Origin of the sequence: Natrinema salaciae, from assembly GCF_900110865.1 — an archaeon.
Classification (GTDB): domain Archaea; phylum Halobacteriota; class Halobacteria; order Halobacteriales; family Natrialbaceae; genus Natrinema; species Natrinema salaciae.
Genome location: NZ_FOFD01000001.1, coordinates 108,901 through 219,772 on the forward strand (window position 1 = coordinate 108,901; position 110,872 = coordinate 219,772).

Genomic DNA, 110,872 nt, shown 5'->3' on the forward strand with positions numbered 1-110,872 from the left:
GACGCGGTCAGGCGCTATGTCGTGCAGCAGCGCCGCGGCTCCGACGACGTCCGCGATCGCGTCGTCGGCCCCGACCTCGTGAAAGTGAATCTCCTCGAGCGCCTCCCCGTGGACGCTGGCCTCTGCCTCGCCGAGCAGTTCGAAGATCGCGAGCGCGTCGCGCTCGACCGGCGACTCGAGACCCATCTCCGTGACGATCTCGCGGACTTCGGGATAGCGTCGATGGGGACCGTGGCCTTCGGCGCGGACGCCGTCGTGGTCGTGATCGTGGTCGTGGTCGTCCTCGGTGTGAGTGTGGCCGCCCTCGGTGTGGTCGTGGTCGTCCGCTGATTCCTCGTGCGCGTGGGAACTGGAGTCGGCACCGGCGTCCGTCAGAAACACGTCGACCGCCGTCGCGGCGATACCGCTCTTGTGGGCCGTTTCGATCCGATACTCCACCTCGAGCGCCTCGGTCACCGGCTCGAGGGCGTCGGGATCGGCACCGGCGTCGAGGAGGGCGGCGAGGATCATGTCGCCGCTGGCACCCATGCGGCCGTCGAAGGCGAGAACTCGCATGCCTACGCACCGGAGCGGAAGACGCAAAAAGCCTCCTGTCCTACTCCGTGCAGCGGCGATGTCGATAGAGCCAAAACCCACCGAGGCCGGTACCTCTTTGTAGCCGCCGGTCCCAATTATCTATGACAGCGACTAGCACAGGTAAATGACTCGCGTTAGCAAAAAGCCTATCCGCTCACGAATCGGAGTTATCGACATCGTCGTCCCCAAATCATGAACGAAGTCCAACTGGAGGTTGCGAAGGCGTACCCGAACGACTCGGGTCGTGGTATCGCCCGACTCGACCCGGACACGCTGTTGCATCTGAAGCTCAGTCCGGGCGACATCATCGAAATCGAGGGTGCAGATACGACTGCCGCGAAGGTCTGGCGTGCGGACCGGCAGGACTGGAACACGGACACCGTCCGTATCGACGGCTTCACCCGCCAGAACGCCGACGTCGGCATCGGCGAACGGGTGACGATTCGTAAAGCCGAAGCGACGAAAGCCGACAAACTGGTGCTCGCACCGCCCGAGGAGGCGTCGGTCCAGTTCGGTTCCGACGCCGCCGGCATGGTGAAACGCCAGATCCTGAAGCGCCCGGTCGTCGGTCGCGACATCGTCCCCGTGATGTCCTCGACGAACCACCCGTTCATGCGGTCGCCCGGCCAGGCGATTCCCCTGATCGCCGTCGAAACCGAACCCGAAGGCGTCGTTCTCATCACCGAGGACACCGACGTCGAACTCCGCGAGGAACCTATCTCGGGCTTCGAGAAGACCGGCGGCGGGATCACGTACGAGGACATCGGCGGTCTGCAAAACGAGATCCAGCGGGTCCGGGAGATGGTCGAACTCCCGATGAAACACCCGCAGATCTTCAAGAAGCTCGGGATCGAGCCGCCCCAGGGCGTGCTCTTGCACGGTCCGCCAGGGACCGGGAAGACGCTGCTCGCCAAAGCCGTCGCCAACGAGACCTCCGCCAGTTTCTTCTCTATCGCAGGCCCGGAGATCATCTCGAAGTACTACGGCGAGTCCGAACAGCAACTCAGGGAGATTTTCGAGGACGCAACCGAGGAGTCGCCGTCGATCATCTTCATCGACGAACTCGACTCCATCGCCCCGAAACGCGAGGACGTCACCGGCGAGGTCGAACGCCGCGTCGTCGCCCAGCTGCTGACGATGATGGACGGCCTCGAGTCACGGGGCCAGGTCATCGTCATCGCGGCGACCAACCGCGTCGACAGCGTCGATCCGGCGCTCCGTCGACCGGGTCGGTTCGACCGGGAGATCGAGATCGGCGTCCCGGACGAGACGGGACGGGAGGAGATCCTGCAGATCCACACCCGCGGGATGCCCCTCTCGGACGACGTCAACCTCGGTCACCTCGCCGACGAGACCCACGGCTTCGTCGGTGCCGACATCGAGAGTCTGACGAAGGAAGCGGCGATGAAGGCGCTCCGGCGCTACCTGCCGGAGATCGATCTCGACGAGGAGGACATCCCGCCGAGCCTGATCGACAGGATGATCGTCAAGCGGGAGGACTTCCGCGGCGCGCTGAACGAGGTCGAGCCGTCGGCGATGCGGGAGGTCCTCGTCGAACTGCCGAAGATCTCCTGGGACGACGTCGGCGGCCTCCACGAGGCGAAAGACCAGGTGAAAGAATCCGTCGAGTGGCCGCTCTCGAACCCCGAACGGTTCAGCCGGCTGGGCGTCGACCCGCCGGCCGGCGTCCTGCTGTACGGGCCACCGGGCACCGGGAAGACCCTCATGGCCAAGGCCGTCGCCAACGAGACGAACGCCAACTTCATCTCCGTGCGGGGCCCGCAACTCCTCTCGAAGTGGGTCGGCGAATCGGAGAAAGCCATCCGCCAGACCTTCCGCAAGGCGCGGCAGGTCTCGCCGACGGTCATTTTCTTCGACGAGCTCGACGCACTCGCGCCGGGCCGGGGCGGTGAAACCGGCTCGAACGTCTCCGAGCGGGTCGTCAACCAGCTCCTGACCGAACTCGACGGGCTCGAGGAGATGGAGAACGTGATGGTCATCGGTGCGACCAACCGTCCGGACATGATCGACCCCGCGCTGCTGCGCTCCGGCCGATTCGACCGGCTGGTCATGATCGGGCAGCCCGACATCGACGGCCGCGAGAAGATCCTCGAGATCCACACCCAGGACACGCCGCTGGCCGCGGACGTCACGCTGCGCGAGATCGCCGAGATCACGGACGGCTACGTCGGGAGCGACCTCGAGTCGATCGCCCGCGAGGCGGCCATCGAGGCGCTGCGCGAGGACGAGGAGGCGGACATCGTCGAGATGCGCCACTTCCGCCAGGCCATGGAGAACGTCCGGCCGACGATCACGGACGACATCCTCGACTACTACGAGCAGATCGAAGAGGAGTTCCAGGGCGGCACGAGCGGCCCCGATCCGACGGGTCGTCGCGGGAGCCGCATCGGCTTCCAGTAGGCCCATCTGCCACTATCGTTTTATATTTTATATAGAAGACATTCAGGGATTAGTAGTAGTGTTCTGAGCAACAGAGGAATTGGTGAACCTGTTGACTTTCTTGCGATATTCACTCACCTCTTCTGGGTCAATATATTCAATAGACCACATTAGTGAACCTCCTTTGGGGTGAATGTGCCCATGGAGTCCGATGTAATCACTCTCTTTCGTTTCGTCTATATTAGTAGAGAATCTTCTATCTATCCCGTTGATTTCTGCAGATACTTCATACATATTTGCTTCCTCTACCCAATCTCCGGACAGATATTCCTGGTATGGTGGAAGTGGATTAGATTCCTTCTCCCATTCCCGTTCACTTGATCCGAGCGTTACTATTTCAGTCACAGGCTCCCGCTCATCTGCACGAACTGTCACTTTCACATGTATCTTTTCCTTATCCGTATTAACAATTGTCACATATACTAAATGTATATCATTAGAGCAGACGTACGACTGGCAGCCAGAGAGGATAGGTAGCGATCCGACAATACAGGCGCTAACAACTGATCTTCGGGTATATTTCATTTTAGTGCGTTAATTATTCACCATGGTACACAACTATTCGATCCATTGTACCACAATTATTCTTTTTCAAACATATTTTCGTATCTTCACCTTATTACTAAACCTATTGTTTGGCTTATTAGTGTGGTATTATAAACATTTTGCGTGCCGGGACCGATTTATATTCTTGACAAATATCAATATTTGGTTAAATTATTAAAATTCATACTTGGCAGTCACGATTAGAGATGCTGTTTGCCTCATCGGAACCGTTCGTCCATATCATCCGCCACCGGGCACACTGTCGCTCGCATTGGGAGAGCCAGCACCGGCCGTTAGCGCGGACGGTCCCGTCAAAATCTGGACGACCGCCGAAGTCTCGGGTCGCCTCGTCGCGACCGAGCGGCTATGGACCACCGACGGCGACATCGCGACCGTTGCCGTCGACTGACTCGTTACCGAGCCCGACACACGATACCGAATCGCGGCTCGAACCGAGGTCCCGACGACGGCTTCCGGCTGCGTTCCGCGCTCCGAGCGGCCGACGACTCTCGGTCTTCGGTACCGGCGACGAACTGCGCTCGTTGGAACCGGACGCGGACGATCGTGACGGCATTGACCGAGCGACCGACGCTGACGAACCGCCCTCGGATCGCCGGCCCGAGACTCGACTCTAGGGCCGGTCGGTCCCCTCGCGAGCGGCCTCGAGGTGCCGCCGCTCGATCCGGACCTCCGACGCCTTCTCGTTTGCCGTCTCGGGGTCGTACTCGTCGGCGACTTCACGGATCGCCCGCATCGAGGCGTTCCTGACCAGCGCCTCGAGGTCGGCCCCGGTGTAGCCCTCGAGTTCGGCGGCGAGTTCGGCGACGTCGACGTCGTCGGCGAGGGGTTTCCCCTCGGTGTGGACCGCGAGGATCTTTTCTCGAGCCTCGAGATCGGGTTCGCCGACGAAGACGTGCGTGTCGAGTCTGCCCGGCCGAAGCAAGGCGGGATCGATCTGGTCCTTGCGGTTGGTCGCGGCCAGTACGACGAGATTGGGGTTCTCCCGCATGCCGTCGAGTTCGGTCAGGAGCTGCGAGACGACGCGCTCGGTGACCTCGTGGCCCTCGCCGCGGGCGGCCGTGATCGCATCGATCTCGTCGAAGAAGACGATCGACGGGGCCGACTGCCGGGCACGCTCGAACACCTCGCGGATCGCCTTTTCGCTCTCGCCGACGTACCGGTCGACGATCTCGGGGCCATCGACGCGGACGAAGTTGACGTCCGTCTCGCCCGCCAGTGCGCGAGCGAGCAACGTCTTGCCCGTTCCGGGCGGGCCGTACAGCAGGACGCCGGAGGGCGGATCGGTGTTCGTCGCTTCGAAGAGCCGGTCGTAGGTCAGCGGCCACTCGACGGACTCGCGGAGCGTCTGCTTCGCCGCCTCGAGGCCGCCGACGTCCGAGAAGTCGGTGGTCGGCGACTCGGCGACGTACTCGCGCATGGCGGACGGTTCGATGGACGCGAGCGCGGCGTCGAAGTGGGTCTTCCGAACCGTCGGGTTTCGGTTCCAGTCGCGCCGGTCGTCGGCGTCGGTCGGACGATCGCGGATCGCGGCCATCGCGGCCTCGCTCGCGACGGCGTCCAGATCCGCCCCGACGAAGCCGTGGGTCCGTCGCGCGATCCCGTCGACGTCGACGTTGTCAGCGAGGGGCATCCCACGGGTGTGGACCTCGAGAATTTCCCGGCGACCCTCCTCGTCGGGGACCCCGATCTGAATCTCGCGATCGAAGCGACCGCCGCGCCGGAGCGCGGGATCGATCGTATCGACGCGGTTCGTCGCGCCGATGACGATCACCTCGCCACGAGCGTCGAGCCCGTCCATCAGCGTCAGCAGTTGGCCGACGATCCGGTTTTCGGCGTCCCCCTCGTCGTCGCGCGTGCCGGCGATCGAGTCGATCTCGTCGAAGAAGACGATCGTCGGGGCGTTCGCTTCGGCCGTCTCGAACACCTCGCGGAGGCGTTCCTCGCTCTCGCCTTTGTACTTCGACATGATCTCCGGCCCCGAGATCGTCTCGAAGTGGGCGTCGACCTCGTTGGCGACGGCGCGGGCGATCAGCGTCTTGCCGGTGCCCGGCGGGCCGTACAGCAGGACGCCCGACGGCGGCTCGACGCCGAGTCGCCGGAACAGCTCCGGTTCCGAGAGGGGGAGTTCGATCATCTCGCGGACGAGTTCGAGTTCCTCGTCGAGCCCGCCGATGTCCTCGTACGTGACGCCGGAGTTCGCTGCCGGTTCGTCCGCCTCCGTCTCGGAGCCGGGTTCGTGACTCGGCGTGGCTCCCGGCGAGTCGCTCGAGCCCCGGGTTCGATCGCCGGTGGCGGACGCGGTCGCGGTGCCGCCCGGTCCCGCGTCGGCGGCGGCGATCCGGATCGTCGTCTCGGCCGTGATCCGAACGTCGCCGGCGGGGTCCGTGTCGGTGACCCGGAACGGCTGCTGATCGATCCCCTCGATCCGGATCTGTTCGCCGGCGCGCACCGGTCGATTGCGAAGGTTCGTCGTCGCCTCGCGTTCGGCGGCGCGGCGCTGTTTGTCGGGGAGCCCCGGCGGCGCGATCAGCGTGACCCGATCGGCGTCGGTGATGGTCGACTTGTCTTTCGCCCGGACCGACACCGAGTCACCGACGTGGACGCCGGCGTTCGCACGGGTGTCACCGTCGATCTGTACGGCGGTTTCCGGGACCGACTGATCCGCGGGCCACATCTTGGCGACCGTCGTCTCGTCGCCCTCGATCACGACGGTATCGCCGCTGAGAACCCCGAGCTTTCGCCGCGCCGGCTCGGGAATTCGCGCGACGCCCCGACCGGCGTCCCCTTTCTCCGCAGCGCGAACAGACAGCGTCACGCCGTCCGATTCCGACGAACTCATACGCGTTCCTTTCGCGCCGGTCGCCTTGAGAATTGTCCCATCGGGACGGTGCAATCGATCGCGACCGAGACCGAGCCGCGATCGGTCGGCGTCGGCTACAGCGCGTTCTCGAGCAGTCGATCGATCCCGCGTCGTAGCCGTTCGGAGGCAGACGGTGCCGAAATTCCGAGGCGATCGCCGACGTCCTCGGTCGACGCCTCACGGGGGACCGCGAAGTATCCCGCCTCGTGGGCCGCGGTCAGCGCCTCGTACTGTTCGCGGGTGAGGCCGAACGGTGGGTCGTCCGTCGACGGTTCTCGAGTGAGCCGCTCGAGTTTGAAGGTCCCGCCGCGGTCCGTACAGAACGTCCGGTACTCCGCGAGCGCCTCCCTGTCGGGAAATCGCGCTCGCCCCCACCAGCCGTCGACGGTCACGATTCCGCCCAGCGGCGTGGTTCCGAGTTCGACGTACTTTCGGTAGATCGGCAGCGGCGGATCCCGAAGCTTGATCCGATACAGCGCGCCTCCGTCCGCGTCGGTGAGCGTCGTGCACGTTTCGACCGTGGGATCGGCCGCGAGCGCCTCGGGAAGCGCGCCGTCGTCGTCGACCGCTCGACAGAGAACGATCGGTCGATCCGGGTCGACGACGAGTATGCGTTCGATGTAGAGCGTACTCCCCGGCACTGCCGCGACCGTCTCCGTCAACGGCAAGTCGGGAGAGTTGAGCTGAAACTCTGCGACGAGGCCCATACACCGCTTTCGACCGGCATCCTACTTAAACTCCCTAATGTATGAGATACAGGTTGATCGGCCGACGACGCGTACGTTCGGGTGAGTATGAGCACTGACGGCCTCCCTGCGATGCAACTCGAGACGGGAACTCGATCGCACAACTACTACCGAAACGCAGTCGAGAAACACTGGGACCCGCACGAGATCGATCTCGAGGCGGACCTCGAGGGGGCCGCCGAACTGCCGGAGCCGGCGTTCGAGGGCCTCAAGCAGTCGCTCGCGCTGTTCGGCGCTGGCGAGGAGTCGGTGACGGAGGACCTCGCGCCGCTGGCGGTCGTGCTGGAGGACATCGGCGATCAGATGTTCATCACGACGCAGCTCTACGAGGAGTCGAAACACACCGACTTCTTCGATCGCTACTGGCGAGAGGTGATCCACGCCGAAGAGAAACGGCGCGGGCAGGAGCTCTCGTCGCCGACGGACGAGCGGTGGTTCAGCGAGCCCTACGACGAGCTCTTCGAGCGCAACGAGCGGGCGATGGCGCGACTCCTCGAGGCGGACACGCCGGAGAACCGCGCGAAGGCCCACTGCCACTACCACCTGACGATCGAAGGAATTCTGGCCCAGACCGGCTACTACGGGCTCACCCTCGCGTACGGTGAGAACGAACCCGAACTGCCCGACCTGCCGGGGCTGGTCGAGGGGCTCAAGCTGATCCGCAGCGACGAGGGACGCCACGTCGGCTTCGGGATGGCGAAACTCAAATCGCTCGTGAGCGAGGGACAGGTCGAGTCCGACCTCCTCCGCGAAACCATCGACGAACTCGTTCCCCTCGTCCAGGAGAGCCTGACGAGCGACGAGGGGGCCAGTACCGAGGGCGGCCCCGGTCCGAGCCCGTCCGATCTGGCCGACTACGCGTACACGAAACACGAACAGCGGATGCAACAGATCACCAGTGCGAGCGAGGAGATCCCGGACGTCGACGAGCTGACCGAACTCGAGGCGTAATCAGCGGCTCCCGGGAGTACGACGAGCCGATACGCGTTGCAGCGACCGGAGAAACGCCTTTTGTCGTTCGTGTTCCATCGGGAACCATGGTCGTCCAGACAGAACGCGACGACGTCACCTGGTACGAGTGCGAGACCTGCGGGCTCCTCTTCGACGAGAAGTCGGACGCGACGGAACACGAGAAACGGTGCGACGGCTCCGACCCGACCTACATCCAGTAGCTCAGTCGAGCCGGTCGCGGTGCTCGGCGGCGAGGTCGCGCGCTCCCTCGAGCGTGTGGGTTTCCGTCCACCGGACGCGGTCGCCGTCGCCGTAGGCCAACGCGGTCTTGAGTTCGTCCCGGAGGACGCCGTGATCGACCGCCAGCACCGCTCCGGAGCCGTCGCCGAGTTCGTAGACGCCGGGTCGATCCGGGGCGGCGGCGACCGTCTCACGCTCGAGGTCGCGCCAGGGTTTCTGCAGCGGCATCAGTCGGCGCTCTCGACGAGTTCGTAGGCGTGTTCGCTGAGCTCGTCCTCGGCGAAGACGAACACCCGGCCGTCGACGACCGAGAGATCGGCCTCGACGCGGATCGAATAGGCCTCGGTCGCGACGGTCACGCCCGGAAACAGTTCCTCCTCGTCGTCGCGCTCGAGCATCACGCGGCCGACGCCGGTCGTCTCGAGGATGTCGTCGTGGGTGTTCCGGTCGTTGACGTACGTCATGACGCCCTCGACGCCGTCGGGGTCGGTGACGAGGACGTGGACTTCCTTCCCCGGTGGCGTGGTCAGCGGCCCCTCGACGGGTTTCGGCGGACCGTGGTAGAACACGTCCCGGCCGTCGTGGTACTCGACGACCACCCCGCCGTCGACGAGATCGACGCCGATCGTACTCGGAGCGACGTTGTTGCGCGCGCTCATCGATCGACCATTCGGGCGGATCGGGGAAAAGGGGTGCGTTCTGCCGCTCGTCCAGTCGAGTGCCAGCTTCGAACCGCCGGGGAAACGGGGCCAGGACTTGCACGGACCGTCAGCCGTAAGTACACCCTCTGAGAGTGTTCGAGTATGGATGGCCGTGCCGTCGCTCCCGCAGCCGGGACCGTACTCAACGCGCTCGCGACCGGGACGGGATCGGCGTTCGCGATCGATCTCGAGACGACGGCGACGGTCGAGCTCACCGACGACGGCGCGGTCGTCGGCGAGATCGCCGGACAGCCCGAGGCCGACGCGACGCTCATCGAGCGCTGTACCGCGATGACGATCGCCGAGTACGCCGAACGGGCAGGACTGGACGAGTCGACCGTCGGCGCTCGCGTCGAGACCGAGAGCGAGGTCCCGATGGCCGCTGGACTGAAGAGTTCCAGCGCCGCGGCCAACGCCACGGTGCTCGCGACGCTGGACGCCCTCGAGGTCGCCGATTCCGTCGAGCGGATCGAGGCCTGCCGGCTCGGCGTCCGGGCCGCCCGCGACGCCGGCGTGACGGCCACGGGCGCGTTCGACGACGCCAGCGCGAGCATGCTCGGCGGCGTGACGGTGACCGACAACACGAGCGACGCGCTACTCGTCCGCGACGAAATCGATTGGCAGGCGGCCGTCTACACGCCGCCCGAACAGGCATACAGCGCCGACGCCGACGTCTCGGCCTGCGAGCGCGTCGCCCCGATGGCCGCCCTCGTCGAAGAGCTCGCGCTCGATGGCCGCTACGGCGAGGCCATGACGGTCAACGGCTTCGCCTTCTCGGCCGCGCTCGGGTTCTCGACCGACCCCATGATCGAGGCCCTGCCCGACGTCACCGGCGTCTCGCTCTCCGGCACCGGTCCGAGCTACGTCGCCGTCGGCGATCGGAACTCGCTCGAGGCGGTCCGAGACCGATGGGACGAACGGGACGGAACGACACGACTACTGCGGACGCGAACGGACGGAACACGAACGATATGACTCGAGACCACACTGACGCGACGACGGACGGCGGGACCGACGAGGAGGATCGCACCCCCGAAGAGATGGACCTCGACGAGCTTCGCGAGGAGATCCGGACCATCGACCAGGAGATCGTCGAACTGATCGCCCAGCGGACGTACGTCGCGGACACGATCGCCGCGGTCAAAGACGAACAGGGACTCCCGACGACCGACGAGAAGCAGGAACAGCAGGTCATGGAGCGGGCAGGCGACAACGCCGAACAGTTCGACGTCGACGCAAACCTCGTGAAGGCGATCTTTCGGCTGTTGATCGAACTGAACAAGGTGGAACAGCGGGAGAGCCGATAGCTCGAAATTCGGCATTAAAAGCCGTATGGACCCCGTTTAGCCCTCAAAATAATCTTCCGATAGCTGCTCTTTCGATCCAGGCTCGGTGAAAAACACCATCTCCGGTTTCGGTGGCTCCGAAGGAGGTGGTAGGGACAAGAGGGAAATCGTTTTGCCCCCGCACTCACAATGTACACACATGAGTTCCGAGTCAAAGAAGAAGCGCGTCCAGTTCCGTGCACCGAGGGGGCTGGTAGACCGAGCCGACGCGCTCGCTGCGGTGTTCGAGACGGATCGGACGGACATCCTCATCTCCGCGCTTCGGGACTACCTGCGGGACGCCGCGCACTCCGACGAGGTGAAACAGGAGATCGCGGAGGCCTTTTACGACGACGACATCACGTTTGAGGAACTGAAAGATCTCGTCGGGCACGAGGAAGCCGCCAACTTCCGACTGCTGAAGGAGCAACTGACCGACGAATTCGTGGACGAGGTCGCGGAGGAACTGGCCGACTCATAGATGGTTCTGATAGTCGCCGACACGTCGGCTCTCGTAAGTCTCGGGACGGTGGCGGGGGGCTCACCGAATCCACTCGACCTCCTCCTCGATTCACACACCGTGGTCGTCCCAGAGCAGGTCATCGACGAACTCACCGAGACTGCATCCTACGACGACGCATCCGGTGAGGCGGCACAGGCGGTTCTCGACCGTAGCTCTACGTTCGAGACTCGTTCCGTCGAACTGGACGAGACGTTCCCCCTGGACGATGGCGAGAACGCGGCGGTCACGCTGGCGAACGATATCGACGCCGTGCAACTGCTCTGTGACGAGTTCAATCGACTTGCGCTCGTCCACGCCTCGCTAGCCGAGACCCGCCTCGTCACGACGCCCATCCTCCTCACCGCGCTGGTTCGCAACGACGCGATCTCGCCTGACGCTGCCGACGAGTTCTTGGCCGAGATGAGTGACGCTCGCAGTTGGTCGTCAAACACCTACGTCGAGCGGGCGCAGTCCACGCTTCGACAGCAACGCGATAACGAGCAACCCGATCCGAAGTGATCGACTCGTTAGACACGCGATAGCCGATCGGACCGACTCTCCGTATAGCAGGGCACCTCATTTAAATATGGCACGGATATACACCCTCTGTATCCTGACTTCTATCGTATTGGGCGTGTGGTTGGACACTATTTCCCAAGAATCCATTATGGACTTCAGCGACTTGAACAAGGTGTCTCAACGACGTAACAGGGAGGAATCAGCAGACGGCGGCCAGTTTCAGGAGTAGACACATCTTCGAAAACACCCTATTTAAATAGGGATTTATTGCAAAAGAACCGAAACCGCACGACAGCGGAGACTATCCGTTTTCAGATGTACAACGGGTACATCTTCTCTCGGTACAGTTGTTCCACGTCCTCGTAGTAGGTGTGGACATAGTGGTCGAGCGCATCGTGGGCCCGACCAATCGATGTGTCCGTCACGTCTCCTCTCATGTACTTCACGTGTTCATGGTTGATGCTGTCCAAGTCGTTCACAGTGTCGGAGGACAGGCTTTCTGAGTTTAGATATGCCGGAGAGTGGGAGTGGGCAACCGAAGGCGGTCTGGGTTACAATGAACTCTCGGATTCGTGAGGGCGGGGGATTCGTTCTGGGTTGAGGGGGCACGGGGCGTTCTGGACTGTGCGCGTTGCCTGCATAGTGCGACCGCGAACAGCCCATCACGCCCCGTGTGATAGTGCAAGAGTTTCTGTAGAGAGGGGGCCAGTCGGGGCGGGAGCCTGAAAAGTCTTGAAGGAGCACTATAACGAGATGTCGGAGACGGAGAGGATGGAGCAATATCCTCTAGGTCGCACCCAGACCGACTACCCGTTACTGTACTCCCACATCCCCTCGCCACGCTCGATGGCACTCGACTCTGCGTTAGCGAGTTCGTCGCGGTACTTCGACTCCACATCGACGGTACGGGCGAGGCCGAGACCGATGAGTTTCTGACTCATGTTCCAGACGCTATCTTGCCCCCGTCCGCCCCCGTACTCGTGGTGGATGAAGACGAGTCGATTGCCGTTCTCGTCAGTCTCAGGAGTGGTAGGGTCGATTTCGACCTCGACATCCTCGCGCCAGATTTCCGCCTGACCCAAGCGCCGCGCCTTGTAGCCGAAGTCAGCAAGGCGTGCCGTCTGGTTGGACTCGTACCCGAACGCCTCGTAGTCAACCTCGTCCTTCTCTTCCGCAGGCGCGTCGATACCTGCGAGGCGAACCGTCTCGGTCGTGCCGTCCTCGTACTCGACCTCATAGGTGTCGCCAGTGAGGACATCGGAGACGTAGACAGGTATCCTCTCAGATTCTGGCTCGTCTTCGGTTGAGGTGGAGGAATTCTCGTCGTTCTGTGTGTTGGTCTCTCCAGCATCTTCGCTGTCCTCGGTGTCTGGGTCGGCCGTGTCGGAATCGGGCTCACTGTCGCCCGTACATCCTGCAACAAGGATACTTGTCGCCGAACCGACTACCGAAAGGTAATCTCGTCTATCGAATCTCATGACCTATCAAATAGGTATTATATTTGTTATATAATCTTTTCGAAACATTGTGCGGAGTGTCGCATCGATAATATTTATTTCCGGGATTCGGGAGAGAGACGGATGATGTCGTCCCAAATCGGCGCATCGTGTGATTCTGAGAGGTCGAGAGCTTGTACGCACGCTTCCTCTCCGTTCGGGAACGAGACCCATGACTCGACGACCGGCCGGTCACCCTCTTCGTTCTCTGGCTCTCGGAGAACCACATCATGAGCCCGGTCGCCCTCGTTGAGGTCCAGGTTGTCGTCATCAGACGGCACGCAATAGACCACGACGTGGATGAGGTCGACGGGTCGGTCGTCAACGATGTGGTCACTGCTGATATGGTCTGAGACGTGGCCCGCGGTTCCCGACGGGTCAAGGGTCATGGCTGATTGTTCGAGGAGTTGAACGATAACGCCTGGGGCGAAGTTGGGTAGGTCTACAGAGAAAGCGGAAAAGTACACAAGACCGTGTAACGTGAGTTATCGAACTGAACAAAGTTGAGCAACGTGAAAGCAGGTGGCCGAATTCGACTGTTTCAGACCTTCTATTGTCGATCGGGTGTCTGATTCTTCTTCCGGCAGTTGCTCTTTCGTTCCTCAATCGGTGACAGATGACACGGCTCCATAGCCGTCCGGGGTCACTGAATCAAAGAGAGCCCACGTGGCGGAGATCGAGGCATCACGAAAATCAACGTCCGTGAATCCTTCAGCTGACAGGAGTCTCGTGCTGCATACAGAGGGTGTGTCCATCGAATCGGATCAGGGACGGATATGCTTGAATACGCGGGATTCGATTTTCTGGAGATGCTCACCCACGGTGGCAACAGAACAGTCCAGTCGTTCCGCGATATCACTATGGGTCGCCTGCCGTGGAACGTCGTAGTATCCGAGGGACAGAGCGACATCCAGCACCTCTCGTTGGCGGTCGGTCAACAGGGCTACGATGTGTCCTCCTGCGTCCGGATACGGGCCGATACGCTCGATAGTCACGTCGAGTTGCGGCGGCACGTCAGCAAGCGCCTCTCGTAACACATCGTTCGTCTCGCCAAGCATCTCCACGCTGAGCCGTCCGTCGCTGGTACTCCCGATCGGGAAATTGAAGAACACCTCGTGGATTCGGGGGAGCTCTAAGAACCGCTTCATGGCAGGCGGTGGCCGAGCGTGTATATACACGAGCCCGTTCTGTGGCTCCTCGCTGGAGATACTGTACCCGAGTACGTCCGTGTGGTCACCCAGCAATCGTCTCGCTTCGTCGAGGTCACCTCGGAGCCGACCAAGCAGGATGACGGTTTCATCCGCGAGGACGTTGAGATGGTAGATTTGCTCTCTTTCGAATTCCGAGTCCGCACCGAACATTCTGTATGCGATGTGTGAACTCTCTGGTTGGTCGAGCGTGAAGGTGACAGCCCGCATGCGCTAGTCGACCTCCGTCTCGATGCTCTCTGGATTCATTGCCCGTAGTTCGCTCCGCTTTGACTTATATACTACCGATAATGCTAGGCAGTCTCCAGACCTGTCTCGTCACCCTACTCACTGGTAGAACCATGGCTGAGTCACGAACAGGTCCGACGGGAGACGAACCGACGAATCAATCGTATAACTACAGGAATTTTAGCCCGGAATACTACGACTTCAGAAGCTTCGATGGGCCCGAGCCGGGCGACGACGCCCCCAATTTCGAAGCTGTAACGCTGGAAGGAGAGACGGTCGAATTTTCGGATTTCAGGGGGAGTTGGGTCGTCCTGGAGACCGGCAGCATCACGTGTCCCATCACGGATTCGAAAGTCCACGTGATGGACGAACTCCAGAAGCAGTTCGAAGACGTGGTGTTCATCCTGCTGTATACGAGGGAGGCTCATCCAGGAGAACACTTTGAGGCTCACGACTCGTTGGAAGCCAAACTCGAACGAGCACGGACGTTTGCAGCCGAGTACGACGTTGAGCGCACCGTCCTCGTGGACGACGTTGAAGGAACCGCCCACAGGAAATACGGGGGGATGCCGAACTCGGTACACATCGTGAACCCCGATGGCGTGGTCGTGATGCGAGGCGACTGGAACGACGTACGGACAGTGACGGAGGTACTCAAAAATAGGGACGAGAATAGAATCTACGAACGCGATATCTACCGGGGCAGCCCGGTATTCTTCACACAGAAGAAAGGGGCCACGAGAGTGCTAGCCAATGCAGGCCCACGGGCTGTTTGGGATTTCATCAGGAATGCGCCGGCACTCGCACTGATGCATCTGAAAAAAGAGTTCAGAAGTAAGCAGTCGAAAAGATAGGGTATGGACGAGCGAGAGAGTGAGGAGGACACGCAGCGATCGTGGGGGTGTCGCTGGAAAGGGGAGATGGCGGAGCGGAAACCGGGGGTGAATTTATTGAGTGTGGTGATGGGGAGGTGTGGATGTCGTCGGTGTCGGGGGAACGTATTGCGAGAAGCAAGTCAAGGAGCAGTTGCGGGAACGTCACAGACCCCTCCCGAGTCGTTAACAGTCGCTGGGGGTTGTCGTGTCGCACTTCTTTGCCAGCCTCTCCATCTACACTCGACTCTCACAGTACACCCATGCCAAAATCCTGGCTGTACAGAACGATTTGGTTCGTTTGAGCGGGCCTCGCTGGACTCCTTCCATATCACCATCATCGCGTATTTATAAGTGAATGCGTTTCAATGACTGTACCCATCGATAACGGCACTCTTGAATTCGAGATACTCCCTATTTTCAGGAGAACCGATCATGGATTTCATCTACCTGAACGAAGTTGAGCAGCGGGAGAGCAGGTGAGGCCCAAAACACACGTATTAGTTGCTCCATCTCCCAAGTAGAAATTCAAAGTTCGTTTCTGAGGGATTCTTCGCGTTCGGTCGGAGTCGATGAGCAGCCAGAAGACTGGAAACCCGTCCACGTCGAACACGTTCCAACAACACCGCCCGAATACTACGCTCAGTCTCGATGAGAGAAACACCGCGAAGCTAGCGGTCAGTTCCTACTGCTGTGTTCTCACCCAAAGACACAAGATTCTGTGTATGCATAGCTTTCTGTATGCCCAGTATCACTGTCAATGTCGATGACGACCTCAAAGACCGAATGGAGCAACATCCGGAGATCAACTGGAGCGAAGTCACCCGCCAGGCTATTCGGGAGAAGATCGAGACGCTGGACGTGATGGACGAACTCACGTCCGGAAGCGAACTCACCGAGAGCGACGTCGCGGAAATAGCCGACAAGATCAACGAGAGCGCACGCGATCGCGTCGAAGAGGAGTCGAAGTAGTCCCGACGAATGAAGCTGATTATCGACGCCAATGTCATCATCTCAGCGCTCATTGCCGACTCGAAAACTCGTGAACTCATCGTTACGCTTGACCCAGATCTCCTGACACCCGAGTTCGTCCACGACGAAATCGAGAACTACACGGGGTTGATCGTCGATAAATCCGGGATGCATCCGGATCGAGTCGCGCAGTTCATCGACCTTCTGTTTCAGTATATCGAGGTTGTCCCCGCCAGCGAGTTCTATCCCTACATCGAGGAGGCCGACGCAGCGATCGGCGAAACTGATCCCGATGACGTGCTGTACGTCGCGTGTGCCCTCGCCAGTGACGCGGACATCTGGAGCGACGACACTGACTTCGAAGAACAAGCCGTCGTCGGGGCCCATTCGACGACCGACGTGATCGGCACGTTCGATACGCACTAGCTGACCGGTACTACCGATTGTAGGCTACGGCAGTTTTGTTTGTATATGTCGTCTAAGGATGCTGTACCCTGTCTTCACCAGGATGATTTTGTTACTATGGGTTGGTTTCTGATACTTCAGCTACGGATTTAAACCGCCTGAATAAGGTCGAGCAGCGAGAGAGCAGATAATCAGGTTCGGCATCTTCAGCCCGTGTATTGCTGGTCGATGCCGAAATTTTTCCTTGGAAGCAATTCCACTTGAACAGCAATTAACTGTAGTTGTTATTGGCAGGCACCAACCTAATAGGCTCGAGCGTACGTCCGCTCTCTTCCGCGAGGAAGAGCTATATCTGCCGACTGAAGAGAGGTAACATACAACATGACAACCCCGAAGAGATCGAAAAGACGGTCGAACGATCGGTCGAGGACGTCGGCTCTTGGCCGGGTGTGACAGTTGGAGAGCATCGGTTCGGAGGGACTGAATAGCGAGTGGGCTCACGTGAAATCGGACACGTCCACGCCTGGGGGATGCTCGACATCGCATACCTCAGAGCACTTCGGGATACGCTCGTCGAACAGGGGGGAAACAGAAATTCATCATCTACTCGACGAGTCAGGCTGGACGATCTTCTACATCGAACACCCGGACGACTACGACCGTGCACGGTGGCTCGTTCGACTCTCGTACCTGTATCACGTGAATGTTCTCAAGAAGACACCTGCCGGGGCCGAAGAGTACGCGCCTATCGATGTCCTGAGCGAGTTGGATGAGCTTACGCCCAGCGATACCGTCAGGGCCGCCTTCGAGCGTCGTCCAGGTACGGCCGGGTCGCCCGATCTGAAAAACTACAAGCCTCTTTGAGGGAGACTGACGGCTATTGTGGTGGCCGCTCTTGATACGCTGAACGAGACATCTAGATGGTCCAATACTCGGGGCGGCGAACCGCTATACCGACTTGGTGGGCTCGATCGTTACTCGACGGTGATCCGTTCACTGGTGAAACGTTCGGCGTAGGTCACGAAGTTCTCGAGAATGCGAAGGCCGAGCTCACCGCTCTTCTCCGGGTGGAACTGCGTTCCCATCACGTTCCCCCGTTCGTTTGCAGCGATGGCCGCAAAGTCGAACCCGTAGTCACACGAGGCAACCGTGTGACTGGCGACTTCCGAGCCGTACGAGTGGACGAAGTAGGCGTATTCCCCGTCTTCGATACCGTCCACGAGCGGATGGTCTCGCTCGACGGTGAGTGTGTTCCAGCCCATGTGCGGAACCTTCACGTCGTCGTTCGGAAGTCGTTCGACGAGTCCTGGAATGAGGTCGAGGCCATCAATGGTTTCGCCGTCAGGTGCGCCCTCAGTACTTTCCGTGAACATGAGTTGCAGGCCGACACAGATGCCGAGAATAGGCGTCTCCGCTGCGACCTCGACGAGGACGTCGTGGAAGGGCTTCGAGTTACGAACGCACCGACACCAGGGAGGACGAGTGCCTCCGCCGACGAAATCTCCGATGGATCGTCAGAGACGGTCACCGTCGCATCCGCTCGTTCCAGCCCGCGCTGAAGGCTTCGGAGGTTCCCGACCCCGTAATCGATTATGGTGACTCGCACACCGAGTGTTGATCTCGCCGTGGTAAATCGCTTCTCGTTTCTCCGAACGTACCGTTCTTATTACCTTTTTCGAGGAATCCAGAAACCGGAAAAGTACACGTGGCCGTGTAACGTGTGTTATAGGCCTGAACAAAGCTGATTGGTACAAGTATAGGTAACAATATACGCAGATGTAGAAGTAGGATAGACCGATACTTGTATTTTGATGTACAGTTAGCGAACATCGATGACCCAGCAGGAAGAGTTCGAGTTCTCCTCCGTTCGATTGGTTCCCGAATTCTCCTCGTACTGTACGGAAGAAAACATCGTCTGGGTGCCCGATGCGATTACTCTCAAACTGCGTCGGAAATCTGATTCGGTAAATGGTATGGAAGTGTCACATTCGCACACCTCTCTCGAACACATCTTTCTGTTACTCAACCAACTTGAAGAAGGAGAGCCGGGAACCGTTCTCTGGGGGAGTAGTAGCATTGGAGTTACGTTCACGGGAGACAGGGTAGCTCTATCTCACAAGGGTAGCAAGTTAGTTGGCTCACCCACCTCGGCCCGACAAGCCGTGGAAAATCTCGTGAGGGAGACGTTCGAGGAACTTCACCGCCAAGGGGTCGATACCCATCACGTCGCTCGACAACTCCAACAAGGCCGCTTTGCCCCCTGGACAGCCGACCCGTTAGAGATTCACAACCAGATGAGAGACTGAAAGCGGAGAAGTACACGCAATCGTGTAACGTGAGTTATCGAACGGAACAAGGTCGAGCAAGGGGAGAGTCGTTGAAAAACACTGTCTTTTGGCGTTTCACGCCACAGACCGTGCCTCTCTCGGCTATTCTCCTGGAAGCGTAGACGGGTTTAGTTGTACTCACCCGTCGTGATCGGCCAAAAGAGGGGACACAAGATTACGACATCCTGTGAGGTGGTACTCTTCTTTCAGCAGTTGCTCGTTCGATCGTCGTTCGATCAGCGAGAGCGAAACCGAGTACACAAACGAACCGCTACGACGAAGAAGGTCGCTTATTCGACGCTATCTCGAATTACCATCACTTTCACCCTCTGAACGCCGTCGAAATCGCGGAGTCGGTACGTCAGTTCACGGACCCGTTCAGCGGCCCCTCGACAAAACAGCGACTCGAGGCACCACTCGCCCTGGTGGGTGTGGCTCGTATTGAGAATGACGTCCTGATACTCGTGTTGCGCGCCGTGGAGTTCCTGTATGACGTCGTGATGGCGGTAGTCGAAGCCAACGAGCGCGACGATCTCGCCGGTCGTATCTTCGAGGCGAGAATGGGTCTCGATGAACTCCAGCATCGCTTCTCTTACCGCCCTCGACCGATTTTCGATTCCCTCGTCCTGCCATACCCGGTCGAACTCCTCGATTACCTCGTCAGGGATGTTGAAACTCGTTCGCATTACCCACCACTGAACCGTGCAGATACAAGAGACTCGTTATGACGAGTCCCCTCGTTCGGTATTAACAACCGTTAAAGTCAGCTATTTCCGAGCACCAAGTGAGGCGATGTTCCCCAACGAACTGCTTGGTCCGCTCGTGGGCGCGGTCGTACTCGGGGCAATCCACGGTATCGAACCGGGCCACGGCTGGCCAGTCGCCGCCTCGTACGCGCTCGATCAAGCCAACAAGTGGGCGTACGGGTTCGCAGCAAGTTTCATCATCGGCGTCGGCCACCTCGTCAGCAGTATTGCGATGGTGGGAGTATTCTTCTACGCGAAGGACTACTTCAACCTCACACAGCTCAACGAGCCGATCACGATACTCGGTGGCATCCAGATCGGGGGGCCAGTCAGTCTCGTGGCCGGTGTCCTGCTCATCGGCCTCGGCATCCGCGAGTACGTCCACGGCCACTCTCACGGGAATCACGGTGATAACCACGACCACGACTCCGACCACGGACACTCGCATGTCCACGAACACGACCCGGACGAGCATCACAACTACTCAGACGACCACGGCCACGACGACGACCATTCGCACGACCACGACGACGGTGGACTAACTTCCCGTCTGAACGGGTTCGTCCCGTTCGTTGGCGGCTACTCTCACTCACACGACGACCTCGACGAGACCGCCGACCGGGGGCTCCTCGGTATCGCGTGGTTCGCGTTCGTCCTCGGGTTCGCACACGAGGAGGAGTTCGAGATCATCGCGCTCTGTGCCGGGTCGAACTACTGCCTCGAACTGATGAGCGCGTACGCTCTCACGGTCATCGTGGGTATCGTCGGACTGACGATGCTGTTGATTGCGGGCTATCACCACTCCGAGGAGAGAGTCGAGCAGTACACACCGTACCTCCCAGCGTTCTCCGCCGCCGTCCTCATCGCTATGGGAGTTGGGTTCATCGTCGGCTTGTTCTGAAAGAGCACACCACGACACATGGAATACGAGTACGACGGAGAACACGGACCTCACCTAATTGTACACCGACGTTGCCATCGTTGGAGCGAGTCCCGCTGGATGCGGACTCGAGCATGTACTGTTGAGACTGTTCTCACCGAGCGTCGTCACGACCTGAGCAGGGACGTTCACGGAGACGGCTTTCAGCCGCCTGTGCTTCGGCTCTTTACGGACTGACGTTGACGGTCGATGACCGTCGCGGGGAACCCACCGAGTCACTCTCGAGCTCATTCGCCGGTGTTGGCCTCTCTGTCGGTCCTGGAGGGCCCCGACGGTGAGATGTTCTGGTTGCGGCTGAAGAAATTCGTCGGATCGTACTCGTCCTTCAGCGTAACTAATCGCTCGTACGTCGGTCCGAACGTGGTCCGCATCATGTCCTCACCGTCTTCGAGGAATCCCGGGAAGTTGAGGTAGACCGACCCGTCCGAGAACTGCCGCATATCGTCGAGACAGTCACGCACCCACTCGACGTTAGCATCGTCGTTCCCCGGACGTTCCCAGTTGGCTTCGACCCCTAGCAGGAAGGGGGCGTGCCGCCCCGCGAACGCACTATCTTCGACGTCACCCTGGGCGATTGCGCCCCCTAACTGCCAGACATCGACCGTCGAGAGCGGTGAGGGTGCCACGTCGGCCCAGTAACCGATGCGGTCGATCGCCGAATCGGGAAGGTCGTCGAGGTACAGCGACTTCCAGTAGTAGCGCATTCCGTCTGGGTAGTCCTCGTCGAGGAGCTGTTGGAAGTCCGTGTAGGGCATCACCCCACTGAAATCTGCGATCGGGGCCGCGAGTTCCCGTAAGGGCGACAGCACCTGAGTGCCGTCATCCACCGAGCCTGCATAGCAGCCCATGATGGCGAATTTCTGCCGGTGGACATCGTCGCCCTCGAACAATTCCTCATCAGGTAGTTCGCCAGCGAAAATGAGTGTACTGACCTCGTCGGGTGCCGATTCGACGTAGTGACGGTACGCTCGCAGGCAATCGACCAGCTGGTCGCTCGGATAGAATACGAGGCACATCGCCACCTCGGGTCCGACGGAATGGAGGGTGAACTCGAAGGACGTGGCGATGCCGAAGTTGCCGCCGCCACCACGGAGACCCCAGAAGAGGTCGGTGTTCTCGTCCGTACTGGCAGTCACGTACTCGCCGTCCGCGGTAACGAGGGTCACGGAGCGGAGGTTGTCACAACTGAGTCCGTACTTACACCGGAGATGGCCGATGCCGCCGCCGAGCGTGAGTCCCGCGACGCCCGTATCCGAGACGACGCCGCCGGGGGTTGCCAGCCCGAACGCCTGCGTCTCGTGGTCGACGTCTGCCCACGTTGCGCCGGCCTCGACCCATGCAGTTTGCGAGTCGGGATCGACGCGAACACCAGTCATCTCCGAAAGGTCGATGACCAGTCCGTCGTCGCACACGGCGCTTCCAGCGACGTTGTGACCGCCGCCACGTACCGCCACGAGAAGGCCGTTTTCACGGGCGAAATTCACCGCACTGATGACGTCCGCGGTACCACTACACCGAGCAATCAGTGCCGGGAGCTCGTCGATCATCCCGTTCCATACCGCGCGAGCGTCGTCGTAGTCCGCATCGTCGGGACGAATAACGGTCCCGTGAAACACCCCCTCGAACTCGGTTAGTTGCTCGTCGTCGATGGTCTGTGGTCCCATATCAACTCACACACTCCGCTGGGCCTTGGCCTCACCCACCGAGCAGCGCTCCGCACCAAGAATAGTGTTTCAGACGGTGAAACGAAGTACGGGTTCCGTACGGGCTAGAGTTACTACCCCTGGTATCTATTCTCTAGCAAGAGAGCGCCATGACGTCTGATCAAGACGAACAATCGACCGACGATTGGCGCACACAACCGGGGTCACCGGTGTTCGAGGCCATTCTGGAGAATGCGCGAAACCGTCGCCATCTCGGCCAGCGACTGAACGCAACGGGTGATCGTGTGGACACGGACCTCCTCGGCGACATCGTCCGGCATGGTCCAGTTCTCGAAGCACTGCTGACCGAACCCCTCGATCGTGGAGAGATCGAAGACCGTCTCGACGTTTCGCGGGCGACGAGCCACCGCTTCACGCGGTGGCTCGATGAACAGGGGTTCGTCGAGAAGATCGATGGGCGATTTCAATTGACTGGACGAGGTGAAGTCGTCGCAGAGGAGGTGCTCCGCTTCGAGGCGAACGTACAAACCGCACACAGCCTGACGCCGCTGCTCGATGCGATCTGTGAGGACCACCGGGAGTTCGTCGTCGAGCCGTTCGTGGACGCGACGGTTACCGTCGCGGAACCAGATGACCCGTATCGACCCATCGAGCGGTTTATTTCACTCGTCCGGGAGTCGGAGACGTTCCGGGGATTCAATACGACACACATGGCACCGCTCGTTCTCGGCGGGTTCCACCAGCAGCTGTTCGATGCAACCGATACCGAGGTCATCTATCTCCCCCACATCGCCGAGACACTCTTCGACACGTACCCCGAGCGTGCCCGGGAGGCAATCGAGAGCGGGCACCTCGCCCTCCTAACGCGCGATGAACTGCCGTATGGGCTCGCACTCTTCGATGAACGTGTTGGAATAGGTGGTTACGACGAGGCGACGGGGCTTATGCAGGTGTTCGTCGATACCGATGCACCGATCGCGCGGGAGTGGGCCGAACGTGTGTATACCTCGACAAAGGACGATTCGAAGCCGCTCGACGAACGAATCGATCTATCACGCTAACGTCGCGGTTCAACGCACGACGAGGGGTTAGCACCAGTTCAGATCGGCGGAGTACAGATCAGCATGACTGCGATCGACGCGCTCGAGGAGACCTAATCTTTCGGACTATTCGACCCGGACTGTTCCGACCATCCCGGAGCCCTCGTGTGGAACGCAGTAATATTCGTACGTTCCGGGCTCCTCGAACGTATGCTCGTACTCATCACCGGGGGCAACGAGTCCCTCCCGCATGTGATCTCTTGCGGAGCGTTCGGACTCGAAATCGCCGCTCGCGAAGTACGCGGTGCCGTCCGGAACGTCGTCTTCGTAGGCGGTGACCGTGTGATCTACATCACTCGTGTTCTCCCACGTGACGGCCCGTCCGGGTTCGATAGTCGCGGTCGTCGGATCGAATCCGAAGTCGCCGGTCATCGTGACGGTCTGATCGGTCGGCGACCGCCCGTTCAGACACCCGGCGGTACCGATCGTCGCGAGCGCCGTACCGCTAACTCGTAAGATCGTTCGCCGATCATAGATGTCGGATGACATGGGTTCGAAAGATAACGCGTGGCCCGTATTAGAGAACCACGAAAAGATCGGTCGCGTACATTACGCCGAAGCCGATCAGGAAGGCGAGCAGATTCGTGGCACTTCCCACGCGACCGCCCGCGTCACGAACCATCCGTGCGATCTCCCAGTCGACCTGGAGGATCGCGCCGACGCCGATCGCGAGGAAGAACGCACCCACCGTCGGCGAGTAGGCGAGACTCCCGATCCACCCGCCGAGGATGACGGGCGCGCCTGCGAGTAGACCGAGCGCGGCAAAGTGCCACCACGCCGGGCGCTCGTCGCGGGCGACCGGCGCGACAACCGCCGGGCCTTCGGTCACGTTGTGGAGCATGAACCCGATCACGAGGAACGCTCCGAGCGAGACGCGACCGAGCGCAAACGAACTCCCGATGGCGAGCCCCTCTGCGAGGTTGTGCAGGCCGATCCCTAACGCGACCAGATATGCGACCCAGAGGCCACTGTTCGCACGGCTGTTACCGGCGGCAGCGCGCCCCTCGCGCCACGCGCTGATCGCTTGCACGAGCAACAGCGCACCGACCACGCCGAAGACGACCAGCAGTTTCCCCTCGTAGGCTCCCGGGATTCGCTCGGCGAGTTCGAACGCCTCGAACCCCGCGTCGAACGCGAGGAAGCCGAGCACGCCGGTGGCAAACAGGAGGACGGCGTGCAACACGCGATCACTGACCGTCTGGAGGAACGGGAACCACAGTATCCCGAGCGCAACCGGGATTACCCCCACGAACAGTCCAATGAGCGCAAGTGTCCACAGGACATCGGCACCGAAGCCGGGTGACTGCTGCGGTGCTTCGATCACGTGGCCGATCGTCGCGCCGTCCGAGAGCACGAGAGTGGCGTCCAGATCCCAGCCGGGGTTCCAATGATACGGAACGACGACGCGCGCGCTCTCTCGAGGCTCTAGCGTCCGGTCGCCACCGGCCCCTTCGACCTGGAAGTTCCAGTATGCGTCGTCGACGAGAACCTGCGAAATCGTGACTTCCTCCGGGCCGTTGTTCGTGACGTGAAGGACGACCGTCTCGTCGCTCGGCATCGTGGCGTGGGTGACCGTCACGTCCGGAAGCGGTTCACCTCCCTGAATGCCGGCGAGCGGCGACGTAAACACGAACACTCCCAAGACGAGCGCGAGCAACACGATCGGGAGCAACGCGGAGATCCATCGCGGGAGTCCGAACAGTTGTACGACCTCTTTGTCAGCCGTCGCGCCACCGTCCGTCGTCATGTCTGGAGACTCGTCGGTCATCTACACCACCTCGAAGAAGCTCATCCAGCCGAGTTCGGCGAACTCCGACTGATGAGCGTGGAACATGTACAGCCCGGACTGGTGGTCGGCGTAATCCAACTCGACGATTCCGCGCTGGGCTTGCGTCTGTATGATCGTGTCGACGGTTTTGCTCGTCGGCATCAGCGTCGTTCCGTGGTCGTAGTAATCGAAGAACTGCGAGTGGGTGTGGAACGAGTTGATGAAATCGAACTCCGTCGCGTTGACGAGATAGACCCGCTGGCGTTCGTTTTTGTCGATCTGGATCGGGCGTTTCGTCTCGCCCGGCTTCCAGTTCCCGTTGGCGTCGGTCTCACCGACGCCGTACGCGAACGCGCGCGTGTTCGCGGCATACACCTCGTTCTCGCCGTCGAAGTTCGTATCGAACGAGTTCATCACCATCACCATCTCGTTGATGGCGTCGTTCTCCGCGTACTCGTGGTTGCGCGTCTTGGCTTCGTCGACCACGTCCTCGACCATCGCGTCGGTGATCTGGCTCGGGTGATCGGTGACGTAGTCGCTCGGATTGTCCCTGACGCGTTCGGGATCGGGGTCGACGATGAACGTGCCATAGAGCCCGCGATGGACGTGTTCTTTCAGCGGGAGCGAGTGGCAGTGGTAGAAGTGCACGCCGGCGGGTTGCGCGATCCACTCGTAGGTGAAGGACTCGTCCGTCTCGAGTACCCCAGGGCCGTTCTGTGGAATCCCGTCCATTTCCGGATTGAGATTCTTCAGATGCGGGTGAATCGTGTGGGCGTGCCGTCCGCGGTTTTCAAATTTGATTCGAATGAGGTCGCCCTCGACGGCACGGATCGTCGGCCCCGGCACCTGCCCGTTGAACGCCCAAGCTTCGAACTCGAGGCCCGGTGCGATCGTAATCGTCGTGTCGACCGCGGTGAGTTCGAACTCTCGAACAGTTCGTCCGTCTTCCTGGTAGACATCCTGCGGGACAGTGTCCTGCCCGTCCGTTCCGGTGTTAAACGCTGTCAGGAACTCGTGGGGGTCGAAGTTCAGATCCCGATACTCGTCGACAGCACCGAAATTGCCGTGTTTGTCCTCGTCGTCGTGGCCTGCCGACGCGTTCGCCCGGGTGCCCCCGAGCCCGACCGCTGCACTCCCTGCGACACCGAGGGCACCGAGCACTGATCGGCGACCGACGCTCGGATCGCCACCGAGCGACTCGGCGAGCCGGGTTTCGAGCGTTTCCGTGACAGTGGCTGCGCTATCGTATTCTATCGATGGCATGGTCTCATCCTGCTGTGGGTTCTCATACTCTGCCGTTAGAAGACCGACTACATTAATTTGACGCATCTAAACCTAGAGTGAGACTAAACTAATTCTGGTGCAGACAGTGCTGCGGGCGAAAATCTGGCTGCTGGTGCTCCGTGAGAGACTGTTCGACGAGCCGGTGGTGACGGATAATCTTGAAGTGATGGATGTCCCAGTATCCGGCAGGTCGACACCTCGTGGGGGTCAAAGTTGGCGCGACTCCGTCCCGCTGATTTGTTCAGCAGACTGGTCTCCGTCGGTGGTTCTTCCCCCGAGAATTCGGCAATAGCGGAGGGTTTCACCCGCCCGTCCGACTCGTGGTGAAGGGAAGCAATCGCTTCGAGAGAGTTCTCCGTGCTGGCGCTCCACGCCCCCAGAGAATTAGATGGTGCTAAAATAATATTTTTTGAATGACATCAATTGACTGCTGGACGCTACCTATTGGTGTATCGAACCGAGCTCTGCCGGAGAGCATCAACTTCGCAGCCACGCTCTCGGCTACCGGCCCAGTGGGGACGCAGTGGCGTCACCGCTATCGCCGCGAACGCGAGTGACGTCGACCGGATCACGGACGCAGAATCGGCGCAATCTCGACGAATGAATCTGGTCGTCGACGCCGACGTCGTCATCTTCGCACTCATCGCCGACTCGAAAAGGCGTGACCGCAGCGTCACACGAACGTTCCTCTCGACACCTGAGTTCGTCCACGACGAGTCGAGAACGACGAAGATGCGATTGTAGCGCAGTCGGGCATGGAACCGGAACGTGTGGCGCAGTTTCGCGAGCGAGAGGCGTCGCATGGGCTTTCGATGTCCATTCATTCATAGCTATTAGAATGGATGTTTACGAAATAGTGTCAAAATATAAAACTTAGAACATTCGTATTTGATCAGGGTCCGCTCTCGAGCGAACCGACCCTCCTCGAGCAGGGGAGTAAAACAGTATTACCAAGTCAGTAGTAGTATAATACTATACACCCATCGTCGCCGTGAAACATATAATAGTTGAGGGAGTGTCTCGAGATATACCGGGATATGTCGGCGTAGTCGTGCGGTAATTGGTTATTTCCACCTGTCGGACAAGAAATGGATGAGACAGAAAGCTTATTACGGAGATACGTAAAGAAGCGATTACCCCTACCCGGTGTGAGTGGACCAATCGGCCCGGTAGTACGGTGCTGTGGTCGGCTCGCTCTCCAGGTGAATCGAGCGCTAATCAACCGAAATACAACAATAATACAACAATAAATGACAAACGACATAACCTACCGCGAAAAGGGTCGTGCAGTGATCCTGGCCGCGCTTATGGTACTCTCCGTTGTCGCCATGTCCGCAGCGTTCGCGGGCGGCGCGGCAGCGAAGAACCCAACAGCTGCGAATTACGATTCCGGCCCGACGTTCGATTCCGGGTCGATTGACAAGGTATGGATCGGTCAAGAAATCACGCTCGACGGAGTCGGTAGCTCGGGCGACCACGATGGATTCGTTTCCATCGCCGAAGGTCCCGACACCTCCGACAACCCTGACACGGTCGTCACTCGAGAGGCGGACACCGGTACTGTCACGCTCCCGACCGAGAGTCTGGAAGAAGACGGTATCTACCACATTCACGTCCACGGTGACACCGCGGACACGAGTACCTTCCACGGAGAGGCATTCCGTGCACAGGTCGAGAACCTCGACATCCAGTTCACCCGTGACACTGTCACGCAGGACAGCATGGGGACCCTCGAGGTTACCTCCGACCGGAGCACCCAGTACGTGAACGTCTCGTCCGACAGCTTCGACGCGACGGACCTCAGCACGATGTTCTCGGCCGCTGAGGCTACTGGCGTCACCAACACTGACGAAGACGTCGTGACCCTCAAGGTTAGCGACGACACGACGTACGACGTCGACTTCGCTGACGTCGACAAGGGTACGTACGACTTCGACTTCGACGTGACGGACTCTCAGAGCACCGACAACGCGTCGGTCGAGGTTGTCGACTCCCGACTCGACTACAGCTTCACCGACGTTGACTCGGTCGAACAGGGCGGCGTCGCGAATATCACGCTCGACGTCGGCCAGGGCGACACGGCCGCCGTCACTCTCGGTAGCGTGAACGATGGCTACGCCACTCACGTCGAACTCCAGAACATCCAGGACGAGCAGATCGTTCTCCAGTTCGACACGCACGACGTGCACGCCATGGATGGTAGCGCGTGGAGCGTCCACAGCAGCTCCGACGCCGAAATCGCTGACTCGAGCGTCAACAAGTCGGACAGCTTCAGTGCCGATGAGCCGTTCCCGGCTTACAACTGGGATCTGTCCGTTGGTGACAAAATGAGCTCGGCGAATCCTGCCGATGAGGGAGACTACGACCTCGAGAACGAACACGACCGATCTCGCCTCGTCGTCTCGGACCGAGCGGCGATCGGTGACGCGACAACGCACACCGCGCCCGGCGGTGACGCGCTGGCGAACCTCGACGACTTCGAGGACACCACGGTCACCCAGACGAACACGATCGCGAAAGACGACCACCTCATCGTCAACGCCCAAGAGTTCGGCGCAGAGGGCCTCGTTGAGGACATCGCAGCCAACAGCAGCGACCTCAACAATACCCTCACCAGCGAGGGTATCTACGTGGAACTCTCCGAGCAGAGCTCCGGCCCGATCAACGACGCTCAGGTCTGGAACTCGAGCGCTGACGCCGAGAATCAGCTCAGCCTCACCGGCATCTCCGTCGATGAGTACAGCGGCGACCTCATCTTCACGGTCGATGTCCCTGCAGGCCTAGAGACCGGCGAAACCTACGACTTCGCGTTCAACGTCACGCAGCAGAACACCTACGTGGCTGACGCGGATGCGGCAGTCAGTCAGCAGTCCACGATCACGTACGAAGACCGCGAGGTCGCATGGGACGACATCGACTCGCTCCCAGCAGCTGAGGACGCAACCGCGACGGGTACGACCACGGTTGCACCCGGCACGGAGCTCCCCGCTGAAGCCGACTCGCCGAACGACCAGGGTAGCTTCGTTCAGGTGACCGACGCAGTCGTCACCGCCAACGAGGACGGCAACCACAACTTCGCCGCTGAGTTCGACCTCAGCGAGGAAGAGCCTGGTGTCACCTTCGACCTCTCCGTCGAAGATCCCCAGGATAGCACCGTCAACGACGAGCTCACTGGCGTCAACCTCACCGAATCCGACGGTGAGTCCGACTCCACCATCGACGTCGAGGGCGACGCGCCGTCGACCGTCGAGGTCAACGAGAGCGCCACGCTCGACGTGACCGTCACCAACAACGCTGACTCGACTCAGACTGTCGATTACCACGTCGACATCGGTGACGAGACCGTCGACAACCAGTCGCTCGAGCTCGAGGCCGGTGAAGAGCTCACCGAGAGCTACGACCTCGACACGAGCGCCGAAGGCGACATCAGCTGGGAAGTCCACGCTGGTGACGCGACTGACGACGGTACCGTGACCGTCGAGGCAGGCGGCGAAGACGGTGAAGACGGCACCGACGGTGAAGACGGCGAAGACGGCACCGACGGTGAAGACGGGTCCGACGGCGAAGACGGATCCGACGGCGAAGACGGCTCCGACGGTGGAGACGGCGAGGACGGCGACGACGGTGGCGACGATGGGACGCCCGGCTTCGGTGTCGGCGTCGCTCTCGTCGCACTGCTCGGCGCTGCCATGCTGGCACTCCGCCGCCAGAACTAAGCCGTAGAATCACCGGCTCACGCCGGCCCAAATTTCCGCGATTTTCTTTTATCGGACGTTACACCACCCAGCGACGGCACCAGGTGCCGATCGGGTCGACAGGTCAGTACTCGAGAGTACCCGAAAGTACCCGAGAGTACAGATAGTGGACCGTACATCGAAGCGTGCACGCACGGTCGAGCGATCGAGGGTGGGTACGCACTCGAGGCTCCGAACGGCGACGAGACAGTCGACGAATCGCGTTCCCGACTCGTCCGCTGGGACGACACGGGACTGGCGTCGAAGCCGAGCAGGAAACCGACCGCTGTCACCGGTTACAGTCGAGTACCGTCTTTGAACGCGGGTCAGTGACGTCCCGATTGGGTGATTTGGCTTGCTCACGAGTACCGACTGGATGATCGTACTCCGTGGTCTCTCAGCGGCTGTGGCCGCCCTCGAGTTGCCACGCACTCGCGTCCGGTGTGACGCCACGGTCGACATTCGTGGACTGGTGCGGACGCCACAGTCGCGTCCTCGCGTCGCGGTTCTCGCACTGCACTGTCGAGCAAAAGAGCTGTTCCCTGAGATAGCGCCCGTCCGTTCGGCCCAGCCCGCGAACGGTTACCGCGTGATCAGTCGTCCGCCGCGGCCGGCTCGGCCTCCTCGGCGCTCGAGTCGGCGCGCTCGAGGTCCTCGAGGTACTCGTCGGCGTCGAGCGCCGCCTTCGAACCCATTCCGGCGGCGGTGACGGCCTGCTGGTAGTGGTAGTCGACGACGTCGCCGGCGCCGAAGATGCCGGGGACGTCGGTTTCGGTCTGACCGCCGCCGTCGCCGCCCGTCGTTTTCAGGTAGCCGTCGACGTCCGTCTCGACGCCGGTGTCCGTGAGATAGTCCGTGTTCGGTGTGTGGCCGATGGCGAAGAAGACGGCCCCGACGTCGAAGTCGAACTCCTCGGTCTCGGGGTCGTCGAGGCGGTCGGTGGGGTGGCCCTTGTCGTTTTCGACGAGGGTGACGTGATCGACGCCCTCCTCCTGCGAGCCGTGGATCTCGATCAGTTCGGTGTTTTTCATGATCTCGATCTCGCCCTCGTCGACCTTCTCTTGGACGCGGTCGACCCAGTAATCCTCCGCGCGGAACTCCTCGCGGCGGTGGGCGATGTAGACGGTGTCGGCGAACTTGGTGAGGAAGGTGGCTTCCTCCATGGCGGCGTCGCCGCCGCCGACGACGAGCATGTCCTCGCCGCGGAAGAACGCGCCGTCACAGGTCGCACACGTCGAGAGGCCGTACCCCATGAGTTCGTCCTCGCCCGGGATACCGAGCGTGCGCGCGCTGGCACCCGAAGCGGCGATGACGGCGTCGGCGGTGTAGACGTCGCCGTTCGTGAGCTCGACGCGGAACGGCCGACTCGAGTCGTCGACGGACTCGATGATGCCGTTTTTCAGGTCGGCACCGAACTGCGTGGCCTGCGCTTTCATGTTGTTGACCAGCTCCGGGCCGCTGATCCCCTCGGGGAAGCCGGGGTAGTTGGCGACGTCGGTGGTCAGCGTGAGCTGGCCGCCGGGTTCGTCGCCCTCGATGACCAGCGGCTCGTTGTTCGAGCGGCCGGCGTAGATGGCGGCGGTCAGCCCGGCGATGCCGGTGCCGGCGATGATCAGTTTTCGGTGCTCGACGATCTCGTCGTCGGTTTCGGTGGCGATACCGAGCATCTCGTCGAGTTCGCCGGTCCCGTCGAGCGCGCTGGTGTCGTCCCAGCCGCCGATCAGTTCGTCGTCGATGAAGATTTCGGGTGCGGTCTGACGACCGTCCGCGCGTTCGACCATCTCCTCGAACAGGTCGTCGTCGCCGGTGACGTTGTACGTCTCGTACTCGACGCCCTTGCTGTCGAAGAGGTCCTTCGCCTTCTCGCAATAGGGACAGTCCGTCTTGGTATAAATCTCGACGCGCGGCTGATCAGTCATGTATCAGGGTATGGACAGAGCGCCTAAACAGCTTGCGTTCTCAGCAATGGCTCCCGCTTACTGTGACGGCCCGTCGGCGTCGTCCGCCGTCGTAGCACCGTCGACGAATTCGACGGTGACCGCTATCTCGCGGTCGGTTCGCTCCTCGAGCACCGTCTCGAGCGAGTCGACGAGCGTCGGGTACGGCTGGTCCGCGGGCCGCCGGACGACGACGGTTACCCCCGTTTCGTCGCTCACGGCGCTGCCATCGTTGAACTCGGTTTGGGACCAGTTCGAGCCTCGCGTACTCGTCGTCGTCGAGAACCGTTCTGACCTCGTCGTGGACGTCGTTCTCGAAGCCGACGTGCTGGCCGAGCACGATGCCGGCACCGGCGACCGCGACGGTCCCGAGCGCGAGAACGACGACGAGCGTCCCGACCCGATTTCGAGAGAGGTTCGGTAGGAGTCGCCCCCGGGACCACCCGTCGGGGCGGTAGCCGAGGTACCAGAAGACGGCGAGTCCCGCCAGCAGGATCGATGCGGCGGTGACCGCGACCAGGACGAACGCGCCGAGGGCGACGGACCCGTGGCTCCAGGCCAGTCCGATACCGACCGCGGCGGGGATCAGGGCGACGGCGATCATCACGCCGACCAGCGAGACGGGAATCGCGGTCGCGAGGCCGAACGCGCCCGCCGCCCCGGCACAGACGCCGACGACGAGCGCGAGCAGGCCGGGTGAGATTCGGTTCTGGACCTGCGTGATCGCCGTAACGTCGATCGTCGAGGGAACGGCACCGCTGAATCGAACCGCCCAGGCGAACGCGAACGCTGCGGCAATGGCGACTACGAGGCCGATCGCCAGCGACGACAGTCCGTCACGGATCATGTCGCGATCGTCGAGAACCAGTCCGACGGTGCCCGTGAGCGCGGCGCTGATCTGTGGCGCGATCACCATCGAGCCGACGACGACGGCCGGCGAGTCGAGCAACAGCCCCGCGGTCGCGACCAGCGCACTCAGGACGGTCATCGCGTAGTACGTCACGCGACCGGGAGTCACTGTTCAACGCCCGCGTGCGTATCTCCTCGCGGGCGATGCTATCGTCTTCCTCTTCGCCGTTGACGTACCGCTCCTCCAGGTCCTCGATCCGCGGCGTCCGTGCCGTCTCGATCGAGGAGACGACGATGAAGTCGTCTTCGATGCCGACCTCGCGCAGCGACGTCAACACGCTGTCGACCGCCTGCGTCGGCACCGGGAACGTGACCAGATCGCCGTCGGTCCGATCACTGTTTTCGGCGGTCAGCACGTAGTCGAGTCCCTCGTCTTCGAGTACCCCGAGCGCCTCGTCCCGCGTGTCGTCCGGCACGAACACCTGCAGTAGTCGCACTCCCGGACCAAACGACGTATTGGCTCATACCTATGCGGTCGTTACCGGGCTGCAACTGGAGCCGATCCGGACAGCGGCGATCGAGTTGCGGTCATGCTTCCATACGTGACAGTAGCCGACCCCACCGACGCTCGTCGGCGGAGGCGACGCACTTACGGACTCGAGCGACGAGCATCGACCATGGCAGCCGAGCTCGAGGAGAAGACGAACCGGTACGGCGAGTTGCTCGCGGCGGCGCTCGAAGCGGCCACGATCGCGCCGCCCGAGGGGACGCCGATGGCCGAGGCGGCCGCCGACTGCTACGAGATGGCGGCGTCCTATCTGGAAGACGGGAACCACTTTCGAGAACGGGACGATCTCGTCAACGCGCTGGCCTCGTTTTCTTACGGGCACGCGTGGCTCGACGCCGGTGCTCGCGTCGGACTGTTCGACGTCCCGAGGGAGGGGCACCTCTTCACCGTCGAGTAGCGGTCGGGGGTCGACGACATGAACCCGGACCCGGCAATCTCAAACGATTAATCACTATGTAACCGGAACATATATAACAACTATCCCGATTAGTTTATAAAGTAGGCGAAACGTTTATATGGCTTACGCCCTTACCCTATGTTAGCTGAGGCGACCGGGTTTCTTCTGGTTACCCCACCCGGGAGCCCCGAGTAACCCACCCGATACACCATGACAGATACGAGCATCCGAACCTATACGAACGAGCGAGAGACCGAGACCGAGGAGGAAACCGCGGCGGTATCCGACGAGCAGGAGCACTGTCCGGAGTGTGGCGGACGGCTGGTCTCCGACGACGAACACGCGGAGACGGTCTGTACGGACTGCGGGCTCGTCGTCGAGGAAGACGAAATCGATCGCGGCCCCGAGTGGCGCGCGTTCGACGCCGCCGAGAAAGACGAGAAGTCCCGCGTCGGTGCACCGACGACCAACATGATGCACGACCAGGGGCTCTCGACGAACATCGGCTGGCAGGACAAGGACGCCTACGGGCGCTCGCTCTCGAGCCGCCAGCGCCAGAAGATGCAGCGCCTGCGCACCTGGAACGAGCGGTTCCGCACCCGCGACTCCAAGGAGCGCAACCTGAAGCAGGCGCTGGGCGAGATCGACCGGATGGCCTCCGCACTGGGACTCCCCGAGAACGTCCGCGAGACCGCCAGCGTCATCTATCGCCGCGCGCTCGAGGAGGATCTCCTCCCGGGCCGCTCGATCGAGGGCGTCGCGACAGCCTCGCTGTACGCCGCCGCCCGTCAGGCCGGGACTCCCCGTAGCCTCGACGAAATCTCGGCCGTCTCCCGCGTCGAGAAGATGGAACTGACCCGCACGTACCGCTACATCATTCGGGAGCTCGGTCTCGAGGTCAAGCCGGCCGACCCCGAACACTACGTCCCGCGATTCGTCAGCGACCTCGACCTCTCGGACGAGACCGAGCGGATGGCCCGCGAACTGCTCGAGTCGGCCCGTCAGGAGGGCGTCCACAGCGGCAAGTCGCCGGTCGGCCTCGCGGCCGCCGCGGTCTACGCCGCCGCGCTCCTGACCAACGAGAAGGTCACCCAGAACGAGGTCAGCGAAGTCGCCAGCATCTCCGAAGTGACCATCCGAAACCGATACAAGGAGCTGCTCGAGGCCTCGGACACGGCCGCCCCCGCGTAAACGCGGCGTCGGCGAGTCGGCGTTCGACGGCTGTCATCCGTCGGCTGGTACCGACGCGGGTGGTTTCGACGCAGGTGGTTTTCGGTCGAGTGGAATTGCGGCAACGTTTTTCAGCACTCATGTGAAAGAGTGTGGCATGGATAGAACGACCGTCCAACTGTTGTGTCCGGAATGTACGAAAGATTGGCAGGTTTCCCCGGACGAACTCCCCGCGCCCGCCGAGATGTTCCATTGTCCGAACTGCCACGCCTCTCGTCGGACAGCCGAGTTCATGCGGACGGATCGCGATCTACAAACGCTGAAACAGCTCGGGTAGAAGGCGGCGGTAGTTCGATTTCACACCCTTCGAACTACACTTTTAAGCAGTCATTTCAGCGGTAGTCACGGTTTACCTGTCCGACGATAGCGTATCGGAAGCTGGGATAAAAATCGCTATTACGTCGATAAATACTATCATAACGGCCGTTCCGTCCTGCGGTCTTCTTCCGGTAGGATGGGCATTCGAACCAGTCCGAACGATGATACACCGATCAACCGATAAAAGTTGCGTGTTAACGCGACTCAAGATAATAATATAACCCTGCAGTGGGTAGGACTGCATGGTTATGAAGAAGCAGGAGCTCATTCACCTTCACGGACTTCTCGCGGAGGTATCGAACCAGTGTGCAGAGTGGGAGAATTGCCAGATCGACCTCGAGGAGTACGAAGCGAAAGGCATTCGGCCGACATCGATTCACAAATCGAAAACCGATCACAAAGCTGCCGTTTTTGCCCTCGCTGGGGGAATCACGAAGAACATGCGTGAAAACGAGCAGGAAGCAGTCGCTGCAACTGCAGACTAAGATTCTCGTCGTATCCTCCGATACTTACCTCTCTCGAACTAGATACATCGATCGCTGTTCGTCGCCGCGGTCGCGACACCCGTCACTCGTCTCTCGGTACACGTCGCTGTCTTTCATCGGAGACGCAGGAATGCCACCGTCGGTCGCGTCGACGCGCCGGACCGAATTCGACGACAGTGGGCCGAATCCGGCGAGACTCGATTATTCGACGAGATCCTCGAACTCGGGCAGGATCTCCTCGTCGTCGTCGTCGGTCTCGGTATCGCCGCCGCCCGCGGAATCGTTCTCCGCGGTGGACTGCTCGTCGCCGTCCGACGCGTCGTCGGTCGTCTCCACTTCCTCGTCTTCGTCTTCGTCTTCGTCTTCGAGGACGTCGATGCGTTCGACCTCGAGCGGGATGTTCTCGAGGCGCTGGCCGATCTCTTTGCGTGCGATACGCGAGGCGTGTTCCTCGCGCTCGACGTTGAAGACGGTCATCTCCAGTTCGAGCGCGACGAGCGCTTCGTCGGCCGCGATGAACGCAGGCGGGAGCTCCTCCCCCGATGGGGAGGTGCGCTCGCCCATGTTGATCTCGACGTAATTGAGGTCAGGGTTCAACATCTCGCCCGTCTTCGAGATGGCGATACGGATCGCCTCGTCCTCCGTCTCAACGTCGAATACCGGCACGGCAGCTTCGACGACAACCCTGCAATTCATACCGAGACATTGTATCGCCTGCAGTAAGAAGGTTCGCCCCACCCGCCGATTCGCCGTTATCGCCGTCGAGAACCGATACGACTCGCCATCCGATCGGGTTCGAAAGGCAAAAGCTTGCGCCCCCGAACGCTCGAACGAATGGAGACGGGGACGATCCGACTCGACGAACTCGCCGGCGGACTCGACCTGTACCGAACGCTCGAGAGCGGCCAGAGCTACCTCTGGCGGCGCGCCGACGGCGAGATGTACACCGATACGCCGGCCCCGGACGCCTGGTATTCGACGGTCGTCGAGGGGGACGTGCTCCGCGTCCGGAGCCGCGACGGCGTGCTCGAGTGGGAATCGACGACCGACGCCGATCCGCTCGTCCGTCGCCTGTTGCGCCTCGACGACGACCTCGAGTCGATCGTCGCGGCCAGCCCGGACGACCCGCTGCTGCACGAGGCCTACGAGGCCCATCGCGGGATGCGACTCGTTCGCGATCCACCGTTCGGGACGCTGATCTCGTTTATCTGTTCGGCGCAGATGCGAGTCGGTCGCATCCACACGATGGTCTCGACGCTTGCCCGGGAGTACGGCGACGAGATCGCGTTCGACGGCGAGACCTATCACGCGTTTCCGACGCCGGCGCAACTCGCGACGGCGACCGAGGCCGAACTCCGCGATCTCGGACTCGGCTACCGCGCGCCCTACGTCGTCCGGACCGGCGAGATGGTCGCCGACGGCGAGGCGCACCCGGCCGACGCGCGGGAACTCGAGTACGAACGGGCCAGGGAGTACCTGACGCGGTTCGTCGGCGTCGGCGACAAGGTGGCTGACTGCGTGCTCCTCTTCTCGCTCGGTTTCGACGAGGCGGTCCCGCTCGACACCTGGATCAAGTCGGCGATCGAGGAGTACTACCCCGACTGCGATCGCGGGTCGTACGCCGCGACCTCTCGAGCGCTCCGCGAACGGCTGGGGGGCGAGTACGCGGGCTACGCGCAGACGTACGTCTTCCACTTCCTCAGAACGGGAGGAGAAGTTCCGTAGGAGGCCGGAAAACGGCGGATACGCCCGTGAATCTTCCACACCACATACCGGTCCGACGTGCTCGAAGTGGTCGCTCGAACGAAACGGGGATTAGCAGGTCGCCTCTTCCGAATTCTGCTGGAACTCGAATCGTGCGCCGCCTTCGCGGCTCTCGGAGAGTGAAACGGCGAGGCCGCATTCATCGGCGATCCGACTGATAATTGTGGCCCGGTGTTCGTTAAATATGACTAGCAATAATCCAAAATCCATCAGCTAAAGTAGCAATTTTCCGAACCTAATACCACGAATGGGCAACTATTACCGCAGATAATATATTTTTATAGCTATTGTTGCTGACCAGCCTCATGGGAAAGGATTCGGACGTAGCGTTACCGGAGACGTTCGACGATTTAGATATCGGTATCACCCTACGCGATCCCGAGACTGGGGTGCTTCTCGACGCGAACGACCAAGTCGAGCGGTTGTACGGTTACTCTCGAGAGACGCTGCTCGAGATGGATATCGAGAGGTACACTCCGCCATCGACGAAATTCTCACAGAACGAGGCGATCCAGCGGATTCGGGCGGCCGCCGCCGGCGATCCGCAGGTTTTCGAGTGGCGGGTCGAACGAGCGAGCGGAGAACTGATCTGGATTCGCGTCCGCCTCAACGCGACGACGATCGAGGGCCGAACGTTCGTTATCGCCGAAATTCGAGATATCACCGAGTACAAGGCACGGGAACGCCGGTTGCGTCTTCTCAACCGAGTCGTCCGACACAATCTCCGAAACGAGACGAACGTCCTCGTGGGATATGCAGATCGCCTCAAGAGTGCCGTCGAGGAGAAGACGCTCCAAGCGGAGATCGAAACGATATTAGACATCGCCACGGAGATCGGGACGCTGAGTGACTCGATTCAACAGATCGAGGAGATCGCAAAACCGAATGCGACGGAACGAACGCCGACGAAGACCGGAGAGCTGGTGCAGGAGGTCGCTGCGGAGATCCAGGCGGAATACCCCGCGGCTGAACTGACCCTCGACGTACGGACTGAAGTCACCGTAAACGCCGATCGAGGGCTCTTCCACGCGATCAAACACGCGTTGGACAATGCGATCGTTCACAACGACAACCAAACTGCGGCCGTCGAGGTAGTAGTCACGACAAACTCAAGTACCGGGCAGGCAGAAATACGGGTTATCGATACCGGTCCAGCGATCCCGGCCGTCGAAATCAACGTTCTCAACGACGACGTCGAGGCGAGCAGCACGTATCACGGATCCGGTCTCGGCCTCTGGGTGATGCAGTGGTGCGTCGACTCTCACGGCGGTGAACTGGTTTTCGACGAAAACACCCCTCGCGGAAACGTCGTTCGGTTTTTGCTCCCTCGCCTCCGTTCCGACGGCTCGTAAGAGCCCTTCTCTCACCTGCGAACCGTGGAAAGCGGCTCCGGTCCCGGATCCATTACGGAAACCATTGTAATTCCGTTGTCGACTCTCGAGCATGGCCCTCGAGCGAACGGCGATGCTCGTCGCCGCGGCGCTCGGCGGCACGAAACGACCGATTGAACGCCGGGTGTCGATTCCCGGTTACCTCTCGTCGTAGTCCTCCCGTCCCGTGACGGCCCAGTACGCCTGCGAGACGAGCATGATGGCGAACACGGCGACCAGCGCCACCGCGACCCAGCGTGCGATCCGCCAGCCGAGCAGATGGGACGTCAGCGCACTCGCACCGACGACGAACAGCACCGCACCGACGACCAGCTCGAGGAGCTCCCGGACCGTCGCGCGGCTGGTCGAGACGTCCAGATACGCCTCCTCGAAACGGTCGATGAGTCCCATCAGCGGAATTCCTCGAGCGCGGTCTGGTTTCGCTTCAGCGGTCGCGCGCGGTAGCCGTACTCGGTCGCGAGGATGTCGGCGAACGCCTCGTCGAAGCCGTGGTGGGTGTAGACGACGTCGGGATCGATCGCGCGGACCGTCGCAACGAGTTCGTCGAAGTCGCAGTGGTCAGTCAGCGGAAAGGTGACGTCGTAGTTCCCCCGATACCGGAAGGAGTCGTCGACGGCCCAGCCGGAGAATCCCGCCTTCAGCCCGCCCTCGCGGTCGACGGCGGTCTCGACCCGGTCGGCTCGAGATCGATTCGACGGGAGGACCACGATCTCGTCGGTCAGCCCGCGAAGCGAGCCGGCGCGCTCGCCGGGGAACGAGAGATCGCCCGCGGTCGCGGTCTCGATGGCCCGGTTCACGTCGCGAATCGACTCGGAGACGCGGATCTCGCGGTCGCCGCCGGTCGCCTCCCGGGCGAGCCACTGGAGTTTCTGTGCGCGCCCGAGCGAGTAGCCGAACAGAAAGAGCGGGCGGTCGTCGTTGTCGCGGAGCCAGTCCCCGATCGCGGCCTCGAGCTCGTCCTGCGGCGAGAACCGGTACTCGGGATGGCCGTAGGTGGTCTCCATAACGAGCGCGTCCGCGTCGACGGCGTGGGGGTCGAACCCCTCGAGGTAGCACCGATCCCGAGTGGAGAAGTCGCCGGTGTAGCAGTATCGGCGCGCGCCGCTCCCCTCGCCCGCGGTCCCGTCCGTCCCGATCGCGTCGGTCTCGAGGTCGATGATGGCCGCCCGGGAGCCGACGACGTGGCCGGCCGGGACGAGTTCGATTCCGGGACTCCCGTCGATGAACTCGAAGCCGGTGCCGGTTCGGGCCTCGACGATCGCCGCCGTTTCGGCCGAACAGACGACCGTTTCCGGCGTCGATCGAAACGTGTGGTCCGCGTGGGCGTGGCTCACCACGTTGACCGCGCCGACGGCGCTCCGGGCGTCGGCGACGACGCGCGGCTCCTCGCCCTCGCGTCCGAAGTGAATGCCGTCTCGATGCCGAACGGTCACTGGACAAGCTAGGGGCTCGAGGCACCTCCCGTTGTCGCTTCCGCATCGGGACGAGCGGCTACGGATTTTTGACGGTCGCGGTCGATGGCTCGCACATGGCAGGTCGAACCCGCGCACACGTCTTCGTCTCGGGGACGGTACAGGGCGTCTACTACCGCGCGAACACTCGCGACGCGGCCCGCGAGGCGGGCGTCGACGGCTGGGTGAGGAATCTCGAGGACGGTCGCGTCGAGGCGGTCTTCGAGGGGCCCGAGGACGCCGTGGAGTCGATGATCGAGTGGTGTCACACGGGGAGCCCCGCGGCCGACGTCGAGGGCGTCGACGTCGAGTACGCGGACCCGGAGGGCGAGGACGGGTTCGACATTCGGTACTGAGTCGGTCGGTCGCCAGAGGTGGCGACGGGACGCCGGATCGAGGCAGCGATAGCGGGGCAGTTCGGCGTGTGCTGTCGCTTACCGGATCACCGCGTCGACGGCCAGTTCGACGTACTCGAGGAACGAACTGGTCGGGGTTGCGGGCATGTACACCGGGAACTCGGGCTGTCTGATCGGATCTCGTTCGGAGAACTCGCCGCGTTCGGTTCGTTGCATGTCCCCTCTTGGGACCGGCGTGGTTTATACATTGCCAAGTATAATTTTGGAATTGAAAAGCAACGATCGTTATTGATGAAGAATAGCACGGGGATACGAACTCGCAGGGATCGGTCGAGCCGACCCGTCCCGGCAACGTGGGCGGGCGGGTTCGGACCGGCCGCTCTCAGTCGCGTTCGTCCGATCGGTCCTCGAGCCACGGGGGCCGGTCCGTATACTTCCACTCCGCCCAGTCGGCTTTCTCGCCGGCGTAGTAGGCCCGGTAGGCCGCGACCGGATCGCCCGGCACCGCGTACTCGTCGGGCATCGCCTGCGGACGCGGCGTCGGTTCGTCCGACGGGAACGCGATCTCGTCGGGATCGATGCGCTCGATCACCGACCAGCTCGCGTGATCGCGGTCCTTGTCGTACCGCTCGACGAACTCGGCGTTGAGCGCCGCGGCGTGCTCGCGCAGTCGGAGCCAGTTGGCGCGCGACTCCGTCGCCCACGCCGTCACGGGGTGGCCGGCGTGGGTCGACGCGTAGAGGAACTCCGCGTCGAAGCCGTTCTCGCGGGCCGCGGTACACAGCACCTGCGCGGCCTCGAGCAACAGCTTGTTGACGTGCTGGTCGCAGTGATAGCGCGCGGCGAGCCGCGGGTCCGCGTCGAGCCAGAAGACGTTCACGACGAGGCTCGGAACCGCGACGGCTTCAGCGTGTCGTCCGCAATCTTCAACGGTCGGCCGGTCGAACGCTCGTCCATGATTACAGGCGAGCGAATGGCCGCCGTCGACGAGAACGCCGCGGCGCTTGGCGTGTCGCGAAAGCAGTTGATGGAGTCGAGCGGGCACGCGGTCGCCCGCGAGGTTCGAGCGGTCGCCGACCCGGGCGATCGAGTCGTCGTCGTCGCCGGCCGCGGGAACAACGGCGGTGACGCGTTCGTCGCCGCCCGGTTCCTCGACGACTACGAGGTGACGACGCTACTGCTCGGCCGCGCGGCCCAGATCGGGACCGACATCGCACGCGAGAACTGGGACGCCCTCGAGCGTGCCGACTACGACACGCGGGAGGTGACCGACTCGAGCGGGGTCGCCCTCCCCGACGCGGACGTCGTGGTCGACGCGATGCTGGGGACGGGGATCAGCGGCGACCTCCGGGAGCCCGCGGCGACCGCGGCCGCGGCGATAACCGAGGCCGACGCCACCGTCGTCGCGGTCGACGTGCCGTCCGGCTTCGACGCCGACGCGGGCGACCACGCGGATAACGGCGTCGAGGCCGACCGGGTCGTCACGTTCCACGACGCGAAACCGGGTCTCGCGGCGCTCGACGCCGCAGTGACCGTCGCGGATATCGGCATTCCGGTCGCCGCGGAGCGGTTCGTCGGCCCCGGCGACGTCCGCCTCGCCCGCCCCGACGGCCGCGACGGACGGCCGTACGTAATCGGCGGCGGCCCCTACACCGGTGCGCCGGCGCTGGCTGCTCAGGCCGCGCTACGGGCCGGCGCGGAGCTCTCATTCGTCGCCGCCCCCGACTCCATCGCCGGCGAAATCCAGGGGTACAGCGAGGACCTCATCGTCCAGCCCTACGACAGCGACGTTCTCACGCCCGCGGTAGCCGACGACCTGCTCGAGACGGCCGAGCGATACGACGACGTCGTCGTCATCGGTCCCGGACTCGGTACCGCCGACGAGACCCTCGAGGCCGCCCGGCAGTTTCTCGCGTCCTACACCGGGCGGGCGGTCGTCGACGCGGACGCGCTCGAGGTCGTCTCGGACCTCGAGACGGACGCGACGCTGGTCTGTACGCCCAACCGGCGCGAACTCGCGCGGATGGGCGGCCCGGAGGCGGACGACCTGGCCGCGGCGGCCGACGAGATCGAAGCGTTCGCGGCCGAAATCGGCCATATCGTCCTCGCGAAGGGGGCGAACGACGTGATATCCGACGGCGAGCGCACGCGGATCAGCCGCTCCGGAACGGTGGGCATGACGGTCGGTGGCACCGGCGACACGCTCGCGGGGATCGTCGCGGCACTGCTCGAGCACGCGGACCCGCTCGACGCCGCGGCGGCGGGCGCTCACGTCAACGGGCTCGCCGGCGAGCGACTCGCCGCGGCTGACGAACACGGCTTCCTCGCGTCGGATATGCTCGCGGAACTGCCAGCGGCACTGTGGGGTGGTGACGATGAGTGAGGACTCTCGAGACGCCGACTCGAGCGACGCCGACGCCGACGACCTCACCCACACCACCGACCAGGGCGAGGTCCAGATGGTCGATATCGGCGACAAACCCGACAGCGACCGGCGGGCGGTCGCGGCGGGGGAGATCCGCCTCCAGCCCGCCACGGTCGAGGCGATTCGCGCAGACGAGGTGGGCAAGGGCGACGTGCTCGCGACCGCCCGCGTCGGCGCGATCCAGGCCGTCAAGCACACCTGGGAGACGATCCCGATGTGTCACCAGATCCCGATCACGAACGTCGACACCGACTTCTCGCTGGGCGAGGACCGGGTCGAACTCGCGGTCGCCGTCGGAACCACCGGCAAGACGGGGTGCGAGATGGAGGCCCTCGAGGGCGTGACGACCGGGCTGAACGTCGTCTGGGACATGGTCAAGGCGATCGAGAAGGACGACGACGGACAGTATCCCGCCACCGGGATCGAGAACGTGCGGGTGCTCGCGAAGGAGAAGCACCGATCGTGAGGCGAGCGGGATGACACTCCGAACGCCACTCTGCGAGCTGCTCGAGATCGAGTACCCGATCGTCCAGGCACCGATCGGGAGCGCCACGACGCCGAGACTCGCCGCGGCCGTCTCGAACGCCGGCGGACTCGGACAGCTCGCGGTCACGTGGCGCGATCTCGAGGAAACGCGCCGGGTCGTTCGCGAGACCCGCGAGCGAACCGATCGGCCGTTCGCGGTCAACCTCGCGCTCGACGACGCGACGACGATCGCCGCGACCGACGCCCACCTCGAGGCCGTGCTCGACGCCGGGGCCCGGATCGTCACGCTCTCGTTCGGCGATGCTGCCCCCTACGTCGACCGAATTCACGACGCGGGCGGGGTCGTGACCCAGACGGTCGGCAGCGCCGAGGCGGCCCGCGACGCCGTCGACGCCGGGGTCGACGCGGTCGTCACGCAGGGCCTCGAGGCCGGCGGCCACGTCCAGAGCGAGGTCGCGACGACGACGCTCGTCCCGCGGGTCGCGGACGCCGTGGGTGACGCGGTGCCGATCGTCGCGGCCGGCGGGATCGCCGACGGGCGCGGCATCGCGGCGGCGCTCGCGCTGGGGGCCGACGGCGCGTGGCTCGGCACGCGGTTTCTCGCGACGGACGAAGCGGCCGTCCACGAGGCGTACCGGACCCGGCTCCGCGAGAGCGACGAGACCGACACCGCGTACACGACCCTCTTCGACAAGGGCTGGCCCGGCACGCCACACCGCGTCCTGCGAAACGAGACGCTCGAGCGGTGGGAACGCGCGGGCCGTCCGCCGTCCGGAGCGCGGCCGGGCGAGAACGACGTCGTCGCGACGACGGAGACGGGCGAAAAGATCGAACGCTACGACGAAGCGCTCGCGACGCCGGCCGTCGACGGCGATATCGAGGCCATGGCGCTGTTCGCCGGACAGAGCGTCGGATTGACCGACGACGTTCGGCCCGCGGGCACGGTCCTCGAGACGCTCGTCTCGGAAACGCGGGCGGCGATCGCAGCGGTACCGGGTCGGTCGGCCGACGACGGGTGACCGGCTGCGATCGGGTCGCGCCGTTCGTGCCGGTGCGTCGACGCGAGTCGCGCCGGCCGACTCGAATCGGTTCCGTTTAAGTAGCACCGCTGTCCCAGTAGCACCAGTGAGATACGCGGACCTCGTCGTCGCGATCCTCGCCGGGATCGTCCAGGGGATCGTCGAATGGCTTCCCGTCTCGAGCCAGGGGAACCTGGCGCTGTTCCTGACGTTCGCGGGGACCGAACCCGACGCGGCGCTCCAGCTGGCGCTCTTCTTGCAGGTCGGAACGACGCTCTCGGCGGCGACCTACTATCGCGACGACATCGCGACGGCCGTTCGCGCAGTCCCCGGCTGGCGACCGGACCGTGCGTACGCCGGCGCGAACGCCATCCCGTCGTACGTCGTCGTCGCGTCGCTCGCGACCGGGCTCGTCGGAATCCCGCTGTACGTGTACGCGGTCGATCTCGCCGGCCGGCTCGCCGGCGGCGTCTTCATCGCGGTCATCGGCGTCCTGCTGGTTCTCACCGGTGCCCTCCAGCTCGTCTCCGAGTCGGTCTCGATGGGGATCCGCGAGGAGCCGACGCTGCTGGACTCCGTCCTGGTCGGGGCCGTGCAGGGCGTCGCGATCCTGCCGGGAATCTCCCGGTCCGGCGTCACGACCAGCGCGCTGCTGTTTCGCAGCTACGACCCGCCGGCGGCGTTCCGGCTCTCGTTTCTGCTGTCGATCCCCGCGAGCCTCGGTGCCGCCGCGCTCACCGTCGCCGGTGCCGGCGGCCTCCCCGGCATCGAACCGGGTCCCGCGGCGGCCGCGCTCGGGATCAGCGCCGTCGTCGGCTACGTCACGATCGACGCCCTCATGCGGGTGGTCGATCGCGTCCCGTTCTGGGTCGTCTGCTTCGGACTCGGCGGACTCGCCATCGTCGGCGGCGGCGTCGTCTCCGTCGTCGTCTGATGCCGTCGCGGACGAGTGCTCTCGGTCCCGTCACGCCCTCGACCTCGACCTCGAGATACCAGTGCCTCGACCTCGAGATACCAGTGCCCCGACCTCGAGATACCAGTGCCCGTCGCGTCCGCTCACGACGGCCCGTGCGGGAGCGAGGATATTTTTCGGCAAAAGGACTTATGGACCTCTCATGGCTTGCAGCCAGTAGGATGCAATCGATGGACGACCCTGCCGCCGAGAATCCCGTACTCGATCTGCTCGAGGGGACCAGCTGTGCGTTCTGTGACGGGGGGACACTCGTCCGGGGCACGTACCACGGAAACGCGGCGGTGATCTGTGACGACTGTCACACGCCGGGCGCACAGCTGTGGTAAGGTTCGCAGGGTCGTCGTCGAATGGAAATCGGATCGAGAAATCGATGTTCTCGACACCGCCCCGGAGTATCGGTGGTTCGGACAGACCCGACTCCTCGAACTCGACGACGCCCAGTGACTCGAGTTCTTGCAGAGTACGGTGCACTTCGCGGTAATCGCGATCGACGATGTCGCCCGCTCGCCGAATACTCTCGGGATGGTTCGTCGCGACCGCCTCGAGTAACTCGAGGTTCGACATCCGCGTGAGGCGTTTGATATCCTCGTACTCCTCGAAAGTGAGAACGCGCCGAACGTCCTGCCCGATCGCATCACTACTCTCTCCTGCTTCCGCTTTTTCGAGTCAGTCTCGAGCGGCGTCGCCGTGTTCATCGCGCCGTCCGAACGTGATTTTTTGCGTGCTCTCTGTCATGGTTCGTTTTCGACCTCCGCGAGGAACATTCAAGCGAATATTCTTGACATGCCTGACTTCAGCGGTCGAGACGGATGTACAGACCGACGCTTTACCAGCGACAGTTCTACCCGACCGACGATCTGCTTCCGAAAAGCGCTCTCGTTAATCGACGAGTGCGAGCGTGGCCAGTCCACCAGTGCATACGATTAGCATAAGCACGAAAGACGCGATGGTGCCATAGAATTGATGCTGCTGGAAAAACGTGACTCCTTGATGTGCTAGTTCGTTCTGAAGAGAGATACTTACTCCAGTACCGACAATGAGCAGAATTGCTGCCGCTATCTGCGCTCGTAACGGGTGATTCCACTCTGACCACGAAAAACTACAGCGAGAACGAACCTTTTCAGCTCTTCTGCTCATATACGTAATAATATATACACAAACTTAAGACTGGGGTGCAAATAAATTTCGAAATAACGTTTGAGAGCATTGAACGGCTCACGTGCGACTACTGTCACACTCCCGTTGAATGACGGCCGACGCCCGCGAGACGGTACGGACGTTCTTGGATGACCGACCCGACGGCGAGCGCGCGCTCGAGGCCGCCCTCGCGGTCGACGCGGAACACGAGACGTGGACGCTCGACGATGTCGCATTGACTCGGGAACGTTCGGTGAGCCCGTCTCGCGCGGCATCGTCGAGGACGTCGATGTGCGTATCGCGTTGTGAGTCCTCGTTCGGCGGTTACGGGGAATTCGTAGACGATAGCGGAGAAGGTGGGGTCGTGAGTGACCACCTCATTTTTATCTGAACCCGTGGTAGTATGTCATATGACAACAGTACTCGAGCGCATTCGACGGCGCTACGAAACCACGGACAAGAAGTGTCCAGACTGTGGGTACGTGGACGAGGAGGGCAACTGGGAGAGCAGAACGGACGGCCGGCGACTCGTGTATCGGCACGTCTGTCCCAGCTGCGACGCGACTCGAGAGCACACGTTCAACCTGAAGTGATGCGGGGGCTCACGACGAGAGCCGACGCATACGTACCCAGACGGTGTGTCTGCTCGAGTAGCATTTCCGTCGCGGTCAGTAGCGAGGAACTCGACGCACCGCCGAAATATACAGGGCGAGTCCCCTCCTCGTTGGCCGTATGTCACAGACTGTGGACGACCTTCGGAACGAGATCCGGCTGGCTGTGGGGAGATACGAACGACGGGAATCCACTGCCTTCACCAAAGAAGCTCTCGCTGCAATCTGTGACGCCGTGGACTACGAGATCGATACAAACCGTCTACCTCCCAAGCCACAGATGCGGGCGGGGATTCTCTGGAAGATAGGCGTGTTAGAAGAAGATACCCCAACCGAAACAGAGAGTCCCTTCCGCAAGAACGAGCTCAAATCTATCGCGGACTCGCTTCAGAACGAGTAGCGAAGCCGAATCAGCCATTCGTAGCGGCGGCAAACAACGAGAGAAGGAGCAGTGCTACGCTCAGTGCGACGAGATGTGGGGAGGCCGTATCCGTGAGGTTTGTTCGGGTGCGTAGCGCTGTGGCGATTATGAACGTCGTGACGGCGCCGAGAAAGCTCAGGATCGATCCGAAGACGCTCGCGGTATATTGTGCGCGGACGGCTGGCCGATCGAGCGTGTAGTGGAAGGCGAAGAGATCGACCCAGGGAGAGTCGTGAAACGCGCGCAACTCGGTCTCGTAGACGGGCGTGATATGGTGGAAATCGGGCCCCAGTCCCCAGATTCCACCGAGCACGACGAGCCACAGCGGTATCCACGGTGCCAATCGGTATCGGAGCGCGACGGGTGTTACAAGCAACAACAAGAGCGATGCGCCGACGAGATAGTGGGTGATTGCAGGTGCCATCAGTGTGCACCGGTTGTGAGGCCGGTCGAACGAACCGGTTCGACAGTCGCAGGCTTCAGTAAGAGCCCTGTAATGGCAGGGGTGAGTGGCCTTGAGGGTGTCCGGTCTTCGACGGAGTCCGTGGACGGCTGTCGTCTCCGGTACGATTGCTCGAAACTGTATTCGGAAGTGACCACCGAGGACCGCTCGAGAAATCCACCGACAGCTACTCGCCCTACCAAAAACCGTCTACGTGATGTGTGGGTGTCGTGTTCCGAGAGAGTTACGCTCTCTCGAGGGTGGGTTCTACCCGGTGTCTCCGGTTCGCTGTGGACGCCAGCTGTCTCCGGGTTTCGTTCTGGTTTGCTCGAGTCCGGGGTCTCACCCGGGCTGCATCGGTGGGACGGACGAGCCGACGTTCGGTGTACTCGAGACCGTTCTGTTGTACAGACCGTGAGTGACTACCGGTGATCTGGGACAAGCGCGCCCAGCCATCGTCTTCTCCCTCTGCTGCTCGAGTCTGTCGAACGAAAGGTCCATGTACAACTGCTGTCACACTCTCGTTGAATGACGGCCGACGCCCGCGAGACGGTACGGACGTTCCTGGATGACCGACCCGACGGCGAGCACGCGCTCGAGGCCGTCCTCGCGGTCGACGCGGAAGGCGAGACGTGGACGTTCGACGACGTCGCCCTCGACTCGGGAACGTTCGGCGAACTCGTCTCGAGCGGTGTCGTCGAAAAGGTCGACGGTGAGTATCGAGTCGCGGACCCCGCGGTCGTCGAGGCGGTGGTGGCGGGCGACGAACTCGCGGTCGAGGAGTCGCCGGACGACCGCGAGCTCTCGCTCGAGAGGCTCCGAGACGCCGTCGATACGCGGGCGCTGACGGCGCTTCTCGGTGCGTTACTGGTCGTCGCGATCGCCAGGATGACGGCGTACCGATCGGTGTTCCAGGAGGGCTACGTCGTCTCGCCGGGGAACGATCCCTACTACTTCCGGTACCGGATGGCGGAACTGCTCGAGGAATCGTCCGGCCCCCTGGACTACGGCGTGCTGGCGGAGCCGCCGGCCGGCTCCTTCCAGACGCGCCCCCTCGCCCACGCGACGAACTGGTTCGTCGCCGAACTGCTCGGCGGCGGGCAGGGAGCCGCCGACGCGGTCGCGGCGTGGCTCCCGGTGATCGCGTCCGTCGCGCTCGGACTCGTGATTTACACGCTGACTCTCCTGCTCACGCGCGACGTTCGCGTCGGGATCGCGTCCGTCCTCGTCTTCGCCGTGACGCCGATCCACGCGGTCTACACGGGGCTCGGCTTCGTCGATCACCAGCTTCACCAGTACTTCTGGCTCGGGATCACGCTGCTGTCGCTGACGTGGCTCGCCGTCGACCTCCAGCGCCGACTCGAGCGCGGCGGGAGTCGCCGCGCGATCGTTCGGGACCACCTCCGACGGCCGACGACGTGGCTCGTCGCGCTCGCCTTCGGCCTCTCGGTCGCGGCCGGTATCCACGCCTGGGGCGGCTCGCCGCTGCTGTTGCTCCCGCTCGCAGCCTACGTCGGGCTGCGAGTCGCGCTGGATACGCGAGCCGGTCTCTCGCCGGCTCGAGCGAACCTGCCGCTGCTCGCGGGGCTGGTCGTCGGGAGCGGACTCTCGCTCGCCCTGCACCACCGCTGGGGCTGGCACGCGGAGTTCGTCGCGACCACGCCGGCGCTGGTGCTCGGCGGTGCGATCGCCGTGACCGCGCTCGGCGAACTCTGGCGGCGGACGGACGTCCGCCTGGGCGGGTTGCTCGCGCTCGAGGGGATCGTGGCGGCCGGCGGCCTCGTCGCGTTTCGGCGGCTGCAGCCCGCGGTGTGGGCCGACGCGATGAGCCGCGTCGACGATCTCTTCTTCCGCGAGGGCGCGACCGAGACTGCCTCGCTGTTCGCGACGGAGTACGCCGTCATCTTCGGGCCGATGTATCAGCTCGGGATGGGGTTCTACGTCGCGCTCGCGGTGCTGGCCTGGGTCGTCTGGACCGTCGCCCGCCGGTACGAGCCCGGCTGGTTGCTCGTCGGGACCTACGCGGGATATCTGCTCGTGCTGGCGGGGATTCAGGTCCGCTTCGCCGGCCAGCTCGCGATTCCGCTGGCCGTGCTGACCGGGCTCGGCTTCGTGCAGTTGCTCTCGGTGATCGAACTGGCGCGACCGCCGGTCCCGTTCCGGGATTCCGAGTTGGGAGCCGACGGTGCGCCTCGAGACGGCGCGTCGGTCGCCGCCGACGGCGGGCGGCCCGAGCCGTCGGTGTCGGTTCCCGACGGCCGGAAGCTCGGCTACCTGGTCGGCGTCGGCCTGCTCGTGTTCGGGCTGAGCCTGATCTACGTGCCCGGCCTGACGGCGAACGTGACCCACAGTGAAGCGCAGGTCGAAGCGGTGAGCGCGATCGACGACCACGCGGAGGCGGCGAACCGGACCTACCCCGCGAACTACGTGCTGAGCGACTGGGGCGACAACCGGATGTACAACCACTTCGTGAGCGGCGAATCGCAGAGCTACGGGTACGCACAGCGCAACTACGCCGACTTCGTCTCCGACTCGAACCCCGACGGCCGGTACGACCAGTTCGCCGGCCGCGTCGGGTACGTCGTCGTCACCGAGGCCACGGGCGACGTGCCGACCACGAGCGCGCAGGCCCAGCTGCTCGAGGCGTACGGCGCGGGCGGCAACGGGACCGATGGCCTCGCACACTACCGGGCGCTCTCCGTCGACGAGGACGTGGCGGCGTTCGCGGTGGTTCCCGGGGCGACGCTCGAGGTCAGCGGTGAGCCGGGGGCGAACGTGACCGCCGAGACGGACGTCTCGGTGTCCGGTGAGTCGTTCACCTACGAGCGATCGGCCGCCGTCGATGGGGACGGCCGGGCGTCGGTGACGGTCCCCTACGCCGGCGAGTACGCGGTTGGCGACCGGACGGTGAGGGTTACGGAGGGCGACGTGCTGAACGGGAGTTCGGTCGCGCTCGAGGCGTGATTACGGTCTGGTTCGGTCACCACTGCTCTCGCGCGCAATCGCTCTCTCACTCCCGTCTCCGACTACCGTTTGGGGAGGGTCTCGCCGTTCCAGTAGCGATCGTCTGTCCCAAATAGGGGCTGAAATCAGTTTCCGAGAAACCTGTTTAGCTCACGGAATTCTTCGGGCGAGAGAATAACCTCGGTGTCGAACGCATCAAATCGTTCGAAGTCGTCGTCGATCGTCAGAACGGTATTCACCCCTTCGTCAATCGCTACCTGCGCGTAGTACCCGTCCCAGCCACCAACGTTTGCGTTCTTCGCCTGAGATAACCCTCCCCGAACGATGGCTTCGGATATTCCGTCGTACCACTGGATTCGCTTCGCGTCCATAAAATTCTGGAGGAGCCGAGACGCATCCGCGTTTGACCGTCCGTAGTACGTCGTCAAGACGGTATGTGCTCCGAACAGCGCGGGATACGGAACGACGGCAGTTATTTCGCCGGCGATAGCATCTCGGACGTACGAGAGCGCAGCATCACGAACAGGTGCCTCCGTATGTGCGAGGGCGATCACACCGACATCGAACAGATACGGGCCACCGGCATCACTCATCGCTGTTTTTCTCCGCTCCGCTTCGGACAGCGGCTCTGTGCTTTCGGGCGATCGGGTCGGCGACTTCGTCAAGCGGCATCGTCTCCCCACGCTCCGGAGCCGTTTCCTCGACGAGCTTCTCCATTCGCTCGAGAATCCGTTCGGGATCGTCTTCGGGCTCGACGACCGCTTTCCCGTCTTCTTCGTGGATCGCTACTTCCGTCCCGGGAGTGATACCGAGACGTTCTCGAACGTCCTGCGGGAGGACGATTCGCCCTTTGGAATCCACTTTCGCCATGTTCCCACTTGGTGTGGGAACGAAATAACCGTTTTGGGTGGCAGCGATGGCAACCGGCTTCGCGAAAACGCGCAGTCACGCTGGATTGGCGATCAGTGCACTCGTCAGGGATCGCGCAGTCCGAGACTGCACTCGAGTGCAGTGTCGACCGCCGTCAGTCGCTCGTCCGGTATCAACCGGCTCACGGAAGCGTATCGCGTTCACGGGGACGTCTCGAGCGACGCGTCGGAACAGCGGCACCGTGGACAGCCGTCGTCTTCGGACGCGTTGCGGCGGGCGTCCTCGTCGTGGACTGCCGCGGACTGCTCGAGCGGGGGACCAGCAGCTACCGACCGTGCGATCGACCGCTCGCGAACCGTCGGTTCGGTGGTGGCGGTGGAGAGTGGGGCTCTCTCGAGGGGACTCGCTCGGCGCCGTCCGCGGTCAGCCGTGGACGTCAGCTGTCTCCGGAAGCTGGCGGTCGGCGTCGCTCGGTGTCGTCGTCTCGCCCGGGATCTCGGCGTCCGACGGGAGGACGAGTCGCCGTTCGGTGTACTCGAGGCCGTTCTTGCGCTGGGTTCGCTTGCGGACCGCCAGCCGGTGTTTGGAGAGGTCGAGGATCGCGTCGATCGTCCGGGAGACCAGCTTCTTGGCGTAGGTCTCGCTGATGCCCTGTTCCTGGCGACGAATCCAGTGTTTCAGCTCGCTCGCCGCCACGTACTCGTCGACGCCCTTGCAGCCGCGAGTCCAGGGATCGTCGCCGACGGTCGGGTCGGTTCGCGCCCGCCACAGTTTCGCGGCGAGTCGCGTCGGGAGCGCGTTCGTCGTGGACCGGCGCATGTCCTCGTCCATCCGGGCGAGTTGCTGGATCGGCAGGAGATCCCCGTGGGCGAGCGCGGTCGTTCCGGACCTGTCCAGCGGATCGTCGTGGTCCGGGAGGCGGTAGTAGCGCTCCCCATCCGTCTTGGTGACCCGCTCGAGCGCGTCGTCCGCGACGTCGATCTCGTGGACGTCGACGTTCGCCTCGCGGAGGTGCGCGCCCTTCTCGAGTTCGCGCGCCTGGAGCTCCTCGAGCCGGGCCTTGTTCGCCCCCGTTCGGTTGCGGGTGGCCTCCGCGAGCGCCTCGACGCGCTCGAGTCGCCGGTCGTTCGTCTCGCGGTCGTCGACGGACCGCTCGACGGTCTCGGTTCGGGACTCGAGCGTTTTAGTGTGGGACTCGAGGGTTTCGACACTGTCCTCGAGTTCCGCGATCCGATCCGCGAGCCGGTCGTTCTCCGCTCGCAGGCTCCGGAGCTCGTCGAGGAGCGCCTCGAGCAGGTCGCTCTCGAGAGGGTCGGCGTCCAGGCTCTCGAGCAGTTGCTCCGCGTCGGTGGGGTTACTCATCGGTCTCGCCCTCCTCGTCGGTTCGGCCGTCCTCGGTCCGTCCGCGGTCGCGGTCGTCCCACTCCGCCCGCTCGAGCGCCGCCTCGATCGGTCCGGACACCGTCGTGATCCCGTCTCGTCGGTCGGTTCGTCTCGGCACCCGCCACCCCTCGCCCTCGAGCAGGTCGCGTCCCAGCCACTCGAGCTCCGCCCGGAGCTCGCGACAGTGGCGTTTTGCTTTCAGTCTGGTCGTCTGGTCTACGGTTTCGTCGTCGGTTATGGTCTCGAGCAGGTCGGTGATCTGGGTGTCGAGGTGCTCGAGGATCGGTCGGTAGTCGGTCGTCTGGCGCTGCGATTCGTCCGGTCGGTCGGGGCTTTCATTACCCCGTGTATCGTCGTTCGACATGGCTTCCGTAGGCTGGTTACGGGAGCTTCTCGCGGACTGGTGGGGCTAACACCGGTCCGCAATTCTGCGACTCACTCGTCAGAGAGCCGCATGTTGCTTCCGTGCTCGAGACAATGTACCCGTGTGACATAAATCTTGACTACGAACGTGGTTTTGTCCAGACCACGTAGGTGGTTCAGTACCCTGCGGATAGTACCGATTTTTCCGTTGGGCTAGCAGGATATCGTGAATAGATGGTAGAGCGGGTTCCCTGGATGTCTCCTGTCGACTACGAGATTATGCTCTTCTTCGACGAGCATCCGATCCAGGTCTCTCCGCGGGTTCTTGCCGCAAACATCGACTACGATCGCCAGTACGTGAGCAAGCGGTGCAGGACACTCTCCGACGCCGGATTGCTGACAGCAGTCGAGACCGGGCTCTATCAACTGACGGAAACAGGTTGTGACTATCTCGAGGGTGAGCTCGATGTGAGGGACCTCGAGATAGAGGAGTAACGCTGTTCAACGACAGCTCAAGAATCTCAACGCGCTCAATGGATTCGACTCGCCAACCCTTCGGCGCTCCAGTGCTTGTATCATCTTGGATCACTGGCTTGTCGGGCCTTTTGGTCTCTCCTACAATGGTTTGGTTGAATAGTAATCTGTAATCCTAAATTACAACAAGTCACAATTAGTATGTGGAATGAGGTAAATTTTACTATGAGGTGGAAGCAACAACTCTTGATCACAGAGACAAATCGAGATTGAAAAGAGCTTCAAACGAAGCCTATTTCATAGTGTGCTCTCACAACTAATACGATGAATAAAGAGTTTTCGCAGTATTTCATACAGATGAATTAAAAAATTTTTGCACATCTTAAAATATGAATTATAGGAAATTAATTGGGGATGTGGGTTTTTCATCGGCAAGGACTATTTTATCCTTATCTAGGGGAATATTGCTAATACCAATAATAACCAAAATATTTGGCGCAGATCTTTATGGACTTTGGTCCGGGGTTCAAGCTATAATAATAATTTCAGCAAGTATTGGCGGGCTACACCTTCATGGAGCATTAATTCGTTACCTTCCACAGGGATCAAAAGATGACGGAATATTCAGTACCGTTCTGACACTTTCTTTTCTTACTGCTATTCTTACTAGTTTGATTCTTATTTGTTTGGGTATCTTGGGAGTATTACCCGATATAGGTCAATCTAGTTCATGGATAGTCACTGGTTCAATAGCTGGTGTAGTATTCGTAAAGATCGTTTCCTTAGTCATTCTTAATTATCCTAGAGCGATCGGGCAAGTGAAAACATACGAAATCATTCAATCGTTTCATCTACTTATTGAATTATTTGCATTAGCAATGGCATTCACACTAACAGGCGATATTGTAATAGCTCTACTTTCAGTGATATTTACAACAGTTCTTGTAGACTTGATTGTCGTAATATACTATAGGCCACCGATTAAACCAGATTTGGATTATAGGAGTATAAAAAAATATCTGGAATACAGTTTACCAATGCTGCCGAAAGAGATGGGAAGTCGAATTATTTCTTCAGCAGATCGGTATCTACTACTATTACTTCTGTCACCTGCTTCTGCAGGGATTTATGCTGTAGCATATAGTCTTCCAACTCTCTTAGAAAAATTCACAGGAGTTCTAACGCCAACTCTATATCCATCCGTGACGGAAGCATGGGAAAACGGAAATATCAAATCCCTCACCAATTTTTATACGGAAGTATTGCGGTGGTATACAATAGCTGCTTTTCCGATGTTGGCAGGTATTTCAATTTTGGCCGAGCCAGCACTAAGAATGTTATCAACACCAGCTGTTGCATCCAAAGGTTGGATCTTAGTGCCTCTTCTTGGCATTGGGTTCATGGGCCGAGGATACGATAATGTACTCATCTATATTCTAACTGCTGCAGAGGAAAACGTGAGAATAGCAAAAATCACAACGTTGGCCGCTTTTTTAAACACAATATTAAATATAGTTCTAATACCAACTATAGGATTATTTGGGGCAGCAGCTTCGACTATCTTTGCCCAAATTCTTATCGCAAGCTATGTCAGTTACTGGGCACACAACTATGTCCCCTTTCAGTTCCCAATTATGTCTGCTATTCGGTCTTTTACTGTGACAGCAGTAATGTTATTAGTACTATTCGGATTGTCAAATACCATATCCTGGAAATCTCAATTAGTGGTCTTTCCGGTTATTGGGTTCTTAATATATGTGGCAGGTCTTAGTCTAGTTGGTGAGATATCTAAACAAGATATTCAGAAATTTTATTCAGTGGTAGCATAACTGACCGTATCATAAGAAAGATTATTAAGACCGAACAAGATAGGTGTGTATGTGTATTCATTACGGCAACTGGCTAAAGGGATACGGAAGCCAAGGATGGCCTCACTCGAGATAAATAGACAATTCCATCGGCTGTTTTCGACTAATAACGAATCATCTAATGTATTCGCGGAAGATTGGGATAATCTCATTATTTTAGATGGTTGCAGATACGATGTACTATCGGAAACTGACTTCGTAAAAAAAGCGGACGATTTTACTTCGCGGATATCTTCTGGGTCTAACTCTGTAGAATTTCTCGAATCAAATGTTAACGGTAACTATCTTGATGATGTAGTCTGGGTCAGTGCAAATCCATACGTCTCTGACCATCGAGAGTCTATATTCAAAGTAATTGATGCGTGGGATGAAGGATGGAATGACAAATGTCGAACTGTACTACCGGAAACAATGGTTGAGTATGCTAAAGAATCAGCTGTTGAGTTCCCGGATAAACGGCTAGTTGTACATTTCATGCAACCACACTATCCATTTATTGGCCCAACAGCTCAAGAATTACCCCAGCATCGTACCTTCACTGGTGAAGGGCAAACTAATGATGATCCAAAAGACATTTGGAAACATCTTCAAAATGGAGCCGTAGATAGATCACTTGTTTGGAAGGCATATACTGAAAGCCTGCAGAAAACATTACCATATGTTGATGACTTGGTGGAAGAATTACGGGGTAGAACCGTTATAACAGCAGACCATGGAAACGCCTTCGGAGAGCGAGGTTCACCGATCCCCATCTCAATCTATGGGCATCCACCAGGCCTTCGAAATAACGCCCTTGTGCGAGTTCCGTGGGTGGTCTTCTCCAGCAAAGATCGTAAAAATATTGTCCCAGATGTAATTGAAAGTAATAGTTCGGAAATATCGTCAGATATAAAGGATCGATTGAGGGACCTTGGCTATGTGGAATAAGATTTGGAAAGGTATACAATATCCATCAAGGATCCCATTCAAAATTGATAGATGTCTCGGGACGATACGAGCAAAGTATGAGTTCCAAAGTAATTCGCAGATATCATTGTTTTCCAAAATTACTGCGCCTCATCTGGTAACCATCGGGCCAAATACTGTAATCGATCCGTTTACAGTAATAAAACCACAACAATCCTCTGGTATTGATATTGGCGAAAATTGCACACTACACGAGTTTGGGTTCTTAGCAGGGAATATTGAGATTGGGGATGGTGTGAGAATTGCACAAAAAGTAAGTATGCATTCTTTTAACCATCAGATTGACCCGGAATCTCCAATTCACGAACAAGATTTAGAACACGGAAAGATAACAATCGGAGATGACGTTTGGATCGGCTGTGATGTTACTATACTGAAAGATGTAGAAATCGGGAAGGGGGCAGTAATAGGTGCAGGTTCAGTTGTAACAAGTGATGTTGAACCTTATGACATTGTGGTAGGAAATCCAGCTGACAGGGTTGATACACGGAAATGACCGCAATAGTGTGGTTAACAGACAATAGGGTTCAGTTCTCTATCAACTATTCATCTATCTCAGATGCCGTCGAATACACCTTCTCGATTTTTGGGAGTACTTGATCAGCTTGATATTCATTCGATTTCAATTTTGCATCCTCAGATATTTGATCGAACCTTTTGTTAGTGATTATATCAGAGATGGCTGAGACAAACCCTTCGACAGTACCATCTGTGATTACACCACCATTCCCTAATATCGATCTTATATCACCATAGTCGCTCGAAATAATAGGCGTCCCAGTAGCAAGAGCCTCAAGATAAACTCTTGCGAGAGGTTCATCCCAAATACCCGGGTAAATGAACAAGTCATGATTAGCATAAATAGTTGGCAATTTTTCATTTGGGACAAACCCCATAAAGTCTACTGAATCTCGAACACTAAGATCATGAGCCTGTTGTTCCATCCTAGTGCGTAGTCCTCCTTTGCCGACAATTGACAAAGAGACCTTTTCATCAACTTGTTCTTTAAGCTTACTTAGTATCGGAATTAGTTTGTCCACTCCCTTTTGTTTTTCTAGATATCCAACATACAATATATTATACGGGCTATTGAAATTGCTCCTGTGTTCCATACGAAACGTTTCATTCAGAGGATGTGGGATGACATGGATTTTATCAGCAGGAAATCCGAAATCAACATAATTACTTTTAACATGTCCAGAAGGCGACCGGAAGAAATCGATGTGACTAGTGTCAATATTTTTATCTTGTAGGAGTCGAAGATTCCCAAGACGGCTCACTATCCGATAAGGAGTGCTAAATTCATCATGGTCCGAGCTAGTGAGACTTACACATTTTGAGCAACGGAATAGCGATTTCTGTGTGCATTTTTCTTCATCCATATAAAGTAAATCATTCTTAGGACAAACTGCACCATAGGCGTTTAGTGTAATTCCAACTGCTGATGATGTCCTTTGTCCGATGTAACTCATAGCTGGAATCACAGTAGATAGGTAACAATTTATCACATCATATTTGTCGAATTCTTCAACTCTGCTTTTTAGAGCTCTATTTAGCTTAGTGTTTGTGTGAGGGGGGAAGTCTGGCAAATATATATATTCAAGTTCAAGACCAGAGGGTTCTTGACGTTCCTTTGGAGGTTTCTCTGTACAGTAGACGGTAACATTATGACCTCGATTTGACAATCCAGTAACAACCTGAGTGGCTGTATGGGTCGCCCCGGTTCCCTCGTCACCAGGCCAGCTGGGATGAATAAATGCGATCTCCATTAATCTTATTTACCAGGACTGATTCTTGTTTGGGTAAGAAGTTATCGGTACCACCTGATGGCTGTCGATTTTATGCAGACACTTTAGCGTTATCCGAAGAAATATTTAGTGGCCAAGAGAGAACCGGATATGAATACAGTTGACCGCTTGAAGCGGGCATTTAAGAATCCACAGCTGTTTGCGAGGGGGCTAAACCGTGCATACTACCGCCGTGGAGGACTTCGATCAGAAAATACTGCTGGAATAGATGTATTTGATCAAGATTGGGATACACTTGTTATTCTTGATGCGTGCCGGTACGATCTGTTTGAGCAGGTTAATCATATCGAGGGAAAACTCGCCACGAAACACTCTAAGGCATCTGCGACATCTGAATGGCTTCAGGCAAATATCGATGGCCGTGACCTGCTCGATACGGTATACGTCACAGCGAATCCCCAACTCGAGCGCAACCGAGAGAGGTGGGATGTGAACTTCCACGAGATCATTAATGTTTGGCTTGACCAAGGCTGGGACAAGGAGACCGGAACTGTACTTGCGGACACGATGACCCAAACTGCAATAGAGACATACGATCAATTCCCAAACAAGCGCCTTGTTGTCCACTACATGCAACCACACTACCCATTCGTTTCAGCCAACACAGACTTCGATAAGAAACATCTGGTGTCTATTGAAGATAGTAACGATTCTGCTGTTGGCGAAAATATCTGGAATCAAATATTCATTGGAGAACTTGACCTATCTCGAAAAGAATTGTGGGAGCTCTATGCTACAAACCTTGAATACGTACTGACTCACGTCAACGATCTTCTGAGCATAGTTCCCGGGAAGACTGTTATCACGTCCGATCATGGGAACTACGTCGGCGAACGGGCATTTCCAATTCCGGTTCGGGAATACGGCCACCCTCGGGGTCTGTATGGCGATGCTGTAATTCAGGTGCCATGGCTAGAGCACACACGTGGAGAAAGGCGAGAAATTGTGACGGGAGCAGACAAATCACAGTCACCAGATATTGAATCGGAAACAGTGAAAAACAGATTGCGAAATCTCGGCTACGTAGAGTAAATCTCCGGGTCCTCTACCTCCGTGATTCTATCGATGCAATATCCCATAGAGAGTGCTATAGTAGCGGAATGTAACGATACTCCGATAAAGGTGAGATCATTAAATAGTTGAACGAATAGAAATGAAAGAAGTAACATTGGAATTACTATTGAGTCATATCGATCACATTGGCGTATACCGTCAAATATAGTACTAATATATAACAACAGATAGACGAAGCCTCCGCCGAAGCCAAAGGCAACAAATGCACGGATGAATGAATTATGGATATTACCCGTTTCTGTTGGAGTATATGGTTGAGTTGCATCTACTACGTTACCAAAGCCGTATCCCCACCAGAGTTTATCTTGAAGGGCATATACACCGGCAATCCACCGCGTTCGTCGGTGATTAAGAGATATTTCCGTCAATGCTTCAGGACCAGGCACAACAGAAAAAATCATTAGTAACAGTAAAGATAGCAACGACAACCCCGAAATTGTTGCAGTCATAAGTAGTCTACGCCCCCCAATCCGATAGACTACATAGCCACTAAGGGTAACGACAAAGGCAACCCATCCAGTTCGATAATTGGAAAACGCCAACCCGACGACATTAATAGTGAAGAATAGAATTTGCAGTCGACCTTTGTCTTTCTGTAATTCGGAAAGAGCTGCTATTGATCCAACCAGTGTAAGGAAACCCAGTGCATTCGGATTCACAAAAACACTAGTAATCGGTTTGAGTGAAGGATACCAGTATATATTTGCACTCCAGAGAGACAGGTCAATGAAAGCAGTCTCGATTCTAAGGCCAAAGTAGGGGAGAAATCCGATACTGACTATTACTGCACTTAATCTACTCGCCGCAGCGAGGAAGTACTGCAATGGTATGATTTTTGGTATAACAAAGAGACTTGTTCCAGTAAATATGAGAAACGAGACATACCGAACAACTGTTCCACTTGAAAGGTTCAGAATGGTGCTTACCAAAATGAAATCTGATAAAAGGAAAAATAATAGTATGTGCTTTTTATTCACTTTAATATCCCAACCATGGTGATGAATATATAAGAGTGAGGAGAATGAGTAAACAAGGAAGACAACTACATAAGAAATACCTCTTGATACTGCCGTATGTTGAAGGATTATCGCAGAAAATAAGAAGAACGGTAGGACCAATGATGCAAATGAGCGGAATGTAATTGTGTTTGTCTGAACCAAAATAGCCATCAATAGTATACCTCTAATCTTTGAACAAGAAGTTTGCCATTGTTCGGTAACCAATAAAACCATGACGGAGCAACTCATTTTGTAATCTATGCAGGTACTTGTCTTTCTTAATAAAATCAACCATACCTCTATTCCGTTTGAGATATCGACCCGAATCGCGGCTATTACTGACGTTGAAGTATCGGTTCTCTCGTTCTATGATGAAAGTCCCGAGAAAATTGATCTTGTTGAAAAGGTAGAACATCTCCCGGTTCAAGTTCGCTGTCTCGGCGGAAGATCCAGACTCGATTGTGAGGCCTGGGCCCATTTCCAGCGCGAAATCATCCAAGATTTCGATTTAGTCCATGTTCACCATAATTTCTCGGGATCAATCGCTAGGATATTAGCGAAACAACAAGGCATACCTGTTATTGATACTGAACACCGAGACCACAACTCATTTTCACTACTGCAAAACTTAGTCAATGGTCCAACATTACCACTTGCAGATCGTGTCGTGTCAAATTCACAAGTGACTGAGGATTCCTTCAAATGGTACGAGCGTCTCCTACTTAATGATAAAGAACTCAAAGTAGTACATAATGGGGTTAACATAGATCGAATTCAAACCATTGTAGAGGAAACTCCCCGTTCTGATGACGAGAGTACATTCCGTATCTGTACAGTCGGGCGGATGGTACCAGTCAAAAACCAATCAACACTACTACGTGCATTCAATTCTGTCGTTGAGCGACACCCATCCACAGAACTCCTCCTTGTTGGAGATGGACCGCTCCGTAAGGATCTAGAATTACTCGCACATGAGCTTGAAATCGCTGGCAAAGTCCGATTCACTGGAGAAGTTCCACGAGACCGTGTGTATGAACTTTATGCGCAGAGCGATCTCTTTGTGATTTCTTCCTTTGCAGAGGGTTTCTGTGTTGCTGCTGTTGAAGCAATGGCTGCAGGACTCCCAGTCGTAGTTAGTGATATTCCCATCTTTCATGAAGTGATTAATAAGTGTGGCAGCTATGCTGACCCAGAAAAACCAGAACTCTTTGCGGAGAAAATTCAGGAATTACTCAAAAATAAAGACTTGAGACAAGAAAGAAGTTCGATATGTCATGCACGCGCCCAAAACGAGTTTAGTCTTGAAAAGACAGCAATCGATTATTCAAACATTTATAAAGAGGTGGTGGAAGGTACGACACAATGACGGAAGTTATCGTTTTGGGCCTTGACGGTGCTACGTGGGAGGTTCTTATGCCATTTATTGAAGATGGTCTCCTCCCAAATATTGGCAACATAATAACAACTGGTCGTTCCGGAAAATTGGAAAGTACATTTCCACCGATTACAGCACCTGCATGGTTGTCAATGGCAACTGGACAGAACCCAGGAAAGACAGGTGTCTTTTACTTCCTTAACCGAGACGATCCTAACTCATTTGACTTCGAGCCTCTCGGATCAGACAAATTCTATGGAAAAAGCTTCTGGGATGTGCTGTCTGCCCGCGATCAATCTGTCGGTGTTTTCAATTATCCGATGCTGTACCCACCCTACGATATTGACGGGTTCATGGTAAGCGGACTCGGGTCGGATGCTGACGATACTATCACGTACCCGGAACCACTCGGCATGGAACTCGACAAGGTTACCGACGGGTATCAAGTGAAAGTCTCATACGCTGATCCGAAGTATCAGGGCCGTCCCGATGCCCTCAAACAGGATCTCCTCGAGATTATTGAAAAGCGAGAGCAGGCGATCGATTATCTGTTGAGCGAAAAGAATCCGGACCACTTCTTTGGGATTATCAGCGCAACCGACTGGGCTCAACACTACTTCTGGCGATATCACGACGAGGAACATGCCTTGTATGACCCGGAGGCAGGTCACGAAGATGCGCTACAGCAGATTTGGGAACGGGTAGACGAGACAGTCGGACTCGTTACCGAGCATGCTCGAGGAGAGGATGCGAATCTCCTCCTCGTCTCCGATCACGGATTCGGTCCTGTAAATCGGACCTTCCACTCTAATGAGTGGCTCAAGCAACAGGGCTTCTCGTATGCGGAAGAGCAGTCTTTGATCAATCAAACCCGAACGAAATATTTCCCATACCTTCGTCGGGTTGGGGAAGCGGTCGTCAGGTTTGCTCCCCAGCTGAACGACATCGGAAAATCCATCGGTGAGTCGATCCGCAGTTCGCCGGGAGATGGAATCGATTTTGATCGAAGTATTGCGTTCGCCCCGAGACAGAATATTACATGTGGGATGATCTATATGCTCACCGATGATCCCGACGATAAACGGGCTGTAATCGACGAATTGGATAAACTCGTCGATCGAAACGATGGCCCGGAAAGTATCGAAGTATACGAACCTGAAGATCTATATCATGGACCGAAATTAGATTTGGCACCCGATCTTCTGTTCGAAATCAACGGATTCGAGTGTGCTGTTGATCCCAGACCGACGGCTGAGAACAACGTTTTCTCCGATGGGTCGCCGTCGAAAGCACGGAACGGAGGACATAATCAGGAAGGCATTCTAATCGCGACAGGGCCGGATATTGGGACCGATGATGCAGCCATAGAGGCCGACATTTACGATATCGCACCGACATTATTGTATCTACACGACACCTCGATTCCCCAGGAAATGGATGGAAGCGTTCTCGGGGGGCTCTTTGAAGATGAGATAGTGGATGATCAGTTGATATCGACTGATTCGTTAGAAAATCTTGTTTCCATAGGAAAATCCTCGAAGCGGAAAGACGATCAAGAGGTACAAGAGCGACTCAAAGACCTTGGATATATATGACAAGTCCGAACGTAGTTGTAATTGTCCTCGACACTGCAAGAGCAGACGTGATTGCGTCGGGCATTCACAATGGTTTTCTATCAAACATTGATTCGATTCGAAAGGAAGGGGCGATATTCGAACAGTGTACTTCTGCAGCGCCGTGGACGCTCCCCTCACACGGTTCGCTCTTTACCGGGATGGCATCCTCGAAACACGGAGCACATGCCGATCACAAAGAGTTGAATAATACGCAGACAACGATTGCGGAGGTTTTCCAAGCCGACGGCTATGACACAGTAGCCGTCTCGAACAACACTTGGATCAGCGAGGAGTTCGGCTTCGGGCGGGGCTTCGAGGAGTTCCGAAAGACGTGGCAGTACGTCCAGTCTGACATCGACCTCGGTCGGATTGCACGGACTGAGGAGGGGATGGACAAGCTCAAATCACTTGGTCGGGAACTGTTCGCGGGGAATCCTATAGTCAACGTCACAAATGCTATCTACGGGCAGTTCGTCCGAAACCACTACGACGACGGTGCAAAACAGACGAACGAGTGGATCAGAAGTTGGCTCACTGAACGGACTACCACCGATCCGTTCTTCTTGTTCGTAAATTACCTCGAGCCTCACCTCGAGTATCGACCGCCGAACGAATTCGCAGAACGGTTTCTCCCCTCGGGTATCTCGTACGAGGAAGCGATGGACGTTCCGCAGGACGCGTGGGGGTACATCGCTGGAACGGTTGAGATGTCCGATCGCGATCTGGAGGTTCTACGAGGGTTGTATCGGGCAGAAATTGCCTATCTCGATCAGCAGATTGGAGAACTCAGGGAACTCTTGGAAGAGCAGAACGAGTGGGAAGACACGATCTTCGTCGTCACAGGCGATCACGGCGAGAACATCGGCGATCACGGCCTGATGGACCACCAGTACTGTCTCTACGATACGCTCCTTCACGTCCCGCTCTTCGTTCACGGCGGGCCGTTCACCGGTGGCCAGGAAATCGACGACCTCGTCCAGCTGACCGATATCGCACCGACGCTCCTCGATGCGGCCGGTATCGATGCGCCGGCGTTCCGCGAGCAAGCGCAGGGCCGATCCTTCCACCCGGATGCCGACACGGAGCCCCGCGAGTACGCCTTCGCCGAGTACATGGCACCGCAGCCGTCGATGGACGCCCTCGAGAAACGCGTCGGTGAACTCCCCGAGGAGGTGCGCAAATACGACCGTTCGCTGCGGTCGATTCGATCGACGGAGTGGAAGTACATCCGCGGGTCGGACGGCTCCGAGGAGTTGTATCACGTCGCCGAAGATCCGGGCGAAACCGAGAATCTCGTCGACGCGGAGCCGGAGAAAGCGGCCGAACTCGAGTCGGAACTCGACGCCTGGCTCCGGTCGTTCGACCACGCTGATACCGGCGGTGACGTCTCGATGCGCGATGAGACGAAAGCTAGACTCGAGGATCTCGGCTATCTGCAGTAGGCGATCGATCGGAGCCGATCGGTCGTCCGCTCGACGGTCGTTTGCCACGTGTAGTCGTCCTCGAGCGGGTCGACGTCGCGGTCGGCGGCGAGCCAGTCGGAGACGTGTCGCGCGATCGACTCTCCGCCGTCCATATCGACCAGCGTCCCGCGGCCGGCGACGATTTCGTCCAGCTGATCGAGGTGGGAGCAGACGGCCGGAATGCCGGAGCTGATCGCCTCGAGCACCGTTCGCGGCACACCTTCCGCCCGGCTCGGTAACACGAGGACGTCGCTGCTCCGGTAGACGGCCGGCATCTCGTCGTACGAGAGGTGGCCGAGGAAGTGGACCGACTCGGAGAAACCTACTTCGGCGGCACGGTGCTCGAGTTCGTCGCGTAGCGGTCCTTCCCCACACAGATAGAGTTGCGCTGTCGGATGGTCCTGCCGAACCCCGTGGAGAGCGTCGATTGCGGCAGCCGGACGTTTGCCGTCTACCAGGCGGCCCACGTACAGGACGACGGGGCCGTCGGTATCGATCAGCTCGCTTGTCGGTCCATCCGGGACGAATCGTTGCGTGTCGATCCCGTTCGAGACCACCGCGATCCGACTCGAGACGCCGAACTCCTGGACCCGCCGTTTGTCCGTCTCGGTGTAGCAGAACACGACGTCGGCTTGGTTGAACGTCCACCGACCGACGGACCGGAGATACAGATCGAAGACCCATTCGGGGGCGTTCTGGGAGTAGAGCCCGTGGTTCGTGATCGCGAGCGGAATGTCTCCCAGGAACCGTTTCAGGGCGGCCAGGTTCGTCGAGAAGTACAGGTGTGAGTGGGCGTGGAGCACGTCGAACGCCTCGGCGTCCGAGAGGTACTGCGCCAGTCCCGGACTGATGTCGTTCCCGAGCACGCTCACCGCGGGATCGTACCGGACCACGGTGTATCCGTCGCGCTCCTCGACGTGGGGCAAGTCGGAATCCGTCCGTACCGTCAGCACGGTCACGTCGTGCCCCATCGCTGCCTGATCGCGACTCATCGCGTGGACGTGGTACGGTCCACCCCCTTTCACGTCGGGATAGACCTTCTGTGCGACGCGTAGAATCCGCATTGGCGGTACGTTCTCGAGGACTCCGATATGTCGTTCGGTTCGTGACTGTCGATCAGCGGACGGTCGCGAAAACGTCCTCGAAGACCTTCCACACCTGCCGAACGACGATCTTCACGTCGAACCAGAACGATTGCTGGCGGATGTACTCGAGGTCGTACCGCAGTTTCGTGTTCGGATCGGTGCTCTTCGCGTTGTTGATCTGTGCCAGTCCGGTCAGTCCGGGCTTGACGAACCAGCGTTTGCGCCACGACGGCGCGGTTTCCTCGAGCAGCGTTTCCTCCTCGGTCCAGACGGCGCGAGGGCCGACGACGCTCATGTCGCCGACGAGAATCGACCAGAGCTGCGGGAGCTCGTCCAGATGGGTTTTCCTCAGAACGTAACCAACGCGGGTGATCCGGTCGTTCTCGTCGTCGTCGATCGGGACGGCGGATTCTCCCTCCGGAATCATCGAGCGGAACTTGTACACGGGGAAGGTCTCGCCGAAGCCGGCGGTTCGGTCCTGACTGTAAAACACCGGCCCGGGGCTGTCGAGTTTGATCGCGGTCGCAATTACGACGAGCAGCGGCGCGAACGCGACCAGCCCGACGACGGCGAACGCGATATCGAACACCCGCTTGAACAGGTGGTCCAGCGGGTCCCACGGCTCGAGGTCCACGTCCACCAGTTCCCCGACGTCACCCTCCGAAACCAGCACGCTATCGGCGTACTTCCGGTGGACCTTGGCGTCCACGCCGTGTTCGTGACAGGCGTCCAGCGCGCCGAAGAACTCCGCGCGGTCGGCCTGCTGGAACGCGAGCACGGCGGTGTCGACGTCGTACGCGACGAGGACGTCCTCGAGTCGCGAGAGCCCGCCGAGGCGGGAGAGGGCGGCGAGCGGATCGGCGTCGTCCACGAGCCCCTCGTGGCGGAGTTCGACGCCGCCGTCGGTGATCGCGCGATCCGGGTCCGCCGTCGTCACGGACGCCGCGGCGGTGCCGGTGACGGTGGGACAGAGGTAGCCGACGACGGGGGCGTCGATCGCGGGCGCGACGCGCTCGATCTGGTCGGGGTCGTCGCCCACGATCAGCGTCCGGCCGTCGGTATCGACGGGCCGACCGCGGATAACGAGAAACCAGCCGGGCAAGACGACCGCGAGGAAGCCGACGGTCATGACGAGCGTCGCCCGCGGGAGGCGGTGGGACCACTGGAAGTAGCCGAGCGTCGCCAGCGCGAGCCCGCCGACGAGGACGCGCTTCTGGACGAGAAAGACCGTATCGAGAATGCGGCGAGGCCGCGGCTTGTACAGGGGCCAGGCCGCGCTCGCGATCGCGACGACGGCCAGGACGAGCGCCCATCGGAGCGACGGCCCGCTGAGGACCGTCGGTTCTAACCGATTAAACAGGGGAACGACCGAGGTAAAGACGGATTGGAAGGTAGCGTGGTTCGCGACGAGGACCGCGACGGCGACGAGATACGCAGTCCCGACGGCGCTCGCGAACCGATACCGCCAGCCGGTAAGCATCGACTAATGGAGTAACCTGCACTCCCATATATGCTTTGAAACGACTAACACGCCGACATACCACTATATATCGATTGTGGCCGATTCGGCTCCGAACGCTCGCTGCCCGGAGATGTACCGAACTCGATACGATCGGCGAACCGCGACGAAATACGCACGGTTTTTGTAGCCGTCGTGGGACCGTCGTAACGATGGACGTACTCGTCACGGGCGGTGCGGGCTTTATCGGCGGCCATATCGCGGAGACGATCGCACGGAGCGGCCACGACGTAACGGTGCTCGACAATTTCGAACCGTACTACGACCTCGGCATCAAGGAACGAAACGTCGACGCCGGCAGGGCGGCCGCGGACGAATCCGGCTCGAGCTACCGGCTCGTCGAGGGATCGATCACCGACGCGGAACTGGTCGAGGACCTCGTCGCCGACGTCGACGTCGCCTACCACCAGGCGGCGCAGGCGGGCGTTCGATCGAGCATCGACGAGCCGAAGAAGGTCAACACGTACAACGTCGACGGGACGATCAACCTGCTCGAGGCCGCCAGAGCGCACGACCTCGAGCGCGTCGTCGTGGCCTCGTCCTCGTCGGTGTACGGCAAGCCGGCGTACCTCCCCTACGACGAGGACCACCCGACGACCCCGGTCTCGCCGTACGGCGTCTCGAAGCTCGCGACGGAGCAGTACACCCGCGTCTACAACGAGATCTACGGCCTCCCGACGGTTGCGCTCCGATACTTCACCGTCTACGGCCCGCGAATGCGGCCGAATATGGCGATGACGAATTTCGTATCCAGGTGTCTCCACGGCGAACCGCCGGTGATCTACGGCGACGGCGAGCAGACGCGTGATTTCACCTACATCGAGGACATCGTCCGGGTCAACGAACGGCTCCTCGAGGACGACAGTGCGGACGGCGAGATCTGCAACGTGGGCTCGACGGACAACATCGACATCCGCACGCTGGCGGCGGTCGTCCGCGACGAGATCGATCCGAGCCTCGAGCTCGAGTTCGACGAGGCCCGCACGGGCGACGCCGAGCACACCCACGCCGATATCGAAAAGGCGAACGAGATCCTCGGCTACGAACCGACCGTCGACATCCGGGAGGGCGTTTCGAAGTTCATCGACTGGTATCACGAGAACCGGGAGTGGTACGACCCGCTCGTCCGGTCTTCGTAACCAGTACTGCCGAGCACTGTTCGCACGTGAGAGCGAGTCGGGAGTTCGTCGGTGAGGAGTAGAACCGTTGGAGGACGGGCTGGGCGCGCCTGTTACTCGGACGGGGTTGCAACGGCGGCTTCCGCGTCCTCCTGCAGCCGCCGTTCGGCTTCCTCCCGGTCTTCCGGATAGCCGACGTCGATCCGCCAGCCCTCGAGCCCGATCGCGTCGATCGTCCGTCCCGACCGAATCAGGAGGTCGATCGCTTCGCTGATCTCGTACTCGCCGCGGTTCGACGGCTGCACTAACTCGCAAGCGGGGAATATCGCGGGGGTGAACGTGTAGAACCCGGTCATCACGAGGTTCGACGGCGGATCGTCCGGCTTTTCGACGACGTCGGTGATCTCGCCGTACTTGTTGGTGTCGCAGACCCCGTAGCGCGACGCCTCCTCCCAGGGCACTTCCTCGACGAGGAACGCCGCGTCCGCGCGGTCCTCCTGCTGGCGGCGGACGACGTCTTCGAGGTTCGCGTCGAAGACGTTGTCGCCGAGAATCAGCATGAAGTCGTCGTCGATGTGCTGTTCGACGGTCAACAGGGCGTGTGCGAGCCCCTTCTGCTCGCGCTGGTGTGCGTACGTGATCGGTACCCCGCGGTAGTCGTCGCCGTAGTGGTCGATGATCACCTCTTTCAGGTAGCCGACGACGACGACGAACTCCTCCGCGCCGAGGTCGACGAGGGTATCGAAACAGTGGGTGAGGATCGGTCGCCCGTCGACCTCGACCATCCCCTTGGGTTTGTCCTCGGTGAGCGGCCGAAGACGCGTTCCTTCCCCCGCGGCGAGAACGACTGCGTTCATTACTGCTACCATGATGAGTCCCCTCATATGGCTTTTCTGGCCCGGGGGAAGTCGGCCCCGACGCGGAACCGAACGGTCGGCCGAGAGCGGCGTGACCGGTGACCGCAAGGATAATCTGCGCGGATCGCGCCTGATTCGGATAATGCACGTTACGGTCATCGGGAGCGGCTACGTCGGCACGACGATCGCCGCCTGTTTCGCGGCGTTCGGGCACGAGGTGACCGCGATCGATATCGACGAGGAGATCGTCGCGGCGCTCAACGACGGGCGGGCACCGATCGCCGAACCCGGGTTGGACGACCTCCTCGAGACCCACGCCGGTGATCGGCTCACGGCGACGACGTCTTACGACGCCGTCCCCGAATCGGACGTGACGTTCCTGGCGATCGGCACGCCCTCGAACGAGGACGGGAGCATCGATCTCACCGCGCTGGAAGGGGCCGCGGGAGCGACGGGCGAGGCGCTCGCCAGAAAATCGGACCGGCACCTCGTCGTCGTCAAGAGTACCGTGACGCCGCCGAGCATTCCGGACGTGCTCGAGCCGGCGATCCGCGCCGGTGCCGACGGCAACGACGCCGTGGAAGTCGGTACGAACCCCGAGTTCCTCAGGGAGGGAAGCGCGGTCGCCGACTTCCGGAACCCGGACAAGGTCGTCTTCGGGACCCGCTCCGCGTGGGCGACGGACCGGCTGGCCGCGGTGTTCGAGCCGGTGCTCGACGCCGAGACGCCGGTGATCGACACCGACCCGCAGACGGCCGCGATGATCAAGTACGCGAACAACGCCTTCCTCGCCGCGAAGATCAGCCTGGTCAACGATCTCGGAAATATCTGCAAGGAGTTCGGCCTGGACGCGTACGAGGTGATGGACGCCGTCGGTCTCGACGACCGCATCTCGGACCAGTTCCTCCGCAGCGGGGTCGGCTGGGGCGGCTCCTGTTTCCCCAAGGACGTGGACGCCATCCGAGCCGCCGCTCGCGAGGGCGGTTACGAGCCCGCGATGCTCGAGGCCGCCGTCGAGATCAACGATCGACAACCCGCCCGGATGATCGACCTGCTCGAGGACCACGTCGCGCTCGACGGGGCGCGGATCGCCGTCCTCGGCCTGTCGTTCAAGCCCCGAACGGACGACGTCAGGAACTCGCGAGCGATTCCCGTGATCGAGGGGCTCCGAGAGCGCGGTGCCGACGTCGTCGCGTACGACCCGGTCGCGATCGAGGCGATGCGGGCCCGGGTCCCCGATATCGACTACGCGAACGCTGCCGAAGGCGCGCTGGACGGAAGCGACGGCGCGGTCGTGGTCACGGACTGGGACGAGTTCGCGGCGCTCGACGACGAGTTCGACGCGATGAACGAGGCCGTCGTCGTCGACGGGCGACGAATCGTCGAACGCCGCGAGGGGATCACGTACGAGGGGCTGACGTACTAGGCGGCGTGCCGTAGTCGGTGATCGTGGCCCGACGAGGGCGGGATCGGACGGTTCGCTGCCGAGTACTCGTCCCTTTGCGGCGACGCAGCCGCTGCCTTACTATTCCGGGCGGCGAGGAACGGACGTCAGCGCCGTTCCGGCCGCACGTATCGACGGCGGTCGGTCCGGGTGCGATACCGACGCCGCGACGGGGCCGATACGATCAAACCCCTCCGCCGAAAGAGAAGAACAGATGCGTCTCTCGAGGAGGGTCGCGGTCGTCGCCGTCTTGCTCGTCGCGCTCGGTGGACTCTGCGTCCACTACGGCGCGACCCACGACGACAACTGGCCGCATCCGACCGGCGAGCAGCTCCAGGAACGGGGGGTCGAGGCGTTCGTCGGCGACCGCGTGCTCCTGTTCGGCGAGGTCCGAAGCGTCGATGCCGACGCCGACGTGATCACCATCCACGTCGTCGACAACAGCGACGCGGTCGCGGCCGAACTCGCGGTCAGCGGCGTCGACGAGCGGGTCGAACCGGGCGGCGTCGTGCAGGTCTACGGCGTGCTCGAGTCCGAGACCACGATGCGCGCGGCGGAAACGGTGGTCGTGAACCGCGATCGGTCGGCGACCGCGTTCAAACTCGGGGCGTCGGTCGTCGGCCTCTGCTTGGCGGTGGGGTACTTCCTCCGGCAGTGGCGCGTGAACGGCCGATCGCTCGCCGTCGGACCGAGAGCCGTCGACGCCGACCCAGAGGCCGACGAGGTGGACCACCGTGGCTGACCTCCTCTCGCACGTCCTCCTCGCGTACGCGGGCTGTACGGTCGCGGGCTGGTACCGGCCGATCCCGAGCCGCTGGACCGCCGTGGTGATGATCGGTGCGATCCTCCCGGATCTGAATCGGGGTACCCTGCTCGTCGGCAACGGGACACTCGAGGCGGCCCTCGGGATGCCGTTCGACCTCGACGGACTGGCGACCCTCGGCGGTGCCATCGTCCTCGCCGGGATCGGTGCGATGGTCGTCGCCGACCGGCATCGACGGGCGTTCGTCGCCCTGCTCGCGGGTGCGCTCTCGCACCTCCTCGTCGACGCCGTCAAGGCCTACGCCGACGGGGCCGCCGGGATGTGGCTGTACCCGTTCGCGTGGGTCCGCCATCCCACGCCGAGCCTCTACGTCTCGTCCGATCCGGCGGTTCTCGCGGTCGCCATCTCGATCGCGGTCGTGGTGGTCGCGATCGACCGATATGCGGTCCGAACGCGTTGAAACCGATGGCGACCGCGACCGGGAAAGCGCCGACATGACAACACCTATGGTCCCGGAACCGGCTCCCTCCCGCATGAACGTCCGGAGGAAGCGATGCCGCTGATCGACGACGAGGGGAACCTCTTCGGCGTCGTCAACGTCATCGACGCACTCGCAGTGTGTCTGGTCGTGGCCGTACTGATCGCGGGTGTCGCCGTCGTCGGGGTCCTCGGCGACGGAAACGGAGCCGCTGCTCCCGAGGGCTCGTCGACCAACGAAACCGGGGACGACAGCCAACCGGCGACCCGATACGCGACGATCGATCTCGGAACGCAACCCGATTACCTCGCGGCGGCCATCGCCGACGGCGACCGTGCGGTGGTCGACGCGGACGGACACAACCTGACGGTCACCGACGTCTACACCACTCCGACGAGCGGCGGTGACGAGGGACACGTCGTCGTCCGCGCCCGTATCGACGGCGAGTATCCCCCGGAAGGCGGCAACGAAACGGCGTTCCAGCTCGGCGATCGGTCCGTTCGGATCGGCGGCGACGTGACGATCGACACGGCCGACTACGAACTGCGGGGGACCGTCCACCAGCTCGAGGACGACGGAACGACCCTCCCGACCGCGCGAACGACCGTCCACCTCGAGTCCAACGTGTCGGCGACGACGGCCGACGCGATCGAAACCGGCGACGAGTATCGATTCGCCGGGCGGACCGTCGCGACCGTGACCGACGTCGCGACGACCGACCTGGAGAACTCGTCGAAGACGGCCGTCGAACTCGAGGCCGACCTCGTGACGATCGATCGGGCCGGAACGAAGACGTTCGGCGGACGGGCGCTCAGTACCGGCTCCCGGATCACGCTCCGGACCGAGCGCTACGACGTCGGCGGTGAACTGATCCGCCGCGGGCCGTCGGAGCCGACCGACGGGACCGACTAGGATGTTGCGAGCCGCACTCGAGGGGTCGACGGCCGTTCGGTTCCTCGAATCGCTCCCCGACCGAGCCGAGACCGCGTTCGAAGCCAGCGGGCTCCGCACGTTCGGGACCGCGGTCGGCCGGTACGTTCGCGCGTCGTACTGTTACCGGTGGCTGACGGCAGAGCCCGAGCCGGACGTCATCGTGATCGATCTCCGGGACACGTACACCGTCGGACCGATCGTCCGACTCCTCGAGGCGACGGGAGACGCGCTCGAGGACGGGTACGCACGGTCGCGGACCGAATCGGTCGTTTCGGCGACCGCCGAGGCCGTCCGCGCGCACCCGATCCGAACGCTTGGCGCTGTCGGCCTCGCCTGCGTGCCGCCGTCGCTGCTCGCGCTCACGCTGGTGGGATCGCTCTCGATCGCGCTGTTCGCCGGTCACGTCCTCGCGGCCGTCCTGTCGGCCGCCGCGCTCCGGTCGACGCGCTCCCTGTCGGCGCTGCTCGAGAGCCGTCCGGTGGCGCTCCTCGCGGCGGCGCTCGAGCCGCCCGAACCGCCCGACTCGGGTCGTGCTTCGGAGACGGACGGACCGGGGGCGGCGAACAGAACGGGTGCGCTCGAGGAATCGGCCGCCGCGGAGACGACGAACGACGAGACCGAGCCCTGACTCGCTGCTCGAGAGTGGACGAGCGCGACCGTTTCTCAGGATCGTCGGATGCTCGAGTTAGTAAAATTAATAGCCTACGGAGTGAGTAGTACCGGTGAATGAACGAAGTTGGGCCGTGGGCGATACTCGGGCTCAGTTGGGTCCTCGTCGTACTGGCGTCGGGGCTCTGTCTCTGCTACGCGATCAGGGCTGACGCCGCCGCTCGTGGGTCGAGCGCCTTCGGGTGGGGTGTCTGGCTGTTCCTCTTGCTCCCGATCGCCATCCCGGCGTACGCGGTGTACCGGACGCGTCTCCCCGCCCGTCGCGAACCGGCCGGCCCGCTCGAGCGGGTGCTCGGCGCGGTCGGAATCGGCGGGATGACCGCGGTCATCGGCTCGGCGCTCGTCTCACCGCCGGACCCGTTCACCCAGGCGCTCTATACGATGCCGCTGCTGATCGTCGCCGTTCCCGCGGCGTACCTCGTCTGTTACGAGCCCGGCTGGCGAGCGCTCGGCACGTGACCGGCGGTACCGCCGTGGCCGTCGCTCACACGGGTCGTCTCGAGCCGGGCGCGACGAAAACCGATGACGGCGGCTCTACAGGTCCATCCCGCCGTTGACGTCGATCACTTCCCCGGTCACGTACGACGAGTCCTTGCTCGCGAGGAACCGGACGACTGCGGCGATGTCCTCGACTTCCGCCAGCCGCTCGAGCGGGATGCCCGCGATGATCCGGTCGAGGACCTTGTCGGGGACGCTATCGAGCATGTCGGTCGCGGTGAAGCCGGGGGCGACGCAGTTAGCCGTCGAGCCGCCCTTGGCGAGTTCGAGGGCGATCGTTCGCGTGAAACCGAACATGCCGCTCTTCGCGGCGGCGTAGTTGGCCTGTCCGTAGTTGCCCTGTTTGCCGACGACGCTCGAGATGTTGATCAGCCGGCCCTCCTCCGCGTTCCAGATGTCGTCGTAGAACAGTTGGGTGCAGTTGAACATGCCGCCGAGGTTGACGTCCATGACGCGGTTCCACTCCTCGGGGGACATTTCGGTGAACTGCTTGTCGGCCGTGATGCCGGCGTTGTTCACGAGGACGTCGACCTGGCCGAAGGCCTCGTGACAGACGTCGACCATCTGCTCGACTTCCGCCCGGTCGGAGACGTCGGCCTGTGCTGCGACGGCCGAGCCGCCGGCCGACTCGATGGTATCGACGGCCTCGTAGGCGTCGCCTTCCGACGATCGGTAGTTGATCACGACGTTTGCACCTTCCTCACCGAGGTACTCGGCGATACCCCGGCCGATACCCCGAGCCGAGCCCGTGATAACACAGGTACGACCATCCATGGACATGAATCACACATTCAACGTCCGATGGTAAATAACGACCTGTTAGTTATCGGTACGATAAACTGGATAATAACCCGACTGCCGGCCGGTGCGCTGCGGTGCTACGCGATCGTTGCACCGCCGGCTCGGCGATTCACCGCTGCGCTGCCCGAACTGGTCGGAACCACTGGACGGAGTGAGAACCGGCGCGGAGTCGAAGCCGCCACGACCGCTAGCGGTCCCGAGCCTGGTCGATCCAGTCGTCGATCCGGCTCGGAGCGATGCCCGTCTCGGCGGCGAGTTCGGCGACGTCGGCCGCGACGAGCTGGTCGAACGTGTCGATACCGGCTGCGGCGAGGTCCTCGGCGTACGCCTGCCCGATCCCCGTCAGTTCGGTGAGGTCGTCGGCGTCGGACTCGATCTCCGACGCGGCGTCGTCGCCGGCCACTTCCTCGACGACGTCCTCGTCGACGGCCATCTCGCCGGGCTCCGCGGGTTCCTCCTGCACGTCGGCCTCGCCGCGCTCGACGATCTCGTCCGCGGAGCGATCTTCGCCGTGGTGGTCGCTCGTCTGGGCGTCGAGATCGGTATCCGTCTCGGTATCGGACCCGGTCTCGACGCTCGTTCCGCCGTTCGCGAGGTCTTCCGCTCCCGTCTCGTCGCCGGCGATGTCCGCGGCGAGCGCGGCGTCCGACTCCTCGGGTGCCGGCGTCGCGGACTCGGACTCGACGTCGGTTCCGTTCGACCGCTCCTCGAACCAGTCACAGACCTGCGGCCAGAGGTCGGCGTGACTCCGCGAGGAGACCGACATGCCGATGTGTCCCGTCGCGAACTCGAGGATGTCGGTGTCCTCGGAGGCGATCACGTCGTTGAACGGTTTGGAGGCTTCCGGCGGGATGAGGTGGTCGTACTCGGCGACGATCTGGAGGACGGGCATGTCGATGTTCTCGAGGTCGACGTGCTCGTCGCCCAGATAGAGCTCGTTCTCGTAGAGCTTGTTCTCCTGGTAGATGTCGCGGATGAACTCCTCGTAGGCCTCGCCGGCCATGTCGATGCCCTCGTCGAGCCACCGCTCCATGCGGGCGAAGTTCTCGACGAAGTCCTCGTCCTCCATGTTGTCGTAGAACCGGACGTACTTCGTCACGTTGTTCGCGACGGGGTCCATCAGCGCGAAGCCGACGTCCAGGAATCCGGCAGGGACGTTGTCGAACGTCTCGGTGACCACTTCGGGATCGTAGTACTCCTCCCCGCCCCAGAGCTCGAGGACCCCGCCGTCGCCGGCGAAACAGAGGCCGGCTGCCATCAGCGCCAGGTTCTCGACCTTCTCGGGGTACAGCGAGGCGTACATGGCCGACTTCGTGCCGCCCATGCAGTAGCCGAGAATGTTGATCGAGTCCTGCCCGGACCGTTCCCGGACGACGTCGACGCAGTTGTCGATGTACCGGTTGACGTAGTCGTCCAGCGACAGCGACCGGTCGAGTTTCGAGGGCTCGCCCCAGTCGATCAGGTAGACGTCGAAGCCGGCCTCGAGCAGCGTCTGGACCACCGATCGGTCGGGCTGGAGGTCGAGGATGTACGGCTTGTTGATCAGCGCGTAGACGACGAGGATGGGGATGTCGTATTGCTCCTCCGTCATCGGCTCGTAGTGGAGGAGCCGGAGCTTGTTCTCCGCGTAGACGACCTCGCTGGGCGTCTGTCCAACGTCGATGTTCTCGACGGTTTCGGTGCGCTCGGGAGCGACCTGGGTCTTGTCGGCGAGGTCGGCGGTCGCCTCCCAGGCTTGCCGTTGCATGTTCAGCGCGGTTGCGAATGGGTTGTTCATTGCTCGTCTAGGTGGTCGAGAACGCGATCGAGTTTCTCTTCGACGGCGTGCTGGCGGCGCTCGAGTTCGACGAGGCGGTCACCGATCTCGACGACGTCGTCCTGCGTGGCGAAGCCGAGCGAGCGGAGCGTCTCCTGTGCGGCCTCGTCGGCCTGCTGCTGGAGTTCGAGGACGTCGCCGACCGTCTCGCCGGTCATCTTCGCGAACGCGGTCGTCGACATGATGTCTTTGAACGCCTCGTTGGCCGTGTTGAGCCAGATGTCGCGGAACTCCTCGATGTCGACCTCCTCACCCTCGAGCTGATCGTTCATCCGCTCGACCATCTGCTGGGAGGCGGTCATCCACGTCTCGTAGGCGCGGGCGTAGCCCTCGACGCCGTCGGAGAGCTCGGTGTCCTCGCTGACCTCGCCGACGGTCTCCGACCAGCTCTCGACGAACTGGGCCTGCGCTTCCATATTGTCCTCGAGCGCCTCGAGGAATTGCTCGTTCCACTGTTCGACGAACGCGTTCCAGTTCTGCGCCTCGGGTTGTGAGTCTGACATGGGTAAAAATTGACGGTGACGTGTAAAAAGCTGCGGCCGGCTCTACGCCGAGACGTCGAACTCGTCGGCGGCCTCTTCGACGTTTTCGGCGACGGCGCCGACGTTCTCTTCGACCTGCTCGTGCGCCTGGAGGGCCGCGTCGAAGGACGTGTCGACGACCTCGGAGTAGCTCCGGGCGAACTCCTCGTAGGCGACTTCCGACTCCTCGAGCGCGTCGAGGTAGGCGTCGATCGACTGCGACTGGGCCTCGGTGGCCGAGTCGAAGCCGTCGTCGACGAGCTCGCGGAGTTCGTCGAAGTCGGCCGCTTCCTCGGGCATCGAGGCCTCGAGGGCGTCGAAGTAGGCGTGGACGGCGCCCTTGGTCAGTTCGGCGTTGGACTCGGCGAGCGCGCTCGAGGTCTCGACGGCGTCGGCGAAGGCGCTGATCGAGCTCCGCTGGGCCTCGAGGGCGTCGTGGGTGAGCGACTGGCTCTGTTCGATTGCGGTGCGCTGTGCGTCGAAGACTGCGGTGAATGGGTTCTGTGTCATGATTGCTCCTCTCGGTTGCGTTTGACGGGGACGACGATCGTCTGGACGATATCGCCCTCCTCGATGTCGAGGGCTTCCCGTTCGGGGCCGGGAATGCTGATCCGACCGCCGCTCTGAACGCGGGCCTTGAACGTCGCCGTGCCCATGTTCATCGGCCCGAAGGCCGACGTGTTCTCGAGCGGGTTGGCCGACGTGGCCTGCAGCAACTGTTTCATCATCTCCTGCTGGGATTCGGCGACCTGCTCGCCCGCTTCCTGCATCTGCTCGGTGAACATCGAAGGCGGGAACCAGAGCGATCGGTCGGAGTCGTCCGTCATCAACAGTACCTTGGCTCGTGAACATAATAAGCCTTTCCACTATCTACCATCTAGTGGCAAGAGGTGGTGTCAGTTGGATCATGAACCCGTTGTACGGGTGCGATGACTGTCACGATCGACAGACCGACGACCCTGACTCTCGAGTCGTCTGTCACGAATCCCGCCCGAGAGGCGCTCTAATCCCATATTACTCCGGCTATTCGTCAGTAAACGGCTGTTAGGGCAGCCAAAGAAGTCATATACGTCCCACACTAAGCCGCCGGTAGATGCCACACCAGAACGCTGGGGGAGACAACTTCGCGGCCATGGCGGACGCGTGGTCGACCATGACGCGAGGGTTCCTGCGAACTGCGACCGCGGCGAATCGAGCGGCCGTTTCGGCGATGCTTCCGCCCGCTGCCACCGACGACGGTTCGGCGGGCGAGCGGACCGCCCCGCCGATCCCGTCGGTCGACTACTCCAACCTCGACTGGCAGTTCGATCGCACCGTCGACGATCCCGACCACATCAACGTCGGCGACACCGTGACCTTCGAGAAGGCGCTGACCGACGAGGACGTCCGGGCGTTCGCCGCGGTCAGCGGCGACACGAACCGACTCCACCTCGACGACGCCTTCGCGGCCGACACCCGCTTCGGCGAGCGCATCGTCCACGGAACGCTCGTCTCCGGGCTCATCAGCGCCGCCCTCGCCCGGCTCCCCGGACTCACCATCTACCTCTCGCAGGACCTCGAGTTCAGCGGCCCCGTCGGCGTCGGCGACCGGGTCTCGGCCCGCGTCGAAATCGTCGAGAACCTCGGAAACGATCAGTACCGCCTCGAGACGGTCGTCCGCGACGAAGACGACGACGCGACGGTCATCGACGGCGAGGCCGTCGTGCTGATCGACGATCTCCCCGCCGAATAGCTGTTTTCCCGTCCCCCCGCCGGAGTTGGACGACGCGGTTGCAACGTCGCTAAGTACCTGCTCCCGGAACGGGCCCGTATGGGTCTCTTCGGAACTGCAGGAATCCGCGGTCCGGTCGAGGACGTCTCTCCCTCGCTCGCCCTCGCCGTCGGACAGGCCGCCGGTGAACCCGGGGAAACGTTCGTCGTCGGCCGGGACGGTCGAGAGACGGGACAGGCGCTCGCCGCCGCGATGGAAGCCGGCCTCGAGAGCGCCGGCGCCGACGTTCGGCGCGTAGGACAGGTGCCGACGCCCGCGCTCGCGTTCGCCTCGCGGGGGCGGCGGGGCGTGATGCTCACCGCGAGTCACAATCCGCCCGCGGACAACGGCATCAAACTCTTCGCGGACGGCGTCGAGTACGACCGCGACGCCGAACGTGTCATCGACGACCGCGTGACGAGCGGCGGCTCGCGGCTCGCCCGCTGGGACCAGTGGGGCGAGGGCGAGCGCCTCGGGGTGCTCGACCGATATCGCGACGCCGTCGAATCCTACGTTCGATCGCGGTTCCGCGATCGGACCGCCGAAGACGAGGCGTCGGCGGCCGGTCCTCTCGAGGGACTCCGGATCGCCGTCGACTGCGGGAACGGCGTCGGCGCGCTCGCGACGCCGCAGGTCCTGGAGCGCCTCGGTGCGACGACCGTGGCGATCAACGCGTCCGTCGACGGCCACTTCCCCGGCCGCCCGAGCAAGCCGACCCCCGAGACGCTCTCGGAGTTCACCGAGTTCCTCGTCGATGGCGATTTCGATCTCGGCCTCGCCCACGACGGCGACGCCGACCGCCTCGTCGTCCTCGACCCCGACGGCGAGGTGATCCACGAGGACACCGTCCTCGCCGTGGTCGCGGCCCGGTACACGGCCGATAGCGACGCCGCCGATCCCGTCGTCGTCACCACGCCCAACGCCTCCGCGCGCATCGACGAGCGGGTCCGCGCGGCCGGCGGCCGGGTCGAACGCGTCCGACTCGGGGCGCTACACGAGGGGATCGCGCGAGAACGCGCCGCCGGCGACGACGACACCGCGATCGTCTTCGCCGCCGAACCCTGGAAGCACATCCACACCGCGTTCGGCGGCTGGATCGACGGGGTCACCAGCGCCGCGGTCGTCGCCGCACTCGTCGCCGACGCCGGCGACACCGACCGCCTCCGAGAACCGGTCACCGAACGGCCGTATCGAAAGGTCAGCGTCGACTGTCCGGACGCGGCCAAGACCGATGCGATGACCGCCCTCGAGACTGCCCTCCCCGAGGCGTTCCCCGGCGCGACCGTCGATACGGACTACGGCGTCCGCCTCGAGTTCGACGACGCGTCGTGGCTGCTGGTCCGTCCGAGCGGGACGGAGCCGTACGTTCGCCTCTACGCGGAGAGCGATTCCGTCGACGAACTCGTTGGGGAGGCGCGAGCGGTCATCGAGGATGCGGTCGCGGGGACGACCTGACGGCGGCCGGCGTGGCTGCCGTCGGTGCTCTCGGAGTGGCACAAAATGACGGGGTACATGAAATTGCTCGGACTTAGCTGATTCGACGGCTATATACCGGATGTTTACCCTAATCCGGGTCATGGTACGAGATCGACGACAATTTATCAAAGGTGCGACCGCAATCGGGCTCGCCGGCATGGCCGGCTGCGTCGGCGGGTTCGGCGACGAAGGGGACACCGACGTACAGGTGGGAATGGTGTACGCGACCGGCGGCCTCGACGACGACTCGTTCAACGACATGGCCAAGCAAGGCGTCGTCGACGCCCGGGACGAGTTCGACCTCTCGTTCGACGAGACCGAACCGGAGGCCGCGAGCGAGTTCGACGGCGCGCAGCGCGACTTCGCCGAGTCCGGCGACTACGATCTGATCTGCTGCATCGGGTTCGCGCAGGCCGAAGCACTCTCCGGGAACGCCCCCGAGTACCCCGACCAGAACTTCATGATCATCGACTCCGTCGTCGAAGAGGACAACGTTCGGAGCTACACGTTCGGCGAACCGGAGGGCTCGTTCCAGGTCGGCCACCTCGCGGGCCTGTTGACCGACGAGGAGTTCGCAGCCGGTGCCGGCGAGACGAATCCGGACGAAAGCGTCGTCGGCTTCGTCGGCGGCCAGGAATCGCAGCTGATCGAGTCGTTCCAGGCCGGCTTCGAAGCCGGCGTCGAGTACGCCAACGAGGACGCCGAGGTCGTCTCGTCGTACGTCGGCGACTTCAACGACACCGCCGGCGGGCAGGAGGCCGCCCGAACGATGTACCAGAACCAGAACGCGGATATCGTCTTCCACGCGGCCGGCCGAACCGGCATCGGCGTCTTCCAGGCGGCCCAGGCGGAAGGCCGATTCGCGATCGGCGTCGACGACGACCAGTCGCGCTCGAACCCGGACTTCGCCGACGTCATCCTCGCGAGCATGGTCAAGCGCGTCGACACCGCGGTCTACACCGCTATCGAGTCCGTCGTCAACGACAACTTCGCGGGCGGCGAGGTCGAGACCCTGAGCCTCGAGCAGGAGGGCGTCGCCAACGTCTACGGCGACGAGCTCGGCGGCGAGATCCCCCAGGAGATCAAAGACCAGGTCGCGGACTCTCGACAGGCGATCATCGACGGCGAGATAGACGTCCCAAGCGAACTGTAATCGCATGAGCGAGCCGGGAGCGGGAACGACTGACGGGACGGGACCGACCGCGACGGCGGGTTCGACCGCCGCCGCGGGGGAGAGTACCGGCAGCGACCTCGCGGTCCACCTCGACGGCATCACCAAGCGGTTCCCCGGGGTCGTCGCGAACGACGGCGTCGACCTCCGCGTCGAACGGGGGACCGTCCACGCCCTGCTCGGGGAGAACGGAGCCGGCAAAACGACGCTGATGAACGTCCTCTACGGACTCTACGAGCCCGAGGAAGGACGGGTCGTCGTCGACGGCGAGGAACGCGCGTTCGACTCCCCACAGGACGCCATCGACGCCGGCATCGGCATGATCCACCAGCACTTCATGCTGGTCGATCCCATGACGGTCGCCGAAAACATCGCGCTGGGGAACGAGCCCACGAAGTGGTTCGGCATGGCGGTCGACCGCGAGCGGATCGACCGCGAGATCCGCGACCTCTGCGATCGGTACGGCTTCGAGGTCGACCCGGGGGCCACCGTCGAAGACGTCAGCGTCGGCGTCCAGCAGCGCGTCGAGATTCTCAAGGCGCTGTTCCGCGGCGCTGACGTCCTCATTCTCGACGAGCCCACCGCCGTCCTCACGCCCCAGGAGGTCGAGGGACTCTACGACGTCCTCGAGGAACTCACCGCACAGGGGAAGACGATCATCTTCATCACGCACAAACTCGAGGAGGCGACCCACGCCGCCGACGCGATCACCGTCCTCCGGGACGGGGAGTCCGTCGGGACGGTCGATCCGAACCGCACGACTCGGGAGGAACTGGCCGAGCGCATGGTCGGCCGGGAAGTGCTCCTTGAGGCCGACTCGGAGCCGGTCGAGACGGGCGAGGTCGTCCTCTCGGCGGACGGCGTCACCGTCGAGGACGCTCGCGGCGTCGAGGTGGTCTCGGGGATCGATCTCGACGTTCGCGCCGGCGAGATCCTCGGCATCGCGGGCGTCGACGGCAACGGACAGGCCGAACTGGTCGAGGCGATCACCGGCCTCGAGACGCCTGACGAGGGCACCATCGCCTACGAGGGAACGGACATCACGGAGTGGTCTCGCCGCCGCCGAATCGAGAACGGGATGGCCTACATCCCGGAGGACCGCCACGAACGCGGCCTCGTCATGCCCTTCGACCTCGTCGAGAACGGCGTCCTCGGCAGCCAGCGCTCGCCCCGGTTCGCCAACGGCGGGCGGATCGACTGGACCGGGGTCCGCTCCCACACCGAGGAGATAATCAATACCTACGACGTCCGGCCGCCGGACGCCGACGCCGACGCCAGCTCGTTCTCCGGGGGGAATCAACAGAAGTTCATCGTCGGCCGCGAGTTCGAGCGCGATCCGTCGCTCGTCGTCGCGACCCACCCGACCCGCGGCGTCGACATCGGCTCGACCGAGTTCATCCACGACCGCCTGCTCGAGCTTCGACGGGAGGGCGTCGCGATACTGCTCGTCTCATCGAACCTCGACGAAGTGCAGGCCCTCTCCGATCGACTGGCGGTCATCTACGAGGGCGAGTTTATCGACGTCACCGACCCCGCCGACGTCACCGAGGAGGAGATCGGCCTGCTCATGGCCGGGCAACGGCCGGGGCAGGAAGCCGCTGGGAGCCCGAACGCGGGTGATCGCCGGTGAAAACCCAGTTCGATCGGCTCCTCGACCGTCTCGTTCGGGCGTCAGTCTTCGAACGGATCGTTATCAGCGTCGCGGCGCTGTTCGCCGCCGTGCTGGTCGGCGGCGTGCTCGTGTTCGTCTCCGGCGGGTTCGCCTCCTGTCGGGCCGGCCTCGATCTGGCCGGGTGGACGTTCTGTTACAACCCGATGCAGGTCTACTACGAGCTGTTCCTTGGGGCGCTTGGCCACCCGCTCGAGGGCGGCTGGTCCCTCACCAACTACAGCCTCGCGACGACGCTCCAGCAGACGACGCTGCTGATCTTCGCGGGGCTGTCGGTCGCGGTGGCGTTCCGCGCCGGCCTGCTCAACATCGGGACGCAAGGCCAGCTGGTCGTCGGCGGGCTGGCGACGGCCGTCACCGTCGTCTACGCGGCGGCGGTCGTCCCCGGCGGGTTCGTCGGGACGGTCGTTCTGATCCCGCTTGGCGTCCTCGCGGGCGCGCTCGTCGGCGGGCTCTACGGCGCGATTCCGGGCGTGCTGAAGGCCTACGCCGACGCCAACGAGGTCATCACGACGATCATGCTCAACTTCGTCGCGGTTGGCGTGACGTCGACGATACTGTCCTGGCAGTTCCAGGATCCGAACAGCAACAACCCCCAGACCGAACCCATCCCCGAGTACGCGGAGATTCCGACCGTTCCCGTGATCGGGTTCGGCGGACGGATGGACTTCTCACTGCTCGCGCTCGCCTTCGCCGTCGCGCTCATGATCGGAATCGCCTGGCTGTTCGCCCGGACGTCGTTTGGCTACGAACTGCGGACGAGCGGCCTCCAGCCCGAGGCCGCCGCCTACGGCGGCGTCGACGACAAACGGATGACCGTCGCGAGTATGACCCTCTCGGGCGCGCTCGGCGGCATCGCCGGCGCGTTCTGGGTCCTCATGGTACACGGGCGCTGGCTCAAGAACGTGCCCTCGATCGGGTTCGACGGCATCGCCGTCTCGGTGCTCGCGGGGAACAACCCGCTGGGCGTCGGCGCGGCGGCGTTCCTGTTCGGCGTCTTCGACAGCGGCGCGCGCTCAATCGGGACGGGGACCAACGTGCCGCGGGAGCTGATCGGCATCCTGACGGGACTCATCATCCTCTTCGTCGCGATGCCGGAGTTCTTCCGGATGATCGGACGCCGGTTCCGCCCCGCGGAGACGCCGCGGCCGACTCGCGCCGACGGCGGTGACGGTGGTGAGACCGATGCGTAACCCGGTAGGCGGGACGCGCGATCGACTCGCCCGCCGGCCGATCGAATCGGCTGTCGGCGCGGCCATCGTCGGCCTGGCCTTCCTCTGGGTGACGCCGGTGAGCTGGCAGGCGGCGACGCTCCGGCTCGCCGTTCCGATTGCACTCGCGGCGATCGGCGGGATCTTCGCCGAGAAGAGCGGCGTCATCAACATCGGCATCGAGGGGCTGCTCATCGTCTCGGCCTTCAGCTCGATCGCCGCCGTCCACTGGCTCGGCGACGGCGGCGCGACGGTGGGTCTGCCGAACCTGTGGTGGGGGCTGCTGATCGGCGTGGTCGTCAGCGTCCTCTTCGCCCTTCTCTTCGCGATCGTCTGCATCGAGTTCGAGGCCGACCAGATCATCGCGGGACTCGCGGTCTGGCTCATCTCGCTCGGTCTGGCACCGTTTGCCTCCCAAATCGTCTTCGGCAGTACGAACACCACCAACGTCACGCGCTTCGGCAAGGTGACTGTCCCGGTGCTGTCGGAGGTCCCCCTCGTCGGCCCGCTGCTGTTCGATACCCCGCCGCAGGTGTACCTCATGCTCGTCGGCTCGGTCGCCGGCTGGTACCTGCTCTCCCGAACGAACTTCGGCCGGTGGGTCGTCGCCAGCGGCGAGAACCCGAAGGCGCTCGACACGGCCGGCGTCGACGTCCGGAAAGTCCGGTACGCCGCCGTGCTCCTCTCGGGCGTGTTCGCCGGCCTCGGAGGTGCCGGCTTCGCGCTGGGCCACCTCGGGACGTTCGCCGGTGGCGGCGACACGGCGATCGGCGGCCGCGGGTTCATCGCGATCGCGACCTACCTGCTCGCGAACTACCACCCGATCGGGGCGCTGCTCGGCTCGTTCCTCTTTGCCGGGCTCAACTCGGCCCAGACGATGCTCCAGTCGGCCGGCTACGCGATCCCGACGGAGCTCATCCGCACCATCCCGCACATGACGGTCATCGTCGTCCTCGTGTTCGTCGGCCGCACCCGCCTGCCCGATGCCGCCGGCGATCACTACGAGTCCGGCGAGGACTGAACTCGAGCCGCCTCGCTTCGTTCGCCCCTCACCGTTCCAAGTCGAACGTCGACGGGCGGAGACGCCCGCGAGAGCGGTCGATGCCTTCTTGCACCCGCTTGCGGTACGTGACGGCGTGACCGAACGCGAATCCGATTCAGCATCCGAACGCGATCTCATCGCCGCCGCTCGTGACGTTCAAGATCGGGCCCACGTCCCCTACTCCGACTATCCGGTCGGTGCCGCCCTCGAGACCGCCGACGGCGAGGTCTTCGTCGGCTGCAACCTCGAGAACGCGAACTTCAGCAACAGCCTCCACGCCGAGGAGGTCGCGGTCGCCGAAGCGGTCAAGAACGGCCACCGCGAGTTCTCGCGTCTCGCCGTGAGCTCCGGGCGACGCGACGGCGTTACCCCCTGCGGGATGTGCCGGCAGACCCTCACGGAGTTCTGCGACGCGGACCTCGTCGTCCACTGTGACGAGGGTGACGGCGACGTATCCGAGTACACGCTCGGCGAACTGCTGCCGAATACGATCACGCAAGAGACCCTCGAGTGACGGCCGGGCCGCGACGCCCGAAGCCCGACGGTCGACGGTCGACAGTCGATTCGCGCCGGGGCCGCCGCTCGATACTGCACCCCTCGAGCGCGGCGACGTCTATCGGTCCGATTCCGCGAGAACCGCTTTGAGAATCGTTCGGTGACACCGCTTCGTGGCGGTGTTCTCGAAGCAGACCAGCGCCAGCGTCTCGCCGGCGGCCAGCCGGTCGGCAAGCGCCGCGAGCGCGGCCCGTGCGTCGTCGTCGGTCTCGAGGTACTCCCGATACGCGTCGCCGAACCCGACCTGGTCCCACGCGGCGTTGTGGGCCCCCTCCTCGCAGAGCCCCTGCATCTTCATGGCTTCCGCGGCGTCGCGCATCGACTCGAGCAGGTCGACGGGCGGGCCGAGTTCGGGCTGATTCTCGTCGACGGCCGCGTGGAACCACGGCGTCGGCCGTCGGACGACGCCGACGCGCGTCGCGTCCGCCGGCAGATCGGCGAGGTCGTGCTGGATCGCGGCGACGTAGGTGTCCGCGATCGTCCCCCGTGCCATGGGCTCGCTACACGCGCCCCGCATTTATAAACACCGTCGACTCGAACTCCCGCTGTTCAATGGCTCGCGACAGCGAAGATCCGAACGCGGACGTCCAGTACCACCTCGAAGTCGGCCCCGACGACGTGGCCGACACGGTTCTCCTCCCCGGCAATCCCGAGCGCCTCGAGAAGATCGTCGCCTTCTGGGACGATCACGAGATCCGCGCACACCACCGGGAGTACCGCACGGCAACGGGGAGCTACGAGGGATCACCGATCTCCGTCACGTCGACCGGGATCGGCAGTCCGTCCGCCGCGATCGCCGTCGAGGAGCTGGCTCGCGTCGGCGTGGAGACGTTCATCCGGGTCGGTTCCTGCGGTGCGATCCAGCCCGAGATGGACGTGGGAGACCTGGTGATCACGACCGGCGGGGTCCGCCAGGAGGGCACCAGCGACGCGTACGTCCGGGAGGACTACCCGGCCGCCGCGGACTACGAGGTCGTGTCGGCGCTGGTCGCCGCCGCCGAGCGACTCGACTACGACTATCACACCGGCGTCACGATGAGTGCAGACTCGTTCTACGCCGGGCAGGGACGGCCCGGGTTCGAGGGGTTCGAGGCCGCCGGCGCGGACGAGCTGGTCGACGAGCTCAAAGCGGCGAACGTGAAGAACATCGAGATGGAGGCCAGCGCCATCCTGACGCTCGCGAACCTGTACGGCCTCCGCGCCGGCGCGGTCTGTACCGTCTACGCCAACCGCGAAACCGGCGAGTTCAGGACCGAAGGGGAGTCACGCGCCGCCGAGACCGCCACCCTCGCGACCCACCTCCTGGCGCAGATGGACGCCGTCAAACGCGAGGCCGGCGTCGACCGCTGGCACGCCGGACTGTCGCTCGAGTAGCTCGGCGGAGAGTGGACGGGAGCCCTCGTTTTCGTCGGGGCCGAAATGCGGAACTGTCGAGGCAGAGCCTCCGGCCTCGCAAGCAACGGTAGCGAGCGCCGTGAGTGACTCGAGAGCGGATTACACCACGAGGTGTGCCGTTAACTGCTCGCGATCGTCGAGGTCCGTCTCGTCGAGTTCGTTGACGATGCGTCCCTTGTCCATCGCGTAGCAGCGGTCCGCGAGCGTCTGAATGACCGAGAGGTTCTGCTCGACGAACAGGATCGTCGTCCCGAGGTCCTCGTTGATCCGTGCGAGGTCGGCAGTGATGGACTGGACGATAGAGGGCTGGACGCCCTCCGAGGGCTCGTCGACCAGCAGCAGATCGGGGTCGCCGACGAGCGCACGACCGATCGCGAGCATCTGCTGTTGGCCGCCACTCATCGTGTCGGCGTCTTGGGTCGCCCGATCCTCCAGGATCGGGAAGTACTCGTAGACGCGATCGTACAGCGTCGCGTCACCGCTTCCGACGTTCTCCCCGATCAGAAGGTTCTCCTCGACGGTCAGTCCGGGGAAGACGTCCCGTCCCTGCGGGACGTAGCCGACGCCCAGACTCGCGCGCTCGTCGGCGGATCGGCCGGTGATGTCCTCGCCGCGGTACCGAACCGAGCCGGTATCGGGCTCGAGCAGGCCCATCACCGTCTTCAACAGCGTCGTCTTGCCGACACCGTTCTTGCCCATGATCCCGACAATCTCGCTCTCGTCGATGCGGCAGTCGACGTCCCGAAGGATCGGCGTCCCATCGTAGCCGGCGGAGAGATCCGTGATCTCGAGGCTCATGCGTCTTCACCCAAGTAGATGCGCTGGACGGCCTCGTCCGCCTCGATCTCCTCGATAGCACCTTGCCGGAAGATCGACCCCTGATTCAACACCGTCACTTGATCGGAGATCTTGCGGACGAAATCCATGTCGTGTTCGATAACCACGAACGTCATCCCGTCGTCGTTGAGCGACCGTATGAGGTCGGCGACGCTCGCGGTCTCCTCGACCGACATGCCAGCGACCGGTTCGTCGAGCAACATCAGCGTCGGCTCGAGGGTCGTCGCCATCCCGATCTCGAGGCGCTGTTGTTGCCCGTGCGAGAGGTCGCCGGCCGGGGCGTCGGCACGGCCGGCGAGGCCGACCTCCTCGAGGGTCTCGTGGGCCGCCGAGCGGATGTCGTCCCGGTCGGTCCGTTGGAGCGGGATCTGCAGGTTCTGTGCGACGGTGAGGGCTTCGTAGATGTGTGGCGACTGGAACTTCACGCTGAGACCTGCGTCGATCCGTTCGTGTGACGGCACGTCCGTGAGGTCGATGCCGTCGAAGTAGACCCGCCCCGCAGTCGGCGAGAGCTGGCCGGTGATCAACTCGAGCAGCGTGGACTTGCCGGCCCCGTTCGGGCCGATGAGACAGCGCAGTTCCCCCTCGTCGACCGTGAAGTCGACGCTATCGACTGCGGTCAGGCCGCCGAAGCGTTTGGTGAGGTTCTCCGTCACCAGCACGGCATCGCGGTCGGTGTCGGTCGATGCCACGGCGGGCTCGATCCGGACGGTCGGATCGCTCGGGGTGCTCACGGCACGTCACCTCCGACGGTTGGTGGTCGGTGACAACTGACGACGGTTCGCGACTGGTCGATGTGATGGTCGGTCATTCGACTGCGTCCTCCGTTGAACGGCTGGACGAGCGGTCCCCGACTCGGTCGAGTAACCGCGTTCCGATTCGGTCGAGAAACGGTGCGACACCTGCCGGCATGAGCAGGATAACGGTGATCAGCAGGCCGCCGACGATGACGAACGCCCACTCGGGGCCGAGCGGGCCGATCCCTTCCGTCAGCCCGGTTCGCATCCGCTCGATACTCAGCGTCGCGCCGATGGTTCCGAGCAGCGACTCGCGGCCGCCGATGCTGGCCCACACGACGGGCAGCGCAGCGAACTGGACGCCGAAGACGGTCGGGTCGACGTAGTTCCCCCAAGCGGCGTAGAAGACGCCGCCGACGGCCGCGATCGCGCCGCCGATCGTGAACGCGATGAGTTTCACGAACGCGATGTTGTAGCCGAAGGTGGCGGTTCGCTGTTCGTCCTCGCGGACGGCGACGAGCGTCATCCCGAACTGGCTGTTGACGAAGACGCGCAACGCGAGATACGTAACGACCAGTGCCGCCAGCAGTGCGTAGTACAGCGGGACGATATCGCCGAGTTCGATGCTCGTCTCGCCGACCCCGATAACGAGGTCCGGGATGCCGGGCATCCCATTGAACCCGCCGAGTTGAGCCTCGCCGATCGCCCACTCGCTGCCGGCGGTCTGGGCCATGAACGTGTTCAACACCAGCGCCACGACGAGCGTGATGATGGTGACGTAGACGTCGCTGACGCCGCCGTAGAACATGAAGTAGCCGAGAACCAGCGCGAACAGCGTTCCGGCGGCGACCGCACCGACGACTGCGGCCGTGATCCCAGCGGCCGTCGAGACGTTCACGCCGATGATACCGAACGTGTAGGCGGCGATGCCGAAGAAGGCGACCTGGCCGAAGCTAAGGACACCGCAGTAGCCCCAGACCACCGTCAGGCTCACCGCCAGAAACGCCAGCGCGAAGTACTTCGTGGAGGTCAGGATCGCGTACAGCCCCACGACCTGTGGATAGGCCGCGAGGGCGACGACGGCTCCCGCGAAGGCAACCCAGAACGGCGTGGAGTTACCGAGCGTGTTCGGCCCCTCGAGTCGGTCGCGAATCCGGTCGAGAATGCCCGCACTCGAGCCGCGCGAGCCGACGACGGGACTCATCGGTCGACCCTCCGACGTTCACGCCAGTCCTCGACGTAGCCGGTGATGCCGTCGGGGAGCAGTCGGAGCAGGACGATCGCGACCAGCAACATCGCCATCAGCCCGATGAAGGTCCCGAGTTGCCAGCTGAACACCGCGTTGACGAGGCCCAGCAGCGTCGATGCGGACAGCGTGCCGACGACGACGGACGAGCCGCCGACCACGACGGCGACGAACGACTCGACGAGGAAGGTGCTTCCTCGATCGGGCGTGATCGCGCCGATGGCCGGAGCGTACAGCGCGCCGGTCAACCCCGCCAGCGCCGATCCGATGGCAAACGTCGCGATATACATCCGGTCGGTGTCGACGCCCATCGCGCGCGCCGTCTGGGGGTCCTCGATGGTCGCCCTCGCTTTCACGCCGAACTCCGTCCGGGTGAACAGGAGGTACAGGCCGCCGAGGACGGCCAGTGCGGCCGCCGGCAGGAACACGCTCTGATAGATCGGGGAGGTGTACGGCCCGTAGGCCACGTTACCCATCGGCGTCGAGATGCTGTCGAGGCTGGACCCGAAGGTGATGAGCAGCAGTTGCGCGACCACGAGGGCGAGCCCCCACGTCGCGACCATCGAGTCCAGCAGTCTGTCGTAGAGATGCCGGACGATAACCCGCTCGACCACGACGCCGAAGACCGTCGTGACGGCGACGCCCGCGACCATCGCAAGGGGGAGCGGCGCGCCGGCGTGGTAGGCGAGCGCCGTCCCGTAGATACCGATGAGGATGAATTCGCCGTGGGCGAGGTTGATGATGCCCATCATTCCAAAGATGACCGCCAGTCCGACCGTCACCAAGACGAGAAACCCGAAGGTGTTCAGGAACTGAAACAGCAGGGACAGCCCGTCGTAGACCGGCGACACCGCCATCGGTCCTGCCGCGCCGCTTGCCGTCACGGACGACCACCGCCACGGCCGATCGCGTTGTGTTCGGTCATCGTCATACGTCGTAGACGTCGCCGGGCTTGTACTGGGTCTGTTTGGACTCCTCGCGGAGGTCACACCCTGCGCCGCCCTCGACTTCCTCGCGGAGGAAGGTCGGTTCGATGAACTGTTCGGCGTCGAAGCTGATATCGTGATTCTCGTCGGCGTGTGCGACGCGCATCTTGTGTGTCATATGGTGGGTCGCACCGTCGAGTTCGATCGAGCCCGAGGGCGCGTCGATCTCCATGCCCTCCTCGAGCACCGAGATGACTTCGTCCTGATCGAAGGTCCCGGCTTCCTCGACGGCGTCGCGCCACATGTACACCGAGAAGTAGTTGTTCTGGGCCTCCTGATTGAGGTAGTTCGCGTCGGGCCATCGATCGTAGAACGCATCGACGAACCCCTCGTCGCGCTCGTCGCCGAGTTCCTCCATGTAGCTGACACCGGCGTAGACGTCGGTCAAGGCGTTCGGGTCGTAGCGAATGTGTTCGTGGCCCTGCGCCATCGTCGTGGAGGTGCCGATGGGGATCAGCATGTCGTTGGCGTCTCGCTGGTCGTAGAAGTTCTCGTGGTTGGACCCGACCAGCATCGACATGATGAAGTCGGGGTCTTCGGCCTGAATCCGATTGATGACCGACGAGAAGTCGGTTTCGTCCAGCGGGATGTACTCCTCGCCGACGATGTTGTAGCCGTTCTCCTGGGCGATGACGTCGACCCAGTCGCCGGACAACTGGCCGAAGTTGTAGTCGGCCGCGATGATGTAGATGTCCTCGCCGTACTCCTCGGCCAGATACGGCGTCACCGCGCCGAGCTGCTGGCGCGCAGTCGCACCCACGGGAAAGATCGTGTTATCGCACACCCCACCCTCGTACTGGGTCGTGTAGAAGTACAGCTGGTCGTACTCGTTGATCGTCGGCCGGATCGCCTCCCGGGTCGCACTCGAGTACCCGGCCCACAAGGCGTCGACCTCGTGCTCGAGGATCATCTGCTCGGTCAGTTCCTTGTAGCGTTCGTTGTCCGATTGGGGATCGGGATCCTCGATCTGTATCTCCTCGTCGAGGATGCCGCCGTCGTCGTTAATCTCCTCGATGGCGAGCCGCGTCGCCTGCCACTTCGATGTCCCGTTGAGCTGAAAGTTCCCGGAGCGATCCTCGAGAATGCCGACGGTCGGCCCGCCCGAGCCGCCTGATCCCAGACAGCCGGCCAGCGCGGCGCCGAGGCCCGAGGCGCCGGCCGTCAACATCGAGCGTCGAGAGACGCTACGCATGACGACGATCACCACCGTTACAGAGACGATTGGATAATTCGGTTAATGTGCTGTATTTGGCTCGAAATTGTTCTGAATGTTCAACCATTCCCCTACGACTTCGGCAATTGGAGGTGATATATAAGGTTTCCCACCATATCATCCGAGGACGGCCAAGGATGGTGACACAGTATGAAGGGCATCCGTTACCTTATACTCCTGCTGAACGAACAGACGGCTGATCGAAACGAATCTCCGCTCTTCGTGCTGCTGCCGCCGTGACAGCGCCGCTCCCGAACGCGCCGTTGGCCGTTGCACAAACAGGGCACCCCCGGCGTAATATCTCATTTAACTCGAGGCGACTGTCCACTTTTCGAGAAATACACTACCGAATGGTCGTTTCGGAGCGGGAGTGCGGAAGTATTGCGAACGCGATCGTGCTACGGCCTCGAGATGTCGGTCCGTTCGGACGCAACCGACCGTTTGGCGGACGGCTGCATCGGAACCAACAGCTGCCCGTGAACTGCCGACCGAGCCAGCCTTCAGTCCCGCATCCGAACGATCCCGTTCTCGAAGACCTTCCGGTTCGGAACGATGTACTCCTCCGAGTCGTCCTCGATCTTGGTGACGAACAGGTCGACCTCCTGGACGATGCCCGTCTGGTCGCCGATCCGGACCTCGTCGCCGATCCCGTAGGGCTGGTTGAGCAGCAGGTAGATCCCCGCCGCGCTCGAGACGAGGAAGTCCTTGAAGGCGACGGTGCCGACGATGACGATGCCGACGGCGTACACCGTCAGCAGGATCAACAGCGCCAGAACGTGTACGCCGACCTGTCCCAGCGCGATGATGAAGGTCACGTACAGCACGGAGTACTTGACCAGCTTCGGGATGACCGACACCTCGGGGAGCTTGACGCCCCGCAGGTACTCGCTGACGATCAGTTCCGACTTGTCCGCGACGATGAAGCCGAGGATGAGCACGAGGACGGCGATAAACAACTGCGGGATGAACTCCGTGACGCGGAGCCAGAACGCGTCCGTGTCCAGCAGCTGCGCGATGTGGATCGCGGTCAACACCGCGATGCCGTAGATGAACCACGAACTCAGCCGCGCGACGATCTCGACCGTCGAGGTGCCGATCGACTGTGCGGTCCGCTCGAACGGCGTCCCCTCGACGGCCTCCGGGACGCCCGAGGCCGACAGTAACTCCTCGTTGAGGCGGCCGACGAGGTAGCCGACGACGAGCCCGAGCGCCAGTACCGCCGCCGCTATGACGGCCGGTTCGTTCAGGAGCGGCTGCCACTCGACCATATCAGTACGCCTCCGGATCGACCTCGAGGATGAGTTCACCGGCCTTGAACGCCCGAACGAGCCCGTCGCTTTCCGAGAGCACGATCGAGATCGCGTTGGTGTCCCGCGTGATCGCGCCGCCGGCCATGTGCCGCGCACCGAGCCCCTTCGGGATGTCGATGCCCTCCGCGGACGGCTCGAGGTAGCGATACGCCGAGACGATCTTGCCCGCGTCCGAGATGATGAACGCCCCGTCGAGCCGCGAGAACTCCTTGAGCATGACGTTCACGATCGGGTCGCCGACGTGGACGTGGGATTTCTCGAAGGGGTTGTACGAGAGCGGCCGGGACTTGTTCATCACCTTCCCCGCGTCGCCGACGACGAACAGCGCGCCGACGGGCTTGCCCTTCTGCCCTTTCTTGCCCAGTTCGATCGCCACCTCGAGGACCGACTTGACCACCTCCGGGTCCGCGCGGGATTTGGCGAATAGATCGTAGATGCCGGTGTGGGCCTCCGCGTCCGCCCGAACGCGGGAGACCGTGTCGATCCCGTCGCTGAAGACGCTCGTCGCACAGGCGAGTTCGTCGCCGTCCTCGACCACGCCCTGCTCCAGGGCACCCTCGAGGCCGAAGCGGACCCGATCGGAGACGTCGTCGAACTCGAGGGGCAACTCGACGAACGTCTCCGCGCCGACGGCGTTTTCCGTGCCGACGACCACGATGTCGAAGTCGTCGACGTCCGTGAACCGCTCGTAGTACGATCCGCTGGGCGAAAAGAGCACGACTGCATCGACACTCGCGAAGAGATCCCCGAAGACGTCGTCTAACCCGGCCATTGATCATACAACCCGTTCCTGCCCGAATAAGCGTTGTGGAGCGTCTGACGCACGTCTGCCGAGTTGCTCCGGTCGTCCGAGCGGACGCCTCGACCCGTCGCCGTCGGTCGATTCCACGCCGTCGGTCGACCCGATGCCGGGACGGCCGGCCCGAGCGAGCCGCCGATTACCCCCCGCGAACCTGCTCGAGCAGGTCGGGCGGCATGCCACAGCCGCAGGGTTCGACCGTCCCGCTCTCCGGAGCGGTGACGACGACGAAGGCGACCGGCTCGCCGCAGCGCGGGCAGGCGGGGACCGGTGCCGGCTCGACGGTGACGCTCGTCACGCCGCCGTCACGATCCGACCCGTCGCCGTCACGACCCCCCTCGTTGCCGCCGCTCATTCGACTCCCCCCGCGATCCCTCGCAATCCGAAAATCGGACTCGAGACTACTCGTATCGGGCGATTCCGCGGTCGTGCGGGATGTTTATATCCCGGTAGTTTGAACGTATGCATGGCTCCTGAACCCTCTCGGGTTAGGAAGCCAGTCTCGGGTGCTTGGGGCACCCGGGACGTTTTGCGGACCGTCCCCGACGGAGACCGGCTTCCGTTCTACTCGTTGACCTGTTGTGACTTATAGCTACTGCTAATTGGTCGAAACTAACGCGGGCCCGGTGATCACCGGCTCCTCGCGTCGCCGGGTACCAGTGGCTCGAGTCGTCGATTTACCGGCTCGTGGCGAACACCGAACGGGACCGGATTCGAACGACGTGAAGACGTGCTCGCGACAGTAGCACAGATGGCTCCGTTGAAATCCACAGCCGCTGATAGTTTGGTAAAGGCGTGCTGAATACAGAGCGCACATATTCAGCAGTGACTCACTGCAATCGTTCGGCAGCCGAATCGGTCAGTATCGAGGATGAGTTCAGCAGAGAGACTTCGTTTCTTTCGGACACTTCCTGCTGAATCACCTGCTCAGTGTAGGTGCGAACCTCATATAGTGTACAGTCGGTGGGGGTCCCGAAAGAGGAATGTCCGCTCGAGAAATCAGCGGCCGTCTTCGTTCACGTTTATGCCGCCACCACTGTCTACAGCGACGGTGTATCCTTCATACTGGAACTGAATACGGAACGCTCCCACTTCTCGGCCCGTGACTGACTGTAACAATGTGTCAAGGGCCTCTGCATCGATCGTTTCATAAAGCGGTGATAACTCAGTAGTGGCGACCTCTTTCATGCCTGCCACTTCTTCGACGATTTGTGTACTTGGAAGGGGCTGGTTCTTTTGGTCGGTGCTCGTCATCTTCCTGAGGGGAAATTAGCCAGCGATAGTTATTAGATGGGCACCGGACATGGTCAGGTGAAATATCGGAACAAACCGTGTACCACCGGATATATCAAAAACATAGATCTCTGGTGGCCCCGGAAACTGCTTCTGTTCCGTTTGTCCTCTGTACTCAGCACGCGAGTGCTGTCAAACGCTACGGATTCCAACAGAGCCGCGCAGATCAAAGATCTGCTGACCTACGAATCGTAGATTCGCAGACAGTGCGCGGGACCGGATTCGAACAACGTGAAGACGTGCTCGCTTCGCTGCGTGCGTCTTCCCTCGTTCGAATCCTCGTCGCGATGCTTCTCCTCGCGGTATCGCTCGGAGAAGCATGCGCGGGACCGGATTCGAACCGGCGGACCCCTACGGGACAGCGTCCTAAGCGCTGCGCCGTTGGCCTGGCTTGGCTACCCGCGCTCACCACCGAGTTTTCACGAATCGAGTAAGTACCTGTCGGTCCGCGCGAGCGCCGTCCCGCGCCCGAACCGTCGGATCGACCCCCCGGTGGTCGGTCCGACCGGTCGTCGACGCTCGAGTGACGCTAGCAGTGCTTCACCGGTTCCTCCGGCGACCAGTCCGGCGGGACGATAAACGTCACGTGCTCCGGATCGCGGAGCTGGTGGAGTTCCGCGGCCTGTTCGGCCAGCGACCGCTCCCGGTACGGCATCTCGAGCCCGCAGCCGGTACAGACGAGTTTGCAGGTTGGCTCTTTCATAGCGAGTGTGCGGACCGCCCCCGATGACGGGTGTGCCACCCTTGGAGCGACACGCGGTTTAGTAGTCGTCTCCTAGTGAAATCGGCGGAGAACGGCCGAATAGCCGAACAATTCGTATCTGAACGTTGCGATCCGTAGTGCACCATTGGCGGGCCCGTCGACGGTGCACCGGTTGCGATCGCCGCGCGACCGTAGGTTTATGCCGGCCGCTCCGATATCCGGTCGTATGCACAGCGCCCGGGATCGCATCGAGTACGAACCGTGGCTCGAGGAACTCGAGGCCGCCGCGGAGCGGCTGGAACTCTCGACGGAGGCGCGATCGTGTGCGGTCGATCTCTTCCTCGCCGACGTCCCTGCGTCCGATCGCTCGAAGCGGGCGGTGCTGGCGGCCAGCCTCTACGCCGGCTCGCTCGTCGCCGGTGACGGCCGCACGCAGGGTGCGGTAGCCGAGGCTGCGGACGTCTCTCGGCTCTCGATCCAGTCCCGATGGAAGGAGTTGCTCGAGGACGCCGGGCTCGAGCCGCCCCGTTGGTAGGAAACCCGTACAACCGACTGTTTCCGCCCGCAGTCGCGGACTGCGGCCGTGTAAGTATACGATACGAGAACGGACACTCCGGTAGGTTCGGATTAGTAATTTCCGCCAGTAACGCGCTTTTCGGCGGTGTGACACCGTCGTCGCGCGATGATCGTTCCCGAGCGGATCGCGGACTGCGTCAGTCCCCGTCGAGGACGGTCCCGTGTTCGTCGATCTCCCCCTTGACGATCCGCGTGCTCGAGATGATGTCGCCGTCGTCGGCGAGCACGTGCGGGACGACGACCACCTCCAGAGGGTCGTGGCCGCGCTCGGTCCGGATCTCGTTGATCCGGTCGCCGCCTTCGCGGGTTTCGGGGGAGACCACGAGGTAGTCGTACTGTGGTTCGGTCGCGATTCCCGTCGGTGCTTCGAGGATCCGGATCTCGAACGCTCGGCCGTGGTCGGCCGCGATCGACTCGAGTTCGGTTTCGAGATCCGCCTTCCGTTCGTCGTACGACCGGACTCGTCGGTCGACGTCTCGTGTTTTCGGCGCGAGTTCGTCGCTCGTCAACCCGACTGTCACGTCTCCGAGTTCGAACGCCCGTTCGAACAGCCGTCGGTGCCCGTCGTGAACGGGGTCGAAGGTCCCACCAAGCGCGACGTCCATACCCCACGTCTCTCCCGCGGTGCGTATAAAACGGTCGAATCACTACATTTTCGCGCGCTGGTCGCGTCTCGGGTCCGCCGTGGCTTTCGACAACTGTCGAATGTCACCTTCACATTGTTTTTAGTAGTCGCCCGCAGTGTCCCCGATATGGGATTAGACGAGGACGCACTGGAGTATCACCGGACGGACCCACCCGGCAAGATCGAGATATCGACGACGAAACCGACGAATACGCAGCGGGACCTCTCGCTCGCGTACTCGCCCGGGGTCGCCGCGCCGTGTCGCGAGATCGACGAGGACGAGACCAACGCCTACCAGTACACGACGAAGGGGAACCTCGTGGGCGTCGTCTCGAACGGCTCGGCCGTGCTCGGACTCGGCGACATCGGCGCGCAGGCCTCCAAACCGGTCATGGAGGGGAAGGGCGTCCTGTTCAAGCGCTTCGCCGACATCGACGTCTTCGACCTCGAGCTCGACGATTCCGACCCCCACAAGCTCGTCGAGGCCGTCAAGATGATGGAACCGACCTTCGGCGGGATCAACCTGGAGGATATCAAAGCCCCCGAGTGTTTCACCGTCGAGGAGCGCCTCCGCGAGGAGATCGACATTCCGGTCTTCCACGACGACCAACACGGCACCGCGATCATCTCCGGCGCCGCGCTGCTCAACGCGGCCGACATCGCCGGGAAGAGCCTCGAGGAACTCGAGATCACCTTCTCGGGTGCGGGCGCGAGCGCCATCGCGACGGCACGGTTCTACGTCTCGCTGGGCTGCAAGAAAGAGAACATCACGATGTGTGACTCCTCGGGTATCATCACCGAGGAGCGAGCGGCGGCGGGCGACGTCAACGAGTACAAACGGCAGTTCGCCCGCGACGTCCCCGAGGGCGGCCTCGCGGACGCGATGGAGGGAGCCGACGTGTTCGTCGGCCTCTCGATCGGCGGCATCGTCTCACAGGAGATGGTGCAGTCCATGGCAACGAACCCGATCGTCTTCGCGATGGCCAACCCCGATCCGGAGATCGACTACGAGGAGGCCAAAGCGGCCCGCGACGACACCGTCATCATGGCCACCGGCCGCTCGGACTACCCCAATCAGGTCAACAACGTCCTCGGCTTCCCCTTCATCTTCCGCGGCGCGCTCGACGTTCGCGCGACCGAGATCAACGAACGGATGAAGGTCGCCTGCGCCGAGGCGCTGGCCGACCTCGCCCGACAGGACGTCCCCGACGCGGTCGTCAAGGCCTACGGCGACGACCCGATCCAGTACGGTCCCGACTACATCATTCCGAAGCCCGTCGATCCCCGCGTGCTCTTCCGGGTCGCGCCCTCGATCGCCGAGGCCGCGATGGAGTCCGGTGCGGCCCGGACCGAGATCGACCTCGAGGAGTACGAGGAGGAACTCGAGGCCCGTCTCGGCAAGTCCCGCGAGATGATGCGGGTCGTCCTCAACAAGGCCAAGAGCGACCCCAAGACGGTCGCGCTCGCGGAGGGCGAGAACGAGAAGATGATCCGGGCCGCCTACCAGATTCAGGAGCAGGGGATCGCCCTGCCGATCCTCATCGGCGACGAGGACGAGATCAGGGGGACGGCGGCGAACCTCGGACTGGACTTCGATCCGACCGTCGCCGACCCCTCGGTCGGCGACTACGAGGAGTACGCGGATCGCCTCCACGAGCTCCGCGCTCGCAAGGGCATCACGCGGAGCGAGGCCGGCGAACTCATCGAGCGCGACTCGAACTACTTCGGTAGCGTGATGGTCGAACGGGGCGACGCCGACGCCCTCCTGACGGGGCTCTCGCACCACTATCCGTCGGCGCTGCGGCCGCCGCTGCAGGTGATCGGCACCGACGAGGACGTCGACTACGCGGCCGGCGTCTACATGCTCACGTTCAAGAACCGCGTCATCTTCGTGGCCGACGCGACGGTCAACCAGGCCCCCGACGAGGAGGTCCTCGCGGAGGTCACCCGACAGACCGGCAAACTGGCCCGCCGGTTCAACATCGAACCGCGCGCCGCCTTGCTCTCGTACTCGAACTTCGGCAGCGTCGACAACGAAGGGACGCGGAAACCGCGCAGAGCGGCGTCGCTGCTGCAGGACGACCCCGAAGTCGACTTCCCCGTCGACGGCGAGATGCAGGCCGACACCGCCGTCGTCGAGGACATCCTCCAGGGAACCTACGGCTTCTCCGACCTCGAGGAGCCCGCGAACGTGCTGGTCTTCCCCAACCTCGAGTCGGGGAACATCGGTTACAAACTGCTCCAGCGGCTCGGCGGGGCCGACGCCATCGGACCGATGCTGGTCGGGATGGACGAGCCGGTCCACGTCCTCCAGCGCGGCGACGAGGTCAAGGACATCGTGAACCTGGCCGGCGTCGCGGTCGTCGACGCCCAGCAGGAGTAAACGCGTGACCGAGCGCGCTGCAGGCCCGCGGGACGCCGACGGCGATCCGGATTCGCGGTCTGTCGACGCCGCTGCGGAGTCGACGCCGACCGACGCCGGTCGGCCCGTCCGCGAACGCAGCGGTGCTCGAGTCACCAGGCGACAGCTTCTCCGTACCGCGGGAACCGCCGGGATCGTCGGGCTCGCCGGCTGTGCGGGCCGCCAGTACCGAACGCCGCCGGACTGCTCGTCCGTCGCTGCCGCCGCGGGCGGAGACGGGTACGAGCCGCTTCCGGCGGACGACGGGATCTCGATGTTCCGGCGCGGGTTGCGCCGGTACGGCTACTACCCCGAGGAAACCGTTCCCTCGGCGGTTCGCGTCGACTGGTCGTTCCCGACCAACCGCATCGGTCACACCGCGGCCAAGTCGACGCCGCGGCCGACGCCGGACGGGGAGACGATCCTCGTCGCGAGCGACACCGGCCGGATCGACGCCGTCGCGCCGACCGGCGAGCGACGCTGGCGCATCGACACGGGCGCGTCCCGAAGCCTCGGGTTCCACGGGACGCCGGCGATCGTCGACGGTACCGCCTACATCGGCGGCTACGACGGCGACTGCTACGCCATCGATATCGCCTCCGGCGACGTGATCTGGCGGACGTCGGCACGCGAATTCGGTGGCGCGATCGCGATCGGCTCGAGCCCCGCCTACATCGACGGGACGCTCTACCTGCTCGCCGAGTACAGCGACCCCGCCAGCGGTGCGCTCTGGGAGCTCGACGCGGCGACCGGGAATCCGACGTGGAGCGACGATCGCCTCTGGGGGATGCCCCATCCGTCGCCCGCGATCGACTGTCGGGCCGGCCGGCTCGTGACCGGTTCGAACGACGGCGTCGTCTACTGCTGGGAGTTTCCCTCCCTCGAGTTCGCCTGGTCGTTTCAGGCGGGCGGCGAGGGCGGCCCCAACGGCGAGGCCATGGCCGACGGTCGGTTCCACCTCGGCGCACAGATCAAGGGCACGATCCCGATCTACGACGGGGCGGCGTTCGTCGGCTCCTGGGACGGCCGCTTCTACCGGCTCGACATCGCGGACGGCAGCGAGGAGTGGTCGTTCGAGACCGGTCGCGTCATCATGTCGAACCCGGCGATCGATCCCGACCGGGGGGTCGTCTACGTCGGCAGCGACGACAGCTTCGTCTACGCCCTCGACGCCGGCACGGGTGACGAACTGTGGTCGGCAGACGTCGGTGGTCGCGTCATCGGCTCGATAACCGCGACGGCCGAAACGATCCTCGTCGGCTCCTACGACACGCACCTGTACGCCCTCGACAGGGCGACCGGCGAGCGCCGCTGGCGGGTCGAAAACCGCGGACACGTCACCAGCGGCGCGATCCCGCGCGGCGACCGGATCTACTACGCCGAGCGAGGCCGCTTTTCGAACTACGACGACGACGAGGCGGAGACCGTGCTCGAGGAGCCCGGCCAGGCGTACTGTCTGGTACCCGACGAGTAACCGATCCCGCCCGCCTCGCTTTCGGCTCCGTCGGTGGTCGCGAGCGGGCCGTCTCGTTGCATATAAATATGCGCCGGGACTGGATGAGAGTATGCAAGACCAGGGACGCTCGACGCGCAAGCGAACCGGTGGCCGACTGAAGAACGTTCGAAAGCGCCGCAAAGACGAGCTCGGCCGACTCCCGACCGAGACGGAGGTCGGCGAGCCGCGGTTCCGAACCGTCGACGCTCGCGGAAACGAGACGAAGACGCGAGCGCTCTCGACGGACGTCGCGAGCGTCAACAAGGGCGGCGAAACGGTCTCCGCCGAGATCGAAGACGTCGTCGAGAACGACGCCAACCCGAACTACATCCGTCGGAACATCATCACGAAGGGTGCCGTCATCGACACGAGCGAGGGGCGCGCCCGCGTCACCTCCCGTCCCGGTCAGACCGGGCAGGTCAACGCCGTTCTCCTCGACTAACGCGACCGCCGTTTCTGTTCGTCGCGACTCGTGCAGCGCCGTTCGGTAGCGTGCAGTGTCCCTTCCGGGCCGTCACCGCCGATCCGCAACCGATCACACGTCACCGATTTCGGGGTTCCAGGCCGGCGTGATCGGCGCTTCTAACCGCTCTCTGTCCGACTCGGAGAGATCGATCTCGAGCGCGCCCGCGTCGTCTTCGAGGTGATCGATCGTCCGCGGGCCGACGATAGGCGCGTCGACGATGTCCGTGTGGAGCAACCAGGCGAGCGACACCTGTGCCGGCGTCGCGTCGCGGGCGGCGGCGATCTCGCGAACCCGCTCGAGGACGGTCCAGTTCTCCTCGGTGAACCGCTTCTGCATGAACTCGTCCGTCGCGGCCCGGCCCGAGTCGTGGCCGCCGTCCCGCTCGTACTTGCCCGTCAGGAAGCCGCCGGCCAGCGGCGACCAGGGGATGACGCCGATCCCCTGATCGGCACAGAGGGGCAGTACGTTCGCCTCCTCGTGGCGGTCGACGAGGTTGTACTCGCACTGCATCGAGACGAAGCGCTCGTAGTTGTCGACGTCGGCCGCGGACAGCGCCTTCATGAACTTCCAGGCCGGCATCGTGCTCGCGCCGACGTACCGGACGTCGCCCGCCTCCACGAGGGAGTCGAGCGCCGAGAGCGTCTCCTCGATCGGCGTCTCGTCGTCCCAGCGGTGGATCTGATAGAGGTCGATGTAGTCGGTTCCCAGCCGCTCGAGGCTCGCCTCGGCTTGATCGAGGACGTGTTTCCGGGAGAGTCCCCGTCCGTTCGGCCCCTCGTGCATCGGGCCGAACACCTTCGTCGCGACGACGAGTTCGGACCGGTCGCGGTCCGCAGCGGCGAGGGCGTCGCCGAGGATCGCCTCGCTCTCGCCGCGCGAGTAGACGTTCGCCGTGTCGAAGAAGGTGATGCCGAGTTCGAGCGCGCGGTCGATCACCGCGCGGGACTGCTCGCGGTCGTGGATCATCCACGGCTGGCCGGTCCCGAAGTTCATACAGCCGAGACAGAGACGGGAGACCTCCAGTCCCGTGGTCCCGAGGTTCGTGTACTCCATGGGTCGACTGTTGCCGCCACGCGAGTTAAACCCACCACGGGGGACGCGAGCGCCGAAACGAGTCGCACGGGCCGATTCCGTCGGTCGCCGTCTCCGGCGACCGTTCAGGGCCGCGGTGCCGCCTTCTGTAACGCCGTTTCGGCGATGTTGCCGCCGTAGTCGGCGCTTCTGGACAGCGAGTCGACGATCAGTCCGAGCAACTGGGCCTGTGCGGGCTCGAGTTCGCGGAGCATATCGTCGATCCGGCGGGTGTGTTCGTCGATTTCGAGGACGGAAGCGAGCACGTCGTGGCCGAGTCGGTTCGCCTCGTCGGCATCGTCGGCGAACAGCGCGTCCATCGACCGCTCGAAGATCGTCCCGGCTTCGGCGTGGAGTCCGTGAATGGCGTCGGCGACGTCGGCGGGCAGATCGTCGAGTTTGAGCGCGAGATCGCTAATCTTGACCGCGTGGTCGGCGATCCGCTCGAGCTGGCGGGCGCTCGAGTGGTAGTCGAAGCAGGCCTCGCGGGAGACGCCGAGTTCCTCGACGGCGCGGGGCGATCGCAGCGTGGCGCGGAAGATCCGCGAGACGACGAGCCAGAGTCGGTCGACGTCGTCGTCGCGATCGATCACGTCGCGTGCGATCGCGTCGTCGTTCTCGATCAGTGCCGTCACCGCGTCCTCGAGCATCGATCGTGCGATCAGGCGCATGCGCGTGACGGCGTTGACGATCGACAGCTCCGAGGAGTCGAGCAGGTCCTGAATGACCACGCCCTCGCTCGTCTCCTCGAGCACTTCGACGCCGACGAGCCGCTGGGTCGCGTCGCGAATCGCGCCGCGTTGCTCGGTCGTGATCCCGCCCGCCTCGAGCGAGATGACGTCGAAGCCGCTGACGTACATCGTCATCACGGCCCGCATCAGTTCCTCCCCCTCGAGTCCCGTGACGTCGAGGGTCCCTTTCTGGCGTCGCGTTTCGCGTTCGGGGGTCAGAAGGAGTTCGTCTCCGTCGGGATAGAATTCGACAGTGGTACCGCTGCTGACGTCGTTGTCCGTCGCCCAGGTTTTCGGCAACGAGACGGTGAACGTCGATCCGCCCGTCACCTGCACCTTTCGCGTCTCCATACGAATCCATCCCGACTGCAACAATATAAATCCACTAGTCTATAGAGTAATACTGTTGTGGGGAATCAGGCCATCTATACCCAGATATCTCGACTTTAGATACCCAGAGATTGGTATACATACGACGATAACTGTTATCATATATAGGCCTATATACCACGTGTGTTCGACGGAGCACCGGCGTCTATCGGCCGGAAACGGAGCCGCAATCGGGCTCCCGAACGCCGATCGACCGGGGGTTGGCGGCGACGATCACCGAACGTCCTCGAGGTCGACGGTGGCTCGAACGTCCGCCGAGAGCCACGTCGTCGTTCGGACCGCTTCGGGACACTCCCGCGGCGCGATCGTCCACCGATCGGGTCGATCCTCGTATCGGACGACGGTCGACTCGAGCTCGATCGCGTCGGGGGTCCGGTGCGTTGCCGTAGCCGGGTGCTGTCGGGGCGAGGGAGCGCCGTGAGCGTTGGTGGATTCGTTCATGGGTTCGGGAAGCGGTCGTTCCCGTACGCGAATCGACCCACGACACGTACAAAGCCGCTGCTAATTGTGGTATTGAGTGATCCATACGCGGAATAGCTCTCCGTATCTGTGTCGGGTCCGCCGTCGAACGATGGCGGTGTCGCGGAACAGCCACGTCGGTCCGAACGGAGCGCCGATCCAGTGCACCAACGCGCTCTCGAGCGACGGGACGGATCGCTTCTCACCGCCATCGGTTTCGCCGCTACAACCGCCGAAAATGTCCGTCACCATCGTCGCGGACCGATCGTCACGTTCCGTCGGTTCGTTCTGGATACGAAGAGGAGACGGCGAAACGGGCGCTACCTTCGAGCGCCGTCCAGCGCCGAGCGCATGAACGTCTCGTGGACGTCGGTCGTCGAGCCGTCGTTCGTGGGTTCACACCGCTCGTACGTTCCGTCCGATCGCATCACCCACCGGTTCCGGTCGTCCGAGAGCAGCGTCTCGAAGAGCCCGTCGAGCCGGCGCTGGAGACGCGGATCCTCGATCGGCGTGACCGCCTCGACCCGATTGTCGAGGTTGCGAGTCATCCAGTCGGCCGAGCCGATGTAGTATCGACCGTCGCCTCCCGCTCGGAAGTAGAAGATCCGCGAGTGCTCGAGGAAGCGACCGACGACGCTGTACACGTCGATCGTCTCGCTGATGCCCTCGAGCCCGGGCCGAAGCCGACAGATGTCCCGGACGATGAGGTCGATGTCGACGCCAGCCATCGACGCCTCGTAGAGCTCCCGGACCAGCTCCGGGTCTTCCAGGCGATTCATCTTCGCGACGATGCGCGCCATCTCGCCGTTCCGCGCGCGCTCGGCCTCCGCGCGGACGAGATCGACGAAGCGGTCGCGCATGTTCCCCGGGGCGATGAGCAGTTTACGGTACTCCCGGTGCATCGAGTGGCCCGTGAAGTAGTTGAACAGCTTGACGAGGTCCTGCCCGATGTCCCGGTCGGCCGTCAACAGCCCCAGATCCTCGTAGCGCTTCGCGGTTTCGGAGTGGTAGTTTCCGGTCCCCACGTGCGAGTAGAGCCGGACGCCCTCGTCCTCGTCGCGGACCACCAGCGACGTCTTCGTGTGCGTCTTGTAGCCGATCGTCCCGTAGGCGACGTGGATCCCTTCCTCCTCGAGCTTCTTCGCCCACTCGAGGTTGTTCTCCTCGTCGAAGCGGGCCTTGAGTTCGACCATGACCGCGACCTGCTTCCCGTTGCGAGCGGCCTCGAGCAGGCTCTCGACGATCTGGGAATCGCTCGCCGTCCGGTAGATCGCCGCCTTTATCGCGAGGACGTCCGGGTCGTTGGCCGCCGTTTCGAGGAACCGCTGGACGGTCCCCTCGAAGGAGTGATAGGGGTGGTGAACGAGGACGTCGTCGGTCCGGATGACGTCGAACACGGTCTCCCCCTCGTCGAGCCGATCCAGCCGCGGATGGGGTTGGGGCGACCACTCCGGCAGTTTCAGTTCGGGTCGGTCGAGGGCGGTCAGCTCCGCGAAGTCGCGGTAGTCGAGGGGGCCGCCGAGGTGGAACACCTCCCGGTCGTCGAGGTCGAGTTCGCGGGTGAGAACGTCGAGGATTCGATCGGACGTGTCGCGTTCGATCTCGAGCCGGACGACGGTGGCGAACCGTCGCTCCTCGATCACTTCCTCGATCATCTCGATCAGATCCTCGGCGACCTCCTCGTCGCGCCTGACCTCCGCGTTGCGCGTCACGCGGAACAGCGCCGTGTCCACGATGTCGACGTCCGGAAAGAGCAACTCGAGATTCGCCCGAACGGCGTCCTCGAGGAGGACGTACCTGGGCTCGTCGCCGAGCTGGATGAACCGAAGCTGGTTGCGCGGGATCTTCACCCGGGAGAACGTCAGCTCCGCGTCGGGTCGTTCTCGAGTCAGGACCGCGAGAGACAGGCTCTGATTCGAAATGAACGGAAACGAGTGGGCCGGGTCGAACGTCAACGGAGTCAGCGTCGGGAGCACCGCACTCTCGAAGTACTCGCGTAGCTGTCGGCGCTCGTCGTCCGACAGCGCGTCGTACTCGACCACGTCGATCCCCTCGTCGGCCAGCGCCGGCAGGATTTCCTCGCGGTAGCACCGTGCCTGCCGCTCCAGCAGCGGTTCCGCCTCCGCGAGGGCCGCGTTCCACTGTTCGCGGGGCGTGCGGCCGTCCGGCGTTTCGTCGGTGATACCCGCGGCGATCTGCTGTTTCAGGCCGCCGATACGCTTCCGGAAGAACTCGTCGAGGTTCGTCGTCACGATCGCGAGGAACTTCACCCGCTCTAACAGGGGGTTGTCCGCATCCAGCACCTCGTGGAGGACCCGACGCTGAAAGGCGAGTTCGCTGAGCTCGCGGTTCAGGTAGTAGGTCGGGTCCGAGAGGTCGACGGTCCGCTGCTCCGCGGACGAATCAGCACCCTCCGCCGCGGACGAAGCGGCCGACTCTGCCGCGGCGGAATCGGCCTCGGTCGGTTCCGCTGTGCCGTCGGCCTCGGTCGGTTCCGCTGTGCCGTCGGCCTCGGTCGATTCCGTTGCGCCATCGGTCTCGACCGACACGTCCGGCCGGTCGCGGTCCGAGTCCGTTGCGGAGGCGGCGTCCGTACCCGTCTCCGCAGCAGCGCTCGTCTCGATTTCGTCCCCAGAACCGACCTCGGAACCGAGGTCACGGCGATCGACATCGGCGACTCCTTCGGACTCGAGGTCGGTCGAGGCGGGCGATGCGCGTTCGGGTCCGCGCGGGCCGTCGGCCCGTTCGGAACGGTCACTCCCGTCGTCGGGTTCCCGCCGTTCGGAACCGGTGTTCCGATCGTCGTCCTCGGTCCCGTCCCCATCGTCGAACACCGACTGGAGCGCGAGCGTCGTCTCCTCCGTCGCCTCGCTCGTCCCGTCGTCGGTCGGCGGTTCGGTGCCGTCGCTCTCGGACTGCTCTCGCTCGTTCATCCCGAAACACCACTCACTCCGGTCAACTGTCGTCCCCGACGATTTTCTCGGCCGATCGATCGACGTGGCCGGTTCCGGGCACGCGTATCGTCCGCTCGCGGCCGACGTCGTACGCCGTGAGCGTCCCGCCGTAGACACAGCCCGTGTCGAGACCGACCGCCCACGCCCGCTCGATCGGCTCCGCGAGCACGGTGTGGCCGAAAAAGACCCGCGGCGGCCCGTCGTAGCGCTCGAACCAGAACGGCCCGTCGTAGCCGTCGCCGTTCGGCGATCGCATCGTCGACACGTCGTCGGCCGAGTGGGCCGACAGCGGCCGGGTCGGGTCGACGCCGCCGTGGACGACGAGCCCCCCGTCCCACGAAATCGCGGTCGGGAGCGACTCGAGGTACTGGTGGTCGGTCGAATCGAGCGCCGACAGCGAGGCCGATCCCTCGAGGATCTTCTGCTCGTTGTTCCCCCGGACGGATAGCAGCTGCGGGGACCGCCGCACGCGATCCAGTACGGCCTTGCTCTCCGGCCCCTTCCGGACGAGGTCGCCGACGAACACGGCGAGATCGTTCGGACCGAGATCGAGCCGCTCCAGCAGCGCCTCTAGCGCGTCGAGGCAGCCGTGAACGTCGCCGACGACGTAGACGTCGTCTTTGCTCTCGAGGTCGAGGTGCCGGTAGTCGAACGATACCGCGTCGTCTAACGCGTGAGTGGCGGTCGTCACGTCGTATACGGCAGAACGCTGGGTCGAGACTGGATAAGTCGTTTATATGTTGCGTATTGAACAGTATATAGTCGCGTATAGTTCCAGTACGATCCTCGAGACCGGCGGATCGCCGGCGACGCCGGCGGAGCGACTCGCGGGGAACCGGGCGGCTCGAGACGCGGGGATTTCTTTACCATCGCCGCCCGAGCACGGGGTATGCACGTCGTCGTCAACGCCGCGATGAGCGCGGACGGAAAACTCTCCTCGCGCCGGCGCGAACAGCTCGCGATCAGCGGCGAGGCGGACTTCGAGCGCGTCGACCGGCTGCGAGCCGAGAGCGACGCCGTCGCGGTCGGTGTCGGAACCGTCCTCGCGGACGATCCGCACCTGACGGTCAAAGACGACGACCTGCGGAAGCGACGCCGGAACGACGGACGGCCGGGGAATCCCGCACGGATCGTCGTCGACTCGAGCGGGCGGACGCCGACGGACGCGGCGGTTCTCGACGACGCGGCGACGACCTACGTCTGCCTGAGCGAGGCCGCACCCGTCGATCGACGCGCGGCCCTCGCCGACCGCGCCGAGTTGATTACGGCGGGCGACGACCGCGTCGACCTCCTGCGCGCGTTCGCGACGCTTCGGGAGGCCGGCCTCGAGCGGATCATGGTCGAGGGCGGCGGCGAACTCATCTTCTCGCTGTTCGACGCCGGCCTGGTCGACGAGCTACGCGTGTTCGTCGGGCCGAAAGTCATCGGCGGCCGCGACGCGCCGACGCTCGCCGACGGCGACGGGTTCGTCGCGGCGTTCCCGACGCTCGAACTCGCGGCGGTCGACCGGCTCGACGCCGGCGTGTTGCTGACGTGGCGCGTCGAGGATCGATAGACCGGGCGGAGAGACGAACGCGGTCGGGACTCTCCCGCTACTCGAACGTCGGGTCCCGATCCTCGACGAACGCGTCCATCCCCTCGCGCTGGTCGTGGGTGCCGAAGAGGCTCGCGAAAGCGCGTTTCTCGTACCCGAGGCCGCTTCCCTGCGATCCCTCGTAGCCCTGATTGATGGCCTCCTTGGCGGTCCGCATCGCGAACGCCGGTTTCGCGGCGAGCCGATCGGCCAACTCGTCGGCGACCGTCTCGAGTTCGTCGTCCGCCACGACCTCGCCGAACAGGCCCGCCTCGGCGGCCGACTCGGCGTCGAGCCGCTCGCCGAGGAAGATCATCCGTCGCGCCGTCTCGTCGCCGACCAGCCGGGGCAGTCGCTGGGTAGCCCCCCAGCCGGGAATGATCCCGAGATCGATCTCCGTGTTGCCGATCAGCGCCGACTCGCCGGCGACCCGCAGGTCGCAGGCCAGCGCCATCTCGCAGCCGCCGCCGAAGGCGTAGCCGTTGACCGCCGCGATCGTCGGCGCGGGGAACGCCTCGAGCGCGTCGGCGACGTCGTGGCCGAGTTCGCCCCACTCCTGGGCG

112 protein-coding genes, 1 tRNA gene and 4 pseudogenes (2 of these 117 running past the window's edge) are annotated in these 110,872 nt (G+C 62.2%); 60 read left to right on the forward strand and 57 right to left on the reverse strand.

Annotated features, from left to right (window positions below):
• On the reverse strand, nt 1-555 hold the 5' end (the start) of the coding sequence (larC, locus tag BMX07_RS00590; protein WP_090611857.1) for a nickel pincer cofactor biosynthesis protein LarC. Its footprint begins 777 nt before the window's first position; 555 of the gene's 1,332 nt are visible here — the first part of the coding sequence; the start codon lies at nt 553-555; its stop codon lies off the left edge, out of view.
• Between the two features lie 213 nt (nt 556-768).
• Here larC and BMX07_RS00595 point away from each other — a divergent pair, with 213 nt between their 5' ends.
• On the forward strand, nt 769-2,997 hold the full coding sequence (locus tag BMX07_RS00595) for a CDC48 family AAA ATPase (RefSeq protein ID WP_090611861.1): 2,229 nt from the start codon (nt 769-771) through the stop codon (nt 2,995-2,997).
• Nucleotides 2,998-3,039: 42 nt separating this feature from the next.
• Here BMX07_RS00595 and BMX07_RS23465 read toward each other — a convergent pair whose 3' ends face one another.
• The 3 genes from BMX07_RS23465 to BMX07_RS00610 all read right to left on the reverse strand — a co-directional run bounded on the left by BMX07_RS23465 (nt 3,040) and on the right by BMX07_RS00610 (nt 7,170).
• The gene (locus BMX07_RS23465; RefSeq protein WP_217643667.1) at nt 3,040-3,453 is read right to left on the reverse strand and encodes a hypothetical protein; all 414 of its coding nucleotides are present in this window, start codon (nt 3,451-3,453) and stop codon (nt 3,040-3,042) included.
• 760 nt (nt 3,454-4,213) lie between these two features.
• The gene (locus BMX07_RS00605) at nt 4,214-6,442 is read right to left on the reverse strand and encodes an AAA family ATPase (protein WP_090611869.1); all 2,229 of its coding nucleotides are present in this window, start codon (nt 6,440-6,442) and stop codon (nt 4,214-4,216) included.
• Nucleotides 6,443-6,537: 95 nt separating this feature from the next.
• On the reverse strand, nt 6,538-7,170 hold the full coding sequence (locus tag BMX07_RS00610) for a helix-turn-helix domain-containing protein (protein ID WP_090611873.1): 633 nt from the start codon (nt 7,168-7,170) through the stop codon (nt 6,538-6,540).
• Nucleotides 7,171-7,257: 87 nt separating this feature from the next.
• On the opposite strand from BMX07_RS00610, the gene BMX07_RS00615 reads away from it, so the two are divergent.
• Complete coding sequence (locus BMX07_RS00615; protein WP_090611876.1) at nt 7,258-8,160, forward strand: ribonucleotide-diphosphate reductase subunit beta; 903 nt, start codon at nt 7,258-7,260, stop codon at nt 8,158-8,160.
• 86 nt (nt 8,161-8,246) lie between these two features.
• Nucleotides 8,247-8,381: a DUF7128 family protein gene (locus BMX07_RS25370; RefSeq protein ID WP_281246909.1), complete on the forward strand. Its 135-nt coding sequence runs from the start codon at nt 8,247-8,249 to the stop codon at nt 8,379-8,381.
• A 1-nt stretch (nt 8,382) separates the two neighbouring features.
• Here the strand turns inward: BMX07_RS25370 and BMX07_RS00620 are convergent, their stop codons facing one another.
• Complete coding sequence (locus BMX07_RS00620) at nt 8,383-8,628, reverse strand: DUF7508 domain-containing protein (protein ID WP_090611880.1); 246 nt, start codon at nt 8,626-8,628, stop codon at nt 8,383-8,385.
• Nucleotides 8,628-9,059 (reverse strand): DUF5796 family protein, encoded by a 432-nt coding sequence (locus BMX07_RS00625; RefSeq protein ID WP_090611883.1) that lies wholly within the window; start codon nt 9,057-9,059, stop codon nt 8,628-8,630. The genes BMX07_RS00620 and BMX07_RS00625 overlap by 1 nt, the downstream gene beginning before the upstream one ends.
• 144 nt (nt 9,060-9,203) lie before the next feature.
• Here BMX07_RS00625 and BMX07_RS00630 point away from each other — a divergent pair, with 144 nt between their 5' ends.
• From BMX07_RS00630 to BMX07_RS00645, 4 genes are all read left to right on the forward strand, one after another.
• The gene (locus tag BMX07_RS00630) at nt 9,204-10,076 is read left to right on the forward strand and encodes a shikimate kinase (protein WP_090611886.1); all 873 of its coding nucleotides are present in this window, start codon (nt 9,204-9,206) and stop codon (nt 10,074-10,076) included.
• A complete protein-coding gene (locus BMX07_RS00635) occupies nt 10,073-10,408 on the forward strand; it encodes a chorismate mutase (RefSeq protein WP_090611890.1) in 336 nt (111 codons plus the stop codon). Before BMX07_RS00630 ends, BMX07_RS00635 begins: the two co-directional genes overlap by 4 nt.
• 178 nt (nt 10,409-10,586) lie before the next feature.
• Nucleotides 10,587-10,907, forward strand: a complete 321-nt coding sequence (locus BMX07_RS00640) for a hypothetical protein (protein ID WP_175480005.1) — start codon at nt 10,587-10,589, stop codon at nt 10,905-10,907.
• Nucleotides 10,908-11,447: a PIN domain-containing protein gene (locus tag BMX07_RS00645; protein ID WP_090611893.1), complete on the forward strand. Its 540-nt coding sequence runs from the start codon at nt 10,908-10,910 to the stop codon at nt 11,445-11,447.
• Nucleotides 11,448-12,253: 806 nt separating this feature from the next.
• Here the strand turns inward: BMX07_RS00645 and BMX07_RS00650 are convergent.
• From BMX07_RS00650 to BMX07_RS00660, 3 genes are all read right to left on the reverse strand, one after another.
• Complete coding sequence (locus BMX07_RS00650; protein WP_090611899.1) at nt 12,254-12,925, reverse strand: thermonuclease family protein; 672 nt, start codon at nt 12,923-12,925, stop codon at nt 12,254-12,256.
• 74 nt (nt 12,926-12,999) lie between these two features.
• Nucleotides 13,000-13,332 (reverse strand): hypothetical protein, encoded by a 333-nt coding sequence (locus BMX07_RS00655; protein ID WP_090611903.1) that lies wholly within the window; start codon nt 13,330-13,332, stop codon nt 13,000-13,002.
• A gap of 375 nt (nt 13,333-13,707) precedes the next feature.
• Nucleotides 13,708-14,361 (reverse strand): helix-turn-helix domain-containing protein, encoded by a 654-nt coding sequence (locus BMX07_RS00660; protein WP_090611908.1) that lies wholly within the window; start codon nt 14,359-14,361, stop codon nt 13,708-13,710.
• Between the two features lie 131 nt (nt 14,362-14,492).
• Here BMX07_RS00660 and BMX07_RS00665 point away from each other — a divergent pair, with 131 nt between their 5' ends.
• From BMX07_RS00665 to BMX07_RS00680, 4 genes are all read left to right on the forward strand, one after another.
• On the forward strand, nt 14,493-15,233 hold the full coding sequence (locus BMX07_RS00665; RefSeq protein WP_175480006.1) for a TlpA family protein disulfide reductase: 741 nt from the start codon (nt 14,493-14,495) through the stop codon (nt 15,231-15,233).
• 759 nt (nt 15,234-15,992) lie between these two features.
• Complete coding sequence (locus tag BMX07_RS00670; RefSeq protein WP_090611916.1) at nt 15,993-16,223, forward strand: hypothetical protein; 231 nt, start codon at nt 15,993-15,995, stop codon at nt 16,221-16,223.
• Between the two features lie 9 nt (nt 16,224-16,232).
• Entirely contained in the window at nt 16,233-16,649 is a 417-nt protein-coding gene (locus BMX07_RS00675) for a PIN domain-containing protein (protein WP_090611920.1), read from the forward strand.
• 480 nt (nt 16,650-17,129) lie between these two features.
• The gene (locus BMX07_RS00680) at nt 17,130-17,492 is read left to right on the forward strand and encodes a luciferase domain-containing protein (protein ID WP_217643668.1); all 363 of its coding nucleotides are present in this window, start codon (nt 17,130-17,132) and stop codon (nt 17,490-17,492) included.
• A 110-nt stretch (nt 17,493-17,602) separates the two neighbouring features.
• On the opposite strand, the pseudogene hisH reads toward BMX07_RS00680, so the two are convergent.
• Nucleotides 17,603-18,234: pseudogene (gene hisH / locus BMX07_RS00685) on the reverse strand (imidazole glycerol phosphate synthase subunit HisH).
• Between the two features lie 226 nt (nt 18,235-18,460).
• Between hisH and BMX07_RS00690 the strand changes: the two are divergent.
• Nucleotides 18,461-18,934, forward strand: coding sequence for a hypothetical protein (locus BMX07_RS00690; protein ID WP_090611924.1), 474 nt, complete (start codon nt 18,461-18,463; stop codon nt 18,932-18,934).
• Nucleotides 18,935-19,245: 311 nt separating this feature from the next.
• Here BMX07_RS00690 and BMX07_RS00695 read toward each other — a convergent pair whose 3' ends face one another.
• Nucleotides 19,246-19,641: a CopG family ribbon-helix-helix protein gene (locus BMX07_RS00695; RefSeq protein ID WP_090611928.1), complete on the reverse strand. Its 396-nt coding sequence runs from the start codon at nt 19,639-19,641 to the stop codon at nt 19,246-19,248.
• Between the two features lie 106 nt (nt 19,642-19,747).
• On the opposite strand from BMX07_RS00695, the gene BMX07_RS00700 reads away from it, so the two are divergent.
• The gene (locus tag BMX07_RS00700; RefSeq protein WP_090611932.1) at nt 19,748-20,602 is read left to right on the forward strand and encodes a sulfite exporter TauE/SafE family protein; all 855 of its coding nucleotides are present in this window, start codon (nt 19,748-19,750) and stop codon (nt 20,600-20,602) included.
• A gap of 266 nt (nt 20,603-20,868) precedes the next feature.
• On the opposite strand, the gene BMX07_RS00705 is transcribed toward BMX07_RS00700, so the two are convergent.
• Nucleotides 20,869-22,305: an FAD-binding oxidoreductase gene (locus tag BMX07_RS00705; RefSeq protein ID WP_090611935.1), complete on the reverse strand. Its 1,437-nt coding sequence runs from the start codon at nt 22,303-22,305 to the stop codon at nt 20,869-20,871.
• 149 nt (nt 22,306-22,454) lie between these two features.
• On the opposite strand from BMX07_RS00705, the gene BMX07_RS00710 reads away from it, so the two are divergent.
• Complete coding sequence (locus BMX07_RS00710) at nt 22,455-23,366, forward strand: helix-turn-helix transcriptional regulator (RefSeq protein WP_090611940.1); 912 nt, start codon at nt 22,455-22,457, stop codon at nt 23,364-23,366.
• A 105-nt stretch (nt 23,367-23,471) separates the two neighbouring features.
• Here the strand turns inward: BMX07_RS00710 and BMX07_RS00715 are convergent, their stop codons facing one another.
• From BMX07_RS00715 to BMX07_RS00725, 3 genes are read right to left on the reverse strand one after another with little or no spacing between them, the layout of a single operon-like run.
• The gene (locus BMX07_RS00715; RefSeq protein ID WP_090611943.1) at nt 23,472-23,894 is read right to left on the reverse strand and encodes a plastocyanin/azurin family copper-binding protein; all 423 of its coding nucleotides are present in this window, start codon (nt 23,892-23,894) and stop codon (nt 23,472-23,474) included.
• Between the two features lie 28 nt (nt 23,895-23,922).
• Nucleotides 23,923-25,173 carry a ZIP family metal transporter gene (locus tag BMX07_RS00720; RefSeq protein WP_090611946.1) on the reverse strand — a complete coding sequence of 417 codons (1,251 nt, stop codon included), beginning with the start codon at nt 25,171-25,173 and terminating at the stop codon, nt 23,923-23,925.
• Nucleotides 25,174-26,436, reverse strand: a complete 1,263-nt coding sequence (locus BMX07_RS00725; RefSeq protein WP_090611950.1) for a multicopper oxidase domain-containing protein — start codon at nt 26,434-26,436, stop codon at nt 25,174-25,176.
• Nucleotides 26,437-27,057: 621 nt separating this feature from the next.
• On the opposite strand from BMX07_RS00725, the gene BMX07_RS24085 reads away from it, so the two are divergent.
• Together BMX07_RS24085 and BMX07_RS00730 are read left to right on the forward strand one after the other, a co-directional pair.
• Nucleotides 27,058-27,201, forward strand: coding sequence for a hypothetical protein (locus tag BMX07_RS24085; protein ID WP_175480007.1), 144 nt, complete (start codon nt 27,058-27,060; stop codon nt 27,199-27,201).
• 506 nt (nt 27,202-27,707) lie between these two features.
• Complete coding sequence (locus BMX07_RS00730; RefSeq protein WP_090614723.1) at nt 27,708-30,173, forward strand: BGTF surface domain-containing protein; 2,466 nt, start codon at nt 27,708-27,710, stop codon at nt 30,171-30,173.
• A gap of 611 nt (nt 30,174-30,784) precedes the next feature.
• Here the strand turns inward: BMX07_RS00730 and grxC are convergent.
• The gene (gene grxC / locus BMX07_RS00735; RefSeq protein WP_090611953.1) at nt 30,785-32,110 is read right to left on the reverse strand and encodes a glutaredoxin 3; all 1,326 of its coding nucleotides are present in this window, start codon (nt 32,108-32,110) and stop codon (nt 30,785-30,787) included.
• Between the two features lie 57 nt (nt 32,111-32,167).
• Nucleotides 32,168-33,474, reverse strand: a pseudogene (locus tag BMX07_RS00740) (DUF389 domain-containing protein).
• Nucleotides 33,475-33,654: 180 nt separating this feature from the next.
• On the opposite strand from BMX07_RS00740, the gene BMX07_RS00745 reads away from it, so the two are divergent.
• From BMX07_RS00745 to BMX07_RS00760, 4 genes are all read left to right on the forward strand, one after another.
• Nucleotides 33,655-33,942, forward strand: a complete 288-nt coding sequence (locus BMX07_RS00745) for a DUF357 domain-containing protein (protein WP_090611957.1) — start codon at nt 33,655-33,657, stop codon at nt 33,940-33,942.
• A gap of 210 nt (nt 33,943-34,152) precedes the next feature.
• A complete protein-coding gene (locus tag BMX07_RS00750; protein ID WP_090611960.1) occupies nt 34,153-35,133 on the forward strand; it encodes a transcription initiation factor IIB in 981 nt (326 codons plus the stop codon).
• Nucleotides 35,134-35,269: 136 nt separating this feature from the next.
• A complete protein-coding gene (locus tag BMX07_RS24935; protein WP_090611965.1) occupies nt 35,270-35,449 on the forward strand; it encodes a DUF7836 family putative zinc-binding protein in 180 nt (59 codons plus the stop codon).
• 289 nt (nt 35,450-35,738) lie between these two features.
• Nucleotides 35,739-35,975 (forward strand): UPF0058 family protein, encoded by a 237-nt coding sequence (locus tag BMX07_RS00760; protein WP_090614727.1) that lies wholly within the window; start codon nt 35,739-35,741, stop codon nt 35,973-35,975.
• A 201-nt stretch (nt 35,976-36,176) separates the two neighbouring features.
• On the opposite strand, the gene BMX07_RS00765 is transcribed toward BMX07_RS00760, so the two are convergent.
• Nucleotides 36,177-36,671: a DUF555 domain-containing protein gene (locus tag BMX07_RS00765; RefSeq protein WP_090611968.1), complete on the reverse strand. Its 495-nt coding sequence runs from the start codon at nt 36,669-36,671 to the stop codon at nt 36,177-36,179.
• A 138-nt stretch (nt 36,672-36,809) separates the two neighbouring features.
• Here BMX07_RS00765 and BMX07_RS00770 point away from each other — a divergent pair, with 138 nt between their 5' ends.
• Together BMX07_RS00770 and BMX07_RS00775 are read left to right on the forward strand one after the other, a co-directional pair.
• Nucleotides 36,810-37,700 (forward strand): DNA-3-methyladenine glycosylase family protein, encoded by an 891-nt coding sequence (locus tag BMX07_RS00770; RefSeq protein ID WP_090611972.1) that lies wholly within the window; start codon nt 36,810-36,812, stop codon nt 37,698-37,700.
• A gap of 344 nt (nt 37,701-38,044) precedes the next feature.
• Nucleotides 38,045-39,091, forward strand: coding sequence for a PAS domain-containing sensor histidine kinase (locus BMX07_RS00775; protein ID WP_090611975.1), 1,047 nt, complete (start codon nt 38,045-38,047; stop codon nt 39,089-39,091).
• Nucleotides 39,092-39,268: 177 nt separating this feature from the next.
• On the opposite strand, the gene BMX07_RS00780 is transcribed toward BMX07_RS00775, so the two are convergent.
• Nucleotides 39,269-39,520: a hypothetical protein gene (locus BMX07_RS00780; RefSeq protein ID WP_090611980.1), complete on the reverse strand. Its 252-nt coding sequence runs from the start codon at nt 39,518-39,520 to the stop codon at nt 39,269-39,271.
• Nucleotides 39,520-40,563, reverse strand: a complete 1,044-nt coding sequence (locus BMX07_RS00785) for an MBL fold metallo-hydrolase (RefSeq protein WP_090611983.1) — start codon at nt 40,561-40,563, stop codon at nt 39,520-39,522. Before BMX07_RS00785 ends, BMX07_RS00780 begins: the two co-directional genes overlap by 1 nt.
• Before the next feature lie 95 nt (nt 40,564-40,658).
• Between BMX07_RS00785 and BMX07_RS00790 the strand changes: the two genes are divergently transcribed.
• On the forward strand, nt 40,659-40,937 hold the full coding sequence (locus BMX07_RS00790) for an acylphosphatase (RefSeq protein ID WP_090611987.1): 279 nt from the start codon (nt 40,659-40,661) through the stop codon (nt 40,935-40,937).
• Nucleotides 40,938-41,015: 78 nt separating this feature from the next.
• On the opposite strand, the gene BMX07_RS24090 is transcribed toward BMX07_RS00790, so the two are convergent.
• Nucleotides 41,016-41,153, reverse strand: a complete 138-nt coding sequence (locus BMX07_RS24090; protein ID WP_175480008.1) for a hypothetical protein — start codon at nt 41,151-41,153, stop codon at nt 41,016-41,018.
• A 166-nt stretch (nt 41,154-41,319) separates the two neighbouring features.
• Nucleotides 41,320-41,817, reverse strand: a complete 498-nt coding sequence (locus BMX07_RS00795; protein WP_090611993.1) for a hypothetical protein — start codon at nt 41,815-41,817, stop codon at nt 41,320-41,322.
• A 75-nt stretch (nt 41,818-41,892) separates the two neighbouring features.
• On the opposite strand from BMX07_RS00795, the gene BMX07_RS00800 reads away from it, so the two are divergent.
• The 5 genes from BMX07_RS00800 (at nt 41,893) to BMX07_RS24095 (ending at nt 46,166) form a co-directional block, all read left to right on the forward strand.
• On the forward strand, nt 41,893-43,320 hold the full coding sequence (locus BMX07_RS00800) for an NAD(P)H-hydrate dehydratase (RefSeq protein ID WP_090614730.1): 1,428 nt from the start codon (nt 41,893-41,895) through the stop codon (nt 43,318-43,320).
• Nucleotides 43,313-43,828: a cyclic pyranopterin monophosphate synthase MoaC gene (moaC, locus tag BMX07_RS00805; RefSeq protein WP_175480009.1), complete on the forward strand. Its 516-nt coding sequence runs from the start codon at nt 43,313-43,315 to the stop codon at nt 43,826-43,828. Before BMX07_RS00800 ends, moaC begins: the two co-directional genes overlap by 8 nt.
• Nucleotides 43,829-43,838: 10 nt before the next feature.
• Entirely contained in the window at nt 43,839-44,867 is a 1,029-nt protein-coding gene (locus BMX07_RS00810) for an NAD(P)H-dependent flavin oxidoreductase (RefSeq protein WP_090611996.1), read from the forward strand.
• 106 nt (nt 44,868-44,973) lie between these two features.
• On the forward strand, nt 44,974-45,801 hold the full coding sequence (locus tag BMX07_RS00815; RefSeq protein WP_090612001.1) for an undecaprenyl-diphosphate phosphatase: 828 nt from the start codon (nt 44,974-44,976) through the stop codon (nt 45,799-45,801).
• A 209-nt stretch (nt 45,802-46,010) separates the two neighbouring features.
• Nucleotides 46,011-46,166, forward strand: coding sequence for an HVO_A0556 family zinc finger protein (locus BMX07_RS24095; protein WP_175479996.1), 156 nt, complete (start codon nt 46,011-46,013; stop codon nt 46,164-46,166).
• Nucleotides 46,167-46,242: 76 nt separating this feature from the next.
• Here the strand turns inward: BMX07_RS24095 and BMX07_RS25740 are convergent.
• Nucleotides 46,243-46,470 (reverse strand): annotated as a pseudogene (locus BMX07_RS25740) (HVO_A0114 family putative DNA-binding protein); the annotation flags it as partial.
• A 616-nt stretch (nt 46,471-47,086) separates the two neighbouring features.
• Here BMX07_RS25740 and BMX07_RS00825 point away from each other — a divergent pair.
• From BMX07_RS00825 to BMX07_RS00835, 3 genes are all read left to right on the forward strand, one after another.
• Nucleotides 47,087-47,368 (forward strand): hypothetical protein, encoded by a 282-nt coding sequence (locus BMX07_RS00825; protein ID WP_090612006.1) that lies wholly within the window; start codon nt 47,087-47,089, stop codon nt 47,366-47,368.
• Nucleotides 47,369-47,387: 19 nt separating this feature from the next.
• The gene (locus BMX07_RS00830; protein WP_090612009.1) at nt 47,388-47,570 is read left to right on the forward strand and encodes an HVO_0649 family zinc finger protein; all 183 of its coding nucleotides are present in this window, start codon (nt 47,388-47,390) and stop codon (nt 47,568-47,570) included.
• Nucleotides 47,571-47,709: 139 nt separating this feature from the next.
• On the forward strand, nt 47,710-47,988 hold the full coding sequence (locus tag BMX07_RS00835) for a hypothetical protein (protein ID WP_090612013.1): 279 nt from the start codon (nt 47,710-47,712) through the stop codon (nt 47,986-47,988).
• Nucleotides 47,989-47,998: 10 nt separating this feature from the next.
• Here BMX07_RS00835 and BMX07_RS00840 read toward each other — a convergent pair whose 3' ends face one another.
• Nucleotides 47,999-48,433 carry a hypothetical protein gene (locus BMX07_RS00840; protein WP_090612016.1) on the reverse strand — a complete coding sequence of 145 codons (435 nt, stop codon included), beginning with the start codon at nt 48,431-48,433 and terminating at the stop codon, nt 47,999-48,001.
• Between the two features lie 546 nt (nt 48,434-48,979).
• Between BMX07_RS00840 and BMX07_RS00845 the strand changes: the two genes are divergently transcribed.
• A complete protein-coding gene (locus tag BMX07_RS00845) occupies nt 48,980-51,415 on the forward strand; it encodes an MFS transporter (RefSeq protein ID WP_090612020.1) in 2,436 nt (811 codons plus the stop codon).
• 125 nt (nt 51,416-51,540) lie between these two features.
• On the opposite strand, the gene BMX07_RS00850 is transcribed toward BMX07_RS00845, so the two are convergent.
• The 4 genes from BMX07_RS00850 to BMX07_RS00865 form a co-directional block, all read right to left on the reverse strand.
• Nucleotides 51,541-52,008, reverse strand: a complete 468-nt coding sequence (locus tag BMX07_RS00850; RefSeq protein WP_090612027.1) for a type II toxin-antitoxin system VapC family toxin — start codon at nt 52,006-52,008, stop codon at nt 51,541-51,543.
• Nucleotides 52,001-52,285 (reverse strand): AbrB/MazE/SpoVT family DNA-binding domain-containing protein, encoded by a 285-nt coding sequence (locus tag BMX07_RS00855; protein ID WP_090612030.1) that lies wholly within the window; start codon nt 52,283-52,285, stop codon nt 52,001-52,003. The genes BMX07_RS00850 and BMX07_RS00855 overlap by 8 nt, the downstream gene beginning before the upstream one ends.
• Before the next feature lie 423 nt (nt 52,286-52,708).
• Nucleotides 52,709-53,647 carry a DUF8008 family protein gene (locus tag BMX07_RS00860; protein WP_090612034.1) on the reverse strand — a complete coding sequence of 313 codons (939 nt, stop codon included), beginning with the start codon at nt 53,645-53,647 and terminating at the stop codon, nt 52,709-52,711.
• Nucleotides 53,640-54,032, reverse strand: a complete 393-nt coding sequence (locus BMX07_RS00865; protein ID WP_090612037.1) for a hypothetical protein — start codon at nt 54,030-54,032, stop codon at nt 53,640-53,642. The genes BMX07_RS00860 and BMX07_RS00865 overlap by 8 nt, the downstream gene beginning before the upstream one ends.
• 233 nt (nt 54,033-54,265) lie before the next feature.
• Here BMX07_RS00865 and BMX07_RS00870 point away from each other — a divergent pair, with 233 nt between their 5' ends.
• From BMX07_RS00870 to BMX07_RS25580, 4 genes and pseudogenes are all read left to right on the forward strand, one after another.
• The gene (locus BMX07_RS00870) at nt 54,266-54,526 is read left to right on the forward strand and encodes a MarR family transcriptional regulator (protein ID WP_090612041.1); all 261 of its coding nucleotides are present in this window, start codon (nt 54,266-54,268) and stop codon (nt 54,524-54,526) included.
• A 368-nt stretch (nt 54,527-54,894) separates the two neighbouring features.
• A complete protein-coding gene (locus BMX07_RS00875) occupies nt 54,895-56,334 on the forward strand; it encodes an oligosaccharide flippase family protein (protein ID WP_090612047.1) in 1,440 nt (479 codons plus the stop codon).
• 96 nt (nt 56,335-56,430) lie between these two features.
• Nucleotides 56,431-57,300: a sulfatase-like hydrolase/transferase gene (locus tag BMX07_RS23480; protein WP_139210777.1), complete on the forward strand. Its 870-nt coding sequence runs from the start codon at nt 56,431-56,433 to the stop codon at nt 57,298-57,300.
• Nucleotides 57,301-57,661: 361 nt separating this feature from the next.
• Nucleotides 57,662-57,808, forward strand: a pseudogene (locus BMX07_RS25580) (DapH/DapD/GlmU-related protein); the annotation flags it as partial.
• A gap of 73 nt (nt 57,809-57,881) precedes the next feature.
• Here the strand turns inward: BMX07_RS25580 and BMX07_RS00885 are convergent.
• Nucleotides 57,882-59,108, reverse strand: coding sequence for a glycosyltransferase family 4 protein (locus BMX07_RS00885; RefSeq protein ID WP_090612056.1), 1,227 nt, complete (start codon nt 59,106-59,108; stop codon nt 57,882-57,884).
• A gap of 129 nt (nt 59,109-59,237) precedes the next feature.
• Between BMX07_RS00885 and BMX07_RS00890 the strand changes: the two genes are divergently transcribed.
• The gene (locus tag BMX07_RS00890; RefSeq protein WP_090612059.1) at nt 59,238-60,179 is read left to right on the forward strand and encodes an alkaline phosphatase family protein; all 942 of its coding nucleotides are present in this window, start codon (nt 59,238-59,240) and stop codon (nt 60,177-60,179) included.
• Here BMX07_RS00890 and BMX07_RS23485 read toward each other — a convergent pair.
• A complete protein-coding gene (locus tag BMX07_RS23485; protein WP_139210778.1) occupies nt 60,167-61,390 on the reverse strand; it encodes an O-antigen ligase family protein in 1,224 nt (407 codons plus the stop codon). The two genes, BMX07_RS00890 and BMX07_RS23485, sit on opposite strands and share 13 nt — an antisense overlap.
• An 88-nt stretch (nt 61,391-61,478) precedes the next feature.
• On the opposite strand from BMX07_RS23485, the gene BMX07_RS00895 reads away from it, so the two are divergent.
• Genes BMX07_RS00895 through BMX07_RS00905 form a run of 3 tightly spaced genes read left to right on the forward strand, consistent with a single transcriptional unit; the run spans nt 61,479 to nt 65,652 of the window.
• Nucleotides 61,479-62,585 (forward strand): glycosyltransferase family 4 protein, encoded by a 1,107-nt coding sequence (locus BMX07_RS00895; RefSeq protein ID WP_090612063.1) that lies wholly within the window; start codon nt 61,479-61,481, stop codon nt 62,583-62,585.
• A complete protein-coding gene (locus tag BMX07_RS00900) occupies nt 62,582-64,189 on the forward strand; it encodes an alkaline phosphatase family protein (protein WP_090612067.1) in 1,608 nt (535 codons plus the stop codon). Before BMX07_RS00895 ends, BMX07_RS00900 begins: the two co-directional genes overlap by 4 nt.
• The gene (locus tag BMX07_RS00905; RefSeq protein WP_090612072.1) at nt 64,186-65,652 is read left to right on the forward strand and encodes a sulfatase family protein; all 1,467 of its coding nucleotides are present in this window, start codon (nt 64,186-64,188) and stop codon (nt 65,650-65,652) included. Before BMX07_RS00900 ends, BMX07_RS00905 begins: the two co-directional genes overlap by 4 nt.
• On the opposite strand, the gene BMX07_RS00910 is transcribed toward BMX07_RS00905, so the two are convergent.
• Both BMX07_RS00910 and BMX07_RS00915 read right to left on the reverse strand, forming a co-directional pair.
• On the reverse strand, nt 65,640-66,737 hold the full coding sequence (locus BMX07_RS00910; protein ID WP_090612077.1) for a glycosyltransferase family 4 protein: 1,098 nt from the start codon (nt 66,735-66,737) through the stop codon (nt 65,640-65,642). The two genes, BMX07_RS00905 and BMX07_RS00910, sit on opposite strands and share 13 nt — an antisense overlap.
• Before the next feature lie 52 nt (nt 66,738-66,789).
• Complete coding sequence (locus tag BMX07_RS00915; protein ID WP_090612081.1) at nt 66,790-68,238, reverse strand: sugar transferase; 1,449 nt, start codon at nt 68,236-68,238, stop codon at nt 66,790-66,792.
• Between the two features lie 191 nt (nt 68,239-68,429).
• On the opposite strand from BMX07_RS00915, the gene BMX07_RS00920 reads away from it, so the two are divergent.
• Nucleotides 68,430-69,416 (forward strand): GDP-mannose 4,6-dehydratase, encoded by a 987-nt coding sequence (locus BMX07_RS00920; RefSeq protein ID WP_090612084.1) that lies wholly within the window; start codon nt 68,430-68,432, stop codon nt 69,414-69,416.
• Between the two features lie 92 nt (nt 69,417-69,508).
• Here the strand turns inward: BMX07_RS00920 and aglF are convergent, their stop codons facing one another.
• Nucleotides 69,509-70,252 (reverse strand): UTP--glucose-1-phosphate uridylyltransferase AglF, encoded by a 744-nt coding sequence (aglF, locus tag BMX07_RS00925; RefSeq protein ID WP_090612087.1) that lies wholly within the window; start codon nt 70,250-70,252, stop codon nt 69,509-69,511.
• Nucleotides 70,253-70,394: 142 nt separating this feature from the next.
• Between aglF and aglM the strand changes: the two genes are divergently transcribed.
• The 6 genes from aglM (at nt 70,395) to BMX07_RS00955 (ending at nt 74,998) form a co-directional block, all read left to right on the forward strand.
• Nucleotides 70,395-71,678, forward strand: a complete 1,284-nt coding sequence (gene aglM / locus BMX07_RS00930) for a UDP-glucose 6-dehydrogenase AglM (RefSeq protein ID WP_090612091.1) — start codon at nt 70,395-70,397, stop codon at nt 71,676-71,678.
• A 232-nt stretch (nt 71,679-71,910) separates the two neighbouring features.
• Entirely contained in the window at nt 71,911-72,438 is a 528-nt protein-coding gene (locus tag BMX07_RS00935; RefSeq protein WP_090612094.1) for an OB-like fold-containing membrane protein, read from the forward strand.
• Nucleotides 72,431-72,919: a metal-dependent hydrolase gene (locus BMX07_RS00940; RefSeq protein ID WP_090612097.1), complete on the forward strand. Its 489-nt coding sequence runs from the start codon at nt 72,431-72,433 to the stop codon at nt 72,917-72,919. The genes BMX07_RS00935 and BMX07_RS00940 overlap by 8 nt, the downstream gene beginning before the upstream one ends.
• Nucleotides 72,920-73,012: 93 nt before the next feature.
• On the forward strand, nt 73,013-73,849 hold the full coding sequence (locus BMX07_RS00945) for a DUF4330 domain-containing protein (RefSeq protein WP_090612100.1): 837 nt from the start codon (nt 73,013-73,015) through the stop codon (nt 73,847-73,849).
• Between the two features lies 1 nt (nt 73,850).
• Complete coding sequence (locus BMX07_RS00950; protein ID WP_090612105.1) at nt 73,851-74,498, forward strand: hypothetical protein; 648 nt, start codon at nt 73,851-73,853, stop codon at nt 74,496-74,498.
• Between the two features lie 98 nt (nt 74,499-74,596).
• Complete coding sequence (locus tag BMX07_RS00955; protein ID WP_090612108.1) at nt 74,597-74,998, forward strand: DUF7534 family protein; 402 nt, start codon at nt 74,597-74,599, stop codon at nt 74,996-74,998.
• A gap of 75 nt (nt 74,999-75,073) precedes the next feature.
• Here the strand turns inward: BMX07_RS00955 and BMX07_RS00960 are convergent, their stop codons facing one another.
• From BMX07_RS00960 to BMX07_RS00980, 5 genes are all read right to left on the reverse strand, one after another.
• Nucleotides 75,074-75,817 carry a beta-ketoacyl-ACP reductase gene (locus BMX07_RS00960; RefSeq protein WP_090612112.1) on the reverse strand — a complete coding sequence of 248 codons (744 nt, stop codon included), beginning with the start codon at nt 75,815-75,817 and terminating at the stop codon, nt 75,074-75,076.
• A 208-nt stretch (nt 75,818-76,025) separates the two neighbouring features.
• A complete protein-coding gene (gene phaC, locus BMX07_RS00965) occupies nt 76,026-77,615 on the reverse strand; it encodes a class III poly(R)-hydroxyalkanoic acid synthase subunit PhaC (protein WP_090612116.1) in 1,590 nt (529 codons plus the stop codon).
• Nucleotides 77,612-78,157, reverse strand: coding sequence for a poly(R)-hydroxyalkanoic acid synthase subunit PhaE (locus BMX07_RS00970; protein WP_090612120.1), 546 nt, complete (start codon nt 78,155-78,157; stop codon nt 77,612-77,614). Before BMX07_RS00970 ends, phaC begins: the two co-directional genes overlap by 4 nt.
• Before the next feature lie 42 nt (nt 78,158-78,199).
• Nucleotides 78,200-78,685: a hypothetical protein gene (locus BMX07_RS00975; protein WP_090612123.1), complete on the reverse strand. Its 486-nt coding sequence runs from the start codon at nt 78,683-78,685 to the stop codon at nt 78,200-78,202.
• Nucleotides 78,682-79,002 carry an AbrB/MazE/SpoVT family DNA-binding domain-containing protein gene (locus BMX07_RS00980; RefSeq protein WP_090612128.1) on the reverse strand — a complete coding sequence of 107 codons (321 nt, stop codon included), beginning with the start codon at nt 79,000-79,002 and terminating at the stop codon, nt 78,682-78,684. Before BMX07_RS00980 ends, BMX07_RS00975 begins: the two co-directional genes overlap by 4 nt.
• Before the next feature lie 266 nt (nt 79,003-79,268).
• Here BMX07_RS00980 and BMX07_RS00985 point away from each other — a divergent pair, with 266 nt between their 5' ends.
• From BMX07_RS00985 to cdd, 7 genes are all read left to right on the forward strand, one after another.
• The gene (locus BMX07_RS00985; protein WP_090612133.1) at nt 79,269-79,907 is read left to right on the forward strand and encodes a MaoC family dehydratase; all 639 of its coding nucleotides are present in this window, start codon (nt 79,269-79,271) and stop codon (nt 79,905-79,907) included.
• Between the two features lie 78 nt (nt 79,908-79,985).
• Nucleotides 79,986-81,380, forward strand: coding sequence for a phosphohexomutase domain-containing protein (locus BMX07_RS00990; RefSeq protein ID WP_090612136.1), 1,395 nt, complete (start codon nt 79,986-79,988; stop codon nt 81,378-81,380).
• A gap of 121 nt (nt 81,381-81,501) precedes the next feature.
• Complete coding sequence (locus BMX07_RS00995) at nt 81,502-82,554, forward strand: BMP family lipoprotein (protein WP_090612142.1); 1,053 nt, start codon at nt 81,502-81,504, stop codon at nt 82,552-82,554.
• Nucleotides 82,555-82,558: 4 nt separating this feature from the next.
• Nucleotides 82,559-84,202, forward strand: coding sequence for an ABC transporter ATP-binding protein (locus BMX07_RS01000; RefSeq protein ID WP_090612145.1), 1,644 nt, complete (start codon nt 82,559-82,561; stop codon nt 84,200-84,202).
• Nucleotides 84,199-85,434, forward strand: a complete 1,236-nt coding sequence (locus BMX07_RS01005; RefSeq protein ID WP_090612151.1) for an ABC transporter permease — start codon at nt 84,199-84,201, stop codon at nt 85,432-85,434. Before BMX07_RS01000 ends, BMX07_RS01005 begins: the two co-directional genes overlap by 4 nt.
• A complete protein-coding gene (locus tag BMX07_RS01010) occupies nt 85,427-86,473 on the forward strand; it encodes an ABC transporter permease (protein ID WP_090612154.1) in 1,047 nt (348 codons plus the stop codon). Before BMX07_RS01005 ends, BMX07_RS01010 begins: the two co-directional genes overlap by 8 nt.
• A 115-nt stretch (nt 86,474-86,588) precedes the next feature.
• The gene (gene cdd / locus BMX07_RS01015) at nt 86,589-87,008 is read left to right on the forward strand and encodes a cytidine deaminase (RefSeq protein ID WP_245742017.1); all 420 of its coding nucleotides are present in this window, start codon (nt 86,589-86,591) and stop codon (nt 87,006-87,008) included.
• 99 nt (nt 87,009-87,107) lie between these two features.
• Here cdd and BMX07_RS01020 read toward each other — a convergent pair whose 3' ends face one another.
• Nucleotides 87,108-87,542: a DUF488 family protein, N3 subclade gene (locus tag BMX07_RS01020; RefSeq protein WP_090612160.1), complete on the reverse strand. Its 435-nt coding sequence runs from the start codon at nt 87,540-87,542 to the stop codon at nt 87,108-87,110.
• Nucleotides 87,543-87,601: 59 nt separating this feature from the next.
• Here BMX07_RS01020 and BMX07_RS01025 point away from each other — a divergent pair, with 59 nt between their 5' ends.
• Nucleotides 87,602-88,423, forward strand: coding sequence for a nucleoside phosphorylase (locus BMX07_RS01025; protein WP_090612163.1), 822 nt, complete (start codon nt 87,602-87,604; stop codon nt 88,421-88,423).
• Nucleotides 88,424-88,543: 120 nt separating this feature from the next.
• Here BMX07_RS01025 and BMX07_RS01030 read toward each other — a convergent pair whose 3' ends face one another.
• The 11 genes from BMX07_RS01030 to BMX07_RS24100 form a co-directional block, all read right to left on the reverse strand.
• Nucleotides 88,544-89,242: an ABC transporter ATP-binding protein gene (locus tag BMX07_RS01030; RefSeq protein ID WP_090612166.1), complete on the reverse strand. Its 699-nt coding sequence runs from the start codon at nt 89,240-89,242 to the stop codon at nt 88,544-88,546.
• A complete protein-coding gene (locus BMX07_RS01035; protein WP_090612169.1) occupies nt 89,239-90,015 on the reverse strand; it encodes an ABC transporter ATP-binding protein in 777 nt (258 codons plus the stop codon). The genes BMX07_RS01030 and BMX07_RS01035 overlap by 4 nt, the downstream gene beginning before the upstream one ends.
• 73 nt (nt 90,016-90,088) lie before the next feature.
• A complete protein-coding gene (locus BMX07_RS01040; RefSeq protein WP_090612173.1) occupies nt 90,089-91,222 on the reverse strand; it encodes an ABC transporter permease subunit in 1,134 nt (377 codons plus the stop codon).
• Nucleotides 91,219-92,121, reverse strand: a complete 903-nt coding sequence (urtB, locus tag BMX07_RS01045) for an urea ABC transporter, permease protein UrtB (RefSeq protein WP_090612177.1) — start codon at nt 92,119-92,121, stop codon at nt 91,219-91,221. The genes BMX07_RS01040 and urtB overlap by 4 nt, the downstream gene beginning before the upstream one ends.
• 70 nt (nt 92,122-92,191) lie before the next feature.
• Nucleotides 92,192-93,418 carry an urea ABC transporter substrate-binding protein gene (locus BMX07_RS01050; protein ID WP_245742018.1) on the reverse strand — a complete coding sequence of 409 codons (1,227 nt, stop codon included), beginning with the start codon at nt 93,416-93,418 and terminating at the stop codon, nt 92,192-92,194.
• 545 nt (nt 93,419-93,963) lie between these two features.
• Nucleotides 93,964-94,731: a mechanosensitive ion channel family protein gene (locus BMX07_RS01055; RefSeq protein WP_090612181.1), complete on the reverse strand. Its 768-nt coding sequence runs from the start codon at nt 94,729-94,731 to the stop codon at nt 93,964-93,966.
• Nucleotide 94,732: 1 nt separating this feature from the next.
• Complete coding sequence (gene dacZ / locus BMX07_RS01060) at nt 94,733-95,545, reverse strand: diadenylate cyclase DacZ (RefSeq protein ID WP_090612186.1); 813 nt, start codon at nt 95,543-95,545, stop codon at nt 94,733-94,735.
• A 166-nt stretch (nt 95,546-95,711) separates the two neighbouring features.
• Complete coding sequence (locus BMX07_RS01065) at nt 95,712-95,927, reverse strand: hypothetical protein (protein WP_090612193.1); 216 nt, start codon at nt 95,925-95,927, stop codon at nt 95,712-95,714.
• A 644-nt stretch (nt 95,928-96,571) separates the two neighbouring features.
• Nucleotides 96,572-96,826 (reverse strand): HalOD1 output domain-containing protein, encoded by a 255-nt coding sequence (locus tag BMX07_RS01070; protein WP_139210779.1) that lies wholly within the window; start codon nt 96,824-96,826, stop codon nt 96,572-96,574.
• Between the two features lie 359 nt (nt 96,827-97,185).
• Nucleotides 97,186-97,270, reverse strand: a tRNA-Leu gene (locus BMX07_RS01075).
• Between the two features lie 124 nt (nt 97,271-97,394).
• Complete coding sequence (locus BMX07_RS24100; protein WP_175480011.1) at nt 97,395-97,568, reverse strand: hypothetical protein; 174 nt, start codon at nt 97,566-97,568, stop codon at nt 97,395-97,397.
• A 226-nt stretch (nt 97,569-97,794) separates the two neighbouring features.
• Between BMX07_RS24100 and BMX07_RS01080 the strand changes: the two genes are divergently transcribed.
• Nucleotides 97,795-98,103 carry a transcription initiation factor IIB family protein gene (locus BMX07_RS01080; RefSeq protein WP_090612201.1) on the forward strand — a complete coding sequence of 103 codons (309 nt, stop codon included), beginning with the start codon at nt 97,795-97,797 and terminating at the stop codon, nt 98,101-98,103.
• 178 nt (nt 98,104-98,281) lie between these two features.
• On the opposite strand, the gene BMX07_RS01085 is transcribed toward BMX07_RS01080, so the two are convergent.
• Complete coding sequence (locus BMX07_RS01085) at nt 98,282-98,749, reverse strand: phosphopantetheine adenylyltransferase (protein WP_090612205.1); 468 nt, start codon at nt 98,747-98,749, stop codon at nt 98,282-98,284.
• Between the two features lie 147 nt (nt 98,750-98,896).
• Here BMX07_RS01085 and BMX07_RS01090 point away from each other — a divergent pair, with 147 nt between their 5' ends.
• The 3 genes from BMX07_RS01090 to BMX07_RS01100 all read left to right on the forward strand — a co-directional run bounded on the left by BMX07_RS01090 (nt 98,897) and on the right by BMX07_RS01100 (nt 103,107).
• Nucleotides 98,897-101,152 (forward strand): NADP-dependent malic enzyme, encoded by a 2,256-nt coding sequence (locus tag BMX07_RS01090; RefSeq protein WP_090612210.1) that lies wholly within the window; start codon nt 98,897-98,899, stop codon nt 101,150-101,152.
• 4 nt (nt 101,153-101,156) lie between these two features.
• On the forward strand, nt 101,157-102,644 hold the full coding sequence (locus BMX07_RS01095) for an outer membrane protein assembly factor BamB family protein (RefSeq protein WP_090612214.1): 1,488 nt from the start codon (nt 101,157-101,159) through the stop codon (nt 102,642-102,644).
• Between the two features lie 91 nt (nt 102,645-102,735).
• Complete coding sequence (locus tag BMX07_RS01100) at nt 102,736-103,107, forward strand: 30S ribosomal protein S8e (protein WP_090612217.1); 372 nt, start codon at nt 102,736-102,738, stop codon at nt 103,105-103,107.
• 93 nt (nt 103,108-103,200) lie between these two features.
• Here BMX07_RS01100 and BMX07_RS01105 read toward each other — a convergent pair whose 3' ends face one another.
• From BMX07_RS01105 to BMX07_RS01130, 5 genes are all read right to left on the reverse strand, one after another.
• On the reverse strand, nt 103,201-104,184 hold the full coding sequence (locus tag BMX07_RS01105) for an aldo/keto reductase (protein ID WP_090612220.1): 984 nt from the start codon (nt 104,182-104,184) through the stop codon (nt 103,201-103,203).
• A 104-nt stretch (nt 104,185-104,288) separates the two neighbouring features.
• The gene (locus tag BMX07_RS01110; protein ID WP_090612224.1) at nt 104,289-105,284 is read right to left on the reverse strand and encodes a phosphate uptake regulator PhoU; all 996 of its coding nucleotides are present in this window, start codon (nt 105,282-105,284) and stop codon (nt 104,289-104,291) included.
• Between the two features lie 252 nt (nt 105,285-105,536).
• On the reverse strand, nt 105,537-105,764 hold the full coding sequence (locus BMX07_RS01115) for a DUF7511 domain-containing protein (protein ID WP_090612228.1): 228 nt from the start codon (nt 105,762-105,764) through the stop codon (nt 105,537-105,539).
• A gap of 338 nt (nt 105,765-106,102) precedes the next feature.
• Nucleotides 106,103-108,715, reverse strand: a complete 2,613-nt coding sequence (gene ppk1, locus BMX07_RS01125) for a polyphosphate kinase 1 (protein ID WP_245742019.1) — start codon at nt 108,713-108,715, stop codon at nt 106,103-106,105.
• A 22-nt stretch (nt 108,716-108,737) separates the two neighbouring features.
• Entirely contained in the window at nt 108,738-109,427 is a 690-nt protein-coding gene (locus BMX07_RS01130) for a metallophosphoesterase family protein (RefSeq protein ID WP_090612236.1), read from the reverse strand.
• A gap of 198 nt (nt 109,428-109,625) precedes the next feature.
• Here BMX07_RS01130 and BMX07_RS01135 point away from each other — a divergent pair, with 198 nt between their 5' ends.
• Entirely contained in the window at nt 109,626-110,291 is a 666-nt protein-coding gene (locus tag BMX07_RS01135) for a 2,5-diamino-6-(ribosylamino)-4(3H)-pyrimidinone 5'-phosphate reductase (RefSeq protein WP_090612239.1), read from the forward strand.
• Between the two features lie 37 nt (nt 110,292-110,328).
• Here BMX07_RS01135 and BMX07_RS01140 read toward each other — a convergent pair whose 3' ends face one another.
• Nucleotides 110,329-110,872 carry the 3' portion of an enoyl-CoA hydratase/isomerase family protein gene (locus tag BMX07_RS01140; RefSeq protein WP_090612243.1) on the reverse strand. Its footprint extends 227 nt past the window's final position, so 544 of the gene's 771 nt are visible here — the last part of the coding sequence; its start codon lies off the right edge, out of view; the stop codon is at nt 110,329-110,331.

Excerpts from the sequence above, each read along its gene's own strand:
- BMX07_RS00595 (WP_090611861.1), top strand. The coding sequence starts at position 769 with ATGAACGAAGTCCAACTGGAGGTTGCGAAGGCGTACCCGAACGACTCG.
- BMX07_RS00605 (WP_090611869.1), bottom strand. The coding sequence starts at position 6,442 with ATGAGTTCGTCGGAATCGGACGGCGTGACGCTGTCTGTTCGCGCTGCG.
- BMX07_RS00610 (WP_090611873.1), bottom strand. The coding sequence starts at position 7,170 with ATGGGCCTCGTCGCAGAGTTTCAGCTCAACTCTCCCGACTTGCCGTTG.
- BMX07_RS00615 (WP_090611876.1), top strand. The coding sequence starts at position 7,258 with ATGAGCACTGACGGCCTCCCTGCGATGCAACTCGAGACGGGAACTCGA.
- BMX07_RS25370 (WP_281246909.1), top strand. The coding sequence starts at position 8,247 with ATGGTCGTCCAGACAGAACGCGACGACGTCACCTGGTACGAGTGCGAG.
- BMX07_RS00620 (WP_090611880.1), bottom strand. The coding sequence starts at position 8,628 with ATGCCGCTGCAGAAACCCTGGCGCGACCTCGAGCGTGAGACGGTCGCC.
- BMX07_RS00625 (WP_090611883.1), bottom strand. The coding sequence starts at position 9,059 with ATGAGCGCGCGCAACAACGTCGCTCCGAGTACGATCGGCGTCGATCTC.
- BMX07_RS00630 (WP_090611886.1), top strand. The coding sequence starts at position 9,204 with ATGGATGGCCGTGCCGTCGCTCCCGCAGCCGGGACCGTACTCAACGCG.
- BMX07_RS00635 (WP_090611890.1), top strand. The coding sequence starts at position 10,073 with ATGACTCGAGACCACACTGACGCGACGACGGACGGCGGGACCGACGAG.
- BMX07_RS00640 (WP_175480005.1), top strand. The coding sequence starts at position 10,587 with ATGAGTTCCGAGTCAAAGAAGAAGCGCGTCCAGTTCCGTGCACCGAGG.
- BMX07_RS00645 (WP_090611893.1), top strand. The coding sequence starts at position 10,908 with ATGGTTCTGATAGTCGCCGACACGTCGGCTCTCGTAAGTCTCGGGACG.
- BMX07_RS00650 (WP_090611899.1), bottom strand. The coding sequence starts at position 12,925 with ATGAGATTCGATAGACGAGATTACCTTTCGGTAGTCGGTTCGGCGACA.
- BMX07_RS00655 (WP_090611903.1), bottom strand. The coding sequence starts at position 13,332 with ATGACCCTTGACCCGTCGGGAACCGCGGGCCACGTCTCAGACCATATC.
- BMX07_RS00660 (WP_090611908.1), bottom strand. The coding sequence starts at position 14,361 with ATGCGGGCTGTCACCTTCACGCTCGACCAACCAGAGAGTTCACACATC.
- BMX07_RS00665 (WP_175480006.1), top strand. The coding sequence starts at position 14,493 with ATGGCTGAGTCACGAACAGGTCCGACGGGAGACGAACCGACGAATCAA.
- BMX07_RS00670 (WP_090611916.1), top strand. The coding sequence starts at position 15,993 with ATGCCCAGTATCACTGTCAATGTCGATGACGACCTCAAAGACCGAATG.
- BMX07_RS00675 (WP_090611920.1), top strand. The coding sequence starts at position 16,233 with ATGAAGCTGATTATCGACGCCAATGTCATCATCTCAGCGCTCATTGCC.
- BMX07_RS00690 (WP_090611924.1), top strand. The coding sequence starts at position 18,461 with ATGACCCAGCAGGAAGAGTTCGAGTTCTCCTCCGTTCGATTGGTTCCC.
- BMX07_RS00695 (WP_090611928.1), bottom strand. The coding sequence starts at position 19,641 with ATGCGAACGAGTTTCAACATCCCTGACGAGGTAATCGAGGAGTTCGAC.
- BMX07_RS00700 (WP_090611932.1), top strand. The coding sequence starts at position 19,748 with ATGTTCCCCAACGAACTGCTTGGTCCGCTCGTGGGCGCGGTCGTACTC.
- BMX07_RS00705 (WP_090611935.1), bottom strand. The coding sequence starts at position 22,305 with ATGGGACCACAGACCATCGACGACGAGCAACTAACCGAGTTCGAGGGG.
- BMX07_RS00710 (WP_090611940.1), top strand. The coding sequence starts at position 22,455 with ATGACGTCTGATCAAGACGAACAATCGACCGACGATTGGCGCACACAA.
- BMX07_RS00715 (WP_090611943.1), bottom strand. The coding sequence starts at position 23,894 with ATGTCATCCGACATCTATGATCGGCGAACGATCTTACGAGTTAGCGGT.
- BMX07_RS00720 (WP_090611946.1), bottom strand. The coding sequence starts at position 25,173 with ATGACCGACGAGTCTCCAGACATGACGACGGACGGTGGCGCGACGGCT.
- BMX07_RS00725 (WP_090611950.1), bottom strand. The coding sequence starts at position 26,436 with ATGCCATCGATAGAATACGATAGCGCAGCCACTGTCACGGAAACGCTC.
- BMX07_RS24085 (WP_175480007.1), top strand. The coding sequence starts at position 27,058 with ATGAATCTGGTCGTCGACGCCGACGTCGTCATCTTCGCACTCATCGCC.
- BMX07_RS00730 (WP_090614723.1), top strand. The coding sequence starts at position 27,708 with ATGACAAACGACATAACCTACCGCGAAAAGGGTCGTGCAGTGATCCTG.
- grxC (WP_090611953.1), bottom strand. The coding sequence starts at position 32,110 with ATGACTGATCAGCCGCGCGTCGAGATTTATACCAAGACGGACTGTCCC.
- BMX07_RS00745 (WP_090611957.1), top strand. The coding sequence starts at position 33,655 with ATGGCAGCCGAGCTCGAGGAGAAGACGAACCGGTACGGCGAGTTGCTC.
- BMX07_RS00750 (WP_090611960.1), top strand. The coding sequence starts at position 34,153 with ATGACAGATACGAGCATCCGAACCTATACGAACGAGCGAGAGACCGAG.
- BMX07_RS24935 (WP_090611965.1), top strand. The coding sequence starts at position 35,270 with ATGGATAGAACGACCGTCCAACTGTTGTGTCCGGAATGTACGAAAGAT.
- BMX07_RS00760 (WP_090614727.1), top strand. The coding sequence starts at position 35,739 with ATGAAGAAGCAGGAGCTCATTCACCTTCACGGACTTCTCGCGGAGGTA.
- BMX07_RS00765 (WP_090611968.1), bottom strand. The coding sequence starts at position 36,671 with ATGAATTGCAGGGTTGTCGTCGAAGCTGCCGTGCCGGTATTCGACGTT.
- BMX07_RS00770 (WP_090611972.1), top strand. The coding sequence starts at position 36,810 with ATGGAGACGGGGACGATCCGACTCGACGAACTCGCCGGCGGACTCGAC.
- BMX07_RS00775 (WP_090611975.1), top strand. The coding sequence starts at position 38,045 with ATGGGAAAGGATTCGGACGTAGCGTTACCGGAGACGTTCGACGATTTA.
- BMX07_RS00780 (WP_090611980.1), bottom strand. The coding sequence starts at position 39,520 with ATGGGACTCATCGACCGTTTCGAGGAGGCGTATCTGGACGTCTCGACC.
- BMX07_RS00790 (WP_090611987.1), top strand. The coding sequence starts at position 40,659 with ATGGCAGGTCGAACCCGCGCACACGTCTTCGTCTCGGGGACGGTACAG.
- BMX07_RS24090 (WP_175480008.1), bottom strand. The coding sequence starts at position 41,153 with ATGCAACGAACCGAACGCGGCGAGTTCTCCGAACGAGATCCGATCAGA.
- BMX07_RS00800 (WP_090614730.1), top strand. The coding sequence starts at position 41,893 with ATGATTACAGGCGAGCGAATGGCCGCCGTCGACGAGAACGCCGCGGCG.
- moaC (WP_175480009.1), top strand. The coding sequence starts at position 43,313 with ATGAGTGAGGACTCTCGAGACGCCGACTCGAGCGACGCCGACGCCGAC.
- BMX07_RS00810 (WP_090611996.1), top strand. The coding sequence starts at position 43,839 with ATGACACTCCGAACGCCACTCTGCGAGCTGCTCGAGATCGAGTACCCG.
- BMX07_RS24095 (WP_175479996.1), top strand. The coding sequence starts at position 46,011 with ATGGACGACCCTGCCGCCGAGAATCCCGTACTCGATCTGCTCGAGGGG.
- BMX07_RS00825 (WP_090612006.1), top strand. The coding sequence starts at position 47,087 with ATGACGGCCGACGCCCGCGAGACGGTACGGACGTTCTTGGATGACCGA.
- BMX07_RS00830 (WP_090612009.1), top strand. The coding sequence starts at position 47,388 with ATGACAACAGTACTCGAGCGCATTCGACGGCGCTACGAAACCACGGAC.
- BMX07_RS00835 (WP_090612013.1), top strand. The coding sequence starts at position 47,710 with ATGTCACAGACTGTGGACGACCTTCGGAACGAGATCCGGCTGGCTGTG.
- BMX07_RS00840 (WP_090612016.1), bottom strand. The coding sequence starts at position 48,433 with ATGGCACCTGCAATCACCCACTATCTCGTCGGCGCATCGCTCTTGTTG.
- BMX07_RS00845 (WP_090612020.1), top strand. The coding sequence starts at position 48,980 with ATGACGGCCGACGCCCGCGAGACGGTACGGACGTTCCTGGATGACCGA.
- BMX07_RS00850 (WP_090612027.1), bottom strand. The coding sequence starts at position 52,008 with ATGAGTGATGCCGGTGGCCCGTATCTGTTCGATGTCGGTGTGATCGCC.
- BMX07_RS00855 (WP_090612030.1), bottom strand. The coding sequence starts at position 52,285 with ATGGCGAAAGTGGATTCCAAAGGGCGAATCGTCCTCCCGCAGGACGTT.
- BMX07_RS00860 (WP_090612034.1), bottom strand. The coding sequence starts at position 53,647 with ATGAGTAACCCCACCGACGCGGAGCAACTGCTCGAGAGCCTGGACGCC.
- BMX07_RS00865 (WP_090612037.1), bottom strand. The coding sequence starts at position 54,032 with ATGTCGAACGACGATACACGGGGTAATGAAAGCCCCGACCGACCGGAC.
- BMX07_RS00870 (WP_090612041.1), top strand. The coding sequence starts at position 54,266 with ATGGTAGAGCGGGTTCCCTGGATGTCTCCTGTCGACTACGAGATTATG.
- BMX07_RS00875 (WP_090612047.1), top strand. The coding sequence starts at position 54,895 with ATGAATTATAGGAAATTAATTGGGGATGTGGGTTTTTCATCGGCAAGG.
- BMX07_RS23480 (WP_139210777.1), top strand. The coding sequence starts at position 56,431 with ATGGCCTCACTCGAGATAAATAGACAATTCCATCGGCTGTTTTCGACT.
- BMX07_RS00885 (WP_090612056.1), bottom strand. The coding sequence starts at position 59,108 with ATGGAGATCGCATTTATTCATCCCAGCTGGCCTGGTGACGAGGGAACC.
- BMX07_RS00890 (WP_090612059.1), top strand. The coding sequence starts at position 59,238 with ATGAATACAGTTGACCGCTTGAAGCGGGCATTTAAGAATCCACAGCTG.
- BMX07_RS23485 (WP_139210778.1), bottom strand. The coding sequence starts at position 61,390 with ATGGCTATTTTGGTTCAGACAAACACAATTACATTCCGCTCATTTGCA.
- BMX07_RS00895 (WP_090612063.1), top strand. The coding sequence starts at position 61,479 with ATGCAGGTACTTGTCTTTCTTAATAAAATCAACCATACCTCTATTCCG.
- BMX07_RS00900 (WP_090612067.1), top strand. The coding sequence starts at position 62,582 with ATGACGGAAGTTATCGTTTTGGGCCTTGACGGTGCTACGTGGGAGGTT.
- BMX07_RS00905 (WP_090612072.1), top strand. The coding sequence starts at position 64,186 with ATGACAAGTCCGAACGTAGTTGTAATTGTCCTCGACACTGCAAGAGCA.
- BMX07_RS00910 (WP_090612077.1), bottom strand. The coding sequence starts at position 66,737 with ATGCGGATTCTACGCGTCGCACAGAAGGTCTATCCCGACGTGAAAGGG.
- BMX07_RS00915 (WP_090612081.1), bottom strand. The coding sequence starts at position 68,238 with ATGCTTACCGGCTGGCGGTATCGGTTCGCGAGCGCCGTCGGGACTGCG.
- BMX07_RS00920 (WP_090612084.1), top strand. The coding sequence starts at position 68,430 with ATGGACGTACTCGTCACGGGCGGTGCGGGCTTTATCGGCGGCCATATC.
- aglF (WP_090612087.1), bottom strand. The coding sequence starts at position 70,252 with ATGAACGCAGTCGTTCTCGCCGCGGGGGAAGGAACGCGTCTTCGGCCG.
- aglM (WP_090612091.1), top strand. The coding sequence starts at position 70,395 with ATGCACGTTACGGTCATCGGGAGCGGCTACGTCGGCACGACGATCGCC.
- BMX07_RS00935 (WP_090612094.1), top strand. The coding sequence starts at position 71,911 with ATGCGTCTCTCGAGGAGGGTCGCGGTCGTCGCCGTCTTGCTCGTCGCG.
- BMX07_RS00945 (WP_090612100.1), top strand. The coding sequence starts at position 73,013 with ATGCCGCTGATCGACGACGAGGGGAACCTCTTCGGCGTCGTCAACGTC.
- BMX07_RS00950 (WP_090612105.1), top strand. The coding sequence starts at position 73,851 with ATGTTGCGAGCCGCACTCGAGGGGTCGACGGCCGTTCGGTTCCTCGAA.
- BMX07_RS00955 (WP_090612108.1), top strand. The coding sequence starts at position 74,597 with ATGAACGAAGTTGGGCCGTGGGCGATACTCGGGCTCAGTTGGGTCCTC.
- BMX07_RS00960 (WP_090612112.1), bottom strand. The coding sequence starts at position 75,817 with ATGTCCATGGATGGTCGTACCTGTGTTATCACGGGCTCGGCTCGGGGT.
- phaC (WP_090612116.1), bottom strand. The coding sequence starts at position 77,615 with ATGAACAACCCATTCGCAACCGCGCTGAACATGCAACGGCAAGCCTGG.
- BMX07_RS00970 (WP_090612120.1), bottom strand. The coding sequence starts at position 78,157 with ATGTCAGACTCACAACCCGAGGCGCAGAACTGGAACGCGTTCGTCGAA.
- BMX07_RS00975 (WP_090612123.1), bottom strand. The coding sequence starts at position 78,685 with ATGACACAGAACCCATTCACCGCAGTCTTCGACGCACAGCGCACCGCA.
- BMX07_RS00980 (WP_090612128.1), bottom strand. The coding sequence starts at position 79,002 with ATGACGGACGACTCCGACCGATCGCTCTGGTTCCCGCCTTCGATGTTC.
- BMX07_RS00985 (WP_090612133.1), top strand. The coding sequence starts at position 79,269 with ATGCCACACCAGAACGCTGGGGGAGACAACTTCGCGGCCATGGCGGAC.
- BMX07_RS00990 (WP_090612136.1), top strand. The coding sequence starts at position 79,986 with ATGGGTCTCTTCGGAACTGCAGGAATCCGCGGTCCGGTCGAGGACGTC.
- BMX07_RS00995 (WP_090612142.1), top strand. The coding sequence starts at position 81,502 with ATGGTACGAGATCGACGACAATTTATCAAAGGTGCGACCGCAATCGGG.
- BMX07_RS01000 (WP_090612145.1), top strand. The coding sequence starts at position 82,559 with ATGAGCGAGCCGGGAGCGGGAACGACTGACGGGACGGGACCGACCGCG.
- BMX07_RS01010 (WP_090612154.1), top strand. The coding sequence starts at position 85,427 with ATGCGTAACCCGGTAGGCGGGACGCGCGATCGACTCGCCCGCCGGCCG.
- BMX07_RS01020 (WP_090612160.1), bottom strand. The coding sequence starts at position 87,542 with ATGGCACGGGGGACGATCGCGGACACCTACGTCGCCGCGATCCAGCAC.
- BMX07_RS01025 (WP_090612163.1), top strand. The coding sequence starts at position 87,602 with ATGGCTCGCGACAGCGAAGATCCGAACGCGGACGTCCAGTACCACCTC.
- BMX07_RS01030 (WP_090612166.1), bottom strand. The coding sequence starts at position 89,242 with ATGAGCCTCGAGATCACGGATCTCTCCGCCGGCTACGATGGGACGCCG.
- BMX07_RS01040 (WP_090612173.1), bottom strand. The coding sequence starts at position 91,222 with ATGAGTCCCGTCGTCGGCTCGCGCGGCTCGAGTGCGGGCATTCTCGAC.
- urtB (WP_090612177.1), bottom strand. The coding sequence starts at position 92,121 with ATGGCGGTGTCGCCGGTCTACGACGGGCTGTCCCTGCTGTTTCAGTTC.
- BMX07_RS01050 (WP_245742018.1), bottom strand. The coding sequence starts at position 93,418 with ATGTTGACGGCCGGCGCCTCGGGCCTCGGCGCCGCGCTGGCCGGCTGT.
- BMX07_RS01055 (WP_090612181.1), bottom strand. The coding sequence starts at position 94,731 with ATGGTCGAGTGGCAGCCGCTCCTGAACGAACCGGCCGTCATAGCGGCG.
- dacZ (WP_090612186.1), bottom strand. The coding sequence starts at position 95,545 with ATGGCCGGGTTAGACGACGTCTTCGGGGATCTCTTCGCGAGTGTCGAT.
- BMX07_RS01065 (WP_090612193.1), bottom strand. The coding sequence starts at position 95,927 with ATGAGCGGCGGCAACGAGGGGGGTCGTGACGGCGACGGGTCGGATCGT.
- BMX07_RS01070 (WP_139210779.1), bottom strand. The coding sequence starts at position 96,826 with ATGACGAGCACCGACCAAAAGAACCAGCCCCTTCCAAGTACACAAATC.
- BMX07_RS24100 (WP_175480011.1), bottom strand. The coding sequence starts at position 97,568 with ATGAAAGAGCCAACCTGCAAACTCGTCTGTACCGGCTGCGGGCTCGAG.
- BMX07_RS01080 (WP_090612201.1), top strand. The coding sequence starts at position 97,795 with ATGCACAGCGCCCGGGATCGCATCGAGTACGAACCGTGGCTCGAGGAA.
- BMX07_RS01085 (WP_090612205.1), bottom strand. The coding sequence starts at position 98,749 with ATGGACGTCGCGCTTGGTGGGACCTTCGACCCCGTTCACGACGGGCAC.
- BMX07_RS01090 (WP_090612210.1), top strand. The coding sequence starts at position 98,897 with ATGGGATTAGACGAGGACGCACTGGAGTATCACCGGACGGACCCACCC.
- BMX07_RS01100 (WP_090612217.1), top strand. The coding sequence starts at position 102,736 with ATGCAAGACCAGGGACGCTCGACGCGCAAGCGAACCGGTGGCCGACTG.
- BMX07_RS01105 (WP_090612220.1), bottom strand. The coding sequence starts at position 104,184 with ATGGAGTACACGAACCTCGGGACCACGGGACTGGAGGTCTCCCGTCTC.
- BMX07_RS01110 (WP_090612224.1), bottom strand. The coding sequence starts at position 105,284 with ATGGAGACGCGAAAGGTGCAGGTGACGGGCGGATCGACGTTCACCGTC.
- BMX07_RS01115 (WP_090612228.1), bottom strand. The coding sequence starts at position 105,764 with ATGAACGAATCCACCAACGCTCACGGCGCTCCCTCGCCCCGACAGCAC.
- ppk1 (WP_245742019.1), bottom strand. The coding sequence starts at position 108,715 with ATGAACGAGCGAGAGCAGTCCGAGAGCGACGGCACCGAACCGCCGACC.
- BMX07_RS01135 (WP_090612239.1), top strand. The coding sequence starts at position 109,626 with ATGCACGTCGTCGTCAACGCCGCGATGAGCGCGGACGGAAAACTCTCC.